We start from the raw sequence: 115,343 nt of genomic DNA on the forward strand, positions 1-115,343 counted from the left end.
ATGGGATTATTAGTGTAATCTACCATCTGTCCGGTGGCTGCGTTGTAGACTTTATTAGGTAAAGCATCCTCAAACAATTTCAGATTTCCCAGACCAGTCAAAAACTTATTCAGGCGAGCGTCAAAGTCTGTTTGATCAGTGAGATTCAACCACCGCGCCGCATTCAACGCCATCAAGTAGTTCCCCATATCCCACAGCGTACCGGAAGGATAACCCCCGGTGGAATTGGTAAATCCTGTTGCTGGCTGATAGTTTTTCACAAAATATTGCCAAGCCGCACGAGCATAAGTTTGTTCCTCAGGGGTGAGAGGAGATGTAATACTGCTACAACTAGCGGAATTAGCAGCAACATGAGAACTCTGTGCTAAGGTACGTACTGGAACATAAAACAAAAACTGCAACAATGTCCCAACTAGGAACAATGCCATCCATTTCCACAGCTTTTGTTGGCGTTGCTTGTATAGCATATACGGAGAGTTAAGAATCAGTACCTTGATAGCACTGCGGTAGAAATGAATTAAATCGCATTAGCGAATCACATGAAGTCGGGGACTCATGAATTTAGATATTAGGCGGAAATTTTTGCTATATCAGCGAGGAATACACTGAATCTCTTGTACTTAGGTACAAAATACAAGTTAATATACTGATATATTCTGGGTATAATGCTTTATTTACTTTTAGTTCAAAGTGATCGTGACTTTGAAACTATCGCTCAGGTGCGATCGCTCCAAAACCTCCGCTTTCAAGCTTAACTCCTGCCCAAACAGTGAGGGGTTGACCAACTTGCTTATAAAGAAAACTTTCTAAAATTACGCCATTATTATTAGCTGTAAGTGCTTTATTTGGCTGACGTAAGGATTCATACAATCCGTTGTACCAGCCTTTCTCAGATTTCAGTTCCTTGAAAACCGTGTGAGATAAAGTGCTTGTGTAATCAGTGTTGTAAAGCATATGCCAGCCGATCGCCGCTTTGGCACTGAGAAAGCGTAAATTATTGTACTGTTGTCCGGTGTCTGTAATCGTCGCCCAAGGTTTACCGTTCACAAACAAGCTGTTGTAAACAAAGTAAGGCAGACGGTCTACATTGTCTTCTGTCAAAGCGGTTAACTCTTGTGTTGCTTGATAACGGGCTACTTGAGCAGCTAAAACTCTATCAGCATAAACTTTAGGCAAAGCCTGAAACCCAGTTTCTATACCATCCAGAATATAAGGTTCGCTGAGGACGTAGTTATTTGCGCCTGAGTTGTTAGCGTCGCGGAGATCGTAAGGAACACCTTGTCCGTAGAGATTGACAAAGGCGGTTTGCGACCGATAATCTAGGGCTTGCTTGACATCTAACCCCCATAGTTGCAAACCGTAGGCGGCGTAATTTTCATAGCCCAAACGCCCTTCTTGGTGATATTGTTCTTGACCTTGAACAACGCTAGTGCCGTACATTTGCCCATTTTTGGTTAGGCGCTTGACTTGCCAATGCTTCCAGACAGCTTGCACAGGCGATCGCATTTGGGGGTACTTGGCTTCGACAATCTTCAGCCAAATTGCCATTCGTCCTAAATCAATTGCTGACCAGCCAATTTCTTCTCGTTGATCTAATTTTCCATAATTAACAGGGATAAGAGTTTTGGCGTTGTAGACTTTGTTGGGTAGTTCACCCTTATATAAAGGTAGGGTTGCTAGAGTCTGCAATGTTTGACTCATCTTCGCCTCAAATTCTGCCACTGGAATGAGATTCAGTTCTCTAGCACTTACCAAAGCAGCGATCGCCGCCGCCTGATCCCACATAGTTACAGAACTAAAGCCATCGGCGGAATTAACCAGTCCAGTTTCATCATTCCAGTTATGTTGAAAATATGACCAAGCTATGCGAGCGTTAGCCATATCTGCTGCATCCAGTTTGCCAACTTTCACCCCGATGTCAGGTGTTTTAGTTTTCGTTAATTCACTAACAGGAACCTCTGTCCCTGGTAGAACTACAGATTTAGCATCAAGTTTTGCTACCTTTTGTGCTTGTGTTTCCACATTAGCGGTAGAAGAAGTTTGAGGTGTTGATATTGCAGATATTGACGTATTTTGAGCCAGACGACTAGACAAAGAATTTAACCCAGCGATCGCTATCACTGCGGTAACCACCCCTCCAACAGCAACTAGCATAGATAAGCCTGGAGGTGGGGGTTGAAAGTCGGAACTCATGCTGTATCAAGCCTTATTGTGTAATTTACTCAAAGCTTTAACAACGTTATCTTTCCCAATTCGCAAATTTAACTAACATTTAAAATCTCATCCTTAACTGTCCCGTCAAAGAACCTCCACTGTAATCACTTCCGCCTGTATCTTGATTTCGCACATTACTAAAGCCATAGCCGATATCAGCCTCTATTTTTGGCGATACCTTGACTGTACAACGACTTTGATAAGTGTTGGCGTTATCAGTTTCTCCATTAATTCGCTGTTGTCCTAAGTTAGCTGACAGCCGACACAGCAAGAAATTAGCAATATCCCCTTGCCAAGTAACTTCAGCGTTGTATGCGAGGAAATCTGGAGGAGAAAAATAGCCGCTAGTGCTTTCCAGATTGCGACTGTAACTCCAACTGAATAAGTTAGCCGCCAAAGAAAATTGTCCAAACTTGCGTTCTAGCCTGCTGAAAGACTGAATTTCAAAATTGCGATCGCTGTAATTACCCAAACGCAGCGATGAGAATAAACTAGTGTCACGATCAATTTGCCAATATAAATTAGGCCCAAATCGCCAAGCTGTAATTTGATTTTCTAAGGTTTGAATATTAGATTTATAAGGGCCTTGTTCTAAGTTAGCCGATATGATTAAACCCGGTACTAATTGACCTGAGGAGGAAATTTGTGGTGGTATAATAGGAGCTTCCATCTGAGCATTGAAATTGATAGCTGTAGGTAATCGATTAAAAACATCAACTCCTACTGTTGTTTGCAGAGTTATTTCATCTACTTTTCCTTGCCAACCAATTTCCAGGGGAATGTTAGTAACCGATTCCACATCCCGTTGTTCAAACAATTCTAAACCTGTTTTGAGAAATATTTTATTGCCATTAGGCAATTTAAACTGAATTGTTGGTTCAACGAGTAAGTTACTTTGACCAAAGTTATTAGTATCATTACGAAAGTCTGTCTGAATACTTTCTAATACTGTCACTGGCTTAACCGATTCGGTGGGATTTGCAGGTGGAATCGGGTTAGGCTGTATTGTAGGTGGTATTGGTATAGCTGGAGGTAATCGCAATCCTGGATTGAAGTTTTCCGGGGCAGCAATTAAGATATGTTTTTTATCTAATTGATTTAAAAGTATATTGGGGTGGCGTTGATGATTCTGGATAGAGAGTAAATCAACATTATCCCCAGAATTATTAGAAGTGATCTTTTCTAAAGATTTTGAGAGCGTATCCCAATTGCTGTGTATGGGGGCAGCTTGTGAATTCGCTGTTAATAACACCCAAATACCCAAACTCCAAAATAAAATAAGCTGAATCCTGAATCCATGTAAACAGTGTTTAGCATATTTATATCGATATACAAAGTTATAATAGACGCTAATTTTCATAATGAAATATCATACTTTGTAGTATTGGCAACAATATCAGAATTATTTTTCTGCTGTTGCCCACTTTAACTTACTCGACACTATAGGAATTTCCTTTAATTTTTGGAAAAATTAAATAAACTTTAACCTTAAGTGTAATACCACTGTAAAACTCAAAAATCCATATTTTACAAGGATTTCTCGTTTAATAACCACCGTAAAATCAAAGCTTAAGTATAATGCTTTTTTAGCACGTACTACATAAAAATTAATCCAGTCGGATATACATATTTAAATTTTTGCCAGCATTATTCTAAATATTTTAGTCGCAATTACAAACAAAAATTATTTTCTAGATAGAATATATATATACAAAAATGATCCAATAAGTTGAATATAATTTTGGACGGCTTGTTAATATTTATCAAAGAAAGATTAGAATTCAGGAGCCTGAAATCAGCAGAAATTATGTGCGGATTATGGATATAGCTTGCTTATCTTGAATCAAACCAAGAGGATTTAAGCGCCCACTAACTAATTCCGATTGCTGAAATTTATTTACCCTGATAGTTGCCGCAGGCTCCTGAATCATATTTAAAGCGTTATCATTTTGGTTTTTAAAATAGGTCAATTCCTTAGTTATCAATTCCCTTTTGATAAATACAGACCTAGTTAATCTATTGAAATCACCCAACATCAAACATGAACAAAACACATAAGCAGACTGCTCTAATTACTGGTGCAGCTAGTGGTATTGGTTATGAATTAGTGTGCATTTTTGCTGAAAATGGTTACAATCTTGTATTAGTAGATCGAACAAAGGAAAAACTAGAAGAAATAGCGACCAAATTTCAAGATAAATTTGGAATTTATGTTAAGCCTATCGTCAGAGATTTATCTAAAACAACATCTCCTGAAGAAATTTTCCAAGAGCTAGAACAGGCAAATATTAAAGTTGATGTGCTAGTTAATAATGCTGGGTTTGGTACTTATGGATTATTTAATGACACTAATCTTGCTGATGAACTAGAAATGCTACAGGTAAATTTGGTATGTACTACCCATTTAACTAAGTTATTTCTCAAAAACATGGTTCAGCAAGGTGAGGGCAAAATCTTAAATGTCTCTTCTGCTGCGGCTTTTCAACCAGGGCCTTTAATGGCAGTTTATTTTGCTACTAAAGCCTACGTATTATCTTTTTCTGAAGCACTCGCCAACGAATTAGACGGTACAGGTGTTACTGTGACAGTTCTTTGCCCAGGAACAACGCAGTCTGCTTTCCATCAAAGGACGGGGATGGCAGATTCTAAACTAGTCAAAGGTAAAAGGATGATGGATGCAGCTACTGTTGCCGATATTGGTTATCGTGGTTTGATGCAGGGCAAAACAATTGTTATTCCTGGTTTGATCAATAAAATAATGGCGAAAAGCATCAGATTTATCCCCAGGAAACTAGTAACTAAAATTGTCAGGAATATGCAGGAAAATAAATAATGATCTATTTAGTCAATAGTCATTAATAGTTAAGTGTTGAGTTGAAAATTATTACTTCCAACCCAACACTTCCTAATTTTCTTGAGACTTCAATTAGCAAATGGAGTTAGTATATTTGAAACTGAGCTAAACCATAAGGAATCTCTCGGTTAAAGCCAATATGTCCACCAGCTAATTCATAATTAAAAGTACTCTTGGAGGGATAGGGATAACCAAATGCCAAATCTGTGAGGGCAATTTCTAGAGTACTTCCTGGGGCTACTGGTTGAGCAAAGCTAATTCTCACCTTCTGTCCTTCTCTGGTAACGTTGGCATTGATGCTTTGACCAGATTGATCTGTGACTGTAATATTATTGCCAATACCAATGTTTTCTGGCGGTAAAATCGTGACGTAGGCTAAAGGCTGACTACCTGTATAGAGACTGATGTAATTGGTAGTACGAGAGGTACTTGTATGTTTAATTCGAGGTGCGCCAAAACTATCTTGAGTTATTGGTGTTGTTGGGGGAATTTGAGTTCCTGGGGTTTGGGTTTCGGGTATTGGAGTTACTGGGGTTTGAGTTTCGGGGGTTTGGGTTTCTGGTGTTTGGGCTACAACGGGTAGACTAGTTGCAGCGATCGCCAAGCCTAATGTGGATAACCAAAATAATTTTTTCATGGTGAGTTTCCTGTAATCAACGTAATTTATCAATCAAATCAAACTCACTTTAAAAAAAATTCAGTAGCCAATACGTCCCACTAATGGGATATTTAGTCGATTTTTCTCCAATTTTTATTCCTATCTTTTGAAGGAATTGCTACTATTCATTAGTTATAAAAAATCGGACATTAACAAAAATTTAATGCCCGATTTATCACTTCAATTAATATTTTTTTGTGATAGAAATGTTACAGCGACGGTCTCAGAGGGGATGTCATCGCTTTTCTCTCACTACTGCAAAAGCCCAATCATATGCAGTAGGCCTTGACCTGTCACTAACTCGATGATGAGAGCAATAAAACCTAACATCGCAATCCGTCCATTCCAAACTTCCGCACTAGAAGTCATACCCCATTCCCAACTCTCAGGAGGATACATTTTCACCATTTTCTTGATTTGGGCTGCTTGCGACAGCTTGAAGCTGGGTTTGTTGAGCGCGTCAATTACTAAATTCGCCAAAGCTCTAATAAATACCGGATGGGTATTAGGTGCAGCGACACGACGGAAATTGTGGATTCCGGCTTCTTCTGCTATTTCCCGATACTCGATATCAATTTCTTGTAGTGTCTCGATGTGTTCGGAGACGAAACTGATAGGTACGACAACTAAATCTTTGACACCTTGCGCGCCTAGTTCTTTGAGCGCATCTTCGGTATAGGGTTGCAGCCATTCAACTGGGCCGACGCGACTTTGATAGGCTAAAGTGTGAGGATTTGGTCGATTGAGGGTTTGCATAATTAATGCAGTACATTCCTCAATCTCCTGCTGATAGGGGTCGCCTGCTTCTTCAACATAGCTTTTGGGTACACCATGAGCGCTGAAGAACACATGAACTTGATCAGGATCAGGAAATTGGTCTACTTCTTGGCTAATGAGTTCCGCCATCGCCTGTAAATAACATGGTTCTTTATACCAAGAGGGGATGACGGTGTAGTCCAGACGTTGTAGTTTGGGGTCTTCTTGCCAAAGTCTTTCTAGTAGACGGAAGCTAGAGCCACTAGTGCTGATGGAGAATTGGGGGTATAGTGGCAAAATCACCAAGTTATCCAGGTTATCTTGGGTCAAAAGAGCGATCGCTTCTTCCGTATATGGATGCCAATAACGCATTCCCACATAGATATTCGCTTCTTGACCCAAATCATGCAACTGTTCCTTTAAGGCTTCTCCTTGGGCTTCCGTAATCCGCCGTAGTGGGGAGCCACCGCCAATTTGCTTATAGTTCTCTTGGGAGGTTTTGGTGCGTCGAGAAGCAATAAACCAAGCCAAGGGCTTCTGCAACCACCGGAATGGTAAGCGTATAATTTCCGGATCGGAGAATAGGTTAAACAAAAAAGGCCCTACATCCTCCAGCTTATCGGGACCACCGAGATTGAGTAATAATACGCCTACACGACCCATAGCAGTTATTTTCCCCCAACCTTTTCAGATTTTTTACTAATGTTAACAATATATCTTTATTAAATATAAAGCTTAACAGTTCGGAATAGTACTATGGCAACAATTTTCAGGGATTTAAGTTATCGCTATCAATGGCTGTACGATTCCATATCTCGTGTAGCTGCGCTGACTGTGGGTGGAGAAGCCAGATTTCGGCAATTAGCTTTGCAAGGATTAACCATTGAGAAAAATACTTCTGTCCTTGATGTTTGTTGTGGTAGTGGTCAAGCAACGCAATTATTAGTGAAATATTCACAAAACGTAACAGGATTAGATGCTTCTCCCTTATCTTTGCGACGGGCTAGACAAAATGTGCCAGAGGCTAATTATGTAGAAGCTTTTGCGGAGAAAATGCCATTTCCAGATAAACAGTTTGATGTAGTGCATACCAGCGCTGCTTTACATGAAATGGAACCGCAACAATTGCGAGAAATTATTCAAGAAGTGTATCGAGTTCTGAAACCAGGAGGAATATTTACATTAGTAGATTTTCACACTCCTACTAATCCTATCTTCTGGCCTGGTTTAACAGTATTTTTACTGTTATTTGAGACAGAAACAGCTTGGCAGTTATTAAAAACAGATTTAGCTGGTTTACTCACTGAAATTGGTTTTGAAGTAAGTAAATCAACTTTATATGCTGGTGGCAGTTTACAGGTAATTCAAGCTAAAAAATAAAGTTTTGCCTCTGTGGTGGATGATTTTTGCCACAGAGTCCCAAAATCACAGTAGTTAATACCTGTCAAAAACAAATAATAAAATTATTAACGTGACAAATTTCAATGTATAAGTAGTGTCATCTTGACGTTAAGATAAACAGTTAAATTGTTAATTATTTGTATATTTTAGTGAAACGCGACTCCATTTTTTACCAAATTTTTAAGCGATTTCCTGCTTTAATTTTTGAGCTTGTTGATGACCGTCCTGAACAAGCTCAGAATTATCGATTTGAGTCAGTTGAGGTAAAAGAAACTGCCTTTCGTATTGATGGGGTCTTTTTACCTCCAGAAGATGCAACACCCAAGATAATCTTTTTTGCGGAAGTTCAGTTTCAGAAAGACGAAACTCTTTATCATCGTTTCTTTACCGAATCTTTGACGTATTTGTACCGAAATCAGTCTCAATACGACGATTGGCATTGTGTAGTAATTTTTCCATCACGTTCTTTGGAACCAACTGATACAAGAACTCATCGAATATTTTTAAACAGCGACCAAGTACAACGCATTTATTTAGATGAGTTAGGTACTTCTAGTATGCCGATAGGCATCAATTTAATGCAGTTGACGATCGCATCCTCTGAAACGATCGCACAGCAAGCGCGTCTTTTGATTGAGCAGGTACAATTAGATTCAACAGGCACACTGCCGAAAAACGAGATAATAGACATTATCACCACAATTGCTGTTTACAAGTTTTCTTCATTAAGTAGAGAAGAAGTGGAAGCCATGCTAGGACTGACTTTAGAGGAAACAAGGGTCTACCAAGAGGCGAAAGCTGAGGGTCGAGAAGAGGGTCGAGAAGAGGGTCGAGAAGAAGGGCGAGAGGAACGGGAAGCTGAATTGTTGAGAATAACTGTACCTTTGTTACTAAAAACAGGGATGAGTATAGAACAGATTGCTCAACAACTCAAGGTTGACGTAGAAGCCATCCAACTTGCTGCACAGCAGAACACGGACAAATAAGCGCACGGGAGATTGGCGTTTACAAGTTTTCGTCATTTTTACTGTAAAGAAGTGGAAATTATCAAGTTGATAAAGCTGATAACTGTTGACAGTAAAAGTACTACTAAATTTGTGTGTACACTGTAGCTCTCTGGACGAGATTAAATTAAACCCATGACTGTGCGGTAATGAACCTCGAATTGTTCCACTGTTTGAGATTGGCGATTAGTAGCCCATTCACTGAGGTGGAATAATTCTGTTCGTAATTTTTCAACGTCAATTGTCGTTACTTGACGATTAGCGATAATTTGTCGTCCATTTACCCAAGCACTATCGACAACATTTGTAGGACGACCTAAAACTAATAAACCAATAGGATCTGTACGCGGAACCAATGATAAATTAGTCAGATCATAAAGTATTAAATCGGCTTTTTTACCAACGGTAATTGAACCGAGTTGATCCGCCAGATTTAGTCCCTTGGCCGCGCCTAAAGATGCCATTTCTACTGCTTGTCTGGGAGAAATCCAAGAGCGATAATCAAAGTCGGTGACGTTATGTAAAATAGACCCGATTTTAATAGCTTCTAACAAATCCTGTGAATCATTACTAGAAGCACCATCACAACCAAAAGTAACATTCACCCCGGCTTGGCGATATTTTAAAATGGGGGCAATTCCACTGCCTAAACGTAAATTACTTAAGGGATTGTGAACGACTGTCGATTGGGTTTGTGCAAGAATATCAATATCAGTATCATTTAACCACACACAATGAGCTAGGGAAGTGCGATCGCCTAAATAACCAATGCGTTGCAAATGGGTAACAGCACTACAACCATATTTCTCTTGAGCAAGTTTTTCTTGGGCTTTGGTTTCTAATAAGTGAGAGTGACGACAGAGATTATAGCGATCGCTTAATTCAATACAACCTGTGAATAAAGCATCAGTACACAACTGTATCCCCGTAGGAGCAACTAAAATACTCACACCTGCATCTGGATGATGAAACTGTCTCACAGCTTCTTCTACTAATTCTAAGGTGGCAGCAGTGGAACGGAAAAAAGGCTCATGGGTTTGGGTCGATTCCCCAGCAGGTAGCCCGGCGGAGAGGGATTGGTCTTGAATCAGGGGGGCGATAAAAGCCCGAATCCCCACTTCTTGATAAGCGCGGACTGCACTGGCGATAGTTTCTAACTCCTCTCCAGGAATTAATACCAGATGATCTACTACACTGGTTCCCCCAGACAGTAAAGTTTCTACCGCCGTACCCAAGGCGCTGAGATAAACCTTCTCCGTATCCAAGGGGGCAAAATCATATAATTCTGCCAGCCATAACTCTAAAGGAAAAATAGAGATTAAGCCTCTTTGCCACATTTCCGATGAGTGGGTATGAGCATTGACAAAACCAGGTAGTAACAGCTTATGTGTACCATCAATGACAGTACCCACAACATCTAAATTAGGGGCAATAGCGGTAATTTTATCCCCTAAAATCTGAACATCGGTAGTGATGTAACCGTCGTCAGTAGCCAGCAGCACATTTTGGATAGTGAAACTCACAGATTTTAACCTTAATTAAGTAATTAAACGCTCAATATGATTTCAAGGTACAAAATAGTAATTATGTTGGGTGATGCAATTTTATGGATCAGTCTTTACGCACATTGGGAGTAGCGCCAAATGCTTGGATGGTGAATCAAGCGATCGCAGATATCACTCGTCCGCAAAAGACCCCACAACCCGTTATCTTATCAACAGAAACCAAAACTCTGCGCCTAGACTTGGCAAAAACAGCCATTATTGTCATAGATATGCAAAACGACTTCTGTCACCCAGATGGTTGGTTAGCCCATATCGGCGTAGATGTGACACCAGCAGCTAAACCCATCGTACCTTTAAATAATTTACTGCCAGAATTGCGTGCGGTTGGTGTGCCTGTAATTTGGTTAAATTGGGGCAATCGTCCCGACTTACTGAACATTAGCGCCAATTTACTTCATGTTTACAATCCTACAGGAGAGGGGGTGGGGTTAGGCGATCGCTTACCCAAAAACGATGCTAGAGTACTGATGGCAGGTAGTTGGGCGGCAGCAGTCGTAGACGAACTCCAGCAATTACCACAAGACATTTGTGTGGATAAATACCGCATGAGTGGCTTTTGGGACACACCTTTAGATAGTATTTTAAAAAACCTGGGAATTACAACAATATTGTTTGCTGGCGTTAACGCTGATCAATGCGTACTGACTACCTTATGTGATGCTAACTTCTTAGGATACGACTGTATTTTAGTCAAAGATTGTACTGCTACAACTTCTCCCGATTATTGTTGGTTAGCGACCTTATATAACGTTAAACAATGCTTTGGTTTTGTTAGTGATTCACAAGCAATTTTCACAGCCCTAAATCACCCTGAAGCCACAGGAAGGGATAAATAAATGCAAGCTACTCGTTGCGTAATTCCTGTTATTAAATCTCCCAAAGATTACCAAGTATATCGTATTAGCCCTCACGATACAAATCGATTAGCAATTATTTTTGATTCCACCAATGCCAATACTTCCCTAACCTGCTGCGTAGAAATTTTTGAAGTCGGTGGACAAACACCCCCTAATCGACATCAATGGGCGGTAGAAATGTTTTTTGTCATCAAAGGGGAAGGTATAGCCATGTGTGACGGCAAAAAAGTTCCCATTAAAGCCGGAGATAGTTTATTAGTACCTCCCACCGGCACCCATTTAATCAAAAATACAGGCTCTAGTCGCCTGTACACATTAACAATTATGGTTCCTAACGAAGACTTCGCCGAACTAATTCGTAGTGGTACACCCTTAGAGTTAGATGCAGAAGATATGGCAGTACTCGGCAGATTAGATGCTTTGATGACTTGCTAAAGGTTAGAGACTAGAAGTTAGTATTTTTACTTCCCAGTCCCCAATCCCCAGTCCCCAAGCATTGCCCACCAAAACCATGATTACTAAGTAATTAGGGCGTTGCTGATTAGTGGGATGATTTTTTTGTCTCACGCATACCGCTAACGCGGAACCCGAAGGGTAGAATCAATATTCTGCTTTGTACAAAAGTCCCAATTCATCCCGCATTTTTGAATTGGTATTATCCCTGGCTTCTCCAAGAAGTCGGGGATTTATAGTTTGTGAGTACAACCTTGTCAGAAAAAACTCCAAGAAGAATTATTTCTCAAGGATGGTTAAACCTTAATAAATCATTCTTAGGGCTTATTGAATATTAATGATTTGCCTGAAAAATGTTTTAACAGGAACTATTTGTTTTTTTGTATATACCATATTGCAGATCCGATATTGAACATTTAGAGTTTAAAGTTATTAGTGAGAGGAAACTAGGAAAATATGAGTTCATGCCAGATAAGCAGAATTTAGAAGAAAGGTTAATATCTCAGGTAGCTGAAAGAAGCATATCAAATCAGCTAGATACAGCCGAGCAAATTGACATTTATGTCCAAACTGATATTTTAAAAGTAGTTCAAGGACAAGCTGATGGCGTGACAGTTAGTGGTCAAGGCTTAGTAACTAAACAAAATATCCGTGTTCAAGAAATCCAAGTAAAAACAGATAGTATTGCTATCAATCCACTAAGTGCCATTTTTGGAGAAGTTCAACTAGATAAGCCTGTAAATTTAACTGCTCGTGTCATTCTCACAGAAGCCGATATTAATTCTGCACTTACATCTGATTTTACTCGTAATTTTATGCAAGATTTCGAGTTAAAAGTGGATAGAGAAATTATTAGTTTTGAAATGCAAGATATGCAAATATTTTTGCCTAGTGATGGACAGATGGGCTTTCGCGGTAATTTTTTATTAAAAGAGAAGAATCATCGGCGATCACTTGGTTTTACTGCTATGCTTCGTCCCCGAACTCATTCCCAACCTATAATATTAGAAAGTTTCCATTGTACTCAAGGAGAAGGGGTTTCTTTAGAATTAATTATGACATTGGTGCAGAAAGCTCAAGAACTAGTAAATCTCCCTTATCTTGTTTGGGAAGGCATGAAGATTCGTATTAAAAATATGGAAATTCGCCAAAGTATATTGATACTTTTATTAGAAGTAAATCTCGCTCAATTACCAGAATCAATCATGGAAAATTCCGATTAAAAATACCAGTAAAATTACCTGTAGTTTATTTACTAATAACTATCAAGGTTGTAATTTCGTTTTACCCTTTGTAATATTATCAAGCCACTCTAATTCAAGATAACAAATATGCAAGAGTATGATGTTGTAATGATTGGTGCAGGACATAACGGGCTAGTTTGCGCCGCTTATTTGCTGAAAGCTGGCTATAGTGTCCTGCTGCTCGAAAAGCGTTCTGTTCCGGGTGGTGCAGCTACAACAGAGGAGTGTCTGCCAAAAGAAGCACCAGGATTTAAATTTAATTTGTGTGCGATTGACCACGAATTTATTCACCTGGGGCCAGTTGTTGAGGAATTAGAACTGGGGAAATATGGCCTGGAATATTTAGAGTGTGATCCAGTTGTTTTCTGTCCTCATCCTGATGGCAAGTATTTTTTAGCTCATAAATCTTTAGAAAAAACTTGTGCAGAAATCGCTCGGTATAGCGAACGTGATGCTAAAAAATATGCCGAGTTTACCGAATATTGGCAACGGGCAATAGGCGCAATGATTCCTATGTTTAATGCCCCGCCAAAATCAATTATCGATATTGTTGGTAATTACGATATCACGAAATTCAAGGACTTATTTTCAGTCATCGGTTCTCCTAACAAAACGCTGGACTTCATTCGCAATATGTTAACCAGCGCAGAAGATATTCTCAATGAGTGGTTTGATTCGGAATTTCTCAAAGCACCCTTAGCAAGATTAGCATCAGAACTCGGCGCGCCTCCGTCTCAGAAAACCATTGCCATCGGTGCAATCATGATGGCGATGCGTCACAATCCTGGGATGGCTAGACCTCGCGGCGGTACTGGCGCATTAATCAAAGCTTTGGTGAATTTGGTCACAAGTAAAGGCGGTGTGATTCTCACAGACCAACACGTTGAAAAAGTCTTGATTGATGATGGTAAAGCCGTTGGTGTGCGAGTGGGCGGTGGTACAGAATATCGTGCTAAATATGGTGTGATTTCTAACATCGACGCAAAACGGTTATTTTTGCAAATGACCGATAAAAGTGATGTAGATGCAGCCGACCCGGATTTATGGGAAAGATTGGAACGGCGCGTTGTCAACAATAATGAAACCATTCTGAAGATAGATTTGGCATTAGATGAACCTTTGCGCTTTCCTTTCCACGCTCATAAAGATGAATACTTGGTTGGGTCTATCTTAATTGCCGATTCTGTAGCCCATGTGGAACAAGCACATAGTAAATGTACCTTGGGAGAAATTCCTGATTCTGACCCATCGATGTATGTAGTTATGCCTAGCTATCTCGACCCCACACTAGCACCTTCTGGCAAACATACTGTGTGGATTGAATTTTTCGCCCCTTATCAAATCGCTGGTGCAGAAGGTACTGGTTTCAAAGGTACTGGTTGGACGGACGAATTGAAAAACCAAGTTGCAGACAAGGTTGTTGATAAATTGGCAACTTATGCGCCAAATGTCAAAACATCAACTATTGCCCGGCGTGTAGAAAGCCCGGCGGAATTGGGAGAAAGACTAGGTGCATATAAAGGTAATTATTACCACATTGATATGACCTTGGATCAAATGGTCTTTTTCCGTCCCTTGCCAGAAATAGCTAACTACAAAACCCCCATCGATAATTTATTTCTCACTGGTGCAGGTACTCATCCCGGTGGTTCGATTTCGGGAATGCCAGGACGCAACTGTGCGCGGGTATTTTTGCAGACTAAGCACCCCATTACTCAGACTCTCAAGGATGCGAGGGATTCGATTAAGTCAACAGTTGAGTCAGTGTTTGGGATTAATCAATAGTCCGTGGTCAACAGTTGACGGTTGACGGTTGACGGTTGACTACTGATGACAAACTTTAATCGTATTTAGCTATAATACCAACTAGTTATTAAACGCTTTTTGTGTCGGCAATTAAATCTCACTATGCCAAAAACAAAGCCATCCCAGGCTGATCCGTCTGTTCTTGTGGCGGTTGCTGACTATTTTAAGGTACTATCGGAGTCCAGTCGATTACAGATTTTGTCTTGTCTCAAGTCAGGGCCGATGAATGTCATGGAAATTGCGGAGGCGACTGGCTTAGGACAGGCAAATTTGTCTAAGCATTTGAAAGTTTTAACTCAAGCAGGTCTGGTATCTCGTCAGCCTAAGGGTACTAGCGCTTACTACGAGATTACTGATCCAATGATATTTGAACTTTGTGAGTTAGTATGCGATCGCATTAGTCAACGTTTAATACAGCAGGCTAAGAGTCTGAAAGCCCTTCAAGAGAAAACACCGATTTTTTAAAAATCACATAGTCATCTAATAAATAAAGCACCCTAAAATTAGGGTGCTATCTACTAAGCAGTATACACAGGAGAAACTAACTAGCGATCGCTGGAGCAGCCAAAGCAATTGGTTGAACTTCACCAGACGCTAAATCTAGCGGGAAGTTGTGAGCATTTCGCTCGTGCATCACTTCAATCCCTAAGTTGGCTCTGTTAAGCAGGTCTGCCCAAGTGTCAATTGTCCGTCCTTGGTGATCCAAAATTGAGTTATTGAAGTTAAACCCATTCAAGTTAAAGGACATGGTGCTGATACCCAAAGCCGCAAACCAGATACCAATTACCGGCCAAGCTGCTAGGAAGAAATGCAAAGAACGGGAGTTGTTAAAGCTGGCATATTGGAAGATTAACCGCCCAAAGTAACCATGTGCAGCTACGATATTGTAGGTTTCCTCTTCTTGACCAAACTTATAGCCAGTATTGGCTGATTCTACTTCTGAGGTTTCCCGCACTAGTGTAGATGTCACCAAGGAACCGTGCATTGCCGAGAATAATGCCCCACCAAAGACTCCAGCTACACCAATCATGTGAAATGGGTGCATGAGAATATTATGTTCCGGTGAAAACACAATCATAAAGTTGAATGTGCCAGAAATACCCAGCATCATCCCATCGGAAAAACTGCCTTGCCCAATGGGATAAATCAACAGCACGGCTGTTGCGGCCGCAACGGGAGCAGAAAAAGCTACAGGAATCCACGGACGCATCCCTAAGCGATAACTCAGTTCCCATTGCCGACCCATATAAGCATAGATGGCAATCAGGAAATGCAGGACAATCATTTGGTAAGGGCCGCCATTGTACAGCCATTCGTCTAAAGAAGCCGCTTCCCATATAGGGTATAAGTGCAGGCCAATAGCGGCTGAAGTTGGTACTACAGTAGCAGTAATAATGTTATTACCGTAGAGCAGAGAACCTGATACTGGTTCACGAATGCCATCCACGTCAACTGGTGGCGCGGCAATAAACGCAAGGATAAAGACAATCGCCGCAGTTAAGGCTGTGGGAATTAACAGTACTCCAAACCAACCAACATACATTCGATTTTCCGTACTGGTAATCCAGTTACCGAATCTATGCCATAAATTAGCGCTACTACGCTGTTCTAAAAGTGTTGTCATTTGTGGTGATGATTGCGAATGTAAGAGTGAAATATCAACTGACAAGGGTGTAACTTGTCGTACAATTATTATATAACTTTATAGTAATATAGTTGTCAAGCAGAGTAAGTAAAATTTTTCGGCTGAGTACATAAATGTTATCCGCATGACAATTGACACCGAGATGTTAAAATTACTCTAAAGTTATTTAGTTAATGAATGAATAGTTCTGTAAAAACCCGTATCCTCCAGCCTTTACGGATTGGTAAACACATTGCCCGCCATCCCATCATTCAAGGGGCAATGGCCGTGCGGGTATCGGGAGCAAAATTAGCGGGAGCCGTTGCCAATGCTGGGGGTGTGGGCGTGATTGCTTCTTTGGGACTGGGTTTAGATTCGCCCTATTTTGACAAACGCAAAAAACGCAGCTTTTTTACAGCCAATCGCCTAGCTTTAATAGATGAACTAGCAAAAGCCCGTAGTATCAGCCCCGATGGGGTGATTGGGGTAAATATTCTAGTTGCTACCAAAGATTATTCTGTATTAGCCCAAACAGCTGCTGCCCAAGGAGCAGATATCATCATTACTGGTGCAGGATTACCCCTAGCTTTACCAGAGTACACCGCAGCATATCCCGATGTGGCACTAGTGCCGAGTGTGGCGAATTTGGAAGCAGCGCAGTTGATTTGTGAAACTTGGCAAAGTCGGTATCATCGTCTACCGGATGCGTTGATTGTGGAGAATTGCCAGCAGGTAGGGGGACATTTTACCCAGTGTGAGCAAGTGAATATTCCGGGATTTTCTCTTGAATTGGTGATTCGGCAACTGCGGGATTATTGCCAAAATCATTTAGGTGCAAGGATACCATTGATTGTGAGTGGAGGAATTAGCGATCGCACCGATATTGATCGGATGATAGCAATAGGCGCTGATGGTGTGCAAATTGGTACGCGCTTCGTGACCACAGTAGAATGTGATGCCGACCAACGTTATAAAGATTATCATCTACAAGCCCAGCCAGAAGATATTGTGACTGTACCAAGTCCAGTGGGCAAACCCAGTCGTGCTTTACATAATTTGTTTACAGAACAGGTAATGAGTAATTCATCAAACTTAGAAAAGCGATGTATTGCTAACTGTTTAGAAACGTGCTTATGTCGAGATCATGGAAAAACTTATTGCCTTTTGCAAGCACTTGCTCAAGCAGCCCGTGGCGATGTGGAAAATGGTTTAATTTTTTCGGGCGCAAATGCTGGTTATACCCAAGACATCATATCTGTCCCAGAACTGATGACAGAACTCACTCAAGCTCATACCATTGAAGTTTCATCTAGTGACAAATACTAGACAGGAGCATCTGCACCAGCCAAGAATCAGAAGAAAAGAAATTTAAAGAGTTGGTATCATACCCTTTAAATTTATTAATTATTGAATTTGAATTATTTATGAATGTGGGTGAAATTCTGAGACATTATGCTGCTGGCAAACGCAACTTTCAGCATATCAATCTGCAAGAAGTAGAATTAACAAATGCAAGCCTTACAGGTGCAGATTTGAGCTACGCCGATTTACGTCAGACGCGACTTGGTAAGAGCAACTTCAGCCACACCTGTTTACGAGAAGCAGACTTGAGCGAAGCCATTCTCTGGGGAATAGATTTGAGTGAAGCCGATTTGTATCGCGCCATCCTCCGCGAAGCAGATTTAACAGGTGCAAAGTTAGTCAAGACTCGTTTGGAAGAAGCCAACTTAATCAAGGCTAGTTTGTGCGGAGCTAATTTGAATAGTGCTAATCTTTGTCGTTGCTTACTCTTTCAAGCAGATTTACGTCCCAGTTCCAACCAGCGTACAGATTTGGGCTATGTTCAGTTAACTGGGGCAGATTTAAGCTACGCTGACCTGAGAGCGGCTTCTCTCCATCACGCCAATTTAGATGGTGCAAAGCTGTGTCGAGCGAATTTTGGTCGGACAATTCAGTGGGGAAATCTGGCGGCGGATTTAAGCGGGGCTAGCTTGCAAGGTGCAGACTTGAGTTACGCAAATTTGGAAAGTGCCATTTTGCGAAAAGCAAATCTGCAAGGTGCAGACTTAACAGGAGCAATTCTCAAAGATGCTGAACTACAGGGAGCTATTATGCCTGATGGTTCAATTCATGATTGAGATTTTACTGGATTCCTGGGAAATGGTGGTTTTATGAACGCAGAGGGACGCGGTAGACGCTTTTGCGGCTTGCCGCAGGCTGGTTAGCGCGGAGGTACGCAGGTTTTTTTACGAATAACTCGCTATTTTGCTGTTAGCGAAAAACTTCTGCTTCCTCAAGAGCATTTACTTGGTCAAGAATTCCCCAAACTTCTTGTAACATTGGTTCTAAGCCGGTGCGAGTTACCGCAGAAATTAGGAAAACTGGGGCGTGAGAAAGATGATTTAATTGGGTGGCTAGTGCATCTAAGTCTACAGTTTCCCTATCAACTGCATCAATTTTATTCAAGGCTACAATCTGCATTCGCTCACTTAAACCCCGTCCGTAAGCTTGCAATTCCTGCTCAATTGTGTTGTAGTCTCTGATAACATCATCGCTGGTAGCATCAATTAAGTGCAGGAGTACCCGCGTTCTTTCAATGTGACGTAAAAAGTCATGCCCTAATCCTGCACCATCGGCTGCACCTTCAATTAAGCCAGGGATATCGGCAAATACTGTTCCATCTCCTGTGGGTTTGCGTACTACACCCAAGTTGGGGATGAGGGTTGTAAAGGGATAGTCAGCAATTTTCGGACGCGCCGCCGATAAAGATGATATCAATGTTGATTTACCTGCGTTGGGTAAACCGATAATTCCTACTTCCGCCAATAATTTCAATTCTAAACGGAGTAGTTTTCTTTCCCCTGGTAATCCTGGAAGAGAGTATTCTGGGGCGCGGTTACGGTTACTCAAGAAGTATTGATTTCCTAAACCACCTTTACCACCTGCTGCAATAAGTAGTTGTTGGTTAGGTTGAGTTAAATCACCAAGTAAATCACCTGTTTCCGCATCATAAATAGTGGTTCCACAGGGAACTTGAACAATTAAATCTTTTCCCGAAGCGCCGGTACAGTTATTGGGGCCGCCACGACCTCCATCGTCTGCTTTAAATATATGCTTATATCGGAAGTCTAACAGGGTTTGCAGATTTTCTACTGCCACGAAAACGACTGAACCACCACGTCCGCCATTTCCACCAGAAGGCCCACCAGCAGGTACATATTTTTCACGCCGGAAAGCGACGATACCATCGCCACCTTTACCAGCTTCTACTTCGATTTGTGCTTGGTCGATAAATTGCATAATTTAGTCAATTGTCAGTAGTCAGTTGTCAGTCGTCAATGCTTATTGGTTAGTCGTTCGTTGGAATGCTTTCCATTGATCATGATGTCTTCTTCACAACGTAACGCATCAGCAAAAGTTTATGTTTTTTTAGTTGATCTACTTAACAGGTTACGCCGAAGTAGTCACTCTTTGCCAGAGACAACTGTACAGACGCGATGAATCGCGTCTCTAACAACTAAATATAAGGCGAAACGTCCTCTTTACATTCATCTGCCAAATAGGAGAGGGCGCGGAAACGTAACCCTACTAGTTGTTCATACAAGGGGTTGATTTTACATAAGGGGGGAATATGAACAATTTTGCGTCCGAATAGGGTTACATCCCGTTCAAAGGGACATTGGGAGGGAATCATTTTACATAAAAAACGGGCGACTCTGGGGTCTTGAATGTCTAACCCATCTAGCCAGTCGCGGAGGGGGTCAAGTACTTCTAAAGGGGGGGCGTGAGGTGCGATTAGTGCAGGGGAATGTGTTGGTTCTTTGACTATTAAAGTTTGGCGTAAGGCTTCCAGGATGTCTTCTGGTTCTCCTAAGGCTTGACATAATTTGTGCAGGACTTGATCTTCGCTGGGAGAATAGGTACCATCTGCGATCGCTACCATAACAGCTGTACGCAAAAAGTTTTCTGCTACTGGAGTATTCTTACCCAAAACCTCTGCTAATTCTTCTGGTGTGATTACTTCCAGTGAATCCCACTCGATACTAGGGGCTAATTCATCTTGCGTAATGCTGGCAATTGATGCTTTTTCTTGCTCATCAAAGTTACCATCAGCCCAAGCTATTGTCAGCAATCCACGCAACCAAGCGGCTATCTGTTCGCTACTGTAGGGAGATTGAACTACACTTGTCATAAACTCACGCTTCACCAATTCAATACTAAGTTAGCTTTCATGAGGCTAAACTGTTACAGGGCTAACTTCCCAAGTCTTAAGCTTTGTTTTGCGATCGCTTTTAATTGGCAGCTTGAGCTACTTCAAATGTAACATCTTCATAGACCTTGGCGATCGCACAGCGCAAATCTACACTAGCTATATGTATTTCTTCTCCTTGTCCGTAGGGATAAAGTACCCATTGTCCTTCGGAATTGCGGCGAAAACACTCTACACTTTGGCGATTTTGACTCACGAGTACATACTCTTGTAATGATTTGATTTGGCGGTAGTGAGCAAATTTCTCTCCTCTGTCAAAGGCTTCGGTGTTGGGAGATAAGACTTCGATAATTAAGCCAGGATAACGGAGAAAGTTATTAAATGTTCTATCTCGCTGGTCACAAGTAACGGTAACATCGGGATAGTAGTAAATATCCAATAACTCGATATGGACTTTGGTGGCTGAGATGTAAGTCTGACATCCGCTTCCACGCAAATGATTTTTCAGCATAGAAGCCATATTCAGAGAAATGACTACATGAGTATTACTCGCCCCCGCCATTGCATCAATCTCTTCCTGGCGATATGCAGGCCTGATGGAACTGCTGTCTTCGGCTTTGAGATATTCTTCAGAGGAAATATAGCTAGAACTGGGAGTTGCAATCATTGGTTAGCACCTTGTGTAATATCTTGTATGTAGTTTATGAAAAACTCATAATTGAGGACGCTGCTCATCGCCCCGCCCACGGTAACACAACTCTGCACAAAGCACTGATTTTAGTCAACTTTCTCAATATATATTTTTACGAATCTAGCTATTGCTAGATGCTGTCATTCTCTGGAAAGGCTTAATCTACAACTGTTGCACTGTAGAAATAGACCTGTGGATGAGATATTAGAGCGATCGCACGAACTTAAACAAGCCTTAATGGATTTTGTTCTGGATGCGGAGGGTGACATAGCCCAAGCGTTAGAAACCTATGCAGCAGAAAGGTTACGCCGTGGTAGTGGGGATAATACACAGCAAGACTTAACCATTGACAGCTTTTTGATTGAGGGAAAAGTCGGTGATGAGTCGCCACTAAATTTATTCATCGCTAGTCAGGTAAACTTATCACAGAGCGATCGCCATCTTCTCAACAGTTGGCATCGTAGCTTTATGGGTTTATTTGCTATTAGTCAAATTTTACCTGATGGCTTGGAATTGCTCAACTGGTTAACGAATAAATCTTATATCGTTAAGCCAAATAATTCCCAAACGTTACAAGCGATTGAACGATTAAAAATAGGCGAGATTTTACTAACTCGCATTTCTCCTGTTACCGATAATTATTGGACATTTTCTAGTCCATATACATTGTTAGGTAAATTGGGCAAACCAAAATTAGCTGTAGCTATTGGTAATTTTAAAGAAAACTATAAGAATCATCTTTACAGTGATGCGCCTGATGTCCTAGAAGCAGCCTGGAATTCTGTATATCAATATCATCAGGATTTTATTGACTTTTTTGGCAGTGATGAAATTACTTTACCTGGATATCAACTAAATAAAAAGATAGCTGAATTTCAAGAATTAATTACAGAGAAACGTTTGGCAGATTTAGGAATTGACCAAACAAAATCTCTGAGTGAATTAGCAATAGAAGCTGGTGTTCAAGAAGAGGATATTCAAGCCGCTGTTAAAGAAACTGGTGCAGATGCCAAGCTAGTTTCCCAGATATTGAATAATAAAAGTGGTAATACCAAAATGGTGATGCCAAAAGTTGATTTACCTGCGGAACTGAAAAAAGCCGAACAGGTAACAGCTATTTCTCATCCCCGTTGGGGACAAATGTTTTTACCAACATATAATAAGTTTCAAAATTTGTTATCAACAGAAGATTGGCAAAGTGTTGATGGGGCGGAAAAATTAGTTCGTTATTATCTAGAAAATAAGAATATTAATGCGTTTATTTGGCATCGTTTAGCTGAACAGTACCCCAGTTCCTTGGAAAAAGTTTTACAAGTTGTTTTACAACGTCCAGGTCTCAAGATAAGTAATGATTTGGATGCTATTTTACAAGAGTTCAATAAACCACTTGAGCCAGATTTACCAGATATTGCTAGTGTGCCGATACACCTGCATGAATTATTTCAGGAAGCAGTTGCAGAAGTTCACAAATCTAAGCCCAAAGGCAAGATACCTAAAAAGGCAGAGAAAGGTTTCAAGTAAACGTTTAAAACTAGTAAGATGCTATCTTGAAAGCAAAATCATTTTCTCAGATTTGAGGAAACCCTTATGACTACCACACTCTTAGAATCTAATTCTATCGAGTCATTGCTAGGGCATGAAGCAGAAGACTTGCTGACTTACAAAGCTAAAGTCTCTCAAGACTTATTACATCTACCAGGGTCTGATTTTATTGATCGAGTTTGGTTAAATAGCGATCGCAATCCTCAAGTCCTGCGAAATCTCCAACAGCTCTATTCTACAGGTCGTTTGGCATATACTGGCTATCTTTCTATTCTGCCAGTAGACCAAGGTATTGAACACTCAGCCGGAGCATCTTTTGCACCCAATCCTATTTATTTCGACCCAGAAAATATCATCCGTTTAGCAATCGCTGGTGGTTGTAATGCTGTCGCTACAACTTTGGGCGTATTGGGTAGTGTTTCGCGTAAATATGCACACAAAATTCCTTTCATTGCTAAACTTAACCATAATGAATTGTTAACCTTTCCCAATCAATTTGACCAAGTATTGTTTGCTGATGTAGAACAGGCTTGGAATTTGGGGGCTGTGGCTGTTGGTGCGACAATTTATTTTGGTTCCGAACAGTCCACCAGACAAATTCAAGAAATCAGCCAGGCTTTTAAGCGCGCCCATGAACTAGGAATGGTCACAATTCTCTGGTGTTATTTGCGGAACAACGCTTTTAAACAAGACAAAGATTATCACGTTGCAGCTGACCTCACCGGACAAGCAAATCATCTAGGTGTGACAATTGAAGCCGACATTATTAAACAAAAGTTGCCCGAAAATAATAATGGCTATGGTGCAGTAGCCAAAGCCACAGGTCAGAGTTACGGCAAAACTAATGAAAAAATCTATACAGATTTAACCAGCGACCACCCCATCGATTTAACGAGATACCAAGTACTCAATTGCTATTGTGGACGCGCAGGCTTGATTAACTCTGGGGGTGCATCCGGCAAAAACGACTTTGCCGAAGCAGTCCGCACCGCAGTTATTAATAAACGGGCTGGTGGTACAGGATTAATTTCTGGGAGAAAAGCTTTCCAGCGTCCTTTTGAGGAAGGGGTGAAACTCTTTCATGCTATTCAGGACGTTTATTTGTCGCCAGAGGTGACGATAGCTTGAGTCAGCGCTGATTAGTAGTAGGACTTACGCACCGAGGTTGTCTGTTGAGACTGGGTGTAGGGGTTTAGGGGTTTAGGGGTGTAGGGGTTTTAAATTGACAGCCCTACACTCTTGTCCAAACCCTTGATATTTCGTTTTCATGCGTAAGTTCTAAGTCAGGGCTGTCCATAGTCTATAGTCAAGAGTCCAGAGTCAAAGGCTAGCTTGGACTCTGGACTTTGGACTTTTGACAACCTGAGTGCGAAATATAAAATTTAAATGCGTAACAGCTTAGTTTTTTTGCAGTTCCATCAGCAGATAGGTATAGAACTCGTAATAGGCTCGGACTGAGGCAACGTAAGCAGCACGTAGTTCTTCGTTAGCTATTTTGGCTCGTAAATCTTCAATTATTCTAATAGCTGATTGAATATGTGTTTGGGCTTTTTGTAAATTACCCCGACTGTGTTGTAGGGCAGCCATGTTAGAGAGGGTGACAATTTCCCCTTCTGTGTCCCCCACTGCACGACGTATTGGTAAAGCTTGGTTATAGTATTTGAGTGCTTCTTCCTTGTCTCCTAATGAGTTGTAGACACCACCAATATTGTGAAGGATAGTGGCTTCCCTTCTGCTCTCACCTACTGCGCGGATTATGGGTAAAGCTTGGTTGAGGTATTTGAGTGCTGCTTCCTTGTCTCCTAATGCGCTGTAGAGAGTGCCAACATCGTTGAGGGTACGGGCTTCTATTTTTTTGTCCCCCACTGCACGGCCTATGGGTAAAGCTTGGTTGAGGTATTTGAGGGCGGCTTCCTTGTCTCCTAAATCGGAGTAGACTCTACCAATATTAATGAGGGTGCTGGCTTCCATTCCCTTGTCTCTCACAACACGGAGTATTGATAAAGCTTGGTTGAGGTATTTGAGTGCTGATTCTTTGTCTCCCAATGAGTTGTAGATACCGCCAATATAGGAGAGGGTGACGGCTTCTTCTTTTCTATCCCCCACTGCACGACCTATGGGTAAAGCTTGAGTGAGGTATTTAAGAGCTTCTTCTTTTTCTCCTAATGAGCCGTAGACTAAGCCAATATTATTGAGGGTGGCGGCTTCTTGTCCTCTGTTCCCAACGGCACGGAGTATAGGTAAAGCTTGGTTGTAGTATTTGAGGGCCTCTGGCTTTTCTCCTAATGAGCCATAGACCAAGCCAATATTGTTGAGGGTACTAGCTTCTGAGAGTTTATCATCAACTTGTTGCCACAGCTTGAGTGCTTCTTGGTATTTTGCGATCGCTTGTCGCAGTGATTCTCCTGTTCCTTGTTGTTCTAGCTGCATCCCCTCTTGAAAAACACGTTTTGCAGCAGCGCGAGCTGCATCTTGTTGAGTGGTTTCTGGCTGCTGTGCTATCTGTAGCCCTTGCTTTCTCAGTGTCACTCCCCCAGCATCAGAGGGTAAAACTGCACTCAGCAATAGAGTTAAACTGTAGCAGGTCAATTTTGGTAGAAACCACCAGCCAATCCCCTGATTATTTGCACTCCCCATGATTTGTCAGTCTCAATCACAATCACAATATATTGGCTTAGTAATTGCGCTAATCGTCCGCACCCTAAACCCAGACCAGTAATAAATTATTCCTCCTATCCCCTATATTCTACTTAGCGAATATTTACTTCTGGTAGTTGAATTTCAGATTGCACATTACCGACTTGAATAACTGAATTATGAGCAATCAAAGACTTAGCCTTTTGGATTTGTGGGCGTAGCTTTTGGGTATACTCGTTGAGTTTAGCTTGAGCTTGGGCATAAACAGGAGTACCTTGAGGAATTTTGCGGAGGTAGTTGACCGCATGATTAAAGTTACCCGCTAATGCCTGTTTACGAGCTTGGTGTAAAAAATAGGCGGCTCTAATTTGTTTTTTCTGGTTGTATTCAGCCAGTTTTTGTTGTACCAAAGCACCAGCAGAACTTTCTTGAGGAATTTGACGCAAATATTCTAATGCTGAGGAAAAATCTTTAGCTCTGGCTTTATCATAAGCTTTGGCTAATAAATTTTGTGTTTGGGCTTCGATATTGACATTGGCTTTCTCCACTACATCTTTAACTTTAGATTGCCAATATGAAATATTAGGAACTTCGCTTGCAGCAACAAAAACATCTGACCATCTACTCTCAAGTAATGCTTGTTCAGCTAGGGAATATTGTTTGGCTGCTGTTTGCCATTGCTGTTGCCATTCGTCTATGGTGGCTTGAGCATCTGGATATACATTACTATGAGAAGGTATGAGTTTAGCTAGAGCGATCGCTCGTTTTAAATCGCCGTCTTGATATTCTTTTGTAGCTTTATATAAAATTTCTGTCTCTGTGTTGGCTGGAGAAGTACTCAGCAATGAATAAGTTCCCAGTCCCATTAATAAGGTATTAACCGCTAGTCCTACCTTCATTCCTGTGATTAGCGGCGATGGTTGATCAGAATTAGGTTCTTGCCTATATTCTATCTGTTGTGTTTGCAAAAGTTGTGGCAAGGATGTTTCCCATTTCATTTGTTGGAGGACACGCAACACTTCAGCCGCAGACTGAAAGCGTTCTTGGAAATTGTAGCGAATCATTTGGCTGAGAATTGCCGCTAGATAGTCACTCACAGGCGTATCAGCAAAACGCCAAATAATTTCATTACTATCAGGATCTATTTTTAGTTGCAGTGGTTCCAACCCAGTTAAAGCCTGGATAGCAATCATGCCTAAAGCATAGATATCACTATTAATTTGAGTTTTACCAATAAATTGCTCTGGTGGTATATATCCCAAGGAAGTAGCCGGAACCTGATAGATAGATAATTGTTCATCTATACCGAAATTAACTGACTGGATAGAACCAAAGTCAATTAAAACTAATTTGCCATTAACAGCACGTCTGATTAAATTTTCTGGTTTAACATCGCAATGAATCACACCTTGCGAATGTACAAACTGTAAAATACTTAAAGCATCTTCTAAAAATGTAATAACTTCATCTTCGCGCCACAGAGAACCCCAATTTTGAGCAATTGGCAATTCCGCCGTTAAAGCGTGTCCGGCGACGTACTCTTGTACTAAGTAGAAACGCTCATTTTCTTCAAAACAAGCAATGAAATTGGGAATCTGGGGGTGTTGTCCCAAGTGCTTGAGGGTTTCAGTTTCTGTCAGAAAACGTAATCTGATTGTATCTAGTTGACTAGAGTGGAAACTGTTAACCTTAAGTTGTTTAACAACACATTTAGGTTGATGTGGGTAATTGATATCTACAGCAATGTATGTTTGTCCAAATACCCCTGAACCCAGGTTTTGGACAATTTGGTAGCGTGCTTGCAGTATTTTACCGATCATGTGGTGGTTCATGAGCTGGTTACTGAGTTAGTCCTTATATAAGTATTCTCTTGATTGCCTGATGTTTCCGGAAGAGCCTAAAGACAAATTACTATAAGCTCGACTTTATTACACTGCGTATGTCATTTTTTAGAGACGCGATTAATCGCGTCTGTACAATTGTTTTAGTTTCCCGTAGGGTACTTTGAATTGATTCATGAGGTGCTACAGTCGTGGATCGACAGGTTCACTTTCTAGAGCCAAAATTCCAAATACGCATTCATGTACATGACGTAAAGGAGCATGGGTGACAAATCGCTCTAATGCTTCCACACCTAAGGCGAACTCTCGCATGGCCAAAGAACGTTTCAGAGATAACCCTCGTTGGCGTAGACGTTGCAAGTTCTCCGGGGCTGAATATTCAGGGCCGTAGATAATTCGCAGATATTCCTGTCCACGACATTTCACCGCAGGCTGGACAATACCCCGACTACCTTTGACGAGAAATTGCATGGGTTTGACAACCATACCCTCACCCCCGACTTGGGTAAGTTTTTCCCACCAATGTACCCCTTCAGCTTGGCTACTAGGATCAGTTAAATCTATTACTTTGTAGGCGGTAGGAAGGAGTAAATCCGGGTCTGATTGGCAAATTTGGGTAATTTGTTCTATATGCCAACGATGGTCTTTGTCGATATGTACTGCTTTCTCTGTAGCGAGGATATGAAAGGGGGCTAGTTTTAAGTCTCCAATATCGGTGACATTCCAGCAGTAGCGACGGTAAGCAGTGATGTACTGATTGGCCATCTCTGCTCGTTGTTGGTAGTGAGTGAGTTGGGTAGTAATATTGAGGCCGCGATCGCTTGCTTGTTGCAATAATTCTACGGCATCATTGCAAGCTAGGCGTGATGCTACACCAACTGGTGCATATTGCCCTTTGATTAATCCTTGAGCTTTTGCTGACCAGGGCATGAGTTCACAGTCCAAGCATACCCAATCTGTATTAAATGTTTCCCAAAATTTGCTTGCAGTCAGGGCAGCATTTACCCGCGCTAAAAGTTGTGTTTCTAATCCTGGCTCATCAAAAAATCTCCTACCTGTGCGGGTATAGCAAATACCAATACCTTCATCCACCACACCAAACCGTTTCTCGGCTGTTGCTAAGTCCCGACAAACAACCACAATAGCGCGTGAACCCATGTGCTTTTCTTCGCATATAACCTCCGTAATTCCTTGCTTTTGGTAGTAGACGAAGGCCTGGGATGGGTGTTCCAAGTATCCAGGCTCTGAGGAAGTTTCTACCGGGGACATGGTGGGAGGGAGGTAAATCAGCCATTTGGGATTAGCAGCAAAACGGCTCATAATTTCTAAAGCAGCGATCGCATTTTCTTCCCTAATGGTGATATTTGGTTGTAGCTTGGTATTGATGATGCGCTTACCCAATACATCCTCAATGTTGAGAACATCATCAAATTCCTGTTGGGATGTCCGCGTTACAATGTTCTCAACTAAAGGTTTCACCGGTTCGCAGTAAACCCGCGCCGCCGGAACACTCACCAATTCCTTTTCGGGATAACGCAGAGCTGTAAGTTTGCCACCAAACACACAACCTGTATCAATATCAATAGTATTATTCAGCCATTCCGCCTCAGGTATAGGCGTATGTCCATAGACTACCAGCGCCTCACCCCGATAGTCTCCAGCCCAGTTATACCGGACTGGTAAACCAAATTCGTCAATCTCGCCAGTACTTTCACCATACAAAGCAAACTCCCGCACCGCACCAGAACCCCGTCCCTGCATTTCCTGTTTCATCCCTGCGTGTGCTACTACCAAGCGTCCGTCATCAAGTAAGTAGTGGCTGATGAGGGAATCGAGAAAATCTGTCAGTTCCTTGGTGAATGGTGTGCGGATTGCTTCTGGTAACGCTGCAATTTCATCTAGGGTTTGCTGTAACCCATGACTTGCTTTGACATTTTTACCCCGTAGTTTCCGCAAGAGCTTGTTTTCATGATTACCAGGAACACAGATGGCTGTATCTGCCGTCACCATGTTGCGTACTAGCTTGACTGTATCTAAAATACGTGTCCCTCTGTCTACCAAATCACCAAGGAAGACCGCTTTGCGTCCTTGGGGGTGGTAGTAGGTAGGAGCGTTCCAGACTGTATTTTCAACTCCTCCACTTTTTTCATAGCCTAATTGCTGGAGTAAAGCTTCTAGCTCATCACAACAACCGTGGATATCCCCGATGATGTCAAAGGGGCCGTGTTCGTGTTTTTTGTTGTTCCATAATGGTTGGAGTTCAATTTCAACGTTGGCAATTTCCTCTGGTGATTTGAGGGTATGGACGTAACGGAAACCCTCTTTTTCTAAACCACGCAAAGAACGCCGTAACATTTGGGTGTGACGACGGACTACATGGGAGCCGAATTGTCTGTCACTTCTTTGTTGGTTACGTTCATGACATAATTCTTCTGGTAGGTCAAAAACTATAGCCACTGCAAAGCAATGATACTGCTTGGCCATTTGCAATAAAGTCTTGCGGTCTTCTGGCTGGACGTTAGTTGCATCTATGACTGTTAATTTACCTGCGGCTAGGCGTTTAGTAGTTATATAGTGCAGAACATCGAAAGCATCCCTGGAAGCAGACTGGCTATTTTCATCATTGGAAACTAACCCACGACAAAAATCAGAAGATATCACTTCAAACTGTTGAAAATGCTGACGTGCAAATGTCGATTTACCTGCGCCAGAAGCGCCAATCAAGACAACTAAAGATAATTCAGGAATAGTAATTTTCATAGTTAATTAGTCATTAGTCAACAGTCAACAGTTCTTTTCTCCCCCTGCTCCCCAATCTCTTACCTATGTATAAAAACTGCCATTTGTGTAGGTGAACCAACTTCTGGGTCTGCTTCTCCTATAGGTTGAAACTGGACGTTATAAGCAAAGCGTTCTGTGATTTTATTTGCCCAATTTTGGAATTGCGATCGCGTCCATTCAAAGCGATGATCTTTATGGCGTAGTTTCCCTGCTGGTAAATTGGCAAATTTGACATTATATTCAATATTTGGTGTGGTTACTATCACGATTTTCGGTTGAGCAAATTCAAATAAAACTCGCTCAAATGCACCCAAACGTGATAGATCAAGATGCTCAATCACCTCAATCACGGTCGCAGCATCATAACCATGAAAGCGTTTATCTTGATAAGTAAGCGCGCCTTGAATTAATTGCAAACGTTCCCACTGGTTGCGGGGAAGACGCAAGCGGTCTAATCTTTCTTGGGCAATTTCTAGTGACCTGTAGGAAACATCTACACCTGTAATTTGCTCAAAAAAGCTATCTTTTAAGAGGATTTTTAATAAATTTCCTTGACCACAACCCAAATCAATAACGCGCCTAGCATTACTTTGTTTTAACGCAGCAACCACCCCATTCATACGCTGTTGGTTCAAGCTAATGGGCTTTTCTACCGCCGCTTCTTCCTCAGCGTGGGTTTCTTCCGCACTGTCAGGGTCTGGATGATCTTCCTCTGCTAACTGTGCTAAAGCAGTGCGAGTTAAACGGTACTGTCGTTTGAGGTAACGTCTGGTGATTTGTTCTCGTGCTGGATGTTGTGATAACCAACCCTCACCATGACGTAGTAACTTTTCGATTTCTTCTTCGTTGACCCAATAGTGTTTCTCATCATCTAGTACGGGAATCAGGACGTAGAGATGGCTTAACAAATCACTCAAGGGTATGGTGTGCTGGAGTTCAACTGTGAAATATTTACTATTTCCCCAATCTGGAAATTTTTCATCTAAAACGTGACCTTGGGCACTTACAGTGTAACCCAAAGGCTCAAATAATTGTCGCAGAAAACCTTCACCACCACGACAAGGTAAAACAGATAGTTTCGCTACCAAAGGTAGAGACTTTTGGGCTAATTCTGGCTTATCCTTACTACGTCCGCCTAAAGCTGTACTAAATACCTGTGCGATCGCTACACTCATAAAAGATGATGCCACATAAGGGCGATCGCTCACATACTGTTCCAATGTCGCACCTTTCCCGCGCACCAACTTTACCGGGTCAACATCCAACAACAGCGCCGCCGTGCATTTCTGTTCATTCGCTTCTGGATAAAAAACGTGAGCCTGTCCAAATGACAGTGAAAATGACTGACAACGGTCTGGGTGCTTATGGAGTAAGTAGCCTAACTCTGTCGCTGGGGAGTGGGTGGTGCTAATGGTGAGCAGCATTCACTTAATTTAAGTGTTAGTTATTAGCTAATAAATACTGCTCTACGGTAGGCGATTACTGAAAATTCGTAAATGGCTGGGCTTGTGTATATCCATGAACGAACAGCACATCGCCTAACTAACATTAGCTAAAACTGTGGTAACATTCCGATCTGCTGTAATAAAGTAGCAAGATTGTAATAGTCTTTATTAGTTTTGATTTTTCCGTTTTCTAGATTAATAAATGTCACGCCCCGCACCTCAATTATTTGATGGGATGCTGGCACATTATGAAATGCTTCCTTATGAGTCCCTTGCATGACCCACTCTAACGCGCCATTGGTTTCTGATGCAAAACAAGACTGTACATTGATTTTTAAATCAGGTAATGCTGTGCGAGTAGCGATAAAAAAGTCTCTGAGTTGTTCTTTACCTTTACTCACCATACTAAACGCCACATCTTCGTAGTCGCAGTCCTCAGTGAAAAGTGAGAGAAAAGATTCTACATTTCCTGAAGACCATAAATTTGCCCATTGCAAAAGTAGCTCTGTATTTGCGTTACTCACTTATTTATCTTTTCCATACCGTAGCGTATGGAAACAGATTAGTACCTCAACAAATAAATGTCAATACGCTGCCGTATGGAAAAAAAACAAGAAAACATCAAACTGGAACGACAGGACTGGATTAATGCTGGTTTAAAAGTTTTGGCGGAGGGAGGAATTGAAGCCGTCAGAGTAGAACCACTTGCCAAGTTAATCAAGGTGACAAAAGGTAGCTTTTACTGGCACTTCAAGAACCGAGATGATTTGCTAGAAGCGATTTTACAGGAATGGGTGAAAGGTGAAACCAATAATTTAATTGAGCGAGTCGAAACGATAGGTGGGGACGCAACGACTAAATTGCTGCATTTATTTGAATTAGCAATTGAAATTGATGGTCGATTAGAAAATGCAATTCGAGCTTGGGCTGCAAAAGCTGCAAATGTCGCCGAGATTATGCTTCAAGTAGATCAAAGTCGGCTAAATTACACACAAAATTTATTCTTGCAAGTTGGCTTTACACCTTTAGAGGCGAAAGTCCGCGCTCAAATGGCTTATTACTCACTCGTTGGTGAATTTACGGTGGGAACAAGACCGAATCAGGCTGAACGTCTAGCAGAGGTCATATTTGAACACGCTATCCTTACTAGACGAGATTAATCATGCCATATTAAGGCGATCGCGTTTTCTTCCCTAATTGCCTTATCTATGCTGTGTGTAATTTAACCTATGTTGGACATGACTCCAAAGCAAAAAAGCGCCCCCGGTTAAGGAGACGCTTTTTTGTTGAGTTAAGACTTCAGAATTAACCGTTGATAGCAGGAGCGGTTAAAGCAACAGGAGCAACTTCACCAGCAGCCAAGTCTAAGGGGAAGTTGTGAGCGTTACGCTCGTGCATTACTTCCATACCCAAGTTAGCGCGGTTGATGATGTCAGCCCAGGTATTGATTACACGACCTTGTGAGTCGATGATGGATTGGTTGAAGTTGAAGCCGTTCAAGTTGAACGCCATTGTGCTTACACCCAACGCGGTAAACCAAATACCGATTACAGGCCATGCAGCTAGGAAGAAGTGCAATTGACGGCTGTTGTTGAAGGAAGCGTATTGGAAGATCAAGCGACCGAAGTAGCCGTGTGCTGCAACGATGTTGTAGGTTTCTTCTTCTTGACCGAATTTGTAACCGTAGTTTTGTGATTCGTTTTCGGTTGTTTCACGAACTAAGGAGGAAGTTACCAAGGAACCGTGCATTGCGGAGAACAAGCTACCACCGAATACACCTGCTACACCTAACATGTGGAAGGGGTGCATCAAGATGTTGTGTTCTGCTTGGAACACGATCATGAAGTTGAAGGTGCCGGAGATACCCAAGGGCATACCGTCAGAGAAGGAACCTTGTCCGATTGGGTAGATCAAGAATACTGCTGTTGCTGCTGCTACGGGAGCGGAGAATGCTAGGCAGATCCAAGGACGCATTCCTAAGCGGTAGGATAGTTCCCACTCACGACCGAGGTAGCAGAATACGCCGGTCAAGAAGTGGAAGATTACCAATTGGTAAGGACCACCGTTGTACAACCACTCGTCAAGAGATGCTGCTTCCCAAATTGGGTAGAAGTGCAAGCCGATGGCGTTGGAGGAGGGAACAACTGCACCGGAGATGATGTTGTTTCCGTAGATTAAGGAACCTGCTACTGGTTCACGGATACCGTCGATGTCTACTGGAGGTGCGGCGATAAAGGCGATGATGAAGCAGGTGGTTGCAGCTAGCAAGGTGGGGATCATGAGTACACCGAACCAACCTATGTATAGGCGGTTGTTGGTGCTGGTAATCCACTCGCAGAACTGTTCCCATACGTTGGCGCTTTTGCGCTGTTGTAAGGTTGCGGTCATGTCTTTATGATTACGTTGGTTGTATGTATGTTTTAGGCGTTTCCACCTGTTACATACATTAACAGTAATTATTTCGTTTTGTAAAGTGTTTTGAGAAAAAAAACTTTACAAAACTTGGTCACTAACGCTGAAAACCACTATTTACAATGATTTTGGGTGTAGATAAAAATGAGTTTCGCTAAATCCGGCTCGAACAGTAGTTACATTTCTTCAGGAAAATCTGTTTTATGACAGTTGCCGAATCTACCTGTGCCTTAGTGTCCACACAGCCTTCCATAGGAAAGCCGACCGGAGGTATTGCCACTTATAGTCCTGCATATACGATTGTTCCTACCTATGAGTGTTTCAATCGCTGTACCTACTGCAACTTTCGCACCGACCCTGGGGAAAGTTCATGGATGTCTTTATCAGCAGCAGAAGATATATTCAAACGGCTGCAAAATGAGCAAGTTTGCGAAATCCTGATCCTCAGTGGAGAGGTACACCCCAACTCACCAAAGCGTCAAGTATGGTTCCAGAGAATCTACGATTTATGTAAACTAGCGTTAACATTGGGTTTTCTTCCCCATACCAATGCTGGGCCTTTGAGTTTCGCAGAGATGCAGGAATTAAAAAGCGTTAATGTTTCAATGGGTTTGATGCTGGAACAGTTAACACCAAAATTATTAGAAACAGTCCATCGCCATGCACCAAGTAAGTTACCGGAATTAAGGTTACAACAATTAGAGTGGGCGGGAGAGTTGCAAATACCTTTTACAACAGGGTTACTTTTGGGGATTGGGGAAACTAATGATGATTGCTGGGAGACACTAGAAGCCATATCGAAGTTACATCAGCGTTACCATCACATTCAGGAAGTTATTTTACAACCCCACAGCCCAGGAAACCAGCAGACATTTAACGCGCCAGCTTTTAATCCCCATCAGTTACCAGAAGTGATTGCCAAAGCACGCCAGATTTTACCGTCAGATATTACAATTCAAATTCCGCCAAATTTAGTTAAAGATGAGCGATGGTTACTGGCTTGTGTAGAAGCGGGTGCGAGAGATTTAGGGGGAATTGGGCCGAAAGATGAAGTGAACCCTGATTATCCTCATCTTCAGGCGGAGGAATTGAGAGAAATTTTACAACCTGCGGGTTGGGATTTGATGCCACGTTTGCCTGTGTATCCACAGTTTGATGGTTGGTTGTCAGGGGAGTTGCAGGCAAGTGTGAGAAGGTGGAGAGAATTGGTAATTGGTAATTGGTAATTTATTTTTGATATGAGTTTGGTATTAGGATTCCGTGTTTGGGACTGAATAGTAATGCTAATAGGAATAGTCCTGAAACTACTAGAACGATCGCTGGGCCGGAGGGTAAATTATAAAAGTAACTCAGGTACATACCGCTAATACTCGAAAAAACCCCTATCCCTGCGCCTAAGATCATGACTTGGTGTAGGCGTTTCACCAATAGGTAAGCGGTTGCTCCTGGTGTAATTAACAGTGATAGTACTAAGATTACGCCTACTGCTTTCATGCTGGCGACAATTGTTAGAGCAATCAGCAGCATTAAACCAAAGTTTAAGCGATTTACTGGTAAGCCTGCGGCTTGAGCGCCTAAAGGATCAAAGGTGTAAAATAATAGTTCCTTATATAATAAAATTACGACCGTTAAAACTATAGCGGCGATAATGGCGGTATCACGCACCTCATCAACAGTCACGCCAAGGATATTACCAAAGAGAAAGTGATTGAGGTCGATTTTATTATCTTTTTGAACAACGGTAATCAAGGTAATACCCAAGGCGAAGAATGCTGAAAATACTATACCCATTGCAGCATCTTCTTTGATGGGCGATCGCGTCCTAATCCAAGCGATCGCTATCGTACTCAAAACCCCAGCAATAAATGCGCCCACGAATATGTTAGCGCCCACCATAAAAGCGATCGCTAGTCCTGGCAAAACCGAGTGACTGATAGCATCACCCAACAGCGCCAATCTTTGCACCATCAAGTAACTACCCACAACCGCACACAACAAACCTACTAAAATAGCAATCACAAGCGATCGCTGCATAAAGCCATATTGCAACGGCTCAATTAAAGCTTCTAACATGGATGTTTAATCATTAGTCAGTGGTCAGTGGTCATTAGTCCATTGTCAATAGTCAGTTGTTATACCAATTTAAATAAACCGTCTGTAGAGACGCGATTTATCGCGTCTTCTTCACCCAATGATGTGTTGCCATCATTAATTGAGTTGGTATTAGTTGTTGTGCGTCGTATGAGTTATGAGACTTACGCAACCAGATTTTCTGTTGATACTAGGTATCCCTACACCCCTATACCCCTACACCCCAATCCCCGTTCAAGCTGCATCCGAGAAATAGATGACTTTACCGCCGTAAGCTTGGTGCAGGTTATCCTCTGTAAGTACTTGTTGGCGGGAACCTGCGGCGATTAATTCACGGTTGAGTAATACTAAATCATCGAAATGGCTGATGGATTCGCCTAAATCGTGGTTAACTACCAACACAATTTTGTTAGCCGCAGCTAGTTCATGGAAAACCTCAAAAATAACTGTTTGGGTTTTTTGGTCGATACCTACCAAGGGTTCATCAAAACAGAATATGTCTGCTTGTTGTGCTAAAGCCCTCGCTAAAAATACCCGTTGTTGTTGTCCCCCTGATAATTGTCCTATGGGGCGATCGCAATAATCCAACATTCCCACTCGTTCTAAGGCATTCTTGGCAACTTGGCGACTCACAGCCGAGAAACTACGTAACCAACCTGTTTTCTTTACCCGTCCCATCATCACCACATCCCAAACTACGGCGGGATAAGTCCAGTCAATTTGGCTACGTTGGGGAACGTAAGCAACTTTCCCCAATTGCTGCATCAGGGGTTTTTCTTGGTATAATACCTTACCACTGCTAACGGGAACCAAGCCTAACATTGCTTTCATCAGAGTGCTTTTACCAGCACCGTTAGGGCCAAATATTCCTGTTATTCGTCCCGGTTTGACAATACAGTTAACATCCCGCAAGGCTTCTTGTGTACGGTAGTGTACCCCTAGATGGGAGATATTAATTGTTGCTGTTGCTGTTGATGTATCCACTGGTTCCCGCATGGAATTAGTTGCTAAGGAAAAGTTCGCAATTTGCATGGTGTCATTTCCGAGACGTAAAAAATGAAAAGATTATGAAAATAATGTAACTTAAAAAATGAGAAAAATATGAAAATAACTATAACAGTCTGATGAATGCAATCACTCACTCAAAAGCCAGATTTTGCTGGCGATCTGTATTAGGCGTACTTGTAGGACTTTTGATAGGTGGATGTACCTCAGTCAACTCTAGCCGTACTCCTGGGGATGCAGAGAGTAAACCGCAAGTCGTAGCAACTAGTACCATCATCGCCGATTTAGCTGAAGAAGTTGGGGGAGAAGAAATTCAATTAACTGGAATACTTAAGCCAGGAACAGATCCTCATGTTTACGAACCAGTACCAGCCGACAGCAGAGTTTTAGAAAAAGCTGACTTGATTTTGTATAACGGTTACAACCTAGAACCAGGGTTGATTAAGTTAATGAATGCTGCTGGTAGTAAAGCCAGAAAGTTAGCTGTGGGAGAAGTTGTCAAACCATTGCAGTTAGATAAAGGTAAAGGTGAGGTAGTGCCAGATCCTCACGTTTGGGGGAGTGCAGAAAATGCTGCGGCTATGGTTAATGCTATTCGAGATGGTTTAATTGATTTATCCCCTAAAGATAGAGAAAAATATACTCAGAGGGCATCACAGCTTACAGATGAATTAAAACAGTTGCATAGCTGGATTAATCAGCAGATACAGACAATTCCACCTGATAAGCGCAAACTAATAACAACCCACGATGCTTTCCAATATTATGGACGAGCTTACGGTCTGGCGATCGCCGGTACTTTAATTGGCATTAGCACTGAAGAACAGCCAAGCGCCCAAACAGTTAAAAGATTAGTAGACTCGATTAAAAAGATCGGTGTACCTGCAATTTTTGCCGAAACTACAATTAATCCCACTTTAATTAGAACTGTTGCCGAAGAAGCAGGGATAAAACTAGCACCAAATCAACTCTACTCTGATTCCATTGGTGCTAAAGGAAGTAATGGCGATTCCTATATCAAAATGATGGAGGCAAACACACGCGCTATTGTAGAAGCCTTGGGTGGAAAATATACGCCTTTTGAACTAAAGAAGTAAATACATTTTTTGGTTGTATTTCTATAGTCTGAGGTTATTTGTAAATCTAAAAGCTAGGATATGGCCTTAGATATGTAATTGTCTTCAAAGTAGGAAACTCTTACTTGAGAAAGAACTAAATAAACATTTGATTTTTTAGAGTGTGTTAGTGGACATAAAAGATTTTAATTGCTGAAATAGCCATGACTAACGAAAATCTAGAAAATCAAAATAATCAACCAAAAGAAATTAAACAACCAGTAAGTAAAGATTGGCATTCCCGTGAGGAACCAACTGCGAAAGAAAGAAACTTAACAGCAAACCCTGGTGATAGAATTGCCGACGAACCCCAATCCATCGAAGAGAAAGCCCAGCAGGTGGCTGTAGATGCACCAGACATCACAGGCGATCATATTAAAGTACCTACCTACTTTATTGTTGACGAACCTAACGGTGAACAAAAAGCATTACATCACGTCAAGGATGCTGAAGAAATTTCTGATGTAATTCGTCAAGCTAGGGTAGATGAAAACGGAAATCGTATTTGGTGGTAGTTTTCAGTGCATTATCTTAGATGATAGATACCCGACTTTTTAAAAACGTCGGGTATCTGAACACACTATAAATAAATTAACGTGAGTTCGATGACCTCTCCCCAAACCCCTCTCCGACGCGGAGAGGGGCTTAAATATCCTGAAAGTTCAACGAAAAATTAGAGTTTTGAAGCCTCTCTCCTTGCAGGGGAGAGGTTTGGAGAGGGGTTTTTAAAATTCGTCGAACTCACGTTAAATTATACGAATTCAATTAATGATTGCACCACATCCTTGGGTGAAGAAGACGCGATTCATCGCGTCCCTACAAATGGTTTATTTGTTGCATTCTTTTTTCAAATTGGTATTACTCCGGTAAACCCTTGACTTGCAGCAAGTCTAACTCTTGTTCAAATATTTCATCAATTGGCAACATCTTGCCATCTTGAGTCATGAATTTGTGGTCTTTTGTTGCCTTAATTATTGACCCATCTTCTAAACAATATTCAAATACTTCTTGTTTACCTCGATGATGCCATTGAGCAATAGGTTGGGTGTAAACAATACCATTACTATCAATGCTAAATACACTACACTCAATACCTTTGTCTACAATCTCACCAATAGGTACAAATCCATATTCAACTGTTAAAACTTCTGTATCGTAACTTAAGCAATATTCGGCGAATTTCAACATATCCTCAAATAGCTTTTCAGCTACTTGCTTCTTGACACCATTTTTTGTTGAACCATCGATAAATTTTTCTTGCTGCTTCTGCATCTCCGAAACTTTCTTTTTACCCATCGCACGACGTAGCAAGTCGGCTTGTCCTAAGGTATAACCAGCCATATCTTGAGCAATTTTCATGATTTGCTCCTGATAGACCATGATTCCATAGGTTTCATTTAAGATTGGTTCTAAAACTTGGCTTTCATAATCGATATTTTCCCGCCCGTGTTTACGGTTAATAAACTTAGGAATTAATCCAGCATCTAAAGGGCCTGGTCGGTAAAGTGCCAGGATAGAAGAAATATCTTCAATATTAGAAGGCTTCAAATCTCGTACTATCTGTTTCATCCCTGAAGATTCTAATTGAAATATACCTTCTAATTCACCTGATTCCAACAATTCATAAGTCTTTTGGACATCTTTTGGTAAAGTTTTATATTCACCTTTAGCTAATATCTTTTGTGCCTTACGTTCTTGACTGGTGATTTCGTAAGGGTCGATTCTAAAGCCGTGTTTTTCTTCAATTAAATCAATTGTTTTTTGAATCATCGTCAGGTTTTTTAATCCCAAGAAGTCCATTTTTAACAAACCCATTGATTCCAGGTCTTCCATGAAATATTGAGTAATTACAGACCCATCATTATTTTTTTGCAGTGGGACAATTTCATCTAATGGATCAGCAGAAATGACTACACCGGCGGCGTGAACACCAAAGGTTTTGTTAGTTCCTTCGATTCGCATCGCCATATCTAACCAATGGCGGACTCTGGGGTCATTATCATATTTTTCTTTAAACTCTGGTTCTGGAGTGGTGTCAGAAACCATCACCTTCAGTTTAGTTGGTTTACCCCGGACTACAGGAATTAATTTCGCCATTTTGTCGGCTTCCCCATAGGGAATGTTTAACACTCTGGCGACATCTTTTAAAACTGCTTTGGAAGTTAGACGGTTAAAAGTAATGATTTGGGCGACTCTTTCTTTCCCATATTTATCTGTTACATATTCAATTACTTTATCCCGTTGTTCAATACAGAAATCTGTATCGATATCAGGCATTGATTTACGTTCTGGGTTCAAAAATCGCTCGAAGAGTAACCCATGATGTACCGGATCAATGTTGGTAATTCCCATTGTGTACGCAACTAAGGAACCAGCCGCCGAACCCCGACCAGGCCCCACAGGGATATTATTATCTCTGGCAAATTTGATATAGTCCCACACTACTAAAAAGTAGCTGGAGAATCCCATTTGTTGCAACATTTTGAGTTCATATTCTAGCCGTTCTCTGTAGACTGGCTCGACTTCGTTGCGGGATTTACGATTGAGTTTGTCTAATAGTCCTTGCCATGCAACTTCTTCGACATAAGTATCAGGAGTATGACCTGAAGGAATTGGGTAGTTGGGAATACGAGGCTCACCCATAATATGGTAAGGCTCGATTTTATCAGCGACTTCTTCTGTGGTGGCGATCGCTTCTGCAATTACATCATCGGTTAAATGGTCGCGGAATAGCAACTTCATCTCTTCGCCAGATTTGAGATATTCTGTACCGCTATACCGCATTCGCTTATCTTCACTAATTAGCTTGCCAGTTTGAATACATAGCAATGCGTCGTGTGCTTCTACATCAAAGCAAGAAATGTAATGGGAATCATTGGTAGCAACAAATTTAATATCTAACTCACGGGCAATTTTAATAATTTCTACGTTGACAATACGGTCTTCTTGTGATCCGTGGTCTTGAATTTCTAAATAAAAATCATCACCAAAAACATCTTTATACCACTTGGCAACTTTCCGCGCTGCATCTGGTCTGTTGCTAAGAATTGCTTGGGGAATTTCTCCACCTAAGCAAGCACTGGTGACAATTAAGCCCTCATGATACTCCTTGAGCAAATCTTTATTAATACAAGGGCGAGAAAAAATACCTTTACCTTGTACACCTTGGAGGTGAGAGATTGTAGTTAATTTGACTAAATTTTTGTAACCTTTAGTATTTTTAGCTAAAACAACTTGATGATATTTAGGGCGACCACGTTCTTGTTTTGCCAGGTCGCCGTTCAGGATATACATTTCGTTGCCAATGATGGGCTTAATATTCTTACTGCGGCAAATTTTCAGTAGTTCGATCGCACCATACATGACACCGTGATCGGTAACAGCGATCGCTTTCATACCCAAGGCGATCGCTTGATCAATCAACTCAGGTAGCTGACTAGCCCCATCCAGCAGGCTGTAATCACTATGAATATGTAAAGGTACAAAGGACATAACTCTCTCCCAGCCCTAGCCCACAATCTCCCCCTGGGATTTCTTGTGAACCAGATTTTATCTAGCAACGGAATCTTAGATTAACGCTTTTAGGAAATTTCCACTTCCGCAGGAGATGTGTAAATAATGACAGGTGGAGCCAGGGGAACGATATTTCGTACCAATTCAATTAACGTGAATTCGACGGAACCTAACCCCAACCCCTTCCCTACAAGGATACTGTTGGCGAATTATTGAAGGGTTAAGCCCCTCAAGAGTTTGGAACAGTGGAAAAAAGAGAATAAGTATATTGAGCGTAGCATCTACAAAGATTATGACCCTGCACCCGCGTGATATGTCGCAGATTCCTGAAACAACAGCGCAAGTAGCCCGGAATTCATTTCCCAAAGGGAACATATATATGAAGATGCGGGATGAAATAGGAGTGTTATATAAGGATGAGGATTTTGTCAAACTTTACCGCGCAGATTGTGGTCAAAGTGGAATATCAGCAGGACAACTGGCATTAGTGACAGTAATGCAATTTATCGAAGGTTTAACGGATAGACAAGCGGCGGATGCAGTGAGGGGTCATATTGATTGGAAATACGCACTATCGTTGGAATTAAATGACCCAGGGTTTGATTATTCAGTACTTTCAGAATTTCGTCAGCGATTAATCAAAGCAGGACGAGAGCGAGAGTTACTCAACCAAATGCTAGCTCGTTTCCAAGAACTAGGTTGGCTCAAAAATCGCGGCCGTGTCAGAACTGATTCAACTCACGTATTAGCCGCAGTACGACAGTTAAATCGTTTGGAATTAGTGGGAGAAACTTTACGTCATACCTTAAATGACTTGGCTTATTTTGCCCCTGATTGGCTCAAATCGAGAGTTGACGTTGATTGGTTTGAACGTTACTCCCTGAGATTTGAGCAATACCGCTTGCCCAAATCAAAAGCCGAACGTGAGAAATTGAGGCGAAAAATTGGTGAGGATGGTCATCATTTGCTATCCGCTTTGTATGCAGACTCAACTTGTAATTGGCTGTGGCAGATTCCATCAGTGGAAACATTACGTATAGTTTGGGTGCAACAATACTATATTCAATTGCAACAAGTCTATTGGCGAGAACAAGATAACTTACCACCAAATAGACTACAGATTGAATCTCCTTACGATGTTGATGCACGCAATTCCAGCAAGCGAGAAATCAACTGGACTGGTTATAATCTGCATCTGACAGAAATTTGTCACCCCATACTGCCAAACTTAATTATCAATGTGGAAACGTCCGTGGCCACAAGTGCGGATGTTGAGATGACACCAGTAATTCATTCTCGTTTAAACCAGAACAATCTTTTGCCACAAGAACATGTTGTCGATACTGGCTATGTCAATGCTCAAAACTTAGTCGATAGTCAATCCCATTTTCATGTTGATTTAGTAGGAAAAGTTCCCCCCGGAACTAGTTGGCAAGCAACAGCACAATCCGGCTTTGAGCAAAATTGCTTCACTATTCATTGGGATTTGATGCGTGTTGATTGCCCAATGGGTAAACAAAGTAAGTCCTGGCGTACAACTGTCGATAGCCATGACAATCCAGTAGTCAAAATACAATTTGACAAATCCGATTGTTCGCTTTGTTCAAGTCGCTCAAAATGCACTCGCTCCAAAAAACTACCGCGTCTTCTGACCCTCAAACCACAGGAACTACATCTTGCATTACATGATGCTCGCATTCGCCAAAAAACTGAATCTTTTCAACAAATTTATCACCAACGTGCTGGCGTTGAAGGCTTGATTTCCCAAGCTACTGGTCGCTACCAATTACGCCGTTGTCGCTACATTGGTCTTGCCAAAACTCTCTTGCAGCATGTCATTACTGCTGCTGCTATCAACTTCAGTCGGATGTGGGATTGGTGGCAACATGTCCCACGCAGTCAGACTCGCGTTTCTCACTTTGCTCGAATTGCTCCCACTGCCTCATAGTATTCCTGATTTTCTATTTTGTGATGATTGGTTTTGCCCTCTATCAATTCGCCAACAGTATCCTACAAGGGAAGGGGCTGAAAATCTATAACTGAGTACCAAATAATCAGGGTTTTAAGCCTCTCCCCGCGTCGGGGAGAGGTTTGGAGAGGGGTTCTTCCGAATTTATCGAACTCACGTTCAATTAATGATTGCAACACATGATTGGGTGAAGACACGATGAATCGCGTCTCTACGGATGCTTGATTTGTTGCATTCTTTTTCAAATTGGTATTATACTGAATAGGGAAAGGTAGTATCATTTGAAGCAGAGGGAAAAAGGCTAGAAAAATGGTACGTCCCAGGATAAAACTAACAGAGCATCTATCAACAGAAGAAATAGAACAAAGTTATCGCCGATGTGAAGATGCACAAGAGAAAACCCGATGGTTAGTGATTAAATTGCTCAATCAACAACCACAGTTGTCAGCGCAAAAGGTAGCAGAGATTGTGGGATTCTCAGGGGACTGGGTGAGAAAAATCGTGCGGCGATACAACAAGCTAGGAGCAAACGGAATCATCAATCAACAGAAACTGAAACCAGGAGGAAAAAAACTTGCACTCACAAACGAGCAACAACAGTGGTTGCGCCAAAGGTTAGCTTCACCACCAGAAGATGGGGGGTTATGGAGTGCGCCAAAAGTAGGGGAATTGATCCGAGTACAGTTTGGAATTACACTCCATGTCACTACAGCTTGGGATTACCTCAAAAGGCTAGGATTTAGTCTGCAACAACCACGACCTCTGCATACTGAGGCGGCAACTTTTGTTCAAAGACAGATGTTTAAAACTGAGTTAACGGAGTTTGTGCGATTGTTACGTTTCCTCCATCCGCACAAATCAGTTGAAGTTTGGGCAGAAGATGAAGCTCGATTAGGCCTCAAACCCATCGTCCGTCGAGTTTGGACACCAGTAGGTCATCGTCCCAATGCTGTGCATCGCACTCGTTACCAATGGCTTTATACTTATGGATTTGTCCATCCAGCTACTGGCGAGAGTTTTTTCTTGATTTTACCCAGAGTCAACATTGCTGTCATGCAAATGGCTTTAGATGCTTTTGCCGCTGAAGTCAATCCTCATCATCACAAAATCATTGTTTTGCTTGTTGATCAAGCTGGTTGGCATACCAGTAAACAATTAATGTTGCCAGCTGGTATCATTCTGTTTCCTCTGCCTGCTTATACACCTCAACTCCAACCGACTGAGTGTGTTTGGTCGCTTCTACGTGAAGCTGTTGCTAATCAGATGTTTTCTACTCTCGATGAACTAGAAACTGTGTTAATTTCTCGTTGTCAATGGTTAATGTCTCACCCTCAAATTGTTCATGGCAAGGTTGGGTTTGATTGGATTTGCCAAATTTGACCTCAGTTATTCAATTAATACTTCCTTTCCCAATTTAGTATTATGTCCCCAATCCCCAATCCAAGGCAAAAGAAAACATCTTTTAACTTTTGACTTTTGACTTTTGACTTTTTTGTCCCCAATCCCTACGACTTACCTTAAAACTCGCACTGTAAAAGGATAGCGATAATGTTCACCGTTGTAAGCTTTGGTGGCGGCAAAAGTTACTAAGAATAGTTGCATTAATAGTAAGGCTATGGTGAAGTACATCCAAATCAATAATAAGCTGTCTAAAACTGTACTAACTTGATTTATTTCACCATTAGTAGTGACTGCAACGCTACAACTAGCTAAAACTAATAGTAATGATACGGCTATGACGAAGACGATGTAGAACGTCAAAGAAATCTGAAAATTTAATGATTCTTTACCTTGAAAATCAACCCAGGGATATTTGACCTTTCTGGATTTCCAGACTAAGAAAGGGATTAAAACATTTAACGGTAAAAATAAAGGAATGCCTAGAAATACTACAAAAAATAAAAGTAACCACGCTAATAACGCTGAGAAATGACACAACATCGCCCAGACCCGCATTTGTTTGTTGTGTTGTAATCTCATGGTTTTTTATCTCATGTGGATTGAGAAAGAATGCTTATCCACATTATCAATAAAAAAAGCCCCGAAACAGCTTAAAATTTGAGAATTTCTCGGTCATAATTTTCCGGTAGTGGCTCAATTTCCCATACTATGCCTTCTCCAGCCTCTAGGGCAACTTCAACGTAGAGTTGTTCTACTGCATTTGTGGCGATGTCTTCATTGTTGGGAAATGACTGTAGGTCTTCTGTGAGGAGTCGGAGTTTAAAGCCACCGGGAATGACTGCGCCTACGGCTGCATTCCGTAATTCAAAACGCCAATAAGGTGCGTCTGGTTCACCTTGTGGTGTAATCAACAGTTCGTATAGTTGACCAGCAATGGTTAATCGACGTGATAGGGTGACACCTGTTTGTCTCTCTTCTACACTCCTAGCCCCAGCCGCACTTAATTGTAAATTCAAGCGTCCCCAACCCATAGTCTGTGCTACTTGAGACACACCACTTTGTAACCATTGCAGCACTGATCTTTGTTCTGGTAGTCCCAAACGACGTTCATATAAGCTTTGTCGCCAGCCGCCGTGTTCAATTAATGCGCCCCATAGTTGAAAAGGGATGGCTAGCCGGGGGTTAATAATTTCGGGATTGCTTAAACGGGTGATGAGATTTTGGGCTTGTTCTTGGGGTATGGTTGGTAATGGGGCGATCGCCGTACGGGTAATTTCATCAGGGCATAAATCCCGCGCTACAGCTAACACACTTATATCGTTAACAATATCAGTTATGTCTAAAGAATAGGTGCGATCGCCTGGATCATATTTACCTTGATGCTTCAGTTGCGTGTGGGTACAATAGCCCCAAACTTTTACATATTCCCCATCTACTTGCACTGCTAAATAATAATCCCCAGCCCAAGTTGGTAAATCTACCCATTCCTGCTGTACACGTAATTCGCTGTGATCAATATTTTCACTGGGAACCAAAATAAATCTCTTGCCGTCAATTGTGACTGCTGTTCCGTTCACTAGTTCCCAAAGACTGGCTAGAGTTGTGGCGGATGGCCACACCTTTGCCTGTGTGGAAAAGTCTTCCTGTAACCACGGCAAGACCGCACTCAGGCAAAGTTCGTTGAGATAAGCTTGATAACGTGAATAAGGATGAGAAAATAACTGGCTGTCAAGATTTGCTGTTGTGGAGTCAGGGATTTCTAGAATCAGGTCTGTCGAGTCAGCAAAGGTGAATACAGTGGGGTTAGCAGTCATAAGGTTTACTCCGGGGATTTCTTTGGCTGGGTTTGGGGCAAGCTGGGAAAATTGCTGTTTCCCGAACAGACGTGAAAATCTCCAATTCTTTATTAATAGTTAATTTTCGACTGTTTTAGCATTTTTCATGCTTTGGAGACATTGTAGTAATTCTGTAACCAGTCTTCTATTAATGTACTCATAGCTTTGAGTATGTCTGAAGTCAGGGAAATATGCAGTTTGTCTTGACTCCAGCCAGCTACAGACCGTAGTAGGGTTTCCTTGGCTTTGGTTAATCGCCGGGAAACAGTGTACTGTTTGATGTCTAATTCTTGAGCAATGCCATCTTGATTGAGTTTTTGCTCGTAGTACAATTGCAGTATTTGTTGTAGTTGCGTGTCAAGTTTAGCGATCGCTTCAACTAAGACTTGATAAATTTCCGTTTGTTGAGAAGTTCTGGCTTGTTCTTCTTCTTGGGCAATAATTTCCTGAATTAGGGATGGCTGTTCTGTCCCTGGGAGATTATCTAGCAACTCAAATGAATCATCCGCACCTTTGGAGACATTGAGAGAATCTGGGGTGGGATAAAGATATTTACGGGCTGCTTTTGCTGCATTTAACAAGCACTTTTCGATATCTTGGGGGTTAGTTGGTTGGTTGCTTTGGGAATTGTAAGCTTTGGCGATCGCATCCCAAGTAGCATCATCTGGTCGGGACAGTTGGCGAGAGTTAGCCGCCTTGGTAGGGAGATACAAAGTTTTAAAGCAATTCCAAGCGAGGATATAGGCAGGAATCTCCGTTGAAGATAAACCACTGTTTTGTAAAGACTCATGCAAGCGCTTTTGGCTGATTTTGCGTAACAGACCCCAATCAGTACAGATATCGACTTCTTGACGTTGGCGTAAAGTTTCGCGGATCGCACTACCAAAAATCAGACTGGCGTAGTTTTTCAGGGTACTGCTTTGACTGGGATCGAAACCTTTGAGGACTCGATCAACTTGGGCGATCGCTACTTGGAAACAGTCCGATAACCTGTATTGCGTACTAATAAAATTAGCGGCTGTTTTTTGGGATATCCAATAACAAGGTTCTTGCAGATAAGCAGTTAGATGTTGCTTCGCCAGAGGTTGAGTTTCCGGAACTTGCCAAAACTTATACCAATACAAAGCCCAAAAAGATTCCGAAGTTTCCTTTGGCGTGTGCTTCAGACAACTGAGGATACTACGACGCAGTCGTGATTCCGTCGCCCAACCACTGAAGCGATCGGCATCGAACTGCACAAAAGTCGAAAAAATTTCAGTAACGCTTTGCCGAGGTTGCATAAAACTAGAAGCCGACCTAGAGGAAGAATGAAGGCGTTAAACGACACCTGCACAAACTTTACTATAAGCAACAAAGATTACCTTTGTGCCACTCAAGTGATTTTCTTAACTGTCTTAACTGTCTTAAGTGTCTATTGAACTATGTTAACTGTCCACTTAAATTTCTGATTGACTATCTTAACTGTCTTAAATGCTATTGCATTTCATTGATAAAGTTGAGAGTATCTTTCTACTGAATAATTTAAGAATAATAAACAAAAATCATGCTTTCTTATTAAAGCTAATTTTTAACTTATAAACAATCAAGTTTAATAAGGATATAAAAGCTAATGCAGCTAAATAATTATAGTCAAAACCTAGAAAGTCCAAATAGTGAAAATTTTATATATAGAGATATAGAAATTGCGATTCTGTCGAGTTTAACTGTTGATGATTGTGTAGTTATAGAGAAACAAACAAAAAATCTAGAATCAGAATTAGTTGCTTATATAGTTCCATCAGGGTTGTTTGTACCAGAACAATTATTGTCTCACCTGCAAGCAATTCTACCTAGAGAATTAGTACCTACCGCCATAGTCACAATCTCCACCATACCCCTAACAAGTACAGGTCAGGTAGATGAAGTTACTCTAGCTAGTTTAGAAGTTATTGACTCCGACTTAATATATCGCGCACAGAAGCAACTAGAGTCATTGTCAGCAATTGAACGTGTTGCAGTGGTGGCTGAACCATTGGTGACAAATGTTCCTCCTGTGCATTTGCAAGACTTACTAGGTGAAACTGAGGCGATCGCCTTTGAAGATAGTCAGCAAAATTTACAAGCAACTATACCTAGACAGAACGTAGAAAATCAGGAGACCTTTTCATCAAAAAATTTAGCTATTAGTCAAGGGGAACCTCTGCCACAGTCCGAAAATGCTCCTAAAACTTTAAAAGAATTATTACAAAAAGCTACTCAAAATTCGACTAAAAATATTATTTATATTCAACCAGATGGTAGTGAAAAATTCCAATCATATCGGGAAGTATGGCAAGATGCTCAACGGATTTTATCTGGGTTAAGAAAGCTAGGACTTAAGCCCCAAGATAAAGTAATTTTTCAACTAGAAGACAATCAAGATTTCATTTGTGGTTTTTGGGCTTGCGTGCTTGGTGGCTTCGTTCCAGTACCCATATCCATCGCCCCAACCTACGAATTAGCTAATAGTATTGCCAGCAAACTGCAAAACACTTGGCAGATGTTGGATAAACCGTTTGTACTAACAAATGCTGCCTTAGCCCCCAAAATTGATGACTTATCCAAATTTTTAAAATTAGAAAACTTTCAATTTGCAATTATTGATCAGTTGCGTGAGTGTGAACCGGATTTAAATCTGTATCAAAGTCAGCCAGAGGATTTAGCGATTTTGTTCTTGACTTCTGGTAGCACTGGTATACCCAAGTGTGTGATGCTCAATCATCACAATTTATTGAGTATGACAACTGGCTTAATTTTAATGGGTCATTTCTCCAGCCAGGAAAGTGTTTTAAATTGGATGCCTTTGGATCACGTCGGTGCGCTAGTTTCTCTCAGTATTATGGCTGTGAGTTTAGGTTGCCAACAAATCCATGTACCTACTAACTTGATTGTCCAGAACCCGCTTTTGTGGCTGGATTTAATTGACAAACATCAAGCCACGATTAGTTGGGCCCCTAACTTTGCCTTTTCGCTGATATGCGATGCTTTGGGCGATTCTATCTACGGAAAGATGGGTGAACAGTATCGGCCTGAAAATAATCAAAAACACTGGGATTTATCATCTATGGGTTTTGTGATCAACGCAGGAGAACCCATTGTTACCAAGATAGCCAGGAATTTCTTAAAACTGCTTCGCCCTTATGGTTTACCAACGAATGCGATTCATCCAGCCTTTGGGATGAGCGAAACCTCTTCTGGGATTACATACTCTGATAGTTTTTCTCTAGAATCTTCATCAGATGACAGTTTATTTGTAGAATTAGGGCTGCCACTTGCTGGGGCTTCACTGCGGATTGTTGATGAAAATGAACAAATAGTTACAGAAAGTACGATTGGGCGTTTACAGGTTCAAGGTGCATCTGTGACTTCTGGTTACTATCAAAATCCACAGGCGAACCAAGAAATTTTTACTTTTGATGGTTGGTTTAACACCGGAGATTTAGGTTTCCTCCATCAAGGGCGTTTAACTATTACTGGACGGCAGAAAGATGTAATTATCATTAATGGGCTAAATTACTATTGCCACGAAATCGAGGCCGCAGTTGAAGAAATTAAAGAAGTAGAAGTTTCTTATACAGCTGCTTGTGCTGTTAGACAACCAGGAATTCATACTGATAAACTAGCGATCTTCTTCCATACTGCGATCGTTGATGACACTAGTTTATTAACTCTGCTAAAGGAAATTCGTACCTCCGTTGTCAATAAAGTGGGCATAAACCCGGATTATTTGCTGCCAGTAGAGCCAGAAGCTATTCCTAAAACCGCCATTGGAAAAATCCAGCGATCGCAACTGAGTCGGCGCTTCAATACAGGTGAATTTAAATCAGTTATTAAACACGTTGATATATTACTCGGTAACGCCAATACCATTCCTGATTGGTTCTACCGTCAAGTATGGCAGCCCAAAAATCCTATTACTTTTAATTCTTCTTTAAACCTTACTAATTGCACCTTGGTATTTCTAGATGCTTTTGGTTTGGGTACATATTTATGTCAAATATTATCAGAGCGTAACCTGCAATACATAACAGTTTCTCCAGGTGAAGATTTTCGCAAAATCAATCACTCACACTACACAATTACCCCAGGGCAGGCCAAAGACTACAAACTATTACTCAAATCTCTAGCAACCGATAATATTACCATTGGGCAGATTCTTCATCTATGGAATTATGACCAATATCTTGGCGAAATCACAAGTATTGAGGCTTTGGAAGCAGCGCAAGAAAAGGGAATATATAGTTTATTATTCCTAGTTCAAGCTTTAGCAAAAGTTCAGGGTGTAGATAGTCCTATTCAATTACTATTTATATCTTCTTATGTTCAGTCTATTTCCTCAGATGACCCCATAGCTTATGAAAAATCACCAGTTTTAGGACTGCTAAAAACCATTCCTCAAGAATTACCTTGCTTAAACTGTCGCCATATAGATTTGCCATTTGCTGAAGTTGAGAAAACTGGAACTTATCTCTTACAAGAGATGCAGGTTTCCTCAAAAGAACGAGAGGTAGCTTATAGAAATGGGCAACGTTTCATTCCTCGCCTAGAAAAAGTAGATTTTACCAGCAAACCTAAATCTCCTATTTCCTTCAAGCACAGAGGTACTTATTTAATAACTGGAGGATTGGGTGGTATAGGAATTGAAATTGCGCGTTACTTACTAAAACATTACCAAGCTCGACTCCTATTAGTTGGTAGAACTCCTTTAATTCATCATGGAAAAGAAGATGTTATTACACAACATCAAAAAGCTTACCAAGAACTATCACAGCTTGGGGGAGAAGTAATTTACGAAGCTGTTGACATATGTGACTTAAACCACTTGCAAATAATAGTTGAAAAAGCTCAATCCCAATGGTGTAAAAATCTTGATGGAGTACTTCATTTAGCTGGAACTTCTCATGAGCAAATGATACTTGAAGAAACTCAGGAGAACTTAGCAGCAATACTACGTCCTAAAGTGTTTGGTGCTTGGACACTACATCAATTGGTAAAAGATAACAAAGGCAGCATTTTTATCAACTTTTCTTCGGTAAACGGTTTTTTTGGTAGTACTGCTGTTGGTGCTTATGCTGCGGCTAATAGTTTTCTGGACGGCTTTTCTCATTACCAAAACTCACACAGTGAATTAACAAGCTATTGTTTGAGTTGGAGTATGTGGCATGAAATAGGCATGAGCCAAGGATATCAGCTGAAGAATCTCATCCGCACCAAAGGTTTCTATGTCATGTCTTCCTCTCAAGCAATATCTTCAATGCTTGCCACCTTACAACATCAGCAAACCCATCTATTAATAGGTTTGGATGGCAGCAACCAAAACATTCAACTTTGGCAGTCTCAAGCCTTTAATTTACAAAAATTATCTGCTTATTTTACTACTCATAGTAGTGACGATATTTTTAAATTACAGCACTTAACTGTGGAAGACCGCTTTGGAAATTCCTGCAATTGTAACTTAGTCAAGCTGAAAGAAATACCCTTAACCGAAAGTGGTGCAATTGATAAGAACAAATTAATTCGACAATTTACTGGACAGGACACAGGAACTCATGTAGCACCCCGAAATAAGTTAGAGCAACAAATTGCTGATATTTGGGAACAAGTTTTGGGAAGACCAGTGTTTAGTGTTCATCACAACTTTTTTGAATTGGGAGGAAATTCCCTTGTCGGAACGCAAGTGATTTCTCGGTTACGAAATACCTTCTCCATTGATTTGTCTTTACAGAGTTTATTTAAATTACCCACTGTAGCTGAATTAGCTAGCAATATAGAGGTAATAGAGATATTAATGAAAAATGAATATGCCATTGCTAATGACATAGCAGAAGAATATGAAGAGGGATGTTTGTAAAGTAATGGATTACGTATTACCGAAGCTTATATAAATAATTTTGTAGATAGATAATGGGTCGTTAAATAAGCAGTTGCTAACTGTAATTTCTATTATTAATATTGAAAAAATTATGAATAAAATGACAGTATTTGCATTTTTATCTTCGTTAAATAGGTTAGGTATAAAAGTTTGGATTGAAGACAAGCAACTACGTTATCGCGCACCCAAGGGAGTAATGACTCCAAACATCAAGCAGGATTTGATGGAGCAAAAGAACGAAATTTTGAACTGTCTTCAACAATCAATAAATACAAAAAAACTAGCTTTTGAACCTATTTTACCTACTGAGCGCAATCACCATTTACCTTTATCTTTTAGTCAAGAAAGGATGTGGTTTTTACATCAGTTGGAAAGTGGAAGTGGTGCTTATACAATAGCTTTTGCTGTGCGCCTAGAGGGAAATCTCAATATCAAAGCTTTGGAACAAGCTATCGGGGAGATAGTGCAGCGTCATGAGGTTTTGCGTACTCGCTTTGAAATCAAAAATAATAAGCCAGTACAAGTAATAGACCCCAAAATAACCTTAGCATTGCCAGTAGTGGATCTGAAAAATGTGGTAGATCCCTGGCAACAAGTCGAGGAACTGGCAATAAAAGAAGCCTGCAAAGCATTTGATTTAGCGAATGATTCTGTGTTGCGGGTGATGCTCTGGACAGTTTCTCAAAATGATTATGCACTATTGTTTGCTATTCACCATATTGCTGCTGATGGTTGGTCAAAAGGTGTTTTCATAAACGAACTTTCTGCTTATTATCGAGCTATTGCCAAGGGGGATTCTGTGGTATTGCCAGAGTTACCTGTGCAGTATGCAGACTATAGCTTATGGCAACGCCACCACCTGACAAATCAGACACTAGAGCATCAATTAAGCTACTGGAAACAGCAGTTAGCAGGAGCGTCACCTGTATTAGAACTACCTACAGATCATCCCCGCCCGGTTATACAGACTTTTCGAGGGGGTATAGAACGATTTCAAATAGATGGTAAGCTGACGCAACAACTCCAGAAACTCAGCCAAGGTTCAGGAAGCACGTTGTTTATGACGCTGCTGGCGGGTTTTGTTGTGTTAATGTCTCGCTACAGTGGGCAAAGGGATCTGGTTGTTGGTTCTCCAATTGCCAATCGCAACCGTCAAGAAATTGAAGGGTTAATTGGACTTTTTGTCAATACTTTGGCATTGAGATTTGATCTGTCCCCAGAACAGACCTTTAATACCTTACTAGAGCAGGTAAAACAGGTTACTCAAGACGCTTATGAGAATCAGGATTTGCCCTTCGAGATGTTAATCGAAGAGTTACACCTTGAGCGAAGCCTAGATCGTAGCCCACTGGTGCAAGTGATGTTTGCGCTTCAGAACGCTCCGAAAAATTCTTGGGATCTACCTAATTTGAAGGTCGAGGAAATGCCTTGGGAGCTTGATGCAGTGCGGTTTGACTTAGAAGTTCATTTCTGGGAAGTTCCCCAAGGTCTTGAGGGGATTTGTTATTACAGCAGCGATTTATTTGATGGGGCAACGATCGCCCGCATGATGAAACATTTCCAGAATTTGTTGGCAAATATTGTCACTAACCCACAACAATCAGTCAACCAATTACCCCTACTCACAGCACCAGAAAAACAGCAATTATTAATAGAGTGGAACAACACTGATACTGATTATCCCCGTAATCAATGTATCCATCATTTATTTGCTGCCCAAGTCCAAAAAACTCCTGATGCGATCGCTGTAGTATATGGAGAACAACAACTCACATATCACCAGTTAAATACACAAGCAAATCAATTAGCACATTATTTGCAAAAACTAGGTGTGAAACCAGGTGTGTTGGTGGGTATTTGCGTTGAACGTTCTGTCTCTATGATTGTTGGGTTGTTGGCAATTCTCAAGGCAGGCGGGGCTTATGTGCCTTTGGATACAGAATATCCTCAAGAGCGTTTGGCTTTCATCATCGAAGACACACAGCTATCGGTGCTATTGACAACACAGAAAATAGCTGAAACTCTGCCCCAAGATCAAGGGCGTGTTGTCTGCTTTGATACTGATATAGAAGCGATCGCTCTAGAGAGTCAGCAAAACCCCACGGTAGAAGTCACAGCCGATCATCTTGCTTATGTCATCTATACTTCAGGCTCAACAGGGACACCCAAAGGAGTTGTTGTTGACCACAAAGCAGTGAACCGCTTGGTGATCAACACAAACTATATCAACATCAAACCCACAGATGTCATTGCTCAAGCTGCAAATTGCACCTTTGACGCTGCAACCTTTGAAATTTGGGGAGCCTTGCTTAACGGAGCGCGGTTGTTAGGAGTGAGAAAAGATTTGGCACTTTCCCCCAAACAGTTTGCAACTTTTATGCGATCGCAAGATATCAGCGTATTATTCTTAACAACTGCCTTGTTCAATCAAATCGCTCAAGCAGTCCCCTCTGCTTTCAATTCACTGCGGTATCTTTTATTCGGCGGTGAGGCTGTTGATGTTAAATGGGTCAGAGAAGTACTAAACAATGGTGCGCCCCAGCAACTACTCCACGTTTATGGGCCAACAGAGAATACCACATTTACTTCCTGGTACTTAGTACAGGATGTTCCCGAAGACGCTACAACCATTCCCATCGGGCGACCAATTGCTAACACACAAATTTACTTGCTAGATTCCCAACTGCAACCAGTGGGCGTTGGTGTACCAGGAGAAATTTACATTGGGGGTGATGGTTTAGCCAGAGAATATCTCAACCGACCAGAGTTAACACAACAGAAATTTATTCCTAACGCCTTTAGTTCTGATTCCCATTCATGTCTCTACAAAACGGGAGATAAAGCGCGTTACCTGAGTGATGGCAATATTGAATTTCTTGGTCGGATAGATCATCAGGTGAAGATTCGCGGCTTTCGTATCGAATTGGGAGAAATCGAAACCGTTTTGAGTCAACACCCCTTATTAAAAGAAAGTGTTGTGGTAGTAAGAGAGGACTCCCCTGGAGACAAACGTCTAGTAGCTTATTTGGTTCCAGCTGTTAATGACTACACTCATGACAACCAGAAGCTAGTGCCGCAAGTACGCGAATATATCCAACAAAAGCTACCGAATTACATGGTGCCACAAGCTTTTGTTCTCCTCCATGCCTTACCCTTGACACCCAATGGCAAGGTAGACCGTCGCGCCCTACCACAACCTGATATAGCCACTAGAAATCTCTCAACTGGCACTGTTTTACCCCGGACTCCCATTGAAGCTCAACTGGCACAAATCTGGAGTGAAGTCTTAGGCGTGGAAACCATTGGCGTTAAAGACAACTTCTTTGAGCTTGGGGGTCATTCCCTACTAGCTACCCAAGTCCTGTCACAGATCAACTCAACCTTTGGATTGGATTTATCTATCCAGATCATGTTTGAGTCTCCCACCGTAGCTGGGATAGCAGCCTATATAGAAGTAGTGAATTTAGTCACACAAAATTTATCAAATAAAGAAGTCAGTAGCGAGGTAGTGGAGTTTTAAGAATGACTAACAGCACTGTTGAATTCGTTCGTCACCTGACAAGCTTGAAGATTGAAATAGAAATTGATGGCGTTAGCGGAGCGCCTCCGGCAGAGATTCGCTTGCGTTGTCATGCACCTGAAGGGGTATTAACTCCAACCCTACGTCAGGAAATAGCTGCTCGTAAAACAGAAATTATTCTATTTTTACAGCAAGCAAAGCAGGTGAAAGCGGCTCATCAGTCGTCGATTCAACCAGTGTCACGGGATGGTGATCTGCCCCTATCTTCTGCACAGCAGCGCCTCTGGTTTCTGCACCAGCTCTCCCCCGACAGTCGTTCTTATAATATGCTCCTAATTCAGCGACTAAATGGGTCGGTGAATATAGTAGCGCTGGAACAAAGCCTGAGGGAAATTGTTCGCCGCCACGAAATATTAAGAACAACTTTTCCCGCAGTAGATGGCAAACCCGTCCAGGTAATTGCTGTCTCGACTGCCTTAGCTTTGCCAGTGCATGATTTGCAGGGGTTGTCAGCTGAGGAACAAACTGACCGAATTCGGCAAATAGCCAATTATCAAGCATCCCAGCCCTTCGATTTAGTTGTGGGGCCATTAGTACAAATCACTTTACTGCAACTAAGTAACCAGAAGTATATACTGCTGTTGAAGATGCACCACATCATCTATGATGGCTGGTCTTTAAACATCTTCTTTGGTGAGTTATCTCAGCTATATACAGCTTTCACTCAAGGATTGCCCAACCCACTACCAGAATTACCTATCCAATATGCTGACTTTGCCTTTTGGCAACGCCAATGGTTGACAGGCGAAGTTTTGGATAAGCAACTGACTTACTGGCAGAAACAATTAACAGGTGTTCCTGGGGTACTAGAACTGCCTACTGATAAACCAAGACCTCCAGTTCAGACCTTCCGGGGTGCAGTTGAGCGTTTTTCACTAGATAGCAACGTCACACAAAGCCTCAAGCAGTTGAGCCAAGAGTCAGACGCAACGCTGTTTATGACTCTACTGGCTGCTTTTTTAGTATTACTTCATCGTTATACTGGTCAATCAGATATTGTTGTTGGCTCTCCCATTGCCAATCGCAACAATCCCCAAGTCAAGCAGTTAATGGGGTTTTTTGCTAACACCTTAGCGTTAAGGGGTGATCTCTCTGGGAATCCCAGCTTTGCCGACTTCTTGGCACAAGTGCGACAAACAACATTGTCAGCATACACCCACCAGGATTTACCCTTTGATATGTTGGTGGAAAAGCTCCAGCCAGGGCGAGATTTAAGCCGTAATCCCCTGGTACAGGTGATGTTTTCTCTCCAGAATGCCTCACAAGAAACTTGGGATTTACCTGGTTTAACTATTGAGAACATCTCCTTACCAATAGATGAAACAGTAAAATTTGACCTGGAAGTTAACTACTGGGAAGTTTCAGGAGGTTTAGAGGGTGTATGGTCTTACAGTACTGATTTATTTGATGCAGCGACAATTGCTCGCATAGCCCAACATTTTCAAACTTTATTACAAGCAATTGTTGCCAATCCCAAAGCGCCAATTGCAGAATTACCCCTGTTGAGTCCAGCAGAACATCATCAACTGTTGGTGGAATGGAACAACACTCAAGTAGATTATCCCTGTGATAAATTGATCCATCAGTTGTTTGAGGAGCAAGTTGAACGTACCCCCGATGCAGTGGCAGTTGTTTTTAAAGGGCAAAAACTGACTTATCAGCAGTTGAACAATCGTGCTAATCAGTTGGCTCATCACTTGCGCTCATTGGGTGTAAAACCAGATGTGTTGGTGGGTATTTGTGTAGAACGTTCTTTAGAGATGGTGGTTGGACTATTGGGGATTCTCAAAGCGGGTGGGGCATATTTACCACTCGACCCAGATTATCCTCAAGACCGCTTGGCTTTCATGCTGGAAGATGCTCAAGCTCCAGTACTGCTAACACAACAACAACTCCTCAAAAAGTTGCCTGAACATCCAGGGCAAGTTGTCTGTTTAGATACTGAGTGGCAATCTATTGCTCTGTCGAGCCAAGAAAATCCCATTGCTGGTGTGCAGTACAGTAACTTGGCTTATGTGATTTATACTTCTGGTTCTACCGGCAAGCCCAAAGGAGCCATGAACACCCACTTGGGGATTTGTAATCGCCTATTGTGGATGCAGCAAGCTTATCAATTAACATCAGCCGACTGTATTTTACAGAAAACCCCTTTTAGTTTTGATGTTTCAGTTTGGGAGTTCTTCTGGCCGTTAATGATTGGAGCGTGTTTAGTTGTGGCTAAACCCGGTGGACATAAAGATAGTGCTTACTTGGTCAACTTGATTTCAGAGGAGCAGGTTACTACACTGCATTTTGTTCCTTCTATGCTCCAGGTTTTCTTAGAAGAACAAAATTTAGAAAGTTGCAGTAGTTTGCAACGAGTTATCTGTAGTGGCGAAGCTTTGTCTTTAGAACTCCAAGAACGCTTTTTTGCTCGCCTAGACTGCGAACTGCATAATCTCTACGGGCCTACAGAAGCGGCAATTGATGTTACTTACTGGCAATGTCAACCAGATACTCATTTGAGAACAGTGCCTATTGGGCAACCCATAGCAAACACACAAATCTACATTTTAGACTCGTACTTACAACCAGTTCCTATAGGTGTAGCTGGAGAACTGCATATTGGTGGTTTGGGGCTAGCACAAGGCTACCTTAACCGCCCACAATTGACACAAGAGAAATTCATTTCTAACCCTTTTAGCTTTGACCCCAATTCTCGCCTTTACAAAACAGGAGACTTAGCTCGATATCTACCTGATGGCAATATTGAATACTTAGGACGTATTGATAGCCAAGTAAAAATACGTGGTTTCCGCATTGAGTTAGGCGAAATTGAAGCAATACTGAACCAACATGGTGATGTGCAAGCAGCTTGTGTCATCGTCCGCGAAGATCATCCCGGTGATAAACGCTTAGTCGCCTACGTAGTAGCACATCCAGACTGTACACCCACAATCAGTGAACTACGCCAATTTATCAAGGCAACGCTACCAGAGTACATGGTTCCCAGTGCTTTTGTGTTGCTGGAGTCTTTACCTCTGACTCCCAACGGTAAATTAGACCGTCGCGCTTTACCGAAACCAGACTTAGACAGCACACAACTAGAAAAATACGTTGCTCCACGCACTCCCATCGAGGAGATGCTGGTACAAATCTGGGCGCAAGTCCTGAAAGTTGAGCAAGTAGGCATACATGATAACTTCTTTGAACTGGGGGGACACTCCCTACTGGCAACGCAACTAGTTTCACGCATCCGTAATGTTTTCAAGGTGGAACTACCATTGCGTGAGTTGTTTGCAAATGCCACAGTTGCCGAATTAGCGCCATCAATTGGGCAATTACAGCAACAAGACTTAGAACTTTCTACAGCACCCATTGTCCCCAGGGTAAACAATGCAGAATTACCACTGTCCTTTGCTCAACAGCGTTTGTGGTTTTTAGACCAGTTCAACCCCAATAGTGCTTTCTACAATATTCCTACAGCTTTGCGTCTAGTTGGAACACTAAATATATCTGCCTTGAAACAAAGCTTACAAGAAATTATTCATCGTCACGAAGCCTTACGCAGCAATTTCATCGCAGTTGATGGACAACCAACGCAGGTTATTAGGGGATTGGGGGCTGGGGATTGGGGATTGGGGATAGTATCAGTTGTGGATTTGCAGCACTTATCCACAACTGAAAAGGAAATTGCCACACAGCAATTAGCCAAACAACAAGCTATTCAACCCTTTGACTTGGCAACACAAGCATTAGTCAGGGTGACATTAGTTGTCTTGTCCGAGACAGAACAGGTTTTATTGCTGTGTATGCACCATATTGTTTCTGACGGTTGGTCGATAGGTGTGTTTATCCAAGAATTAGCCGCACTATATAATGCTTATTCTCATGGTCAAACTTCTCTGCGAGACGCTACGCGAACACCTTTAGCACCGCTACCTGTCCAGTATGCAGATTTTGCCATTTGGCAAAGACAATGGTTGCAAGGAGATGTATTACAAAGGCAACTGAGTTACTGGGAACAACAACTAAAAGACGCACCAGCTTTGTTGTCGTTACCAACTGACCGACCAAGACCTGCTGTGCAGACCGACAACGGCGCATATCAAGAGTTTGCACTGTCAGCAGAGTTAACCGATAGATTGGTAAAACTCAGTCAAGAGCAAGGTTGTACTTTGTTTATGACGCTGTTGGCAGCTTTTGATACTCTGCTTTATCGCTACACAGGACAAGAAGATATTTTGGTGGGTTCGCCAATTGCTAACCGCGATCGCTCTGAGATAGAAGGGTTAATTGGCTTTTTTGTCAATACCTTAGTCATGCGTGCTAATTTGGCAGGGAATCCCAGTTTTTGTGAGTTGCTGACTCGTGTCCGGGAAATGGCAATGGAAGCATACTCTCATCAACATTTACCTTTTGAAATGTTGGTAGAAGCATTACAGCCAGAACGCGACCTGAGTCATACACCACTGTTTCAAGTGATGTTTGTCTTGCAGAATGCCCCTACATCACAAGTAGAATTAACTGGGCTAACTGTCAGTCCATTCCCGATGAAAGGAGCAAACGCTAGGTTTGATTTAACCTTAATCATGCAGAACACAGCTTCTGGATTGGTGGGGGTGTGGGAATACAACACTGATTTGTTTGATGCCAGTACCATTGAGCGAATGACTGGTCATTTTGTGACTTTGCTGGCAGGTATTGTTGCTAACCCAGAACAGCCAATCGCACAATTACCACTGCTAACACCGCCAGAAAAACAAAAGTTACTGGTGGAGTGGAACGATACTCAAGTGGATTATCCACTAGATAAGTGCATCTATCAATTATTTGAGGAACAGGTAGAGCGTACACCTAATGCTGTGGCTGTGGAGTGGGGAAATCAACAACTAACCTATCAGCAATTGAATGGTCGTGCTAACCAATTAGCCCATTACTTGCAATCTTTGGGTGTGAAAGCAGATGTGCTGGTGGGACTTTGTGTAGAGCGTTCTTTGGAGATGGTCATTGGACTATTGGGGATTCTTAAAGCTGGTGCTGCTTATGTACCCCTTGACCCAGAGTATCCCCCTGAGCGTTTGAGCTTTATTTTAGAAGATGCTCAAGTTTCAGTGTTGTTAACACAGCAGTCACTTGTTGACAGATTACCCCAGCATCAAGCCAAGCTGATTTGTCTGGATACTGATGCTCGACTGATTACTCACAACAGTCAGGAAAATCTCATCTGTAGTGTAAAAACGAATAACTTAGCTTATTTAATTTATACTTCTGGTTCTACAGGTCAACCCAAGGGTATAGCGATGAATCAGCTTGCCCTTTGCAATCATATCTTGTGGCATCAAGATAATTTGAAAATTGCCCGTGGAGCTAAAACCCTACAATTTGCTTCCATTAGCTTTGATGTCTCCTTCCAAGAAATATTCACTACTTGGTGTTCTGGCGGCACATTGTTCTTAATTACGGAGGAACTACGCAGAGATACATCAGCTTTGTTAGACTTTCTCCAAGAAAAAGCCATAGAAAGAATTTTCCTCCCCTTTGTGGGCTTACAGCAACTAGCGGAAGTTGCCGTTAGTAATGGATGTGTTAATACTCATTTGCGGGAAATCATTACGGCTGGGGAACAGTTGCAGATTACCCCTGCCATTTCTCAGTGGTTCCATAAACTAACTAATTGTACATTGCACAATCAATACGGGCCATCAGAAAGCCATTTAGCCACCAGTTTTACTTTGAGTGATGCAGTAGAGACTTGGCCTGTGCTTCCTCCCATTGGTCGCCCTATTGCCAACGCACAAATTTATATTCTGGACAAGTTCTTACAACCTGTACCCGTTGGTGTGCCAGGAGAAGTGTATATTGCTGGTGTGCTTTTAGCCCAAGGCTACTTTAACCGTCATGAGTTAACCCAGGAAAAATTTATTCCTCATCCTTTTGAGACAGTAGAAGGGAAAAAATTATATAAAACCGGAGATTTAGCGCGTTATTTACCTGACGGTAACATTGAATCTTTAGGACGCATTGATAATCAAGTGAAAATTCGCGGTTTCCGCATTGAGTTGGGTGAGGTGGAAGCAGTACTGAGCCAATATGGGGATGTGCAGGCATCTTGTGTAGTTGTCCGTGAAGATACACCTGGCAATAAACGCCTAGTCGCTTACGTTGTCCCAGAAAAACAGCAGATACTCTCGGTGAGGGAAGTACGGGACTTCCTCAAGGAAAAATTACCGGAGTATATGCTGCCAAGTGCCATAGTTATCTTGGATGCTCTACCCCTTTCCCCCAACGGTAAACTAGACCGCCGTGCTTTACCCGCACCTGATTTACACAGCCAATTATCAGACAAATATGTTGCTCCACGGAACCCAACAGAAGAAATTCTCGCAGGGATTTGGGCGCAAGTGCTGAAATTAGAGCAAGTGGGAATACATGATAACTTTTTTGAACTTGGGGGACATTCCTTACTGGCAACCCAACTGATTTCCCGCATACGTACTACCTGGAACATAGAACTACCATTGCGGAGTTTATTTGCTGCACCAACAGTTGCGGAGTTGTCGGCAAATATTCAACAGTTGCAACAACAAGACTTAGAGCCAACAGCATCAGCCATCTTACCAAGAACAAGGAATACAAAGTTACCCCTGTCTTATGCCCAAACAAGGCTATGGTTTTTAGACAAGTTAAACCCCAATAGCTCTTTCTACAACATACCCATAGCTTTGCGTCTGGCTGGAACCTTGAATCGAACTGCTTTAGAACAAAGCTTACAAGAAATTATTGGTCGTCACGAAGCCTTGCGTACCAATTTCCTGACCGTTGACGGACAACCAATTCAAGTGATTAGGGAATTGGGGACTGGGGATTGGGAATTGGGGACTAGGGACTGGGGATTGGGAATAGTATCAGTGGTGGATTTGCAGGATTTATCTACAACTGAACAAGAAAATGCTTTAAAGGTTTTGGCGCAACAACAAGCACAACAACCTTTTGACCTGGCAAAACAATTATTGGTCAGAGCTGCATTAGTTTTACTGTCTGAGACGGAACACGCTTTATTAGTTTGTATACATCACATTGTTTTTGATGGCTGGTCTATAGGTGTGTTTTTTCAAGAACTAGCAGCGCTGTATGATATTTATTCTCAATTTCAGCCGTCACCTTTAGCACCACTGCCGATTCAATACCCAGATTTTGCAATTTGGCAGAGAGGCTGGTTGCAAGGTGATGTATTACAAAAGCAACTGAGTTACTGGCAACAACAACTGGCAAATGCACCAAGTTTGTTGTCTCTGCCTACAGACAGACCCAGACCTGCTGTACAGACTTTCGCTGGGGCATATCAAGAGTTTGCACTCTCCGGGGAGTTAACTGATAGATTGGTCAAACTGAGCCAAGAGCAAGGTTGTACTCTGTTTATGACGCTGTTGGCAGCTTATGATACCTTGCTTTATCGCTACACGGGACAATCAGATATTTTGGTAGGGACACCAATTGCTAACCGCGATCGCTCTGAGATAGAAGGGCTAATTGGCTTTTTTGTCAATACCTTAGTTTTACGCGCTAATTTGGCAGGCAATCCCAGTTTTAGTGAATTGCTGACTCGTGTCCGAGAAGTGGCGTTAGGAGCTTATGCTCATCAGCATATACCTTTTGAAATGCTGGTGGAAGCATTACAGCCAGAACGAAATCTTAGCCATACACCACTGTTTCAGGTGATGTTTGTCCTCCAAAATGCGCCTGCTTCTCAACTGGAGTTAACTGGAATCACAGCAAATCCCATCAAGGTAAAAAGTACTACCACCAAATTTGATTTAACTTTAATCATGCAGAATACTGCCTCTGGGCTAGTGGGAGTCTGGGAATATAACACTGATTTGTTTGATGCTAGTACCATTGAGCGCATGACTGGTCATTTTGTCACATTGCTGGAAGGTGTAATTGCTAACCCCCAACAGCCGATTTCACAATTGCCAATCCTAACAACTGTTGAACAGCAGCAGTTACTTGTGGAATGGAACAATACTCAAACAGATTATCCTGCTGATAAATGTATCCATCAGTTGTTTGAGGAGCAGGTAGAGCGTACCCCTGATGCTGTTGCTGTAGTTTTTGGCAATCAACAACTGACTTACCATCAATTAAATTGTCGTGCTAACCAGTTGGCTCATTACCTGCGCTCATTGGGTGTAAAACCAGATGTACTGGTGGGTATTTGTGTAGAACGTTCTTTAGAGATGGTGGTTGGACTGTTGGGGATTCTGAAAGCGGGTGGGGCATATTCGCCACTTGACCCAGGGTATCCCCCTGAACGCTTGAGCTTGATGCTAGAAGATGCTCAGGTTTCTGTGTTGGTGACTCAACAACATTTAATCGAGAGGTTGCCTCAATATCAAGCAAAACTTGTTTGTTTAGATGAAGCCTGGGAACAAATCGCCCAAAACAGTCAAGATAACCCAACTAGTGAAGTCAAAGCCTGTCATTTAGCGAATTTGATATACACCTCTGGTTCCACAGGTAGACCGAAGGGTGTCATGGTTGAGCATAAAGGACTGTGCAACTTAGCTCAAGCTCAGATACAAACTTTTGGCTTGACTCCAGATAGTCGCGTCCTCCAGTTTGCTTCCTTCAGTTTTGATGCTGCTATTTGGGAAATTGTCATGGCTTTAATGTCAGGTGGGAGGTTGTATCTGGCAACAAAAGACGCTCTATTACCAGGGAAACCCTTAATTGAGCGATTGCGTGATTATTCTATTACCCACATCACCCTACCACCATCGGCTTTAGCAGTTATGCCTGTATCGGAACTGCCAGAACTGCAAACAATCATCGTCGCTGGAGAGGCTTGTGCTGCTGAATTAATTAGACAATGGTCAGTTGGCAGAAACTTCTTCAACGCCTACGGGCCAACGGAAGCTACCGTTTGTGCAACGATCACACAATGCCATAATAACGAGAAAATATCTATTGGTCGTGCGATCGCTAATACACAGGTTTACATATTGGATGAAAATTTACAACCAGTGCCTGTAGGTGTACCAGGAGAGTTACACATCGGTGGTGTGGGACTAGCCAGAGGCTATCTCAACCGTCCCGAACTTACCCAGGAAAAGTTTATTCCTCATCCTTTTGAAAAGTCAAAATTATATAAAACTGGGGATTTGGCGCGTTATTTACCAAACGGTAACATTGAATACTTAGGACGTATTGACCATCAAGTCAAAGTTCGGGGCTTCCGCATTGAATTAGGAGAAATCGAAACCGTTTTGAGCCAACATGATGATGTGCAGATATGTTGTGTCATCGCTCGTGAAGAAACTCCAGGGAATAAGACTTTAGTCGCTTATGTAGTGCCGCAAAAAGACGTGACACTCACAACAGGAGAAATGCGTCAGTTCCTTGCTGATAAACTGCCTGGATATATGGTTCCGGCTACTTTTGTCATCTTGCCATCCTTGCCTTTAACACCTAATGGTAAAGTAGACCGCCGTGCTTTGCCTGACCCAAATTTACATCAAGAACTATCAGATTATGTCACACCAAATACAGAACTAGAAAGGATTATTGCGGGGATTTGGCAGCAAGTATTAGGAGTAGAAAAGGTGGGCATTTATAATAATTTCTTCGAGCTAGGAGGTCATTCGTTACTACTGGTAAAAATTAACCAGCAATTACAGGAAGAATTTGGCTTAGAGCTATCAATAATTGATATGTTTAATTACCCGACGGTACACAGCCTAAGTCAACATTTAAATAATAATATCCACAAAAAGAATACAGTTACACAACAAAACAATTCTCGCCCTCAATCCCATAGCGAAATCAAAGACTTAAAGAACAGACAATTACAATCTAGACAACAACATCGCGCTCAGAGAAAAAGATAAAACATAGCATTTACAAGTCTCCGCGCCCCTCCGCGTTTCACTCTGCGCCCCTCCGCGTTTAAAAACAATCAATCTCATCTGTAATTTACTTGCTTAGGAACTGCTATATGACCATAGATTCAGGGTATGACAATCATGAATTTAATAATTCGGAAATCGCCATTATTGCTGTAGCAGGTAGATTTCCGGGCGCGAAAGATATTGCATCATTTTGGCAGAACTTACGAGATGGTGTAGAGTCTATCTCCAGGTTCACAGATGAAGAATTACTCAATTCTGGCGTTTCTTCTGATTTATTGAATAGTCCTAATTATGTCAAAGCTGGTAGTGTACTATCAGATATTGAATTGTTTGATGCTAATTTCTTTGCTTATAGTGCCAAAGAAGCTGAGTTAATAGATCCACAACAACGCCTATTTTTAGAATTAGCTTGGGAAGCTGTAGAAACTGCTGGTTATGACCCACAAACTTATCATGGTTTAATCGGAGTTTATGGTGGTGTGGGGATGAATAGGTATTTTCTCAATAACCTCTATCCTCATCATCAATTACTAGCAACAATTGACCCTATCCAATTAGGATTTTCCAACGATAAAGATTTCTTACCTACACGAGCTGCATATAAGCTTAACTTGACTGGCCCCGCCGTCAATATACAAACAGCCTGTTCTACTTCTTTAGTGGCTATTCATATAGCTTGTCAAAGTCTCCTCAATGGTGAGTGTGACATGGCTCTGGCAGGTGGTGTAACTCTCAGTATTCCTCAAAAAATAGGTTATTTGCATCAAGAAGGCATGATTCTTTCCCCTGATGGACACTGCCGCGCTTTTGATGCTCAAGCACAAGGAACAATTGCTGGTAGCGGTGCGGGGATTGTAGTTTTGAAAAGATTAAAGGACGCAATCAGCGATCGCGACCACATTTGTGCAATCATTAGAGGTTCAGCTATCAATAATGATGGGGCAGTAAAAGTCGGTTACACTGCGCCTAGTGTGAGTGGACAAGCCGCAGTCATTGCTGAGGCTCAAGCTATCGCTGGTGTAGATGCAGAAACCATCTCCTACATCGAAGCTCATGGTACAGCTACACCTTTAGGCGACCCCATTGAAATTGCCGCTTTAACTCAAGCTTTTCATCAAACTACGGATAAAAAAGGTTTTTGTGCTATTGGTTCCCTCAAAACCAACTTAGGACATTTAGATACAGCAGCAGGTGTGGCAGGTTTGATTAAAACTGTATTAGCCCTGCAACATAAAATGCTGCCTCCTAGTTTGCACTTTGAGACACCTAACCCCAAAATCGATTTTGCCAACAGTCCTTTCTATGTGAATACAACCCTCAAGGAATGGGAGACAAATAACTCTCCTCGCCGTGCTGGTGTTAGTTCCTTTGGCATGGGGGGTACTAATGCTCATGTGATTTTGGAAGAAGCACCAATTCAAGGCAAAAGTCAAAATACCCTTCGGGAATGCCAAGGGCGAACAAAATTCAAAAATAAATACTTATTGTTGTGTTTGTCAGCTAAGACTGGGAGTGCGTTGGAGAAGGCGACGGGTAATTTAGTTGCTTATTTAAAAGAGCATCCGGAAGTTAACTTGGGGGATGTGGCTTATACCCTGAATAGTGGTCGCCGGGGTTTTAATTATCGACGGATGTTGATTTGTCAAGATTTAGAAGATGCTGTTAAAGGTCTAGAGTCAAAACAAGTTGCTACTAACTATACAGAGATTACAGAACGGCCTGTGGTCTTTATGTTTCCTGGTCAAGGTTCTCAGTATGTGAACATGGGGCGGGAAATTTATGAAACTGAGGCAGTATTTAAAGAACAAGTTGATTATTGCTCAGAATTTCTTAAACCCTTACTGGGACTAGATTTGCGTGACATTATTTATCCCAGTGACGATAAGATTGATGCAGCATCAAAGCAATTGGAACAAACAGGAATAGCTCAACCTGCTATTTTTGTCATTGAGTACGCCTTAGCTCAATTATGGCAGTCATGGGGAGTAAAACCACAGGCTGCGATCGCTCATAGTATTGGTGAGTATGTAGCTGCAACCTTAGCAGAGGTTTTTTCCCTAGAAGATGCCTTATCTTTGGTAACAGCACGGGGACAGATGATGCAGCAACTCCCCACTGGGGCAATGCTTTCTATTCCTTTACCCGTCGATCAGGTACAATCTCTGTTAGGTACAGAACTTGCTATTGCTGCGATTAATGTGCGATCGCAATGTGTAGTTTCTGGTTCCATAGCAGCTATAAATACTCTACAAAATCAGCTAGCTGCTCAAGGAATTGAATGTCGCCGTCTGCATACATCCCATGCCTTCCACTCTCACATGATGGAACCCATCTTAGAGGCATTTGCAGAGCGAGTCCAACAAGTCACCTTAAATCCTCCCAAGCTTCCTTATATCTCCAATCTGACTGGCACTTGGATTACAGTCACCCAAGCCACCAACCCTGAGTATTACGCTCAACATCTGCGTTCTCCAGTGCTGTTTGCCCAAGGTGTAGAAAAATTATTAGCAACACCTGAGCAAGTCTTATTAGAGGTAGGGCCAGGACACACACTAAGTACTTTGGTGAAAAGAAATCCTGGTAAGGTAGCTACACAAACAGTCTTAACCTCGATACGCCATCCACAAGAAAAGCAATCTGATATTCGGGTTTTATTCAACACATTTGGTCAACTCTGGTTAGCTGGAGTCAAGGTAGATTGGTTAGGGTTTTATAGTCAAGATGAATATTATCGTCTTCCCTTACCTACTTATCCCTTTGAACGACAACGTTATTGGATTGACCCCCCAGAAAAAACAGCTTGGGGACAATTGCCAACTTTACCACCAACATCACAATTGTGGAATTTGCTGACACAAGCAGGTCAAAAGCAAGCAAGTGTGATAAATGCCGAACTTAACGAGTCCACCTATCAGGAAAACAAACAATGGTTGGATAGTTTATGTACAGCTTACATCAACACTGCACTTAGGCAATTAGGCGCTTTTAATCATTCCCAAGAAAAGTATGCTTTGGAGAATTTTTGGGAGCAATATCATATTTCTCCCCGCTATCAACAATTATTTTCTAGATGGTTGCAAATATTAATAGAACAGGGTCAACTACAACAACAGGAGGGTTTATTTACTGGGTTAGTGCCATGTTCACAAAATTATATTGATGAACATTTAGCCGAAGTTAGAGCGAGGTTTGCTGCTTCATCTTTAGTAGATTTAGATTTAGTACAACGCTGTGGGGAAAATTTAGCTGCTATTGTTACAGGTGAACAGGAGCCATTAGAGATTTTCAATGAACTGGTTTACCAAAAAGAAAACAAAGCTTCATATTCAGAATCTCCCTTAATTAATTATTACAACTCTATCTTGCGCTCAAGCTTGGAACAGATAGTCAAGTCTTTACCATCATCTGTTCATCTGAGAGTTCTAGAAATTGGTGCGGGTACTGGTGTATCTACACAAGCATTATTACCTTTATTGCCGCCTCAACAAACCAACTATACTTTTACTGATATTGGTAGCGGCTTTTTGACTCAAGCCCAACAAAAGTTTCAGGAATATCCATTTGTTGAATATCGATTATTAGATATAGACAAGCCCCCAACTGAGCAAGGATTTGAGCAGTACAGCTTTGATGTCATCATAGCTACTAATGTTCTCCACGCAACTCAGAACATTGATCAAACCCTGCATCATGTACGCTCTTTATTAGCTCCTGGGGGTTTCCTTTTAGTGTGGGAAATAACTCAACCTAAAATCGATTTTGATATTAGTTGGGGTTTGCTATTGAAACCTTTAGATGATCAAAGACGCGACCCAGGTCAGCCTTTTATTATCAAGGACCAGTGGTTTGCAGCACTACAAGCTCAAGATTTTGTTCAAGTTGCTGCGTTTCCTGAAAATGAAGCATTTGAGCATCAGATTATTATGGCTCAAGCTGCTGTGTCCACTGCATTTAGCAGCAAATCTGGACAGCAAGAAACTAAGACAAAATCAAATATTTCATTACCAATAAAGCCGGATAGCTTGCAGCCAGAAAAATTATCTACTCTACATTCAAGACCTAATTTAGCCAATTCATATATAGCTCACCGTGATGAAATTGAGCAGAAAATTGCCGATATTTGGCAAGAATCATTGGGAATTAATCAGGTGGGAATCCATGATGATTTTTTTGAACTAGGAGGAGATTCCTTAATCGCTGTTCAAATTCTCTCAAGATTACGAAATACGTTTGCTATTGGCTTAAATGTCGCCAGTTTGTTTGCATCTCCCACGATAGCGGAAATAGCACTAAAGATAGGAAAATCTCTAGAACCCGATACGAACTCCAGTGCATTTGATCGAGAAGAAATAGCAATTTGAGTCAAAAATAATTTTAAATTACGCATTAGCTGGAGTGGAGGTAAGATTGCTGTGAATATTGAACAATTGGTGTTTGATTTAAATCAAAAAGGTGTGAAGTTGTGGGTTGAAGGTGAGCAGTTACGCGCTAATGCTCCCAAGGGAGTATTAACCCTAGAAACTCGTGATTTATTAGCCAAAAATAAAGCAGAACTTATTTCGTTACTGCACGAAAAAACTACTAACACCAACAAAGATTTATCCCTAATCACAACCGAACGTCCTCAGCACTTACCTCTTTCTTTTGCCCAAGAACAACTTTGGTTATTAAACCAGTTGGAACCAAATAACCCCTTCTACAATGAACAAGTAGCTTTAAAACTTCATGGTCAGTTGAACATTGTGGCACTAGAGCAAAGCCTCAATATAGTGGTCGCTCGCCACGAAGTATTACGTACTAACTTTCACACTATCAATGAGCAACCAGTCCAGGTAATTGCTGATAGTTTAAATTTAAGTTTGCCAATAGTAGATTTAACTCATTTACCTGTCAATGAAAGAGAAATTGCTTGCCAAAAATTAGCTTCCCAAGAAGCTAATCACCCCTTTGACCTGGTTAATTCTCCTTTAGTTCGAGCTTCTGTGATTAAACTTACAGAGGTGGAACACGCTTTACTAATCACAATACATCACATTATTTTTGATGGTTGGTCAATGGGCGTATTAATGGGCGAGTTAGCAACAATTTACTCAGCATTATGTAATAGTTCATCCCCAAATTTGCCTGAGTTACCAATTCAGTATGCTGACTTTGCTATTTGGCAACGTCAACGCTTGCAAAAGGAAGCACTGCAAACCCAACTTGATTACTGGAAGCAACAACTCAAAAATGCTCCCAACTTACTAGAGTTACCCACAGACAGACCAAGACCAGCCATTCAAACTTATCGGGGTGCAACTCACTATGTGGAATTATCAAATGAACTCAGCCAAGCCCTGACCCAATTCAGTAGGCAAGAGGGAGCTACCCTATTCATGACGCTGTTTACAGCTTATGCCACTTTGCTTCATCGCTACACAGGACAAGATGACATTGTGGTGGGTACGCCTCTGGCTAACCGCGATCGCCTGGAGCTTGAAGGGTTAATTGGCTTTTTTGTCAATACTTTAGTTTTACGTGCTGATTTATCTGGCAATCCCAGTTTTCAGGAGTTGCTGAGTCGAGTGCGACGGGTGACGCTGCAAGCTTACACTCATCCAGATTTGCCCTTTGAAGAGTTGGTTAAGGCATTGCAGCCACAGCGAGACCTCAGCCATACACCACTGTTTCAGGTGATGTTTGTCTTGGAAAATGCACCGACATCTGAGGCAGAACTGGCTGGGCTAACCCTGAGTCCATTGGGGACACAAAGGACAACGGCTAAGTTTGATTTGACTTTATTTATTAAAAATACTCCCTCTGGGCTATTAGCTATATGGCAATACAACACAGACTTGTTTGACTCCAGCACCATAGAACGGATGGCAGGTCATTTTGTCACCTTACTTGCAGGTGTTGTTGCCAACCCACAGCAACAAATTTCCCAATTGCCCTTGCTGACACAAGTTGAGCAACAACAGTTGTTAGTAGAGTGGAATAATACTCAGGTAAATTATCCCCCTCATCAATCTATCTCTCAGTTATTTGAGGAACAGGTTCAGCGTACACCCGATGCTGTAGCGGTGGAGTTTGGTAATCAACAACTGACTTACTCTCAATTAAATAGCCGCGCTAACCAGTTGGCGCACTACTTGAGGTCTTTAGGCGTTAAACCCGATGTATTGGTAGGGTTATGTGTCGAGCGTTCCTTAGAAATGGTCGTGGGACTATTAGGGATTCTCAAAGCAGGTGGGGCATATCTGCCACTAGACCCAGAGTATCCCACTGAACGCCTGAGTTTTATGTTAGAAGATGCTCAAGTTTCAGTACTACTCACCCAGCAGTTACTCCTCGACAGACTGCCGTCCTATGAAAAGGCAGGGGAGCAGGGAGCAGGGGAGCAGGGGGAAAAATTACTTACAACTTATCAAGCACAACTTGTTTGTTTAGATACTGACTGGCAATTAATTTCTCACTCCAGCCAGGAAAATCCTATCACAGATGTACAAGCAGATAACTTAGGGTATGTAATTTATACCTCTGGTTCTACAGGTAAGCCCAAGGGTGTAGCCATGAATCAGCTTTCCTTGTGCAACTTAATTTTATGGCAACTGCAAAATACAAAAATTTCTCATGGGGCGAAAACCCTGCAATTTGCACCTATTAGCTTTGATGTCTCCTTCCAAGAAATCTTTTCTACTTGGTGTTCTGGTGGGACATTGTTGTTAATTACAGAGGAATTGCGCCGTGATGCTTTGGCTTTGTTGGGTTTGATTCAAGAAAAAGCTGTGGCAAGATTGTTTCTTCCTTTTGTGGCGTTACAGCAATTAGCTGAAGTTGCTGTGGATAGTGGATTAGTTAATAGTCACCTCAAAGAAATCATCACGGCTGGGGAACAGTTGCAGATTACTCCAGTGATCGCTCAATGGTTCAGTCAATTAAATCACTGTACATTACACAATAACTATGGGCCATCGGAAACTCATGTAGCCACTAATTTTACGTTAGATAATTCAGTGGAAACTTGGCCATTACTTCCTCCAATTGGTAAGCCAATTACTAATACAAAAATCTATATCTTAGATAATTATTTACAGCCTGTACCTATCGGTGTACCGGGAGAATTGTACATTGGTGGTGTTTCTCTAGCCAGAGGCTACCTCAAACGCCCTGAGTTGACCCAGGAAAAATTTATCCCTAATCCTTTTGAGCAGGGACAAGGAAGCAGGTTATATAAAACTGGAGATTTAGCCCGCTACTTGCCAGATGGCAATATTGAATACCTTGGGCGTATTGACAATCAAGTAAAAATACGAGGCTTCCGCATTGAGTTAGGGGAAATTGAAGCAGCATTAAGTCAATATAGGGATGTGCAAGCCGCTTGTATCATTCCCCGTGAAGATACCCCCGGTGATAAACGCCTAGTGGCTTACGTGGTAGCACATCAGGATTCTACAACCACAATGGGCGAACTGCGGCAATTTCTCAAAGCCAAGTTACCAGAGTACATGGTTCCCAGCACCTTTGTGATGTTGGATGCCTTACCTCTAACGCCTAGCGGTAAATTAGACCGTCGCGCCTTACCTGCACCGGATTTAGACAACGAAATTACAGACAAATATGTTGCCCCACGGAACCCAACAGAAGAACTGTTAGCCCAAATTTGGGCGCAAGTACTGAAAGTAGAGAAAGTAGGCATTCATGATAACTTCTTTGATCTTGGGGGACATTCCCTACTAGCAACGCAACTCATTTCACGTATCCGCAACGTTTTTAAAGTAGAACTCCCTTTGCGTGAGTTGTTTGCCAGTGCAACAATCAGCGAATTGGCGCGATCGCTTGAGCAGTTACAACAAAATGACTTAGAATTGTCTGCACCGCCCATTGTCCCAAGAACCAAGAATACAGACTTACCACTGTCTTATGCTCAACAGCGTTTATGGTTTTTAGACCAGTTTGAGCCGAATAGCCCTTCTTACAATATTCCTGTAGCTTTGCGTTTAGTGGGAACTCTCAACCAAGCCGCTTTGGAGCAAAGCTTACAAGATATTATTCATCGTCATGAAGCGCTACGCACCAACTTTGTGACGGTTGAGGAAAAAGCGACTCAAGTGATTTGGGGATTGGGGACTGGGGATTGGGGATTGGGGACTGGGGATTGGGGACTGGGGATTATATCAGTTGTTGATTTGCAGCATTTACCTACAACTGAACAAGAAAGTGTTTTACAGGACTTGGCGCAAGAACAGGGGCAAATATCTTTCAATTTGGCCAATGAACCATTAATCAGAGTGACATTAGTGGTGTTATCAGAAACTGAACACGCTTTATTTGTGTGTATGCACCACATTGTTTCTGATGGCTGGTCTATGGGTGTGTTTGTCCAAGAACTAGCCGCCCTGTACGATGCTTATTCCGAAGATAGGCAGTCACCGTTAACACCATTAGCGATTCAGTACGCAGATTTTGCTATTTGGCAGAGAGACTGGTTGCAGGGAGATGTACTACAAAAGCAACTGAGTTACTGGCAGCAACAACTGGCAAATGCTCCTACTTTGTTGTCCCTACCCACAGACAGACCTAGACCATCGGTGCAGACTTTCCCTGGAGCATATCAGGAGTTTGCGCTGTCGGTTGAGTTAACCCAGAAGTTGGTAACACTGAGCCAAGAGCAAGGTTGTACCCTGTTTATGACTCTGTTGGCAGCTTACGATACCCTACTTTATCGCTACACAGGACAATCAGATATTTTGGTGGGTTCGCCAATTGCTAACCGCGATCGCCTGGAGGTTGAAGGGCTAATTGGCTTTTTTGTCAATAGCTTGGTCATGCGTACCAATTTGGCTGGTAATCCCAGTTTCTATGAGTTAATGGGTCGTGTTCGAGATATGGCAATGGATGCCTACGCCCATCAAGACTTGCCTTTTGAAATGCTGGTAGAAGCATTGCAGCCAGAACGTGACCTCAGCCATACACCACTGTTCCAGGTCATGTTTGTTCTGCAAAATACCCCCATGTCCCCCATAGAGTTGACTGGGCTAACGGTGACTCCATTGGTTATAAAAGGCTCCACGGCTAAGTTTGACCTGACATTATCAATGCAGAACACTGACACTGGTCTAGTGGGTGCGTGGGAATACAACACTGATTTGTTTGATGCCAGCACTATCGAGCGTATGGCTGGGCATTTTGTGACATTGCTGGAAGGCATTGTGACCAATCCCCAACAGCGAATCTCCCAATTGCCACTGTTGACAGCCGTGGAACAACAACAATTACTGGTGGAGTGGAACAACACTCAAGTAGAGTATCCCATTGATAAGTGTCTGCATCAGTTGTTTGAGGAGCAAGTCCAGCGCACCCCCCATGCTGTAGCAGTGGAATATGAAAACCAACAACTCACTTATGACCAATTAAATCGCCGCGCCAACCAATTAGCACATTACTTGCAGTCCTTGGGTGTAAAACCAGAGGTGTTGGTAGGTATTTGTGTGGAACGTTCTCTAGATACGGTAGTAGGGCTATTGGGAATACTGAAAGCTGGTGGTGCTTATGTACCCCTTGACCCTAATTATCCGGTTGAACGCCTGAGTTATATGTTGGCAGATTCACAATTACCAATATTACTGACTCAAAAGCACTTATTAAAACAGCTACCAAACAACCAAACACAAACAATTTGCCTAGATGAAGATTGGCAAAAATTGGCTAATTACTCTGATGAAAACCCTTGTAGCCAAGTTAAATCAGACAATTTAGCTTACATAATTTACACTTCTGGTTCTACAGGTAAACCCAAGGGAACTATGATTGTCCATCGTGGAGTGGTGAATTATTTAAGTTGGTGTACAAAAGCTTATGATGTTGCCGCAGGAGTTGGTTCCACTGTCAATTCTTCCCTGAGCTTTGATGCTACTATTACCAGCTTATTTTCTCCTTTATTGGTAGGAGCTAAAGTATTACTTTTACCAGAGGAAGAAGAAATAGAAGCACTGAAAACAGCATTGTGTTCTGGGACTAAGTTTAGCTTGGTAAAAATCACCCCGGCTCATTTAGAAATTCTCAGCCATTTATTTACTTCAGAAGCAGTTAATATTCAAGCCCAAGCATTTATTATTGGCGGGGAAGCTTTATCAGAAAAAATAGCTTCTTTCTGGAAAAAACGCGCACCAGAAACTAAATTGATTAACGAATATGGCCCTACAGAAACCGTCGTAGGATGCTGTATTTACGAGGTGGAAAAACTTGGCTATCCAGGTAGTAATATTCCCATTGGTCGCCCCATAGCCAACACCCAACTTTACATCCTAGATTCACATCTCCAACCAGTACCCATAGGTGTACCAGGTGAATTGTACATTGGCGGGGATGGTGTAGCTAGAGGTTACCTCAATCGCCCAGAACTCACCCAACAAAAATTTATCCCCAATCCTTTTGAGAAGTCACAAGGCAGTAGATTATATAAAACCGGAGATTTAGCACGTTATCTCAGTGATGGTAATATCGAATACCTGGGACGCATTGATGATCAGGTAAAAATTCGCGGCTTCCGTATCGAACTTGGAGAAATTGCCGCAGTTCTCAACACTCACCCCCAAGTTAAACAAGCGGTAATGATTGTTACGGAAGATATTCACGGTAATAAACGGTTAGTGGCTTATGTAGTGACTAGTGATGAGTCTTTAAGCACTAACCAATTGCGGCAATTCCTCAAGCAACAGCTACCGGAATATATGATACCCAGTGGCTTTGTCACCTTAGAAAGCATACCATTAACACCCAATGGCAAAATAGACCGCAAAGCACTACCAACACCTGACGGGGAAATTTACCGGGAAAGTGAATATGTCGCACCGCGAACACCTATAGAGCAAACTTTAACTAATATTTGGCAACAACTTTTATTAAAAGAAAAAGTCAGCATCCACGACAATTTCTTTGAAATTGGTGGTGACTCTATCTTGAGTATTCAAGTTGTTTCTCGCGCCAAAAATGCTGGAATACAAATCACGCCCAAACAGATATTTCAAAACCAAACCATCGCCGAACTTGCTCAGGTGGCGAATACAACGGTCAGTGTTGAATCTAAACAAGGCGTAGTTACTGGAATTGCACCGCTCACACCGATTCAACATTGGTTTTTTGAGCAAAATCAGCAAGATTCACACCACTATAATCAGTCAGTTTTATTACAAGTTCCCAATAATCTGCAAAGTGAATTAATTGCCATAGCCGTGCAGAAATTACTAGAGCATCATGATGCTTTACGTTTAAAATTCACATCCGTTGCAGATGAATACAAACAAACAAATCAAGGGTTGGATGATAGCGTACCTTTTACCGTAGTTGATTTATCATCTGTCCCTAAAGATGAACAAGCACAAACTCTAGAAAAAATTGCCGCCAAATATCAGGCAAGTTTAGACTTGGCAACAGGGGCAATAATGCAAACGGTGATGTTTAACTTGGGTAATGACAGTGATGCCAGGTTACTCATTATTGTGCATCACTTAGCTGTAGATGGTGTAAGTTGGCGCATTTTATTATCGGATTTAGAAGAAATATATCAACAATTAATTACGCCAAAACCTGTAGATTTAAGTGCAAAAACCACAGCATTTATTGATTGGGCAGAAAAATTAAATAATTATGCCCAATCAGCAACTATCAAAGATGAATTAGACTACTGGTTAAACCAATCTTGGTCTGAAATCACACCACTACCATTAGATTATGGTGACATTCCACAAGAAAACACAGTGGGTAATTCTGATTGTGTGTCAGTAATATTAAGCCATCAAGAAACTCAGAGTCTTTTGCTGTCGGCAAATGAAGCTTACAACACACAAATCAATGATATATTGCTCAGTGCTTTAGCAATTTCTATTACAGAGTGGACAGGAAATTCAACGGTAATTGTGGACTTAGAAGGACATGGCCGAGAAGAACTGTTTGCCGATGTAGATTTATCACGGACTGTAGGTTGGTTTACCAGTTTATTTCCTGTGTTATTGCAACTCCCTGCATACAAGCAAACGGGAGAAATTATCAAATCAATCAAGGAGCAATTACGGGCAATTCCTCATCGGGGAATTGGTTATGGTATATTGCGTTACTTGTGTAAAGATAGTAATGTCAAGGAAAAAATCCAGACAGTTCCTACTGCGGAAATCAGTTTTAACTATTTGGGACAATTTGACCAAGTACAATCAGAAACTGGTTGGAAATTTGCCCCAGAAACTACCGGGTCTGTCCAAAGTTTAAAGCAGACTCGTAATCATTTATTAGATATCAATGCTCTGGTAATAGATGGTAAATTACGCATTGAATGGACTTACAATAGTCATGTTCATGCTCGTTCCACAGTAGAGAAATTAGCACAGAGCTATCTTCAAGCGATCGCCTCCATCATAGAACATTGTCAATTAGCAGAAAATAGAGGCTTTACACCAAGCGATTTCCCAGATGCACAGTTAAATCAATCACAACTGGATGAGTTATTAACTCACTTCCCCAGTCACAATATTGAATCAATTTATCAGCTTTCTCCTTCACAACAGGGAATGCTATTCGAGACTTTAGCTGCTTCTGCATCGGGGATACATCTGGAACAGTGCATTTTAAACTTGCAAACAGAAGTAGACGTGTTAGCCTTTGCCAAAGCTTGGCAACGTGTGAGCGATCGCCATTCGATTCTAAGAACGGCTTTTGTGTGGGAAAATCAAAATGAGCCTCTGCAAGTTGTACTCAAGCAAGTGGAACTTCCACTAGAGCAACAAGATTGGCGCGGACTTTCTCCATCCCAGCAGCAGGAAAAATTAGAAACCTATGTCAGTGCAGACCGACTGCACGGTTTCGATATGACTCAAGCGCCTCTGATGCGTTTGGCTCTTTTCCAAGTAGCCTCGAATGCTTATCAATTCGTCTGGACTTCTCACCACATTCTTACAGATGGATGGAGTACACCTCTCATCTTCCAGGAAGTTTTTGCGTTATACACAGCATTTAGCAAAGGTCAAGATTTATCACTGAAGCCCAGTCATCCCTACAGAAATTACATTGCTTGGCTCAAACAGCAGGATTTGTCCCAAGCTGAAGCATTCTGGCGAAACAAACTCCAAGGTTTCAAAAGCCCGACTCCATTGGGAATAGAAGCTGAACCTATGACTTTTTCTGATGGGGAAGAACGCTATGGTGAACAAAAAGCCCGTCTGTCAGCTTCAGCAACAGCAGCATTACAGTCTTTGGTCAGGAAACATCACTTGAGCTTAAATATTCTAGTTCAAGGGGTTTGGGGCTTGCTGTTGAGTCGTTATAGCGGTCTGGAAGATGTGGTATTTGGCGCGACTTTCTCTGGTCGTCCACCAGAATTGGTAGGGTCTGAATCCATGCTGGGTTTATTTATTAACACCTTACCGATGCGGCTGTTGGTTCCTTCCCAAGCGTCACTTTGGTCTTGGCTGAAAGATATCCAAGAGCAAAACTTCACCCAACGCGATTATGAATACTGCTCCCAAGGACAAATTCACGAATGGAGCGAAGTACCAGGCTCATTACCCCTTTATGAGAGTCTTTTAGTTTTTCAAAACTATCCAGTTGATCCATCAGTCATACAATCTGCAAACCATGACAACCAGCAATCTCAAGATCGTTCTATAGGAGCGCAAACAAAATATGCCCTTACCATTCTCGTTAGTCCGACTTCACAGCTAGAGTTTCGCATCATCTATCAGCGATCGCGCTATGATCATCCAGCTATAAACTTAATCTTGGAACATTTTCAGGCTTTATTGAATAGCATTGTTGACCTTCCAGAACAGTCTTTGGCAACCCTGATAGCAAGAATTTCGCCAGAACAAGTTCCCCAAGTCCGAGGGCTACCAAAACTTATTCACAAAGAACAACGCAAAGCCTTTAATGCACCAAGAAATCTCTGGGAATTCCAACTGGTACAAATTTGGGAAGACATTCTAGGCATTCATCCTGTCAGCGTACAAGACAATTTCTTTGAACTTGGGGGTCATTCTCTTCTCGCTGTTCGTCTCGTGTCCCGGATACAAAAACACTTCCAGATAAACTTACCTTTATCTATTTTGTTCCAATATCCCACCATCGAACAACTATCAAGTTTTCTCGATTCCCCAACAGATACCTTGTCTTGGTCTGCTCTAGTTCCTATCAGAAGCAATGGCAATTTATCACCTATATTTTGTGTACATCCTGGCGGAGGAAACGTTCTTTGCTATCACCATCTCGCCTATTATTTGAGTCCAGAAAGACCATTTTATGGGCTGCAATGTGTTGGTTTAAATCCCAAAAATCAACCTCATACTAGTATTGAACAAATGGCAACTCACTATATAAAAGAGTTACAAACTGTTCAACCTCATGGCCCTTATTTCCTCTCTGGATGGTCTTTTGGTGGCTTGGTAGCTTTTGAAATGGCACAGCAACTCTCTCGTCAAGGCGAGCAGATAGCTTTGTTGGCTCTACTAGATACTACACCTCCTGCTCTTAGTTATCGAGGAGAAATAGACTATGCTTTTCTACTAGTTGAGTTATTTAAAGATCAGCTAGAACTCTGTTTAGAAGAACTGCGACAATTTGCCCCAGAGGAGCAAATAACTTATGTCGTGGAACAAGCTAAACAGAAAAATATATTTATCGAAACTTTTGATTTTGATCAAGCTCCTCATCTGCTGAAAATTCTTCAGATCAATGCTCAAGCACTGCAAAATTACCAACCTCAATCTTATTCAGGCTCTATTGTTTTATTAAAAGCTGCTGAGACTGAGGAAGACTTTGAATCTAGCTGGAAGCAACTAGTAGAACAGATAGAAACTGTTGTCGTTCCTGGTAATCATATCAGCATGATGTCACCACCTCATATCCAGAACCTAGTGCAGAAAATTCAAGATTTTCTGGAATAGATATCTACTATTGCATCAATACATAACGCGATGTGCAACTTATTTTTGAAACCCCTCTCCAAACCTCTCCCCGAAGCGGAGAGAGGCTTTGAATCTTGCTCCCCTTCCCTTGCAGGGAAGGGGTTGGGGGTTAGGTTTGAGAGAAAGTCGCACACGGCGTTACATATCTACTAAAAAACAACTGGAAACGTAAATTTACTGTTTCCAAGTTATCAACCAATATCACCAAAAAATCTAACTTCTCCTAGAATGTGAGGCATTTATTATGACTGCTACTTCTCAACAGCTTAAGTCCAAAGTATGGAAAAACAATCAAGAATCTTCCTTAACAACAGAATCTTTAAAAATGCTCTGGGAAAACCAAATTCCTTTAATTCGACTCCAGGAATTTGCTACACCCCAAGAGTGTGAAAACTTAGTAGCCCAGGCTCAATTATTTAACTTTGATAGTTATCAAGATGTGTATCCTAAAATTGAGCGAATTGGCATCACAGTGTTTGAATATAACCAAATTAGCAAGGCGGGTTATTTTCAAGCAGTAGAACAAGCAACTGAATTAAGAGACTTGATTTTGGCAGCCTCTTTTAATCCATTAGAACGCCTAATGGTGAAAATTAGAGAGTGTACAGGCGCGACTGTGCGTATTGCTTCGGAGCTATTATATGGTGGTTATTATGCAGGACTGATCAGAAAAATAGAGCAGGGTACTCAACTTCATGTTGATTATGCTCCATACGAGCAGTCTGGATGGGAAGTTTGTACAATTACTGCTCAACTTTCTTGGAATTTGTATTTGAAGAAAACTGCCAGTAGTCATGGTAAAACGCGTATTTACGATCGCCAATGGCAACCAGGAGATGACCAATATAAGCTCGATTCCTACGGCTATAGTGATACAGTCATTGCAGATGCAGACATGATTACTTTCCAACCTCATGTGGGAGATGTGTTCATTTTTAATACGCGCAACTATCACATTGTTGAGCCGATGGATGGACAACGTATAACTTTCACTTCGGCGATGGGATTACTTCCTAACGGTGAAATTATTTTGTGGTCTTAAAGCTGAACCTGAGAAGATAGGAAGCAATTTGGTAAACAGAGTGAGGAAGTAATTTATGCCCAAGGCTGCTGTGATGAGCGCGCCTAACCAACCAGTTGTAGTGCAACAATTACCAGACCCGATTTTAGAAAAGGGCGGAATCATTGTTGAAACTCTCTATAGTGAAGTTTGTGGCACTGATGTACATTTACTACACGGCCGTTTAGAGGGAGTACCCTATCCCATTATTCCCGGACACTTCTCAGTGGGTCGTGTGGTAGAAACAGGTGGCGCTGTTAGTGATGTTAATAGTAACTTGATTCAGCCTGGTGCGATCGCCACTTTTTTGGATGTTCACGAAACCTGTTACAACTGCTGGTATTGTCTAGTGGCTAAAGCATCCACCCGTTGTCCCCAACGTAAGGTTTATGGTGTCACCTACTCAGCTAAAGAGGGTTTGCTTGGTGGTTGGTCTGAATTGATTTACCTCAAACCAGGAGTGAAAGTTCTCACCCTACCAGCAGAAGTCTCACCAAAGCAATTCATTGCTGGGGGATGTGCTTTACCCACTGCACTACACGCGATTGATAGGGCGCAGATTCAAATTGGTGATGTAGTAGTAGTACAGGGTTGCGGGCCTGTAGGTTTGAGTGTGGCAATTTTAGCTTTACTCTCAGGTGCAGGCAAAGTCATTGTTATTGACAAATTTGAGAGTCGATTAGCCGTTGCCAAATCCTTCGGTGTAGATGAAACTTTGGCCATTAAAGCTGATGATCCACGACAACATATTGAGCGAGTTTTGGAATTAACTAACGGTCACGGTGCTGATGTGATTATTGAAGCCACAGGTATTCCCATTGCTGTGAAAGAAGGCTTGAATATGACCAGAAATGGTGGTCGTTATGTCATTGTTGGGCATTACACAAACACAGGGGAAATTCTCATCAATCCCCACCTAGAAATTAATCTCAAACATATTGATATTCGCGGTACTTGGGGCATTGACTTTAGTCATTTTTATAGAATGATTGAATTACTTAAACGCCACAGTGATCCGAAAAAAAATATTGCTTGGGAAAATTTAATTAGTCGTTCATATACATTAAATGAGATTAATCAGGCGTTGACAGATGTAGAGCGTGGCTCTGTATTAAAAGCAGTAATTCAGCCTAATTTATCTTAAGCGAGTTCGATAAATTCGGAAGAACCCCTCTCCAAACCTCTCCCCTGCAAGGAGAGAGGCTTCAAAACTCTAATTTCTCGTTGAGATTTCAAGATATTTAAGCCCCTCTCCGCGTCGGAGCGAAAAGTCTGTAGCTTGCTTCCCGCAGGGTGCGGAGGTTTCCTCCGATGGCTTCGCCAACGCTAAGAGCGAACAGAACTTTTCAAGAGAGAGGGGTTTGGGGAGAGGTCATCGAATTCACGTTAATTTATCTTAAAAAAATCAGGGGTGCAGCTATGTTGGGAGACTTAAAAATTGCCTTTATCGGCGGTGGTACGATGGGGGAAATGATAATTAGTAGATTGTTATCAACAAAAACTGTTGAAAAATCCGAGCTAATTATTGTTAGTGAGCCATATTCTACACGATGCCTTTATTTAGAAAAAGAATATGGAGTACATACCACCAACTGCAATATAGAAGCTGTGCAAGGTGCATCAATTGTGATTTTGGCAGTGAAACCCCAGGTTTTGCCAGAGGTGATGGCTGTACTAAAAGATCAAATTCCCCCTGATGCTTTAGTAATTAGTATTGTGGGTGGGGCGAGTGTTTCATCTCTTTGCCAAGGCTTAAATCATGGTGCTGTTGTTCGGACAATGCCCAATATTGCAGTACAAGTTGGTCATGGAACTACAGTCTGGAGCGCATCATCAAATGTGACAGAAATACAGCGATCGCACACCCAAATTATTTTACAAGCATTAGGTAAGGAATTTGTTACCCAAAATGAACATTACCTAGATATGGCAACGGCTTTGAGTAGTGCTGGGACAGGATTTGTATTCCTGTACATTGAAGCGATGATTGATGCTGGCGTTCAGATGGGCTTAACTCGCATACAAGCCCAAGAACTAACACTACATACCATTGCCGGCAGTGTAGAACTGATGTTGCAAACTAACGAACATCCAGCAGTTTTACGCAACAAAGTAACTAGTCCTGGGGGAGTGACTGCGGCTGGTATTTACGAGTTAGAAAAAGGTGGGATGCGAACTAGCATTTCTAATGCCTTTTCGACTGCTTTAAGCCGCACTCAACAATTAGGTAATATCAGTTGCAGCATTAGTGGCTAGGCTAATTTTTTCGGTAATTATCTCTGATTATTCAATACTAAAAAATAGTATATCCAACTCTCAAATATTTCACTTGATTTCTCAAATATGCCTACCCAAGTTGTTCAAGCTAAACCAGCAACAAATGCTTTTTTAGATTTTATCCAATTCTGGAAAGATGTCAGGGCGATCGCCGGCCCTTACTGGTATCCTACCAAGCCAGGAGAAAGAGCATTTTCAGACGTTATTCGTGCCTGGGGAATGCTGATTCTCCTCATATTATCAATATTAGCTCTCGTAGGTGTCACCACTTTTAACACTTTTATTCATCGCTATTTAATTGATGTCATTATTCAAGAAAGAAATTATCCTAAATTTGTTGACACCATATTAATTTATGGTGTGGGACTTGTCTTCATAACACTGTTGGTAGGATTTACTAAGTTTATTAGAAAACAAATTTCTCTTGACTGGTATCAATGGCTGAATAATCATATACTGAATAAATATCTGCACAATCGTGCTTACTATAAAATTAACTTTGTACCTGAAATTGATAATCCAGATCAACGGTTATCTCAAGAAATTGAACCAATTACTAGTAGTGCGCTCAGCTTTTCAGCTACTTTCCTAGAGAAAATTCTGGAAATGATCACTTTTTTACTAGTTGTGTGGTCAATTTCTCAACAGATAGCTATTGCTTTGTTAATTTACACTTTTATAGGTAACTTTATCGCTGTTTACTTAAATCAAGAATTAATTAAGATTAATCAGGCAGAACTCGAATCTAAAGCCGATTATAGCTACTCTCTCACTCATGTCCGCAATCACGCTGAGTCAGTAGCTTTTTTTCAAGGAGAAGACCAAGAACAAAATATAATTCAACGCCGATTTACTACTCTCATCAATGATATGAAACACAAAATCAATTGGGAGAGAAATCAGGCAATTTTCAACAGAGGATATCGATCTGCTATTGAACTCCTCACCCTTTTAGTACTCTCACCTTTATATATCAGAGGTGACATTGATTTTGGACAAGTTGGACAAGCGACTACGGCTTGCTATTTCTTTGCTGGTGCTTTGGAAGAATTAATCGCTGAATTTGGTATTTCTGGACGATTTTCTAGTTATGTCCAGCGTTTATCCGAGTTTTCAGATGCTTTACAAGCGGTAGCCAAACCACCAGAGAACGTCGGTACGATTAAAACAATCGAAGAAAATCATTTTGCTTTTGAGAATGTTACCTTACAAACACCAAATTATGAGCAGGTAATAGTCGAAAACTTGTCATTAAACGTCCAGCCTGGAGAGGGTTTATTAATTGTCGGGCCGAGTGGTCGGGGTAAAAGTTCTCTATTGAGGGCGATCGCTGGTTTGTGGAATGCGGGAACAGGTCGTTTGATGCGACCCCCCCTAAACGAAGTTCTATTTTTACCCCAACGTCCTTATATAATTTTAGGAACTTTGCGTGAACAATTACTCTATCCTAAAACTCATCGTCAAATGAGTGATGCAGAACTCAAAGAAGTTTTACAACAAGTTAATCTGCAAAACTTGTTAAGTCGAGTTGACAGCTTTGATACTGAAGTTCCTTGGGAAAATATACTATCCCTGGGAGAACAACAACGCCTCGCTTTCGCACGCCTATTAGTGACTCATCCCAGATTCACCATATTAGATGAAGCAACTAGTGCTTTAGATTTGAAAAACGAAGGACGTTTATATCAACAGCTACAAGAAACGAAAACAACCTTTATTAGTGTTGGACATCGAGAAAGTCTATTTGATTATCATCAATGGGTTCTCGAACTTGTACAAGATTCTAGTTGGCAACTTATGAGAGTTGAAGACTATCGCAATCAAAAACAAGGCATCACTAAACCAATAGTAAATACTCAAGTTACAATTGATATTTCATCTGAAGATGAATCTCCCAATGAGCCAGCAATTAATACAGATGAAAGGCTTAGTCATAAAGAAATGAACTCCTTAACCTACTATTCTGTTTCTACTATTAGAAGTAAGGCAAGTAAAGGAGATACTATCACTACCAGGGACGGTATTACCTATCGCTATGATAAAGATCCTCAGGTGTTGAAATGGGTGAGAGTTTAGGGAATTATAGATAGAAAATTGAACAAACGTAAGTATTTTTAGGGTGGGCATTGCTCACTATATCCGGTTTTTGGTGGGCAATGCCCACCCTACGTATAAGAGGTTATTTATAAAGAAAAAATAAAATTATTGTAGGGTGTGTTAGGCGCTGATTTCCCTGATGATTGCTCACAAAATAACTATCCTCGCGCCTAACGCACCGCCTCACAGATGGTTCGTTACGGCTAAATTTTATTGTCTCTAAATCTCAAATTCTTTCATAGCAGTAACATACCTTACCTAAGATTTCCTTTATAAATAGTCTCTAATTCCTAAATCAAATACTAGTCCTATATTAATTTTCTATTAGTCCGTGTAGGCGGATTTTTTTGTGTGGTGGCAAATTATATTTATTCCTGAATTTTCCGAAATTCACTTAACTGTCTACTGGAGTATCTTAAATGTCCTAACTGTCTTAAATAAATTAATATAATTACCTCTTAACTGTCTTAAATGTCCTTGCACACGTATTTAATTACTGGTATATCTTTAGTTGCTAAAAGAATTTCCCTTAGGAAAAAACACCATGTCTACAAACACCGTCAAAACAGTGAATGTTGCAGTGGTACCGTTCTTTGCCCGTTTCTTGGAAGAGCAAGCTACAGAAGGTACAGATCCGCCTTCTTTCCCTTGGACTTTCAAGTATCCTTCAGATTTGGAAGACCAATAATTCCACTATTTTGTATCTGAAATTAAGGGAATAGTAGTTATCAATTATTTGATAATTACTTAGTGAGAACAACCAACACCAAGAAATAATTCTGTGTTGAAGAACATAGTTAAAGCAGCAAATATGGGAAAATTTCCATCATTTGTTTGTTTCTTGGCAGAATAAATTGCTGAACATCCATACTAAAATTTAGTAGAGATGATCAGCGATTTAAGATAACAACTTTAGATACCCGACTGATTAGAAAGTCGGGTATCTAGAAAAAATTTTAAAAGCGAATATTTTATGCACCTGTCTCGTGATGTTGTTTTATTAATCACTCACAGTGGTGATTTTTTCACAATAGATAGAGTGGCAGAGGCCTTGGCAAAAAAAGGAGTGCAACCGTTTCGTTTAGATACCGACAAGTTTCCTCTACAAGTGCAATTAACAGCACATTTTGACAAGTCTCAAAGCCACCACACTATAGAATATGACAACCACTCTATCAGCACAGAGCAGGTGCAGGCTGTATGGATGCGTCGTATTTGGGAACCAAACCTGAGTCAAGAATTAGCGCCAAAGTTCCAAGAAGCCTGCATTAGAGAATCAAAAGCAACTTTAGATGCTTTTTGGGACAGCCTCAAGGGTGCTAGATGGGTAGATGATTTAGAACGGATAAATTATGCAAATAATAAGCTGCGTCAACTGCGAATTGCGTCTGAGGTAGGTTTTGTTATTCCCCAAACTCTTGTCACCAACAAAGCCCAAGCAGCCAGAGAATTCTTTGGGCAAGTCAACGGCAAAATGGTGAGTAAGCTTTTAACCACTCTTTCCCGGAGTATGGAAGCCAATTCTTCATTTTTCCTTTACACCAGCATCGTTAAAGAAAAAGACTTAGAAGATGCCGAGTCACTACGCTACTGTCCAATGGTTTTTCAAGAGCAAATCCCCAAGCAGATGGAGTTGCGGGTAGTGTATGTAAATGGCCATGTATTTGTGGGGGCGCTGAATGCAGATGTGTATGCAGCAACCAAAGCTGATTGGCGTAAACCAGGTGTTGAAGTGGGCGCATGGCAACACCACCAACTTCCTGATGAATTGGTTCGTCGCCTGCAAGCTTTTATGGGGAAATTTGGGCTGTTATTTGGTTCGTTAGATTTCATTCTCACACCATCAGGGGAATATGTCTTTTTGGAAGTCAACCCCATAGGCGAATGGGGAATGCTGGAGAAAGATTTAGACTTACCGATTGCGAATGCGATCGCAGATATTCTACTTCAAAATTGATACTTTTATGACCGTATTAATCGTTACATTTAGCAATGACAACGAAAGCATTCCTTTAGTAATCAAAGAAATAGAAGCCAGGGGAGAAAAAGCATTTCGCTTTGATACAGATAGATATCCCACCGAAGTTAAGTTAGATATTTACTGCGGTGATACTGAACGGGTAATTATTACTGATGGCGAACAAAAGCTCGATTTGAGTGAGGTATCATCAGTTTGGTATCGGCGGATGCGTTACGGGCAGAAAATCCCCGACTCAATGGACAAGCAATACAGAGATGCGTCTATTCAGGAATGTCGCGTTACTGTCAGGGGTATGATTGCCAGCCTGCCAGGATTTCACTTTGATCAAATGGCAAATGTAGACCGGGCTAATAATAAGCAACTACAGTTGAAAGTTGCCAAAGAAGTTGGACTTTTAACTCCCCGTACCTTAACTTCCAACAATCCCGAAGCTGTGAAGAAATTCGCTCAAGATTGTCCGCAAGGCATCATCACTAAAATGCTTTCTTCCTTCGCTATCTATGATGACCAAGGGCGAGAAAATGTTGTATTTACTACTCCAATTACAAATGACGATTTGGAGAATATGGAAGGACTGTGTTTTTGTCCAATGACGTTTCAAGAAAACATACCGAAGGCACTGGAGTTGAGGACAACTATTGTCGGACACCACGTATTTACTGCCGCAGTGGACTCCCAAAGTTTGCAAGGGTCTACTTATGACTGGCGCAAAGAAGGGAAAAACTTAGCTAAGAATTGGCAGCCTTACAACTTACCAGAAGATATTGAGAAAAAACTACTCAAATTGATGGCTAATTTTGGCTTAAAGTACGGAGCAATTGATATCATTGTCACCCCTGATGGTCGCCATGTATTCCTAGAAGTTAACCCAGTCGGGGAATTTTTCTGGATGGAAATATATCCGCCATACTACCCTATTTCCCAGGCGATCGCCGAAATATTACTAACTCATAAAAGTTAGTATGAGCATTGTTGATGTTGGTTGTTGATATTAATAAATGATTTTTAAATTATACGTATATATTTATATTTGGAGATTAAAAGCTTGTGATAAATCTAGCAAATACACAAACAGTCTTAAAATTTGATGGGATAGATGATTATATAGATTTTGGCAAAAACGATATTGGTGGTGTTTTTGCTCAAGGGAGTTCATGTTTTACGGTTTCAGGATGGATAAATCCTCATAAATTAACAGAAAAATCCACTAGCTATGGAACGCGGAATGTATTTTTTGCTCGTTCTTCAGATCGATACAGTGATAATTTTGAATTCGGTATCAGTGAGACAGGGAGTTTAGATATCTTCATTGATGAAACCATTAGCAAGGGTATCAGAACTTTTGGTAATGGAGAATTAACTATAGGACAATGGCACTTTTTCGCCATTGTTTTTAATAGCGGTCAAATCACAGTATATCTTGATGATCATGAATACAATGACTCTCTGAGAGGTTCATCTTTAAACAAAGCAACAAGCTCTGTAACTTTGGGTGCAACCTTACACAAGCAAGTCTATTTTACAGGACAATTAGCAAACATCAGCGTCTGGAATTATCCATGTACTCAGGTACAAATTAAGACCCATCATTGTGGGCTAATAGTCGGGGATGAACCAGGATTAGTGGCTTACTGGAAATTAGATGAAGGCCAAGGAACAACAGTTAAAAACAAAGCTGGAAAATCTTATCAAGGAAATTTTCGGGGTAATCCTAGCTGGGATTTAGCGCAAATTCCATTTGCAGCACCATTATCCAGTCAAGACGATATCCAGGAGGATGTCCAATTTGAGATAGGAATTATTGCCGAAACAAGTATTTCAACATTAACTACAGATTTATTGGCAGCAACAGTACCGCTAGTTAGTAACAACGAAGACCAAACAATAGAAATTCAATATCCAGAAATAAATAGCGAAAAATCAGAGATTATTGCAAACTTGATCAATCTCCCATCACATGAAGAAGCAAGCAAAACAGACCAAACTGAAGTTCTTGTAAATAGCCAACAATTACAAACATTCATTCAGGCAGAATCGCCAGAAACCATGAATACAAAATCCCGTCCCAGATATAAAATACTTTCCATTGATGGTGGTGGTATTCGGGGCATTATTCCTGCATTACTCTTAGCAGAAATTGAACGACGGACACAAGAGCCTATATTTAGTTTATTTGACTTAATTGCTGGTACTTCAAGCGGCGGAATTTTAGCACTGGGACTAACTAAACCCCGATTAAATTCATCTGAAGAATTGCCCTTAGCTGAATACACCGCTGAAGACCTTGTACAATTATTTCTTGAGTATGGAGTAGAAATATTTTATGAGCCATTATTTGAAAGACTACTTGGCCCGTTAGAAGATATATTTCTCCAGCCAAAATATCCTTCCACAAGCAAAGAAGAAATCTTAAGGCAATATTTGGGTAAAACTCCTCTAGTAAATAATCTTAAAGAAGTTTTTGTCACTAGTTACGATATCGAGCAGCGAATTCCGGTATTTTTTACAAACCAACTAGAAAAACAGCAAATAGAATCTAAGAATTCTCATAATTTATGTGGTAATGTATCCCTCTTAGATGCCGCATTAGCCACTAGTGCTACCCCGACTTATTTTGCTCCTCATCGTATCGTCAGCCCCGAAAATAGTGCGATCGCTTATACTTTAATTGACGGGGGAGTATTTGCTAATAACCCAGCCCATTTAGCTATTTTAGAAGCGCAAATTAGTAGTAAACGCAAAGCCCAAACAGTCCTTAATCAAGAAGATATTTTAGTAGTTTCTTTAGGTACAGGTTCGCCAACAAGTGCTTATCCTTATAAAGAAGTCAAGAATTGGGGACTTTTACAATGGGGAAGACCACTTTTAAATATTGTGTTTGACGGTGGTAGCGGTGTGGTATCTGGAGAATTAGAACAGTTGTTTGAACCTAGCGATAAAGAAGCTAAAAGTTTTTATTATCGCTTTCAAACATTGTTAGATGCAGAGTTAGAAGCAATAGATAATACGAAACTACAAAATACTCGTCAGCTACAAGCTATAGCCCACAAACTGATTTCTGAAAAAAGTCAACAAATCGATGAACTTTGTGAGCTTTTGTTGGGCTAAATCAGGTTTCTTATATCTTGCACCAAACAACTGTCAATGTTATGTGCGGGAAGTAAGATTGTTAATTTCTTTTTTGAAGAAATTAGTCATGACTTTCTTAGTCATTTTTCACCTTATAAAGATAGTAGGTAAATACAATGGATGAACTAGTCAAAAAAATTGCTGCTTTAGGTCTTCCTGGGATTATTTTTGTAGTTGCAACTGCTACATCAGGGGGTAGTGTCGCCGCCGTTGTAACTTTACTCTCATCGTTGGGAGGGCCATTCGGCTTATTAGGAGGTTTAGGACTACTTGGTCTGGTAGGTATTCTAGGAGAATATATTGCGGAATTTGGATTTGAAAACGTTCTCAAGCTCATTTATAAAGAACGTAGCAAAACTGAATCTGTAAGATTTCTGCTCAAAGAAATTAAAGAATTACCCATTACAGATGACTTAAAACTCAAACTCGAACATCATCTTGATTCAGTAGTTGTGACTGAGCCTGGAGAAGAAACCCTTGCGCCAAAAAACATCGAAATTGTTGATGAAGAACCAATAATTTAGTCTATTCGATGTAATTCTCATAACATTTATTTTTAGGGATGTTAAAACATCTTTAATCTCTAAAAGTAAAAATGGCCTCTGAGTTTGATCTAATTCTCAAAGGCCATTTTCAAATTACTAGTCTAATTAATAACGGCTGTATTTTTTAATATGCAAACTCCATCTGTGCATCAACAAAAGGCAACAAATCATCTTTCAGTTTTTACTCAATTTTGGGAAGACGTGAAAGTAGTGGCTCAACCTTATTGGTATCCTACAAAAGCAGAAGGACGAGCATTTGTAGATGTCATTCGCTCATGGGGAATGCTGATTCTCTTAATATCATTAATAGCTGGAGTTGTAGGTTTAAATGCTGTAAATAGCTACTGGAATCGCTATGTACTAGATATTGTGATTGAACAGAGAGATATTGATAAATATAATAGTACTTTATGGCTATCTAGTCTCATTGTTATCACAATAGTAATTTTAGTAACTTCTTTGCGATATGTCAGAAAAAAAATCATCCTTGACTGGTATAAATGGTTAAATAGTCATATTTTAGAAAAATATTTAAGCAATCAAGCCTATTACAAAATCAACTTTAAATCTGATATAGATAATCCAGATCAGCGCCTATCTCAAGAAATAGAACCTATTACCAGTATTGCTTTGAGTTTTTCTACGACCTTTCTAGAAAAAGTTCTGGAAATGGGGAGTGCTTTGATCATTCTCTGGACTGTTTCCGCAGAAATCGCAATTTATTTAATTATTTACACCATCATAGGTAATTTGATAGCTGTTTATTTAAACCAATCACTCAATAAAATTAATCAAGAAGAAATACAGTTTAAAGCAGATTTTGCTTATTGCCTAACTCATGTTCGTAATCATGCGGAATCGATTGCTTTTTTTCAAGGAGAAGAGGAAGAATTAAATATAATTCAACGCCGATTTAATAATGTTATAAAAACTGCTGAACGCAGATTGAATTGGGAGAGGGGACAAGATGCTTTTGGGAGAGCATATCAATCTGCTATTGGTGTGTTTTCCATGTTTATTTTGACTCCTTTATTTATTCAAGATAAAATTGATTTTGGGGAAATTAACCAAGTTAGTTTTGCTTGCTTTATGTTCTCTAATTCTCTGGGAGAATTAATAGCTCAATTTGGCGCTTCAGGGCGATTTTCTAGCTATGTAAAGCGTTTAGCTGAGTTTTCAGATGCTTTGAGGGATGTTAGTAAGAAAACAGAGAATCTAGCTACTATTAAAGTTTTAGAAGAGAAACGCTTGGCTTTTGAGAATGTTACTTTAAAAACACCAAATCATGAGCAGGTAATTGTTGAAGATTTGTCGCTTACCGTCCAGCCTGGAGAGGGGTTATTAATTGTAGGGCCGAGTGGTAGGGGTAAAAGTTCTTTGTTAAGAGCGATCGCAGGTTTATGGAACACCGGAACTGGCCGTTTAGTGCGTCCTCCCCTAAAAGACATTTTATTCTTACCCCAAAGACCTTACATCATTTTGGGTACTCTGCGTCAACAGCTACTCTATCCCCATACAGACCGGACAATGAGCGATCGCCAACTTGAGGAAATCTTACAACAAGTTAACTTACAACACTTGCTTACCCGCGTAAATAGCTTTGATACAGAAGTTCCTTGGGAAAATATATTGTCCTTAGGGGAACAACAACGCCTAGCTTTTGCGCGACTATTAATTACACATCCTAGTTTCACTATCTTAGATGAAGCGACGAGTGCTTTAGATTTAAATAACGAAGGTAATTTATATCAGCAGCTACAAGCAACTAAAACAACTTTCATCAGTGTTGGTCATAGAGAAAGCTTGTTTAATTATCATCAATGGGTATTAGAACTTTCACAAGAATCTGGTTGGCAACTTGTGTCTATAGAAGATTATCGCTGGCAAAAGGGAATAAAAACAGTAGATATTTCTCCCAAAAATAACCTGCCGTCAAAAAAAAGAAACGTCATTAGCAAGTTGTAAAATTTAAAATATACGTTTGGTGGGCATTGCCCACCCTACAGATAATAAGAATTTTTTAGATAGAATTAGTGATGCTAGCTAGAAAGCACAAACAATTAATTACTTATGAATCAATTACGATTTATGAAAAAACTTATAGATTTCCTATTTTTAAAAATCCCAAATTAAAAAAAGTTCAAAAAAAAATTATCAAATGTCAAGAATTAATTCAAGTAGGTGGTAAATCTAATTGTTATTTTTGGGGAATAGTTAAGCGAAAACAGGAAGTTACTCAAGAAAAAGTTTTTGCAGAAGTTAAATTATTAATTAGTGAATATATTCAAATCATTGATTCCTTGGATAACTATAAAGATAGTTATCAAAGTTTTTTATTAAAATTCATAGATGACTGGAAAAATCTATTTAATCAGAAATACATTGAAATTAGAAAGATTAATGATGAAAGAAACAAGCTAGAAATAAAACATAATGGTAATACTCAAATTATTGAAAAATTAACACGGGAGAAACAAGAGAATTTAAAATCGATTTTATTGTTGAGTAAAACTAATCTTTTGATTTTAGAAAAGATAGAGTTACTCAGTGAAGGTATTAAGCAATTAGCCGAAGATACGCAAAATCAAAGGCAAGCTATTGAGCAAATAGTTAAGGATTTAGATGTATATCAAGAAGTTTATGAATATCAAATCAGAGCTACAAAAATTCGTCAAGAAATAGCGAAAATAGCTGAAACAGCTATGAATGTTGAAAACTCTCTGAAAGATTGCTTTAATCCGTTTCAGTCTTTAATAGATGAGGTAGTCAAAATTGATGCGGATTTTTATGCAACTGTAGGAGAGATTCAACATTTAGCTACTAATGATTTAAATTATCAACCAAATGTATTCACTATACAAGATAATCATACTGTTTCCCATAATCTGCTCAACTTATTAGTTGCTAGTTATGAAAAACAAGATAGACTAAATGAGGCTTTTTTCAAGTCACAATTATTAGATTGGCAGCTTCAAGATTCGGATTTTAGTCAAGATGATATAACTGCAAATCAAGCAATTTGTTTGATATCTAATTATATGTCTACTCAACTGGTAGCTCAAAAAAAAGTACTGGGGATAGTAGAAACAGATGTTGTGTATTCCCATGCTAAAATTGCTTCTGAAGCAACAGTAGCAACTGAACCAGATAATCATGATATTGATTATCTCAGTGAATTTAAAAGCAATAAAAATATAGATTACAGCATACTGCAAAATCTCCTCGCACAATATAAATGGCAAGATGCTGATATAGAAACTGCTAAATTAATGTTGCGCGTGATGGGTAAGAATTATTGGCATGAGGTTTATAAAGCAGATATTCTCGCTTTTTCTTGTCAAGAATTATATAAGATTGATCAACTTTGGCAACAATATAGTCATGGTTATTTTGGCTTTAGTGTTCAGCAAAGTATTTGGGAAGAAATAGGTGGACAAATAGATTACGAAACGGAAAAGAAACTTGGCGATCGCCTGGGTTGGAGAAAAGAGGGAAACTGGTTAAATTATGAGCAAATAACTTTTAAGTTATCACCAAATACACCGATAGGACATCTACCAGTTAAATGGTTACATTATGACGGAGATATTTTTGATATCTGCCCAAATTCATCGGCGGAACCCATGTCCATGGGGGCTTGGCGAGTCGGTTCTTGGCTAGTATGGCAGATGCACTTATTTTTTACCCGTGTCAAAATTTGTCGTGAAAACTTTCCCATAATTTAATTCTCAAGATGATTGCATATATGACGATCGCCTTCCTCCAAGCCTGTGTTAGTTTGCAAATAATCTTTGACTAGATTGCAACCATAAGTTAGGGCATCTAGGCTGAGAATCTGGGGTAAATTCCACAAAATTAGGGTGTTGTCATCACCCCCAGAAGCTAGAATTGTGCCATCCCGGCTGATCGCAATTTTCCTAATGGCTGCTGTATGTCCGGTGAGAGTTGTTAGTTCTGTACCATCCATTTTCCACAGCTTGACGGTAGCATCCACACTACCAGAGGCTAGTATTTTGCCGTCGGGACTAAATGCTACACCCCAAATCGCAGCTGTGTGACCTGTAAATGTTCTCAAAAGCTTGCCATCAATAGTCCACAGCTTAACTGTATTATCACCACTACCAGTAGCTACCATTTTATTATCGGGACTGAAGGCGACACTCCAGACTACCGAAGAGTGTCCAGCAAGGGTTGTCAGCAACTTACCATCGAGAGTCCATAACTTAACTGTACTATCACCACTGGCTGAAGCCACGATTTTACTATTAGGACTGAAAGCCACCTGCCAAACTTCAGCTTGATGACCTTTGAGAACCTGGGATGTAGGCTGATTGCGCCGCCATATTTGAGCAACCTTGTGAACATTAGCGATCGCGATCGCTTGACCATCGGGACTCAAAACTGCTGCTGTAATTTTACCTTGAGTATTTTTGTAACTCGCAACATCAGAACCATCTGGCTTTTTGAGTAAAACTGTCTCATTATAAGTGGGAAGGGCAACTAGCTTGCCATCTGCACTAAAGGAAATGGCGATAATTCCCCCCTTCTCTTGGGTGAAAGTTTTCACCAATCCGCCTTGGCGACTCCAAAGTCTAGCAGTATTATCATGGCTAGCTGTGCCAACGGTAGAACTATCTGATGTAATTGCTATCGACCAAATACCCCCATAATGGGCAGTGACACTCTTTTGCATGGGATTTTGACTTTGCCAGAGTCTGATAACGTTTTCAGCACCCGCAGAAGCGATAAAACTGCCATCTGGACTAAAAGTAACACCCCAAACAGAAGCGCTATGTCCTCTCAGTGTCCTCAGTTCTGTACCATCGATGTTCCACAGTTTAATGGTTTTGTCCAGACTGGCAGAGGCGATCGTTTGACCATCGGCACTAAAGGCGACTCCAGCAATCCCAGTCGTTTGTTTGAGAGTTTTATCAAGGCGGTAACTGCCATCTGCGGGATCTCGCCGCCAAAGTTTGACAGTTTTGTCTTCACTGCTGGAAGCAAGTGTCTGACCATCAGGACTGAAAGCTACTCCCACAACCCAAGCTGTGTGACTTTTGAGGGGTTGTAGAGGTTTGGCTTCCTGCCACCCAGAACCTTGTCTTTGCCAGAGTTTTACTGTTCCGTCCAGATTGGCAGCCGCCACAATTTGACCATCTGGACTAAATGCAACTCCCCAAAATGCCTCTTTGCTATCTCGAAAAGTGTTGAGTAAAGTACCATCACGTTTCCACAGTCTCACCGTTGTGTCCCAACTAGCAGAGGCGAGAAATTGACCGTCCCGACTAAAGGCTACTCCCCAGACTGAAGCAGTGTGACCTTTAAAAGTCTTCAGCAAAGTGCCATTGAGTTTCCAAAGTTTAATAGTACCATCCTCACTCGCTGAAGCCACCATCTGACCATCAGGACTAAACCTCACCGATCTCACTGCTCCTTGATGACCTTTAAGGGTGGTAATTTTGGTTCCATCTCGTCGCCAAAGTTTGATGGTTCTATCTATACTAGCCGAAGCAATCAGAGAACTATCGGGACTGACATCTACTGCCATCACAGCTGCCGTGTGTCCCCAAAAACGGTTGGACTCATCTGCACCATAAACAGCTTGCCGCAGTACATTATTCGCTTGATTTGTAATATCTGCGTTGGGGTTTTCTAGTTTTTTTAGCCGATCTTTGGCTTTAATTGCTTCTATGAGTGCATCTAACCTGCGATTTGAGGCAAACATTCCCTCAGAAGAAGATATTAAGGCTCGAATTTCGCTGTTTTTAGCTTGAAATTCGCTGTTTTTAGCTTGGCGGTACAAAATGTAGATTCCCATAGCCAAACTGCTAGAGAGCAGAAACTTAACGCACATAGCTATCAACAGCAATCTTTGTAATTTAGCAGTTTTTTTCTCTTGCACTAGTCGCGCTTCTACTTCTTTGACTCGTGCTGCTTCTAAGGCTGTTTGGATTTCGCGCTGTTCATATTCTTGGCTGGCTGCGAGGAAACGATAATCCAAATCGCTCAGACTTTTGCCCTGGGACCAATCTTGAGCATCTTTTAGCGCCTGTCCCCGCAGTAAACGAGACTCATCTTGATAACCAGAGGCTACCCAAACGTTGAAGATTTGTGAGTAAGGGCGGAGATTATCTAATTGTCTGATTACCCATTCATGATGGAAAACATAGCGATAAATGGGATTTTTAATTTTGAGATAGCCTTGCTGTTTCTCAACTAAACCAGATAATAATAGTTCTTTTTGTTCTTGACTATCATCGATTTCCACAGGTAAATTACCGGACTCAGCTTGCAGCATTTGTTGATAAATCCCTAACAACCTGCCGGCGCGTTTTTCGTTAAAGAGGAGGCGATCGCGAATGGTGCGTAGGTGTTCTGGTTCGTCTTTTGCTTCCCAATATTGAATAATCTGCTTTTGTACCAGTTGTTCTACCCAATACCCGGCTGTGGCTGGAGGTAAATCAATTTTGCGGTTTGGTGTGTTCCATGCAGTCTGCACCACTAATTGACAAAGTTTTTGGGTTAGGAATGGTTGTCCACTCGTCCAATCAATAATCTTCTGTAATACTGCTTGGGGTTGACTAATTACTTCTTCTAACCCTTTGAGTAATGGTGTTGCTTCATCGAGTGTAAAACCATACAACTGAATTGCTGTACCAATGTTAAAGGGTGTACGACGCTTATCGGTAATCAGTTCAGATGGACTCACTACTCCGAACACTGCAAATCCTAAACGTTGAAATTTGGGGTCATGGGCCCTTTGGTTGTAACAATGACGAATCCAGGCAAAAAAGTCACTAACCGAAAAGTTCAAGCTCAACAAACTATCAATCTCATCAATAAAAATAAAGATACGCCCACTTTGATTGTGTGGCAGTAGCACCTCTTCTACAAATTGATTTAACTTCTGTATGGGGGAAAGACCAGACTGCATCTTCCACCATTGCTGAAAATTGACTTTTTCAGACAAATTTAAGCTGTAAAAAATACTGATAATAATCCCTTTGTACCATTGTTCAGTTGTTGTATCCTCACTACCCAAGCGTGTCACATCTATATAAATACAAATATGGCCTTCTTTTGTCAGATGGTTGCTTGTGCGATGTAGTAGAGATGATTTCCCCATTTGGCGAGAATTTAAGACATAACAAAAATCACCAGCTTTGAGGCTGGCGTAGAGTTGTTTGTCCGCCTGACGGATAACATAATTAGGATCATCACTAGGGAGACTACCACCAACCTGATATTTCATGTTACTTTAGGCAGCTTTAACAGAAGAGAGTTTATGATTTTTATAATTACTTCTTAGAGGTTATTTGAAAAGTGATTGGCTGTGATTTTAAGCACTCGTTGATCCCCCCAACCCCCCTTAAAAAGGGGGGAAATGAATCAAAGTCCCCCTTTTTAAGGGAGATTTAGGGGGATCTAAAATGTTTTGCTACCAAGCATAGGACTTTTCAAAGATCCTCTTATATAGGCATAAAATTTGATTATTGAAAATATTTAAGTATCTGTAGGGTGGGCATTGCCCACCGTATCATGGTTTTGGTGGGCAATGCCCACCCTACTACATATATTTCAGAAATCAAATAATAGCCCTGTGTGTAAGAGTGAGTAATAAAATATTTACATTAGTATCTTACTAGAAAATCATGGTAATTTTAGTGTGTTGCTGCTATTTTTTATGGCTGAAATATCTTAAATGTCCTAAATTTCTTAACTGTCTATCAATCTTTTCAATAAATCTTTAAGTGTCTTATCTGTCCTTGACTTTATCATCAACAGATAGGAGGATATTACTAATTGAATCGTTAGAAAACTTCCTGGTAATGATGAAGTAGGAAATTATCTAAATTTATAATCAAAGAAATATTCAAGTAGATTTATTACTTTTAAATCCACTTGAATAGGTGATTTCATGAAGCAATTGTGGATAATTGCTTGACAAAATAGGTGCGGTAGAGTTCACAACGAGGTAGTACGCGATCGCCTTCAAAACAAATCAATCCTAAACTTTCGAGTTTATGAGCATCCATAGGATCAATAAAAGTGCTTTGTTTGGTTGTCACTAGCTCAGTATATACTCTAGCTAAATGAGGATTAACTTGTAGCTTTGCCCAGTGTCGTTGTAGGTGATGGCGATAGATCCCGCCATTGGCGATCGCTTCTTGGATCAGTTCTGATAAAGTCATAGTCCCAGAACTAAGATAATATAATGCCAGTTGCACCAGTGCCGGATGACCACCCACAAGAGACATCAACCGAGCCGATTCTTTACCGTCCGTCCACTTTAGCCCATATCGTCTAGCTAAATCTTCTACCTGTTGCTGGGTAAATTCATGCAGGCGGATGGGTAGCCCAACATTAAAGGGAGAATGGTTGATATCTAGAGAAATATACTGTTCCGTAGAGTAAACCACTACCAATCTTAGCTTCTGCCAATTATGATTTTGCCGTGCTTCCTCGCACCAAGAACGCAATAAAACAAAAAAATCGTTAGCAATGTGTGGATACTCAAACAGCCGATCAACATCATTCAACACTAAAACTATAGGATTGTGACATTGTTTCAGAATATAGTTTTGAACGTATAAGCTACAGATCAACTTACAACCAATTTCCTCATCCCATTTGTCATCAAGACTAGGATCAAGCCCTAATTGTGTGGCGATTTGCCAACAAATACAACGTAAAAGCTTATTTAAGTTAGTGAAGCATTGCTCATCAATCTGGTTACATTTGAGGTTAACTGTGTGATAGTTTTGCGTATTTGCAAAGGACAAAAGACGCAGTACCAAAGAAGATTTACCCATTTGTCTGGGGGCGCGAATCCTAATTACGCAACCAGGTTGAGTTACTTCTCGATATACTAGTTCTTCTATGGGCGATCGCTCAATATAAAAAGGTGAATCTAAGGATACAGCCCCATCTGGATATGACAAAGAATTTCCTACTGGTTCTGTAGACAATTGAGATAAATGTTCTGCTTTTTCAGATACAACATCTGTCAGCAAATCAGACATTTCTGTTTCATTTTCTTCTGTTAAAATTGTGTAATCTTCTTCATCTACTTCTAAGTTAAAGGTTCCAAAGCACAATTTTAAAGTTCTGTGATCTACACTGGCACTCAAAGACCACAACCGACTCAGAGTTTTAGTAGAAACATTGATTTGTCTACTCAGTTGTTCTAAAGTTAAGCGATCGCCTTTATTTTGTAATATCTCCCAAGATAGAATCGCTTCTTGTAACCGTTTTAGTCCCTTGGGAGTTAAGATAACTCCTCTTCTTCTCTTCGTTTTATTTTGCTTTAATTTCATGAGTTTTGTGACAATGTATTTTTACTGTCACAGCAGTAATTAGCTGGCTGTGATCACTAAATTACGCCGAGATTTTTAGGAAACAACTAATTAAACTTGAGCATTTATAATCAAAAAGTCACACTTTATTTTTTGAACCTAAACAAATTATTGTTTGTGTGAAATAACTCGCTAAATTTGGTTCAATTCAGTTAAGTAAAACAGGGTAGATAATAGGTTTGTAGTGAGAAATTTAGTTCTCAAAAAAGGACTCAATTCCTTACTAAGAACTCAATCCTATTGTTTTTACATTATTTAACATAGTTGTTTTTTCTCAAGTCGTTCTATGCAAAAAAATGGTAGCAAAACAAGCTAAAAGGTTGAAATTTAGATTAAAACTTAATTTCACTAACGCTTAAAAACCCTTGATAGTGAATATTTAAGCTACTTTAGTCTTTGTTTAGCTCCAAATTTTCTATTTCAATTTATTTCCTGAAATAACAGTTCTCCCTCTTGTCATATTTTTTACGGCCAAAAAATAATAATGGTTATCATTGTTGTTAAGCCATTGATAATCAACTTCCTTTTGCTCATTAATTGGTTTCAAAATACCATTGAAAAATAAGAAACTTATAAGGATAGTGTGACTTTTATTCTTCAGCGATAAGTATACTACTGAATTTTTCTGAGTGGAGCCTGGGCTGACACTCAAAATCCATTAAGCCTCAGTTCCCCATTGTTTACTCTCCCTACGCGTAGGAATCACAGCAAGCCCCATCTTATTTACAGTGTAAATTCATACTCAGGGTGAAAACTCCAACCCAAAGCGCGAGTTATCTGATCAGGTAAAGTTAAAGGGTTAAAAGGTTTAGCGATCGCCTGAACCACACCAAGCTGCTGAAGTTGCTGTGACGTAAACCAATCTGCTCTGACACTCAACAGAATCACGGGAATTGTTTTTAGTGAATGGTTTCCATGCAATCTGTGGAGAAACGTAGTAAAGTCCATACCCGGCATCAAAACATCAAGTAGGATTACATCAGGACGTTCTATCTCTAGGTGTTTCAGCCCAGCTTGAGCAGAAGCAGCAGTTACCACGTTCCATCCCACCAAATCATTTAAGCAAATTTTTACAAGTTCTCGAATCGTCGGTTCATCATCAATCAATAATATTTTCTTGATTGTCATGATTAAAATGCTGTGAAAACTGGAATTTATTAATTCAACGTGAGTTCGATAAATTCGGAAGAACCCCTCTCCAAACCTCTCCCCGACGCGGGGAGAGGCTTCAAAACCTTTATTGTTTGTCAATATTTCCTGGTCTTTACTCCCCTCTCCGCGTCGGAGAGGGGTTGGGGGAGAGGTCAAAAAAGACTTGTCGAATTCACGTTAATTCAGGTTAAATCAAGAAGATAAGAAACTTATAAGGATAAAAGGATAATTGGTAGATCCCCGACTTTTTTAAAAAGTCGGGGATCTGCACACTGAGATTTACCTAACTAATCACTCCAACCAAGCATTTGCATGATTTGTTCGCAAATCAGTAATGGGTTGAATGGTTTAGTGATGACTCCGGCTATATCCAATTGAGCAAAGCGCTTGTAATCATCTGGTAATACCTTAGCCGTGAGCAAAATTATGGGAATATCCTGAGTCTTAGGATTAGCTTTTATTTGCTCGTAAACTTGAAACCCATCCATGTCAGGCATTGACACATCAAGGAGAACTACATCCACCAGATACTTTTGGACTTTCAAAAGTCCTTCACGACCCGATTGAACGATAATTGCCTCCCATCCTCCCAAATCCTCTAAGCAGGTACAGGCAAGGTCTCGCAGCGACTCTTCATCGTCAATTACCAAGATGCGTTTGCTCATAGTTCTTTTACTGATATTGGCAAAGTGAAATAAAAGGTGCTGCCTTCACCAAGGGTACTTTCTGCCCAAATACTACCATCATGCTGTTGAATAATACTTTGACAAATTGCCAAACCTAAACCTGTACCACCCTTAGCACGAGCGTCAGAGATGTCCACTTGCTGAAAACGTTCAAATATTGTTTCTAGTTTGTTGGCAGGGATACCTCTGCCTTGGTCTTGGACTTTAAACAGTACCCAGTCTGATTGGGGTTGAGCAGACAAAGTAATCACTGAGTTATGAGGAGAAAACTTGATGGCGTTGCTCAATAAATTGATGAGGGTTTGAATAATTAAGTCGGGAGAAGCCCAAACGCAAGCGGTGGTGGGAGTCAGGGAAATTGTGATAGCAGATGCTAGGGCGATTGACTGTACTCCTTCTACAGCTCGTTGCATTAAATCTGCGGCATGGCAGACTTCTTTGACAAGTTGTACTCGCCCAGAAGACAAACGTTCTAAATCCAAAATATCATTTACCAACCGCACGAGGCGATCGCTATTTGTTAAAGCTTGTTGGATCATCCATTTGGCTTTTTGTGATTTGTTGTCGTATATACCAGTGTTCAACAGTCCTAAAAATCCTTGAATGGCTGTGAGTGGGGTACGCAGTTCATGACTGACGATAGAAATGAACTCATTTTTTATCTGTTCAATAGCTTGTTGTTCGGTGATATCTTGGATTTGCAGCACATAGTACAACGGTTGATTCTGGCAATCTCGCACCAGGGACAAGCTTGTTAGTCCCCAAGCAATGCGTCCTCCATTACACAGGTAACGCAACTCTACCTGAACTCTGGGATTCTGATTACTCAAAACTTGTGTGATGCAGTTTTCTAGCCGATGAATATCTTCTGGGTGAATGATCTCAAATGCCTGGAAGCTGAAAAATTCTAACTCAGAATAGCCCAACATTTCCCTGAGCATGGGATTGGCTTGCAACCATTGTTGATCCTCCAATCCCAGCAACGCCATACCAATGGGAGCATCATAAAACGCGTGGCGAAATCTCTCTTCACTCTCACGCAAAGCGGCCTCGGCTTGTTTAAGGTCAGTGATATCTAATACAACTCCGTACCAAGCAATTTCACCATTGGAGCGACGTTCTGGCCGGGAGTTGGCGCGTACCCACTTGACTTTGCCAGAGGGTGTAATAATTCGCCATTCATGAGCAAAGGGTTTGAGGGTTTTGAGGCTACGAGTTGTTAGCTGATTGTAGAGAGCGAGATCATCAGGATGAACTTGTTGATAAGTCAGTAGAGGATCTGCCAAAACCTGATGGGGTTCTAATTCTTGAATTTCTTGCACCCCGGAACTGATATATTCATAACGCATTTGATTTATATCTGGGTAATAAGCCAAAATATAAATCTGTGCCGGAGAAGCGGCGGCAATTTTTTGAAAGCGAGCTTCACTTTGTAGCAGGGCGGTTTCGGCTCGCTTGCGCTCAGTAATATCTGTTACTCGTACTAGATAAACCACTTGGTTAGTGATAACCGACGGTCGGTCGCAGACCATCGTCACTTCCTTGGCTGCGAGGTTGCCCCAAAACAAATTTCCTTTGCGCGTCAGGTATTGAATTTCCGTGTTCCAAACACCTTTTTGCTGGATTTGGGTGGTGATTTGTGCCAGTTCGTCTGAGGTAAATGGTTGCAGTTGAAGAGTGTTAACTTTAATACTAATTAGTTCACTTTTACTGTCAGCTTCAAATAGTTCTACTGCTCGACGATTACAGTCGGCAATTAACAGTGTTTGCGGATCTACTAAGAACAGAGCATCAGCCGATTCATTATAAATGCTTTCACACAAGTCTTTTTGCCGTCGCAGTTCTAATTCGGCAATTTTGCGTAAGTGCAGCTCGTTGTAGAGCGCCAAGCTAGTTTGACCCAATTGTTCCATTGATCGGATAATAAATTGGGTCAAAAATAATCCTAAAGCGATCGCTCCTGCTAAAGCCCCAATAGTAAAAATTATTGTTAGGCGTGTATTGGCATCAATTTCTGCGGTAAAGTCTGAGGCGGGGATCACTGTCACAATCAACCAGTCAAGTCCTAATTGGTCGTTGTAAGGGATAACGAGAAGAAATTGCTTTTTGCCTTTGATGTCAAAATTGAGCTGCTTTGCGGTCTGAATTTGAGCTAAATTACCAAAGTGCGATCGCAGATGTTCACCCGCTAAACGAATTAGGGGTTGCTGACTTTGTATCACCTGGAGCCGTTGATTTTGTGTCCCACCCATACCTGTCAGGAATGGTTGTTCAGGGGTTGAAGACGCAACCATTAATCCTGAACGCTCCATAATAAATACCTGTCCGTGAGTACCCACCCGCAATTGCTGGAGGAACTTACTAATGCTCACAAGGTCTATATCGCTGGTGAAAACCCCCAGAAGTTCTTGTCTTTGGTTATAAAGCGGGTAGCTAGCAGCAATTCCTAAGCCTCTGGAAGTCGGTACATATAAATAAACCGATGTCCACGTTGGTTTGCCTGTGGAGAGCGCCTGTTGATAGAAAGGTCTTTGAGTGCCATCATAATTATGCTGATGAACTAATAATTTCTTCCGTTTTCTTTGACTATCTACGCTATACACATAAAGCTCTCCTTTTTTAAAATCTTTGGTCGAGGAAATGGTAACACCCCGTTCATCGTTGCCGGCTCCAATCAGTCCCCCTTGAGGATTGATAAAATGGACTCTCAGAGAAGCAAATTCTTGAACCTGAGCAAAAAAATAACGTTCTAAACTTTGAGGGTTGGTAACGTCTATATGTTGGAGTGTGCTGGCTTGAACATTGAGACGGTTAATTAAATGTGGAGTCTTTAAATAATTACTTAAATATAAATGAATGCGATCGCTCATCTCATTCATCAACTGATATGCCAAGCTATTGACTGAATTTTGGGAATTTTGCCATGATACATAACTGACTAAACCTGTTGTTCCCCCTATTAACAGCACAAAGGGAACGGTGAGGATAAATTGTAAGGAAATTTTCAGCTTTTCGTTGTTAGCTGACCTTTTCCTAAAAAGATTGGAGAGCCTCACCTTTGCATCCTCCAGTTCTAGGTTTTGAGTTTTTGCTGTAAACGAGAACGATTAATCCGGTTAATGACACGAGTTATTAATTCTGGCCCGACTACAGGCTTACCAATAAAATCATCGGCTCCTGCGGCAAACACCTGTTGAATGGATTTGATGTCTGTGTGGACAGTAACTACTAAAATAGGCACATTTCCCCAATGAGAATCTTGTCTCACTACACGGCACAAGTCAATACCACTATATGTAGGCATTTCTAAATCGATCATTAATAAGTCAGGAGTTGTAGTAATTAATGTCTCCCAAAATTTCTGCGGATTTTGCAAGGTCTTTACCGCCAGTCCCCAAGGTTTGAGTAAATTGCTCAATATATCCAACATCACCGGATCATCGTCGATAACCATCACCTTTCCTTGACTACCTTGGAATTGAGCTAACATTTGGGTAATTACCTGGAATACTTCAGTATTGGTAGGTTTGGTGAGAAAACGCTGCACTCCCAAACGCGCAACAGCTACTCGCTGCATAAGATTATCTTGCTCTGCTATGACAAGAATTGGCGTATTAGGAAACTGTTGTTTGAGTTGCTCCAATAATTTTAGACTTTTTTGACTCGATTTCTGCCCATTGATCTTGAGTAAAATTACCTTGGGAAACTGAGAAAAACTTTGTTGATAGCTCTCCCAATTGAGGGCTACTTCTATCCTCACTCCCCAAACAGCAGCTTCTATTTTCAGTTGATTGGCAAAAGATTCATCATTGATAACCAGTACTAAAGGAAGTGGAACTGGCTCAAGTTGTTCAATGGTAAAGGAAATAGGCGATTGACTGAGTGCTTCTTTGAGTTGCCCAATCAGTTCCGAGAGTTGCACAGCATCTTCTAACGCTAAATTTTCGTCCCTCATTAGTAGATGTTCAATTGCTCGCGCTAACTTTGAACCTGTTTCGTAACCAAAAGATCCCAGCGTCCCTGCTAGTTTGTGTGCTTCGTTACTGGCTTCTTGCCTGAGTTCGGGCAGCAATTGTCCTGTATGTAAGGCTTGTTCGGCTCGCTCTAGCAAAGTTACTCGTTGGGCAAAGGTATCTTTGTAGCGTTCTATGGTTTTATTTATGGCAGCAATTGCTGTTTGATTTTTGGTTTTTCGCAGTCCATCTGTCTTTCGACTTTGTTCGCCGTCTTGAGTTTGCGGTGGCATCTTTAGTCGATAACCCAAGCCATAGACGGTTTCCAGCAGTTCGGCAGACATCCCCACCATCTTGAGCTTTTGTCGCAAATCTTTAATCAAATTAGTGACAGCTCCTTCACTTGGTGTAGCATCAATTGACCACAGGCGATCGATAATTTCGCTACGGCTAAAGATACGCTGGGGATTACGTAAAAACAACCCTAGCAGGCTATATTCCTTAGGGCTTAAAGATATAGGCTGTCCTTTATAGGTAACTTCTGCGGAGATAACATTAACATCAAGATTTTCCCAACTCAGCAAGTTAGGTATTAGTTCCGTCTTGCCTCGGCGCAGCAATGCTCGTATCCGCGCCAGCAGTTCTGAGATATCGTAGGGTTTGGTAACATAATCATCTGCACCTGCATCTAATCCTTTGACAACATCAGCACTCTGATCTTTGGCTGTAAGTAAAAGAATCGGTTTTTGAATGCCCTGAGCGCGGAGTTGCCGACAAAGGTTGATACCATCAAGTTTAGGAATCAGCAGATCCAACAATATCAAGTCAAAATTTGATAAAGTCGCCAGTGTTAACCCATTTTGACCATCTGTTGCCAGTTCAACTGTATAGTACTCAGCCGTGAGAACCTCACGCAGTAAGGTCGCCGTTATTACATCGTCCTCTACCAGCAGAATTTTCACAACTTCTACTATTTACTCACCAAGAATTGATATGATTCAGTACGCGAACAAATGCTGAATCTTTAAAGAGTTAAGCCCACGCGAGAAAAGTGCTTTGTAATGTTTTGGCTATGACTTTATTCAGCCGATTTCAGCAAATATTCCCTAATATACATCTATTTGCTTGATCAAGCAAGCCCAAATAATAAAAAGACAGTTAAGTGTTCCCATGTATTTCAGGCGATCGCACAATCACCCCATCTATAGCCAAACAATTTTCTTAACTGTCTTAACTGTCCTTGAATTTCTACTATAAAGCTGAGATAATCCAACCTTGTATAAGCAACAAAATAAGGAGATTCTAAGTATAACAAAGTTAAGATTTTTGATGAATATATGTGAATGAAAACTTTGTTGGTGCTGAGATTATTTCTGAAGCTGTAATCTGTTTTCTAAACAGGCAATGCAAACATCAAGTATTAGTAGGGTGGCATTGCTCACCCCACTTGTATTGCAAAAATTAAATATTCATTTTACATATCCCTAGTTAGTAGATACACATATCTAAGAAGACAAAAAATGGATCTTGATAACTTATCTCAAATTTCTAAACGAGATTTGGAAATTATTCAACTACATCAATTTCAGCAACCCATCTACTGTTGCAACGTCACAGCAATTGCCTATGCCTGCACTGCATTGGGATATTTGACAACCGTTGATGATATTTTCTACACCACCCAACTGCCGATCGCATCAGTTTTAGATGATGGCATGACATTAGCAGAAACTTACGACACCTGTCGAACTTATTTGGAAAGAAAGGGATTACCATTATCCATTCGCGTAGAGCATTTTGATAAACCTAGTATGACCCTCGAAGCATTCATCCGCGAAGTTGAAATTGCCGTTTGTGATGAAACTGATGTCCACATCCTTAACTTTAATACTCGTATTGCCCATGAAAATCCCAGCTTAGAAGGTGGTCACTTCTCATTATTAGCAGATTATCATCCACAGACTCAAGAAATCACCATTGCAGATACCAATCCCAAACGGTATACCAGATTTTGGAAATGCCCAATTCAGCGTCTATATACAGCTTGTGTAGATAAAGACTCCGCATCCAATCGCGCTCGTGGCATGATTGTACTTCGCAGACAGGAAAAAGCCAATCTCCCAGGTAATGGAGTCGTTCATCCAGCAGAAGTCGCCTTGAACGCTCTCCATTCTGAAAACGGATAATATCAATTTTTAGAAAAACCGCAAATTTCAATTTCTTCTTGACTAAAAGTATCTTTTAATATCTTGCGGAGAACACGCTGTATATGCAAATGTTTTCCAGGCTTAACTTTTGTCAGGGTCAACAGTAATATATTGTTCTCACCAAAATGTTCTATTCCAGCTACGCGAGTTGGTTCTATAACATCTTGTTCATGTAGCTTTAGCTGCTGTCCTACCTTCTTAACCACACTATATACATGATCTAAATTAGAGTTATATGAAACGCTCACTTCCACTCTGGCATATATATACTGCTTGGAGAAATTGATAATTGAGCCAATATCTCCATTACGAATAATCTGTAATTGACCATCAGGATGGCGGATATGAGTGGTTCGCAATTCAATTGCCTCTACAACACCCTCAACGCTTCTCTCTTCCATTTTCCCAGCTTCAACATAATCACCTACCAAGTAATAATTTTCAAACAAAATCAAAAATCCACAAACAACATCATTAATCAGGTTTTGCGCTCCCAGACCAACTGCGATACCCACAATTCCTGCACCTGCTAAGATAGGCGCAGGGTCAATACCAATGAGCTTGAGTATAGTCACTCCGCCAGTAAAGTAGACAAAATATTTAGCAAAACTCCGTATTAAGGGAATCAGCGTCAGCCGTTTCTGTCGTTGTGAATCATTCACATCTGTAGTTTTGATATAAAACTCATCAAGAATGAAGTAAACGACTTCAATCAAAACATTACTAATAAAGAAAACTCCAATAATCTGCACAATTGTAGGAGTAAAAGAACTTATCCAAGCAATCGGTTCTATTTCTGGAACAACGAGATTTACTATACCAACGTACAAAACATATTCCAAACACTTTTTTAAAAGAGGTATGAGATGGCGTAAACGTTCGTATAAGTTCAGTAAATTATCAGAGCTAGAATATTTAAGACTTAGCGCATCGAGAGTATCAACGATAGTAGCAACAGCCTTAACGATGAGCAAACCAATCGTAACAGTAATGTATATTTTTAAAACAAGGTAAATATAGTTGGAAACTACTTCTGGGAGGTAAACAAATTTAGCACATAGGATGGCAGACGATAGCCATATACTATGAATAATAATCCTTTTTAAGGTTTTGAAGAAAGACTCAACACTTTCATCATTAGCTTTAATTTGATCGATCTTCTTAGCGTAGTTGCAAACCCAATTTATCCCACGACTTAAAGGTGGTATGCTAAATTTAACCAACATTAGCAAACTCACAGTTTTCCAGCTTGCCGTGAAGACATTGACCCAGAATTTATCAGGCAGACTACGAATCAAATTAAGCTGGAATTCCTGAACATTTCCACCTCGATAAATCACCATTCCATTGATAGCAACAAGCACCAGACATAGCACCACAGAAAGCAAAAGTAATATTTTGTTGATACTCCGATGCAAAAAAGTGATACTTGCAGTTTTACCTTGAAGCCAAGAAAATTTAGTAACTCGTTTGAGTATAATGCCAATTGACCAGTTGATGAGTAAGAAAAATACTATTAAAAATATGACTTCACCCAGGATAATTAGTATATTTATCATTTTTAGTACCAATTTTTAATGAGAGATGTCCAGCTAAAATAACTTGATTTTCAATTAAAAAATTCACATTTTATGTATGTTTTGTCTTGGAACTTATTAGCATTGCATCTTTTACTTAATAAACAAGCTTTGATCTACTAAAGCAAGCTTAACTTTGTCGTGTTTAGCTGAAGTATGGTTATTCACAAAAGTTTTTATATAAAGTGGTTACGGCATAATAAGCGATCGCCAGGAAGATTAAGACTATAAATATACTCTCCTAATTGTTTGAAAGGCATAAGACTGCATTTGTCGATTCTTAAGGTCTCAGAATTTTAATCAGATTGCAAGGATAGTTAAGACAGTTAAGATAATCAAGATAACTAATAATTTATGTGTATTAATTATTGAGCAAGTATAAAATATACTCATTATTCCTAATTTCATTTAATACTGATAGCTCTTTTTATACCAAGTTTTTAACTGGAAGTTAGCAACTCAAAAAATTAAGTGGAACTTAAAATTTAATATCTCATCACAAATAAACATTCTCTTCTAGAGAAATTACGTAAAATATACCGTTCTAAAATAGAGTACTGTGTTTAATTTACATAGAAAATATTGCCAATTATTCATGAATTAAGAGCAAAATCATTCAGTATTTATAGTTGAATAATATTATCAGTAATCAAGATGAATTAACCTAAAATGTGCTAGGTAAGGTTGACATTTTCCACTCACTTGAAGAATTATCTTAGAGAAACAAGGTATTCACTGTTGAGGAAACTATGCACACAGTTATTCTTGTTCTGGTTGAGGTGTTGATTGTGATTGGATTGTCACGGCTGGTAGGCTTGGGATTCAAATCAATCAAGCAACCTTTAGTAATTGGTGAGATCGTGGCGGGAATTATGCTCGGCCCGTCATTATTTGGTTTATTAGCCCCTGATGTAGCGACTACTTTATTCCCACCAGAGACTCTTCCTTTTCTCAATGTTTTATCTCAGATAGGACTAATATTCTTCATGTTTTTGATTGGGTTAGAACTCAATCCTAAATATTTGAGTGGTCAGTTAGAAGTAGCTGTTTTAACTTCTCATGTCAGCATTTTAGTACCTTTTTCCTTGGGAACTTTGTTGGCATTACTGCTTTATCCTTTAGTTTCCAACGCTGGTGTTTCTTTTACTGCCTTTGCCTTATTTTTAGGTGCGGCTATGTCGATTACAGCTTTTCCCGTATTAGCGCGAATTATCACAGAAAATAATTTGCAAGGTACACGTTTGGGAACATTAGCTTTAACTTGTGCCGCAGTGGATGATGTCACCGCCTGGTGTTTATTAGCAGTGGCGATCGCCGTTGCTCGTACTGGTAATATTATTGGAGCATTCCCCACAATTATCGAAAGTGCCGTTTATATTGGCTTTATGCTGACGGTGGGGCGTTGGTTCCTCAAACGTTTGGTTGTTCACTACCGTCGCGCCGGCAGGTTGAGCCAATTTGTACTGGCGGGGATTTATGTAGCCGTAGTTGCTTCTGCATTGATTACCGAACTGATTGGCATTCACCTAATTTTCGGAGCATTTTTATTAGGTGCAGCTATGCCCAAGGATGCAGATTTAGTCCGTGAATTAGCCATTAAAACAGAAGATTTTGTTTTAATATTTCTACTGCCAGTGTTTTTTGCCTATAGTGGTTTGCGGACACAGATTGGTTTGTTGAACCGCCCCGAACTTTGGTTATTGTGTGCAGCAGTTTTACTGGTGGCGATCGCCGGCAAGTATATTGGTACTTATACAGCAGCTCGTGTTAGTGGCATTAATAAAAGGGAAGCATCAGCCCTGGGTTGGTTGATGAACACTCGCGGTTTAACTGAGTTAATCGTCCTCAACATCGGTTTGGAATTGGGTGTCATTTCGCCCTTACTGTTTACCATGCTGGTAATTATGGCCTTGGTAACCACATTTATGACTTCGCCATTACTAGAGTGGACTTACCCCAAAAAGTTGATCAAATTAGATGTAGTTGAGGCCGAAGCAGAAACAGAAACAAGTTTAGATATTACAGCTTATCCTTACCGCATTTTAGTCCCTGTAGCCAATCCCAGCACCCAAAAAGGCTTGCTGCAATTAGCAGTCGCCATTGCCCTTAATTACCGACAACCGGCAATTGTTAACCCCTTAAGTTTGATTGAATTAGAAGAAGACTATGGCTTTGAAAGTACCCCGACTGAGGCTAACCGCTTAATTGCCCAACGTCGCCAAAAGCTAGAAGAGTTAATTAGTACTTTAGAGCCAGCAACGCAATCTTTTGTTCATCCCATTGTGCGAATATCCAGCAATGTTGCCAGAGAAACTGCACAGATTGCCAAAAATGAGTCTGCTGATTTAATTATCGTGGGATGGCACCGCCCAGCTTTTAGTAACAATCGCTTGGGTGGAAGAGTCGGGCAAATTCTCGGCACTGCACCCGTGGATGTAGCCGTATTTGTGGATAAGGGAGGCGAGAGACTAGAAAGTATATTAGTTCCCTACTCGGCGAATATTCATGATGATCTAGCACTGACCCTGGCGTTGAGATTATTAATCAATCGCGATACTTGCACATTGCAGATATTACAAGTAATTCCCCAACAGCACATTCAAGATGAATTGAGCTACGAGCTACACGCCATGATTGAACAATTACCTCAGAGTGTCAGCGATCGCATCCAAATTACCATTATCCAAGCACCAGAGCCAATACAAGCAGTAGTAGCAGCCTCGGAAACTGTAGACTTAACAATTGCCGGGACTAGCCGCGCCTGGGGTATTGAACGTCAAACCCTTGGCAGATACACCGATGAACTAGCCATTCAATGCCGTTCTTCTCTACTAATTACCCGTCGCTACAGTCAACTCGCCTCTCACCTAACTTCTGTATTACCTGAAGTTATCCATCAAGAACCCACAGTTAGGAACTGAAACCATGAATCATTTCCACTCGAAATCCTTAGTATTTTATGGTGTAGCGATTACTTCAGTTCTCATTTTGTTTAAAATTGTTACTCTTTATGGAGAAAAAAACCTCCAAGCTTCTCCAGTCCTCAACAATAGTTATCGTCTTACCTGGAAAAATAACGTTCTTAACTGTGAAAAATCAGCACCAATGATGCTCAACATTCAACAGTCGGGCATTTACTTAAACGCTGCGCTATTCTCAGAAGGAGAAGCCAAACCTCTTACCATGTCTGGTATTTGGAAAAATCAACAAATGAGTTTAGCCGGGAAAATTGACCAACCTACACTCTGTAATATAACCGTACCGCAATCAGTGAAAATGCAAATGCAACTGACAGATAAAGGTAATCTGCAAGGGCAATTAATTATCAGTGACATCTCGCAAACTTTAGAATTTAATGCTACACCTGAAGCAGCCCAGGTCAGACCGGAAAATTCTCGTAGCCATTAGCATAGCAAATAATGTCTCAGAATCAATGGGTGATCAATGATTTCCCGGCCTGATGGCTGAACATACAAGGGATAAATAGTGATGTCTAAGGCAATTATGAGTAACAACATCCAAGGGTGCAAACAATTATTTGGCGCTAGTTTGTGTACCGCCATAACTTTAGTTACCAGTAGTAGTATTGCGGCTCAGGTACAGATGGCAAAACTGAATAATTGGCGCTTTTACCCAGACACCAAAAAGCTAGAAATAACCCTTTCATCTAGTAAAACACCACAGTACTTTTATTTAAATGAACCGCCAAGACTAGTTGTAGATATTCCTGATACTCAGTTAGGCAAGGTTTCTACACAGCAAAATTACACAGGTTCGGTTCAAAGAGTCCGTGTTTCTCAATTAAGCGCTAATGTTACTCGCATTGTCTTAGATTTAGCCCCAGGGTCTACTGTAGATGCAAACAAAGTACAACTACAACCTGCCACTCGACAAAACCCTACTCGCTGGGTTTTACGTCCCGCAATTGTCAAAGTGGCTAAACAATCAAGCAACTTCCAACAGTCACCCAAAAATCAACAACCAACAACCCCTTCTTATGTACAATTACCTAGTACCCTGCCTCCCATAACTGGTCTGCAACAGCAACCGTTTGTCAGTGTACCGCCCCTCAACTCCAATAATCCCACGCCAAAATCCAGCAATTTTAA

Annotated in this window: 68 protein-coding genes (2 of these 68 running past the window's edge); 38 read left to right on the top strand and 30 right to left on the bottom strand. The window is 41.0% G+C overall.

The genetic code is table 11. The annotated features are described in order from the left end of the window. From GSQ19_RS13135 to GSQ19_RS13145, 3 genes are all read right to left on the bottom strand, one after another. Window positions 1–467 carry the start of a DUF3131 domain-containing protein gene (locus GSQ19_RS13135; protein ID WP_011318384.1) on the bottom strand. It extends 2,353 nt beyond the left edge of the window, so only the first 467 of its 2,820 coding nucleotides appear in the window; it begins with the start codon at window positions 465–467; its stop codon lies beyond the left edge, outside the window. Between the two features lie 241 nt (window positions 468–708). Further along, entirely contained in the window at window positions 709–2,193 is a 1,485-nt protein-coding gene (locus tag GSQ19_RS13140) for a DUF3131 domain-containing protein (protein WP_011318385.1), read from the bottom strand. A gap of 79 nt (window positions 2,194–2,272) precedes the next feature. After that, window positions 2,273–3,466, bottom strand: a complete 1,194-nt coding sequence (locus GSQ19_RS13145; protein ID WP_224311772.1) for a hypothetical protein — start codon at window positions 3,464–3,466, stop codon at window positions 2,273–2,275. A 789-nt stretch (window positions 3,467–4,255) separates the two neighbouring features. Between GSQ19_RS13145 and GSQ19_RS13150 the strand changes: the two genes are divergently transcribed. Further along, complete coding sequence (locus GSQ19_RS13150) at window positions 4,256–5,047, top strand: SDR family NAD(P)-dependent oxidoreductase (RefSeq protein WP_011318387.1); 792 nt, start codon at window positions 4,256–4,258, stop codon at window positions 5,045–5,047. A gap of 106 nt (window positions 5,048–5,153) precedes the next feature. Here the strand turns inward: GSQ19_RS13150 and GSQ19_RS13155 are convergent, their stop codons facing one another. Together GSQ19_RS13155 and hemH are read right to left on the bottom strand one after the other, a co-directional pair. Beyond that, a complete protein-coding gene (locus tag GSQ19_RS13155; RefSeq protein WP_011318388.1) occupies window positions 5,154–5,705 on the bottom strand; it encodes a DUF2808 domain-containing protein in 552 nt (183 codons plus the stop codon). A gap of 273 nt (window positions 5,706–5,978) precedes the next feature. After that, entirely contained in the window at window positions 5,979–7,145 is a 1,167-nt protein-coding gene (hemH, locus tag GSQ19_RS13160) for a ferrochelatase (RefSeq protein WP_011318389.1), read from the bottom strand. A gap of 93 nt (window positions 7,146–7,238) precedes the next feature. Here hemH and GSQ19_RS13165 point away from each other — a divergent pair, with 93 nt between their 5' ends. Together GSQ19_RS13165 and GSQ19_RS13170 are read left to right on the top strand one after the other, a co-directional pair. Then, window positions 7,239–7,862, top strand: coding sequence for a class I SAM-dependent methyltransferase (locus tag GSQ19_RS13165; RefSeq protein WP_011318390.1), 624 nt, complete (start codon window positions 7,239–7,241; stop codon window positions 7,860–7,862). A gap of 170 nt (window positions 7,863–8,032) precedes the next feature. Then, entirely contained in the window at window positions 8,033–8,869 is an 837-nt protein-coding gene (locus GSQ19_RS13170) for an Rpn family recombination-promoting nuclease/putative transposase (protein ID WP_011318391.1), read from the top strand. Between the two features lie 140 nt (window positions 8,870–9,009). Here the strand turns inward: GSQ19_RS13170 and GSQ19_RS13175 are convergent, their stop codons facing one another. Continuing rightward, window positions 9,010–10,410 carry an amidohydrolase gene (locus GSQ19_RS13175; protein WP_011318392.1) on the bottom strand — a complete coding sequence of 467 codons (1,401 nt, stop codon included), beginning with the start codon at window positions 10,408–10,410 and terminating at the stop codon, window positions 9,010–9,012. Window positions 10,411–10,493: 83 nt separating this feature from the next. On the opposite strand from GSQ19_RS13175, the gene GSQ19_RS13180 reads away from it, so the two are divergent. The 5 genes from GSQ19_RS13180 to GSQ19_RS13200 all read left to right on the top strand — a co-directional run bounded on the left by GSQ19_RS13180 (window position 10,494) and on the right by GSQ19_RS13200 (window position 15,277). Further along, window positions 10,494–11,288: a cysteine hydrolase family protein gene (locus GSQ19_RS13180; protein ID WP_011318393.1), complete on the top strand. Its 795-nt coding sequence runs from the start codon at window positions 10,494–10,496 to the stop codon at window positions 11,286–11,288. Beyond that, window positions 11,289–11,744: a cupin domain-containing protein gene (locus GSQ19_RS13185; protein ID WP_011318394.1), complete on the top strand. Its 456-nt coding sequence runs from the start codon at window positions 11,289–11,291 to the stop codon at window positions 11,742–11,744. A 482-nt stretch (window positions 11,745–12,226) separates the two neighbouring features. After that, a complete protein-coding gene (locus GSQ19_RS13190) occupies window positions 12,227–12,985 on the top strand; it encodes an LmeA family phospholipid-binding protein (RefSeq protein WP_011318395.1) in 759 nt (252 codons plus the stop codon). A 108-nt stretch (window positions 12,986–13,093) separates the two neighbouring features. Continuing rightward, window positions 13,094–14,791 carry a beta-carotene ketolase CrtO gene (gene crtO / locus GSQ19_RS13195; RefSeq protein ID WP_011318396.1) on the top strand — a complete coding sequence of 566 codons (1,698 nt, stop codon included), beginning with the start codon at window positions 13,094–13,096 and terminating at the stop codon, window positions 14,789–14,791. A 123-nt stretch (window positions 14,792–14,914) separates the two neighbouring features. Next, entirely contained in the window at window positions 14,915–15,277 is a 363-nt protein-coding gene (locus tag GSQ19_RS13200; protein ID WP_011318397.1) for an ArsR/SmtB family transcription factor, read from the top strand. Window positions 15,278–15,353: 76 nt separating this feature from the next. Here the strand turns inward: GSQ19_RS13200 and psbA (GSQ19_RS13205) are convergent, their stop codons facing one another. After that, the gene (gene psbA, locus GSQ19_RS13205) at window positions 15,354–16,436 is read right to left on the bottom strand and encodes a photosystem II q(b) protein (protein WP_011318398.1); all 1,083 of its coding nucleotides are present in this window, start codon (window positions 16,434–16,436) and stop codon (window positions 15,354–15,356) included. Between the two features lie 198 nt (window positions 16,437–16,634). Between psbA (GSQ19_RS13205) and GSQ19_RS13210 the strand changes: the two genes are divergently transcribed. Both GSQ19_RS13210 and hetL read left to right on the top strand, forming a co-directional pair. Further along, window positions 16,635–17,762, top strand: coding sequence for an NAD(P)H-dependent flavin oxidoreductase (locus GSQ19_RS13210; RefSeq protein ID WP_011318399.1), 1,128 nt, complete (start codon window positions 16,635–16,637; stop codon window positions 17,760–17,762). A 98-nt stretch (window positions 17,763–17,860) separates the two neighbouring features. Next, the gene (hetL, locus tag GSQ19_RS13215) at window positions 17,861–18,574 is read left to right on the top strand and encodes a heterocyst differentiation pentapeptide repeat protein HetL (RefSeq protein ID WP_011318400.1); all 714 of its coding nucleotides are present in this window, start codon (window positions 17,861–17,863) and stop codon (window positions 18,572–18,574) included. Between the two features lie 133 nt (window positions 18,575–18,707). Here the strand turns inward: hetL and obgE are convergent, their stop codons facing one another. The 3 genes from obgE to GSQ19_RS13230 all read right to left on the bottom strand — a co-directional run bounded on the left by obgE (window position 18,708) and on the right by GSQ19_RS13230 (window position 21,313). Further along, a complete protein-coding gene (gene obgE, locus GSQ19_RS13220) occupies window positions 18,708–19,736 on the bottom strand; it encodes a GTPase ObgE (protein WP_011318401.1) in 1,029 nt (342 codons plus the stop codon). A gap of 217 nt (window positions 19,737–19,953) precedes the next feature. Continuing rightward, window positions 19,954–20,628 carry a Mo-dependent nitrogenase C-terminal domain-containing protein gene (locus GSQ19_RS13225; RefSeq protein WP_011318402.1) on the bottom strand — a complete coding sequence of 225 codons (675 nt, stop codon included), beginning with the start codon at window positions 20,626–20,628 and terminating at the stop codon, window positions 19,954–19,956. 100 nt (window positions 20,629–20,728) lie between these two features. Beyond that, on the bottom strand, window positions 20,729–21,313 hold the full coding sequence (locus GSQ19_RS13230) for a Uma2 family endonuclease (RefSeq protein ID WP_011318403.1): 585 nt from the start codon (window positions 21,311–21,313) through the stop codon (window positions 20,729–20,731). A 216-nt stretch (window positions 21,314–21,529) separates the two neighbouring features. Here GSQ19_RS13230 and GSQ19_RS13235 point away from each other — a divergent pair, with 216 nt between their 5' ends. Together GSQ19_RS13235 and GSQ19_RS13240 are read left to right on the top strand one after the other, a co-directional pair. Continuing rightward, complete coding sequence (locus GSQ19_RS13235; protein WP_011318404.1) at window positions 21,530–22,858, top strand: hypothetical protein; 1,329 nt, start codon at window positions 21,530–21,532, stop codon at window positions 22,856–22,858. Window positions 22,859–22,924: 66 nt separating this feature from the next. After that, a complete protein-coding gene (locus GSQ19_RS13240; RefSeq protein ID WP_011318405.1) occupies window positions 22,925–24,007 on the top strand; it encodes a class I fructose-bisphosphate aldolase in 1,083 nt (360 codons plus the stop codon). 270 nt (window positions 24,008–24,277) lie between these two features. On the opposite strand, the gene GSQ19_RS13245 is transcribed toward GSQ19_RS13240, so the two are convergent. The 5 genes from GSQ19_RS13245 to GSQ19_RS13265 all read right to left on the bottom strand — a co-directional run bounded on the left by GSQ19_RS13245 (window position 24,278) and on the right by GSQ19_RS13265 (window position 32,107). Next, window positions 24,278–25,516, bottom strand: coding sequence for a tetratricopeptide repeat protein (locus GSQ19_RS13245; RefSeq protein WP_011318406.1), 1,239 nt, complete (start codon window positions 25,514–25,516; stop codon window positions 24,278–24,280). 113 nt (window positions 25,517–25,629) lie between these two features. Further along, window positions 25,630–27,348: a serine/threonine-protein kinase gene (locus tag GSQ19_RS13250; protein WP_011318407.1), complete on the bottom strand. Its 1,719-nt coding sequence runs from the start codon at window positions 27,346–27,348 to the stop codon at window positions 25,630–25,632. Between the two features lie 192 nt (window positions 27,349–27,540). Beyond that, entirely contained in the window at window positions 27,541–30,117 is a 2,577-nt protein-coding gene (locus GSQ19_RS13255; protein ID WP_011318408.1) for a polynucleotide kinase-phosphatase, read from the bottom strand. Between the two features lie 59 nt (window positions 30,118–30,176). After that, window positions 30,177–31,562, bottom strand: a complete 1,386-nt coding sequence (locus GSQ19_RS13260) for a 3' terminal RNA ribose 2'-O-methyltransferase Hen1 (RefSeq protein WP_011318409.1) — start codon at window positions 31,560–31,562, stop codon at window positions 30,177–30,179. 128 nt (window positions 31,563–31,690) lie between these two features. Next, window positions 31,691–32,107, bottom strand: a complete 417-nt coding sequence (locus tag GSQ19_RS13265; protein WP_011318410.1) for a nuclear transport factor 2 family protein — start codon at window positions 32,105–32,107, stop codon at window positions 31,691–31,693. Between the two features lie 57 nt (window positions 32,108–32,164). Here GSQ19_RS13265 and GSQ19_RS13270 point away from each other — a divergent pair, with 57 nt between their 5' ends. Next, a complete protein-coding gene (locus tag GSQ19_RS13270; protein WP_011318411.1) occupies window positions 32,165–32,743 on the top strand; it encodes a TetR/AcrR family transcriptional regulator in 579 nt (192 codons plus the stop codon). Between the two features lie 145 nt (window positions 32,744–32,888). Here GSQ19_RS13270 and psbA (GSQ19_RS13275) read toward each other — a convergent pair whose 3' ends face one another. After that, window positions 32,889–33,971: a photosystem II q(b) protein gene (gene psbA, locus GSQ19_RS13275; protein WP_011318412.1), complete on the bottom strand. Its 1,083-nt coding sequence runs from the start codon at window positions 33,969–33,971 to the stop codon at window positions 32,889–32,891. A 227-nt stretch (window positions 33,972–34,198) separates the two neighbouring features. Between psbA (GSQ19_RS13275) and cofG the strand changes: the two genes are divergently transcribed. Beyond that, window positions 34,199–35,221 carry a 7,8-didemethyl-8-hydroxy-5-deazariboflavin synthase subunit CofG gene (gene cofG / locus GSQ19_RS13280; RefSeq protein ID WP_011318413.1) on the top strand — a complete coding sequence of 341 codons (1,023 nt, stop codon included), beginning with the start codon at window positions 34,199–34,201 and terminating at the stop codon, window positions 35,219–35,221. A 1-nt stretch (window position 35,222) separates the two neighbouring features. Here cofG and GSQ19_RS13285 read toward each other — a convergent pair whose 3' ends face one another. Beyond that, the gene (locus GSQ19_RS13285; RefSeq protein ID WP_011318414.1) at window positions 35,223–36,068 is read right to left on the bottom strand and encodes a metal ABC transporter permease; all 846 of its coding nucleotides are present in this window, start codon (window positions 36,066–36,068) and stop codon (window positions 35,223–35,225) included. Between the two features lie 252 nt (window positions 36,069–36,320). After that, window positions 36,321–37,118 carry a metal ABC transporter ATP-binding protein gene (locus GSQ19_RS13290; RefSeq protein WP_011318415.1) on the bottom strand — a complete coding sequence of 266 codons (798 nt, stop codon included), beginning with the start codon at window positions 37,116–37,118 and terminating at the stop codon, window positions 36,321–36,323. A gap of 92 nt (window positions 37,119–37,210) precedes the next feature. On the opposite strand from GSQ19_RS13290, the gene GSQ19_RS13295 reads away from it, so the two are divergent. Both GSQ19_RS13295 and GSQ19_RS13300 read left to right on the top strand, forming a co-directional pair. After that, complete coding sequence (locus tag GSQ19_RS13295) at window positions 37,211–38,188, top strand: metal ABC transporter substrate-binding protein (protein WP_011318416.1); 978 nt, start codon at window positions 37,211–37,213, stop codon at window positions 38,186–38,188. A 182-nt stretch (window positions 38,189–38,370) separates the two neighbouring features. Beyond that, complete coding sequence (locus GSQ19_RS13300; protein WP_011318417.1) at window positions 38,371–38,721, top strand: hypothetical protein; 351 nt, start codon at window positions 38,371–38,373, stop codon at window positions 38,719–38,721. A 343-nt stretch (window positions 38,722–39,064) separates the two neighbouring features. Here GSQ19_RS13300 and GSQ19_RS13305 read toward each other — a convergent pair whose 3' ends face one another. Then, window positions 39,065–41,698 (bottom strand): DNA polymerase III subunit alpha, encoded by a 2,634-nt coding sequence (locus GSQ19_RS13305; protein WP_011318418.1) that lies wholly within the window; start codon window positions 41,696–41,698, stop codon window positions 39,065–39,067. 313 nt (window positions 41,699–42,011) lie between these two features. Between GSQ19_RS13305 and GSQ19_RS13310 the strand changes: the two genes are divergently transcribed. Then, complete coding sequence (locus GSQ19_RS13310; RefSeq protein WP_041455935.1) at window positions 42,012–43,667, top strand: IS5-like element ISAva5 family transposase; 1,656 nt, start codon at window positions 42,012–42,014, stop codon at window positions 43,665–43,667. A gap of 330 nt (window positions 43,668–43,997) precedes the next feature. Then, window positions 43,998–45,068 (top strand): IS630-like element ISAva6 family transposase, encoded by a 1,071-nt coding sequence (locus GSQ19_RS13315; protein WP_011316335.1) that lies wholly within the window; start codon window positions 43,998–44,000, stop codon window positions 45,066–45,068. 132 nt (window positions 45,069–45,200) lie between these two features. Here the strand turns inward: GSQ19_RS13315 and GSQ19_RS13320 are convergent, their stop codons facing one another. The 3 genes from GSQ19_RS13320 to GSQ19_RS13330 all read right to left on the bottom strand — a co-directional run bounded on the left by GSQ19_RS13320 (window position 45,201) and on the right by GSQ19_RS13330 (window position 48,204). Continuing rightward, window positions 45,201–45,668, bottom strand: a complete 468-nt coding sequence (locus GSQ19_RS13320) for a DUF4870 domain-containing protein (RefSeq protein ID WP_041456096.1) — start codon at window positions 45,666–45,668, stop codon at window positions 45,201–45,203. Window positions 45,669–45,739: 71 nt separating this feature from the next. Beyond that, complete coding sequence (locus GSQ19_RS13325; RefSeq protein WP_011318420.1) at window positions 45,740–46,903, bottom strand: DUF1822 family protein; 1,164 nt, start codon at window positions 46,901–46,903, stop codon at window positions 45,740–45,742. A 125-nt stretch (window positions 46,904–47,028) separates the two neighbouring features. Then, a complete protein-coding gene (locus GSQ19_RS13330; protein ID WP_011318421.1) occupies window positions 47,029–48,204 on the bottom strand; it encodes a sigma-70 family RNA polymerase sigma factor in 1,176 nt (391 codons plus the stop codon). A 329-nt stretch (window positions 48,205–48,533) separates the two neighbouring features. Between GSQ19_RS13330 and GSQ19_RS13335 the strand changes: the two genes are divergently transcribed. The 16 genes from GSQ19_RS13335 (at window position 48,534) to GSQ19_RS13410 (ending at window position 96,028) form a co-directional block, all read left to right on the top strand. Beyond that, window positions 48,534–52,793: an SDR family NAD(P)-dependent oxidoreductase gene (locus GSQ19_RS13335; RefSeq protein WP_011318422.1), complete on the top strand. Its 4,260-nt coding sequence runs from the start codon at window positions 48,534–48,536 to the stop codon at window positions 52,791–52,793. Between the two features lie 112 nt (window positions 52,794–52,905). Beyond that, window positions 52,906–56,334 carry a non-ribosomal peptide synthetase gene (locus GSQ19_RS13340; RefSeq protein ID WP_011318423.1) on the top strand — a complete coding sequence of 1,143 codons (3,429 nt, stop codon included), beginning with the start codon at window positions 52,906–52,908 and terminating at the stop codon, window positions 56,332–56,334. Between the two features lie 2 nt (window positions 56,335–56,336). Then, complete coding sequence (locus tag GSQ19_RS13345) at window positions 56,337–66,263, top strand: non-ribosomal peptide synthetase (RefSeq protein WP_011318424.1); 9,927 nt, start codon at window positions 56,337–56,339, stop codon at window positions 66,261–66,263. 107 nt (window positions 66,264–66,370) lie between these two features. After that, the gene (locus GSQ19_RS30010) at window positions 66,371–70,645 is read left to right on the top strand and encodes a type I polyketide synthase (RefSeq protein WP_011318425.1); all 4,275 of its coding nucleotides are present in this window, start codon (window positions 66,371–66,373) and stop codon (window positions 70,643–70,645) included. Between the two features lie 51 nt (window positions 70,646–70,696). Beyond that, complete coding sequence (locus tag GSQ19_RS13355) at window positions 70,697–81,193, top strand: non-ribosomal peptide synthetase (RefSeq protein WP_011318426.1); 10,497 nt, start codon at window positions 70,697–70,699, stop codon at window positions 81,191–81,193. A gap of 265 nt (window positions 81,194–81,458) precedes the next feature. After that, window positions 81,459–82,256, top strand: coding sequence for a 2OG-Fe(II)-dependent halogenase WelO5 family protein (locus GSQ19_RS13360; RefSeq protein ID WP_011318427.1), 798 nt, complete (start codon window positions 81,459–81,461; stop codon window positions 82,254–82,256). A gap of 55 nt (window positions 82,257–82,311) precedes the next feature. Further along, window positions 82,312–83,418 carry a zinc-binding dehydrogenase gene (locus tag GSQ19_RS13365; protein ID WP_011318428.1) on the top strand — a complete coding sequence of 369 codons (1,107 nt, stop codon included), beginning with the start codon at window positions 82,312–82,314 and terminating at the stop codon, window positions 83,416–83,418. 275 nt (window positions 83,419–83,693) lie between these two features. Continuing rightward, a complete protein-coding gene (gene proC, locus GSQ19_RS13370) occupies window positions 83,694–84,530 on the top strand; it encodes a pyrroline-5-carboxylate reductase (RefSeq protein ID WP_041456688.1) in 837 nt (278 codons plus the stop codon). An 87-nt stretch (window positions 84,531–84,617) separates the two neighbouring features. After that, on the top strand, window positions 84,618–86,627 hold the full coding sequence (locus GSQ19_RS13375) for an ABC transporter ATP-binding protein/permease (RefSeq protein WP_011318430.1): 2,010 nt from the start codon (window positions 84,618–84,620) through the stop codon (window positions 86,625–86,627). Window positions 86,628–87,192: 565 nt separating this feature from the next. After that, window positions 87,193–87,336, top strand: a complete 144-nt coding sequence (locus GSQ19_RS13380) for a microviridin/marinostatin family tricyclic proteinase inhibitor (RefSeq protein WP_104009901.1) — start codon at window positions 87,193–87,195, stop codon at window positions 87,334–87,336. Between the two features lie 285 nt (window positions 87,337–87,621). Further along, the gene (locus GSQ19_RS13385; RefSeq protein ID WP_011318431.1) at window positions 87,622–88,605 is read left to right on the top strand and encodes an MvdC family ATP-grasp ribosomal peptide maturase; all 984 of its coding nucleotides are present in this window, start codon (window positions 87,622–87,624) and stop codon (window positions 88,603–88,605) included. 7 nt (window positions 88,606–88,612) lie between these two features. Beyond that, a complete protein-coding gene (locus GSQ19_RS13390; protein WP_011318432.1) occupies window positions 88,613–89,590 on the top strand; it encodes an MvdD family ATP-grasp ribosomal peptide maturase in 978 nt (325 codons plus the stop codon). 86 nt (window positions 89,591–89,676) lie between these two features. Beyond that, window positions 89,677–91,737 (top strand): patatin-like phospholipase family protein, encoded by a 2,061-nt coding sequence (locus GSQ19_RS13395; protein WP_011318433.1) that lies wholly within the window; start codon window positions 89,677–89,679, stop codon window positions 91,735–91,737. 137 nt (window positions 91,738–91,874) lie between these two features. After that, window positions 91,875–92,282 carry a hypothetical protein gene (locus GSQ19_RS13400; RefSeq protein WP_011318434.1) on the top strand — a complete coding sequence of 136 codons (408 nt, stop codon included), beginning with the start codon at window positions 91,875–91,877 and terminating at the stop codon, window positions 92,280–92,282. A 150-nt stretch (window positions 92,283–92,432) separates the two neighbouring features. Further along, window positions 92,433–94,268 (top strand): ABC transporter ATP-binding protein/permease, encoded by a 1,836-nt coding sequence (locus tag GSQ19_RS13405; RefSeq protein WP_011318435.1) that lies wholly within the window; start codon window positions 92,433–92,435, stop codon window positions 94,266–94,268. 71 nt (window positions 94,269–94,339) lie between these two features. Continuing rightward, window positions 94,340–96,028: a GUN4 domain-containing protein gene (locus GSQ19_RS13410; protein WP_011318436.1), complete on the top strand. Its 1,689-nt coding sequence runs from the start codon at window positions 94,340–94,342 to the stop codon at window positions 96,026–96,028. On the opposite strand, the gene GSQ19_RS13415 is transcribed toward GSQ19_RS13410, so the two are convergent. The 7 genes from GSQ19_RS13415 to GSQ19_RS13445 all read right to left on the bottom strand — a co-directional run bounded on the left by GSQ19_RS13415 (window position 96,025) and on the right by GSQ19_RS13445 (window position 108,765). Next, window positions 96,025–99,555 carry a WD40 domain-containing protein gene (locus GSQ19_RS13415; RefSeq protein ID WP_011318437.1) on the bottom strand — a complete coding sequence of 1,177 codons (3,531 nt, stop codon included), beginning with the start codon at window positions 99,553–99,555 and terminating at the stop codon, window positions 96,025–96,027. The two genes, GSQ19_RS13410 and GSQ19_RS13415, sit on opposite strands and share 4 nt — an antisense overlap. 664 nt (window positions 99,556–100,219) lie before the next feature. Continuing rightward, entirely contained in the window at window positions 100,220–101,620 is a 1,401-nt protein-coding gene (locus tag GSQ19_RS13420; protein ID WP_011318438.1) for an AAA-like domain-containing protein, read from the bottom strand. Window positions 101,621–102,382: 762 nt separating this feature from the next. Further along, on the bottom strand, window positions 102,383–102,787 hold the full coding sequence (locus GSQ19_RS13425) for a response regulator (protein WP_011318439.1): 405 nt from the start codon (window positions 102,785–102,787) through the stop codon (window positions 102,383–102,385). Window positions 102,788–103,098: 311 nt separating this feature from the next. Next, on the bottom strand, window positions 103,099–103,476 hold the full coding sequence (locus GSQ19_RS13430) for a response regulator (protein ID WP_011318440.1): 378 nt from the start codon (window positions 103,474–103,476) through the stop codon (window positions 103,099–103,101). Further along, window positions 103,473–106,553 (bottom strand): PAS domain S-box protein, encoded by a 3,081-nt coding sequence (locus tag GSQ19_RS13435; RefSeq protein WP_011318441.1) that lies wholly within the window; start codon window positions 106,551–106,553, stop codon window positions 103,473–103,475. Before GSQ19_RS13435 ends, GSQ19_RS13430 begins: the two co-directional genes overlap by 4 nt. Before the next feature lie 17 nt (window positions 106,554–106,570). Beyond that, complete coding sequence (locus GSQ19_RS13440) at window positions 106,571–108,412, bottom strand: response regulator (protein WP_011318442.1); 1,842 nt, start codon at window positions 108,410–108,412, stop codon at window positions 106,571–106,573. A gap of 215 nt (window positions 108,413–108,627) precedes the next feature. Next, window positions 108,628–108,765 carry a hypothetical protein gene (locus GSQ19_RS13445; RefSeq protein WP_153228375.1) on the bottom strand — a complete coding sequence of 46 codons (138 nt, stop codon included), beginning with the start codon at window positions 108,763–108,765 and terminating at the stop codon, window positions 108,628–108,630. A gap of 205 nt (window positions 108,766–108,970) precedes the next feature. Here GSQ19_RS13445 and GSQ19_RS13450 point away from each other — a divergent pair, with 205 nt between their 5' ends. Next, entirely contained in the window at window positions 108,971–109,636 is a 666-nt protein-coding gene (locus GSQ19_RS13450; protein WP_011318443.1) for a phytochelatin synthase family protein, read from the top strand. Window positions 109,637–109,638: 2 nt separating this feature from the next. Here GSQ19_RS13450 and GSQ19_RS13455 read toward each other — a convergent pair whose 3' ends face one another. Continuing rightward, complete coding sequence (locus tag GSQ19_RS13455) at window positions 109,639–111,213, bottom strand: mechanosensitive ion channel family protein (protein WP_041456691.1); 1,575 nt, start codon at window positions 111,211–111,213, stop codon at window positions 109,639–109,641. Window positions 111,214–111,983: 770 nt separating this feature from the next. On the opposite strand from GSQ19_RS13455, the gene GSQ19_RS13460 reads away from it, so the two are divergent. The 3 genes from GSQ19_RS13460 to GSQ19_RS13470 form a co-directional block, all read left to right on the top strand. Then, complete coding sequence (locus GSQ19_RS13460; RefSeq protein ID WP_011318445.1) at window positions 111,984–114,155, top strand: cation:proton antiporter domain-containing protein; 2,172 nt, start codon at window positions 111,984–111,986, stop codon at window positions 114,153–114,155. Window positions 114,156–114,159: 4 nt separating this feature from the next. Further along, window positions 114,160–114,642 (top strand): hypothetical protein, encoded by a 483-nt coding sequence (locus tag GSQ19_RS13465; protein ID WP_011318446.1) that lies wholly within the window; start codon window positions 114,160–114,162, stop codon window positions 114,640–114,642. Window positions 114,643–114,723: 81 nt separating this feature from the next. After that, on the top strand, window positions 114,724–115,343 hold the 5' portion of the coding sequence (locus tag GSQ19_RS13470) for an AMIN domain-containing protein (protein WP_011318447.1). 91 nt of this gene lie beyond the right edge of the window; 620 of the gene's 711 nt are visible here — the first part of the coding sequence; the start codon lies at window positions 114,724–114,726; its stop codon lies off the right edge, out of view.

It is taken from the genome of Trichormus variabilis 0441 (assembly GCF_009856605.1).
Classification (GTDB): Bacteria; Cyanobacteriota; Cyanobacteriia; order Cyanobacteriales; family Nostocaceae; genus Trichormus; species Trichormus variabilis.

Coding starts and splice junctions, on each gene's coding strand:
- GSQ19_RS13185 (WP_011318394.1), top strand. CDS start 11,289: ATGCAAGCTACTCGTTGCGTAATTCCTGTTATTAAATCTCCCAAAGAT.
- GSQ19_RS13295 (WP_011318416.1), top strand. CDS start 37,211: ATGAATGCAATCACTCACTCAAAAGCCAGATTTTGCTGGCGATCTGTA.
- GSQ19_RS13390 (WP_011318432.1), top strand. CDS start 88,613: ATGACCGTATTAATCGTTACATTTAGCAATGACAACGAAAGCATTCCT.
- obgE (WP_011318401.1), bottom strand. CDS start 19,736: ATGCAATTTATCGACCAAGCACAAATCGAAGTAGAAGCTGGTAAAGGT.
- GSQ19_RS13270 (WP_011318411.1), top strand. CDS start 32,165: ATGTCAATACGCTGCCGTATGGAAAAAAAACAAGAAAACATCAAACTG.
- GSQ19_RS13290 (WP_011318415.1), bottom strand. CDS start 37,118: ATGCAAATTGCGAACTTTTCCTTAGCAACTAATTCCATGCGGGAACCA.
- GSQ19_RS13165 (WP_011318390.1), top strand. CDS start 7,239: ATGGCAACAATTTTCAGGGATTTAAGTTATCGCTATCAATGGCTGTAC.
- GSQ19_RS13330 (WP_011318421.1), bottom strand. CDS start 48,204: ATGCAACCTCGGCAAAGCGTTACTGAAATTTTTTCGACTTTTGTGCAG.
- GSQ19_RS13410 (WP_011318436.1), top strand. CDS start 94,340: ATGCTAGCTAGAAAGCACAAACAATTAATTACTTATGAATCAATTACG.
- GSQ19_RS13255 (WP_011318408.1), bottom strand. CDS start 30,117: ATGAAAATTACTATTCCTGAATTATCTTTAGTTGTCTTGATTGGCGCT.
- hemH (WP_011318389.1), bottom strand. CDS start 7,145: ATGGGTCGTGTAGGCGTATTATTACTCAATCTCGGTGGTCCCGATAAG.
- GSQ19_RS13425 (WP_011318439.1), bottom strand. CDS start 102,787: ATGACAATCAAGAAAATATTATTGATTGATGATGAACCGACGATTCGA.
- GSQ19_RS13400 (WP_011318434.1), top strand. CDS start 91,875: ATGGATGAACTAGTCAAAAAAATTGCTGCTTTAGGTCTTCCTGGGATT.
- GSQ19_RS13240 (WP_011318405.1), top strand. CDS start 22,925: ATGACTACCACACTCTTAGAATCTAATTCTATCGAGTCATTGCTAGGG.
- GSQ19_RS13340 (WP_011318423.1), top strand. CDS start 52,906: ATGAATAAAATGACAGTATTTGCATTTTTATCTTCGTTAAATAGGTTA.
- psbA (WP_011318398.1), bottom strand. CDS start 16,436: ATGACAACACTTTTAGAACAGCGTAGTAGCGCTAATTTATGGCATAGA.
- proC (WP_041456688.1), top strand. CDS start 83,694: ATGTTGGGAGACTTAAAAATTGCCTTTATCGGCGGTGGTACGATGGGG.
- GSQ19_RS13140 (WP_011318385.1), bottom strand. CDS start 2,193: ATGAGTTCCGACTTTCAACCCCCACCTCCAGGCTTATCTATGCTAGTT.
- GSQ19_RS13465 (WP_011318446.1), top strand. CDS start 114,160: ATGAATCATTTCCACTCGAAATCCTTAGTATTTTATGGTGTAGCGATT.
- GSQ19_RS13325 (WP_011318420.1), bottom strand. CDS start 46,903: ATGACTGCTAACCCCACTGTATTCACCTTTGCTGACTCGACAGACCTG.
- GSQ19_RS13335 (WP_011318422.1), top strand. CDS start 48,534: ATGCAGCTAAATAATTATAGTCAAAACCTAGAAAGTCCAAATAGTGAA.
- GSQ19_RS13315 (WP_011316335.1), top strand. CDS start 43,998: ATGGTACGTCCCAGGATAAAACTAACAGAGCATCTATCAACAGAAGAA.
- GSQ19_RS13380 (WP_104009901.1), top strand. CDS start 87,193: ATGTCTACAAACACCGTCAAAACAGTGAATGTTGCAGTGGTACCGTTC.
- GSQ19_RS13245 (WP_011318406.1), bottom strand. CDS start 25,516: ATGGGGAGTGCAAATAATCAGGGGATTGGCTGGTGGTTTCTACCAAAA.
- GSQ19_RS13320 (WP_041456096.1), bottom strand. CDS start 45,668: ATGAGATTACAACACAACAAACAAATGCGGGTCTGGGCGATGTTGTGT.
- GSQ19_RS13345 (WP_011318424.1), top strand. CDS start 56,337: ATGACTAACAGCACTGTTGAATTCGTTCGTCACCTGACAAGCTTGAAG.
- cofG (WP_011318413.1), top strand. CDS start 34,199: ATGACAGTTGCCGAATCTACCTGTGCCTTAGTGTCCACACAGCCTTCC.
- GSQ19_RS13190 (WP_011318395.1), top strand. CDS start 12,227: ATGCCAGATAAGCAGAATTTAGAAGAAAGGTTAATATCTCAGGTAGCT.
- GSQ19_RS13200 (WP_011318397.1), top strand. CDS start 14,915: ATGCCAAAAACAAAGCCATCCCAGGCTGATCCGTCTGTTCTTGTGGCG.
- psbA (WP_011318412.1), bottom strand. CDS start 33,971: ATGACCGCAACCTTACAACAGCGCAAAAGCGCCAACGTATGGGAACAG.
- GSQ19_RS13415 (WP_011318437.1), bottom strand. CDS start 99,555: ATGAAATATCAGGTTGGTGGTAGTCTCCCTAGTGATGATCCTAATTAT.
- GSQ19_RS13210 (WP_011318399.1), top strand. CDS start 16,635: ATGAATAGTTCTGTAAAAACCCGTATCCTCCAGCCTTTACGGATTGGT.
- GSQ19_RS13460 (WP_011318445.1), top strand. CDS start 111,984: ATGCACACAGTTATTCTTGTTCTGGTTGAGGTGTTGATTGTGATTGGA.
- GSQ19_RS13150 (WP_011318387.1), top strand. CDS start 4,256: ATGAACAAAACACATAAGCAGACTGCTCTAATTACTGGTGCAGCTAGT.
- GSQ19_RS13260 (WP_011318409.1), bottom strand. CDS start 31,562: ATGCTGCTCACCATTAGCACCACCCACTCCCCAGCGACAGAGTTAGGC.
- hetL (WP_011318400.1), top strand. CDS start 17,861: ATGAATGTGGGTGAAATTCTGAGACATTATGCTGCTGGCAAACGCAAC.
- GSQ19_RS13405 (WP_011318435.1), top strand. CDS start 92,433: ATGCAAACTCCATCTGTGCATCAACAAAAGGCAACAAATCATCTTTCA.
- crtO (WP_011318396.1), top strand. CDS start 13,094: ATGCAAGAGTATGATGTTGTAATGATTGGTGCAGGACATAACGGGCTA.
- GSQ19_RS13305 (WP_011318418.1), bottom strand. CDS start 41,698: ATGTCCTTTGTACCTTTACATATTCATAGTGATTACAGCCTGCTGGAT.
- GSQ19_RS13285 (WP_011318414.1), bottom strand. CDS start 36,068: ATGTTAGAAGCTTTAATTGAGCCGTTGCAATATGGCTTTATGCAGCGA.
- GSQ19_RS13360 (WP_011318427.1), top strand. CDS start 81,459: ATGACTGCTACTTCTCAACAGCTTAAGTCCAAAGTATGGAAAAACAAT.
- GSQ19_RS13300 (WP_011318417.1), top strand. CDS start 38,371: ATGACTAACGAAAATCTAGAAAATCAAAATAATCAACCAAAAGAAATT.
- GSQ19_RS13250 (WP_011318407.1), bottom strand. CDS start 27,348: ATGAACCACCACATGATCGGTAAAATACTGCAAGCACGCTACCAAATT.
- GSQ19_RS13420 (WP_011318438.1), bottom strand. CDS start 101,620: ATGAAATTAAAGCAAAATAAAACGAAGAGAAGAAGAGGAGTTATCTTA.
- GSQ19_RS13385 (WP_011318431.1), top strand. CDS start 87,622: ATGCACCTGTCTCGTGATGTTGTTTTATTAATCACTCACAGTGGTGAT.
- GSQ19_RS13375 (WP_011318430.1), top strand. CDS start 84,618: ATGCCTACCCAAGTTGTTCAAGCTAAACCAGCAACAAATGCTTTTTTA.
- GSQ19_RS13450 (WP_011318443.1), top strand. CDS start 108,971: ATGGATCTTGATAACTTATCTCAAATTTCTAAACGAGATTTGGAAATT.
- GSQ19_RS13225 (WP_011318402.1), bottom strand. CDS start 20,628: ATGACAAGTGTAGTTCAATCTCCCTACAGTAGCGAACAGATAGCCGCT.
- GSQ19_RS13430 (WP_011318440.1), bottom strand. CDS start 103,476: ATGAGCAAACGCATCTTGGTAATTGACGATGAAGAGTCGCTGCGAGAC.
- GSQ19_RS30010 (WP_011318425.1), top strand. CDS start 66,371: ATGACCATAGATTCAGGGTATGACAATCATGAATTTAATAATTCGGAA.
- GSQ19_RS13230 (WP_011318403.1), bottom strand. CDS start 21,313: ATGATTGCAACTCCCAGTTCTAGCTATATTTCCTCTGAAGAATATCTC.
- GSQ19_RS13365 (WP_011318428.1), top strand. CDS start 82,312: ATGCCCAAGGCTGCTGTGATGAGCGCGCCTAACCAACCAGTTGTAGTG.
- GSQ19_RS13155 (WP_011318388.1), bottom strand. CDS start 5,705: ATGAAAAAATTATTTTGGTTATCCACATTAGGCTTGGCGATCGCTGCA.
- GSQ19_RS13180 (WP_011318393.1), top strand. CDS start 10,494: ATGGATCAGTCTTTACGCACATTGGGAGTAGCGCCAAATGCTTGGATG.
- GSQ19_RS13310 (WP_041455935.1), top strand. CDS start 42,012: ATGACCCTGCACCCGCGTGATATGTCGCAGATTCCTGAAACAACAGCG.